Origin of the sequence: Bacillus sp. FJAT-27001 (assembly GCF_019039175.1) — a bacterium.
GTDB lineage: Bacteria > Bacillota > Bacilli > Bacillales > Bacillaceae > Bacillus > Bacillus velezensis.
In genome coordinates this window covers 855,825-969,488 of the sequence record NZ_JAHOAA010000001.1, presented here as the reverse complement: position 1 = coordinate 969,488, position 113,664 = coordinate 855,825, and the positions used below count along the sequence as shown (strand labels likewise).

The window sequence follows — 113,664 nt, the reverse complement described above, 5'->3', positions numbered from 1 at the left end:
ATTGAAGCGTTTCTTCCGTTTTTGCCGCTCGTTGTATTTGTGGTGGCGAATACGAATGCATTTGGTTTGTGGGAAGGTTTTTTTCTGTCATGGCTCGGGTCTGCGGCAGGATCGATGCTGATGTTTTATGCCGTCCGCCGTTTCGGACAGAAAAGAGCTTTCGGTTTCATCCGCAGGCATCAGACCATAAGGCGGATGATGCTCTGGGTTGAGCGGCACGGTTTCGGTCCGCTGTTTATTTTACTTTGCTTCCCCTTTACGCCGTCCGCTGCGGTTCATATCGTTGCCGGCCTGTCACGGGTGGGGGCGCTGCAGTTTATATCAGCAGCCGCTATGGGGAAAATGGTCATGATCTTTATGATCAGCTTTATCGGGTATGATCTTCACGCACTCATGACACAGCCTTTCAGGATGGCGGGCGCCATAATGGTGATCGCGGTGCTGTGGTATGTCGGAAAGCATATCGAACGGCGTTTACAGATGAGAATCAGTCAGCATGAGAAAGACGGAGGGAGACAGGAATCTTGAAAAAACGATTTTGGTTTATAGCCGGCGTGCTTATCGTTGTTTTGGCCATACAATTAAAGAATGCCATTTTTATTGATTATAAAGTCGAAGGAATCAGCATGAATCCGACCTTTAAACAAGGAAATGAGCTGATGGTCAACAAGTTTTCCCATCGTTACAAAACGATCCGCCGTTTCGATATTGTCCTGTTTAAAGGCCCGCACCGCAAAGTGCTGATCAAACGTGTCATCGGGCTCCCCGGCGAGTCAATCGCATACAGGGAGGATCAGCTGTATGTGAATGGAAAACGGGTGGCGGAACCGTTTTTAAAACCGTTAAAGTCATCATTGTCCGCCGGGAGCCATGTGACCGGTGATTATACGCTGAAGGAAACGACCGGGCGCAAAAGCATACCGAAGGGACAATACTTTGTTATTGGCGACAACCGCATATACAGCCTCGACAGCCGTCATTTCGGTCCGATTAAGGATAAAGACATTGTCGGAGTCATCAGTGAATCAGACGCCAAGTAAACGGCGTCTTTTTTTTCGGAAATGATTGTAAAAAAGCAGAGGGAAGACTATAATGAAAATTGTTACGCGCGAAACAAAAAGGAGGCGTTTTATTTTTTGGTGATTTTGTTACTCGTGTAACAAAAAATATGAAAGAGGGCTGATGAGATGAAAACACAGGCTGCCATTATCGGGGGAGGTCCGGTCGGGCTTATGCTTGCATCAGAACTGGCGCTGGCCGGAGTGAAAACGACTGTCATTGAACGATTGAAAAAGACGGTGCCATATTCCAAAGCGCTTATCATGCATCCGCGCACACTTGAGCTTTTTGCCATGAGAGGCATATTGGAACGCTTTTTGGAAAAAGGGACGAAGGTGTCTTCCGGCCATTTTTCCATGCTGGATACACGGCTGGATTTTTCTCGGCTGGATACGAATCAGAATTATTCGTTAATGCTGCCTCAGGCAGAAACGGAGCGGATTTTGGAGGAGTATGCATCAAGTCTCGGCGCAGACATCATCCGCGGGGCGGAAGCGGTGGCTGTCACCCAGACGGATGACGGAGTGGAGACGGTGTTCCGGGACGAAAGCGGTATCCGCACTCTTCACAGCTTATATGCCGCGGGTACAGACGGAGCGGGGAGCATTGTCAGGAAACAGGCGGGCATCGCTTTTTCGGGCACTGATGCCGACTTAACAGGAACGCTCTGTGATGCCGCTTTGAAACATCCGCCCGAATCTTCCTTTTTTTCAACGTGCCGCCTGGAGGGATCGGTTGTGATTGTCCCTCTTACGGACGGACTTTTCCGCGTTCTCATCGTTTCTCCGCACGCTCCGCAAAAGCGGAAGGAAGAGCCGGTCACCGAAAATGAGCTGAAAGAAGACCTGCGGCGGATATGCGGCACTGATTTCGGATTGAGTGATCCGGTATGGATGTCGCGGTTCGGCAATGCCGAGCGTCAGGCCGAACAATACCGATCAGGCCGGGTTTTTGTGGCCGGTGATGCGGCGCACATTCATTTTCCCGCAGGCGGCCAAGGGCTGAACACGGGGCTTCAGGATGCCTTCAACCTCGGCTGGAAGCTGGCGGCGCAAATGAAGGGGAAAGCGGCGCCTCATCTTCTGGACAGCTATCATCAGGAAAGGCACAGCACAGGAAAAGAAGTATTGCACAATATAAAAACCCAGATAAAGCTCATGGATTTTACCGAGTCGGGGATGGCATTAAGAGAAACGATGACCGCTTTGCTGGATTTTCAGGAGTCCAACCGTTTATTGGCGGGAAAAGTATCCGCGCTTGATCTGCATTATGAACCGGATGCGGAGCTGCCGCCGCATATCCTGAACGGAAAACGCCTGCCGGATATCGAATTGATCCTTCATGACGGGCGGCTGACCCGGCTGTATGATTTTCTTCATAAGGGCGCCTTTGTGCTTTTATCATTAAGAGGGAGCATTCCCGCCGGTATTGATACGGACAGCGTGGCAGCTGTCAGGGCGGAGCTTGCTGAAACACGTGCCGATTGGGATGACGTCCACACCGTTTTAATCCGGCCGGACGGCCACGCGGCATGGGCAGCCGGCGGCTCGGGACGTGAAGCGGAAGAAGCTGTTCTGGCCGGTTTGGAGAGATGGGGATTCATCTGATACCCTTTTATGCGCCTGTGTGATTGTTTCTTGTGTAACAAAACGTTATAGTAAAAGAAACAATCAATACGGAAGGGTGATTCAGCAGTTGGACAGAAGACAGCCAGACCATGCAAAACACATGATTCTTGAAGGGCTGACAGATATTTTTCACGAGCAGGAGAGGTGTCAGGAGGACATCAGGGCGTCGTTGGCCGGACGGATGGACGAACTCCGTGAAGAAAACGGAAAAAAATTACATCTGACCTTGACGGAAATTCACATTTTGTCGTGTATCGGAGATCATGAACCGATCAATGTCACGTCAATAGCGGAAAAAATGAAGACGACAAAGCCGACCGTGTCGAGAAGCTGCGCGAAGTTTTTGGAAGCCGGCTTTCTGCGCAGGACCCGGCTGAGCGACAATAAAAAAGAAGTCTATTTCCGGCTGACTCCTGCCGGGAAAGAGCTGCATTCTCTTCATCATGAATATCATGAATTGATAAAAAAGCGGCTCTTGGCGTTTTTAGACCGCTATACAGATGAAGAACTGTTATTTGCTGAACGGCTGTTCCGTGATCTTTCAGCAAACTGGCGGTCTGTAAATGGCGGCGGAGAGCTGTTCAAATAAAAAACACGCATATGGATGCGTGTTTTTTTATTCGGATCATGTTCCTCTTTCTGCCCGGCCTCTCTCGCCGTGTGCCCGTTTCAGCTGAGAAAGGTGGTGCAGCAGCCGATAGAAGGGCGGAAGCATGGCGATGACGAGAACGATCCGGATGACCTGAACCGCGACGACGAAAGTCGAGTCTTCGTGCAGGGTGATCGAAGTCGCCGCCATCTCGGCGATCCCGCCGGGAGAAAAGGCGAGAACAGATGTAATCATGGAGATGCCCGTTAATTTAGAAACCGCAATCGCGCTCAGAATCATGGCGGCGATTAATCCGACGGAAGAAATAAATCCGACGGTCAGCACTCTCGTCACGCCGGTGAACATGCTTTTGTACATTTTTGATCCGATTGTGGCGCCGAGAAAAATTTGTGACAGCTGGTTCGCTTCCGGCGGCCACCAGGCCAGCATGTCTTTGCCCGCCAAGGCGGACACGCCGATTTCCGCAGCAGCAACGCCGATCATGCTGCCGAGCAGCCAAGGGGCGGGAAATTTCAGCCGTTTTGCGCCTTTGCTTGCAAGCCAGGCAGCCAAAATAAATCCGGCCGTTAACAAGACGGGAGTAAGGCCCGGATGTAAAGCTCCTGCCGAAACGGCTCCGGCTGATGTCTGAGCCGCACCGTTTTGTTTGGTAAATAAGAAAATGACGAGAAACGGTATTGTCATGACGACCAAAAGGACGCGCGTCAGCTGAATAAGGCTTACAATCGCGGTGTTTGCGCCGACTTCCTGGGCGATACCGGGCATGGCGGATAAACCGCCCGGCGCCGTGCCTACAAAGCTTGTCATCATGTCCGTCCGGCTGAACCGAAAGAGCACATATCCGGAAACAAGCGCCATCACGATAGAGAAAATCAGCATGAAGCCTACCGGAAGCCAATGCTCCCGTAAAACCGACAGAACGGACAGGTTCAGTTTCTGGCCGAGTTCGATGCCGAGGATCATTTGTCCCGCTGCAAGCCATCTGCGGTGAATCCCTCTTCTGTCAGGCGCCATGAACAGCCAGCGGGGCCTCGTCATGGAGAGGATGCAGCCGGCGGCCAGCGTTCCGAGCATCCAGGCGATCGACATCCCTGTAAGCGAAAGAAGAAACCCCCCTGCCGCACTGATGAGAATAAACCAGATATCCGTAAGGAGATGTTTGTCTTTCTTCAATGAAAACCCTTCTTCCTGAAACATTCATATTAAATTGTTAAGCTCGTTAACCTTACTATTACTATAGTATAGATTTTGAGATAAATAAATAATGAATTATTTCTCATAATCCATTCATTTTTCTTATCGCAAACGCAAAAAAAGCTCCGGAGATGGGTGAGTGCACCCTACTCCGAAACCTCGCCCGCTTTTCCTTTCCACACAAAGGTCAATCCCAGACCGAGAAATAAAACCACACCTGCGAACAGAAACGGGAAGTGAATATTCATATCAAATAAAATACCGCCCAGAGCCGGGCCGAAAATGGTGCCCAAACTCGTGTATGTTGAGTTCATACCGGCAACAAACCCCTGCTGATTTCCTGCGATTTTCGATAAATAAGTAGTCAGTGCCGGGCGCAGTAAATCAAACGCAAGGAAAATGATGCAGGTGACAGCGAGCACGGGCAAAAATCCTGACATCACCGTAGAAACGAAAGCCAGCACAGCGCCGATGATCAGACAAAGCTGAATGACTTTTTTCTCCCCGAGGAAGTTGACAAGTCTTCCGAACGCGAGTACTTGAATGAGGACCGCCACAATGGAGCTGAACGTAATAATAATGGCGATATCCTTTGGCGTGAAGCCGAATTTATGGTTTGTAAATAAGCTGAATACCGTTTCGTACGCCGACAGTCCGAATGCCAAAACAAAAACGATGATAAAGGCGATCAAGTAGTTTGGATGAATCGACTTTTTCAAATCTTTTAAGAAGGTTGATTCTTTGACGCTTTCCAGCTGCTTTGCGCGTTCTTCTTTAGTTAACGGCTCTTTCAGCATAAAGACAGAGGAAATCACTGCGATAAATGCAATTCCCGCCGCAAAGAAAAACGGCATACGAACGCCGTGATCGGCAATAAATCCTCCTATGCCGGGCCCGATGATAAACCCTGTGCTGATGGCGGCAGATACATAGCCCATCGCCTTCGATCTTTCCTGCACCGTCGTAATATCTGCGACATACGCTGTAACAGCGGGCATGATAAAAGCGGCACTGATGCCCCCCAGCACCCTTGCGAAATATAAAATGGAGACATGTGTGCCCAATCCGAAGGTCAGTTCGGATAATGCGAACAAAAACAGTCCGGCGAGAATCATGATTTTTCTGCCGAAGCGGTCAACCCATCTCCCCGCAATGGGGGATGCAATTAATTGCGCAACGGCGAAGGCAGCGACAAGGTATCCCATTGTGCTGCCCGTCAAGTGCATCACATTCATAAACAGCGGCATAACGGGAATGATCAATCCGATGCCTAAAAACGCAATAAATATGTTGCTTAATAAGATGATGAGTACCGCCTTTTGTTCTCTGATCGGTTTTTGCATGTTGTTTCTCCTTTGTCAGCTGTCATTCTGTTTATCAGCGCTGATCGACCCGTGAATAAACACGGAGATGGCTTCTTTTTGCAATTCGATTCTTTGCTGAATGGTATCGTTTTTATATAACACATCTAAACCGTAGAAGACGGATAGCAGGATTTTTACTTTTGATTCGACATGATGAATGGACCAGCTGCCGTCTTGATTTCCCTCTTCTAAGATCTCTCTCATCACATCGTCATATTCAATATCAATTTTGTTGAGCCGCTTTACGACCTCCTCTGACGTAAACGCACTCGCATAAAACTCTTCACTTGCTCTCATAAGCGGGTAATTGATGCTCATCCGGCTGAGCAGCTCCGCAAAGCCCGTCAATTTTTCGGCAGCATCTTTCAGATCAGCTTCCATTTCCCTCCACGTCTCGATCATCACGCGGTGATCCTCTTCCATGATATGAAGAAACAGAAACTCTTTTCCTTTAAAATGGTGATATAGATTGCCTTTACTGATTTCGGCCGCCTCTAAAATCTCCCGAATCGATGTTTCTGAATATCCTTTTTTTGCAAATAAGTCACGCGAAGCGGATACGAGCCTGTTCTTCGTCTTTTCGCTCTTTCCGGCACCGCCTTTTGTATTTGTCACTTCACACAGATCCTTTCCGCCTCATTCATATCGTTGTCCCGGCAAAGCGGGGCTCGGTTCGTTTAAAACCGACCAGTTGGTTTATTTTATTATAAAGGGTTTTTGCTGATTATACAATGAAGAAGGTATCCATTGTTTAGAGGGAGTATAAAACGGCTCGAAAAGTAAACCCCATTCTCTCATGTTGAAAGAACGGGGTTTGTCAGCGGTCTGAAGACTCCCGGCGGGGGAGCGTGATCTGCCTGAACCGTTATTTGCCGGTATTCACCTCGGTGTAGCTTGTGTTCGGCGCGTTTGATACCGTTCCCCCTGTATGGTGGGAAGGAGAGTGGGCCATATCGTATAAAAACCAGACGGCATGACGCTGCTCGTCAAATGCTGTGCGGGCAAATAACCGCTTCGCTTCCGGATGCACCGCTCTATCGGATGCCTGCAAATAAAAATCATTCGTTTTCTGCTCATCATAAAACGCCGCCCTCAGTCCTTCTCTGTATGTGTGCGGACAATGCTCCGTCTGTTTCGGCGTCAACTGTTTTCCGGTAATTGACGTATACAGTGAAGAGAAAGCGTGCAGGTGGCGCACTTCTTCCTCTCTGATATGTTCGATTCGTCTTCTGATTTCTGCGGTCGGCGCTTTTTCGGCTAATATTGAGTAGCAAATCACAGCGCTGTATTCACCGTTTATGGATTTTACCAGATCCTTGATAAGCACAGAATCGTCACTGCAGATGGCTGTATAATGAAAAAAATTCTCGTGCATTGGACTCACCCCCGGATGTTTATAGGGTATTATACGGCGGCAGCCCGTGACATGTGCGGATGTCATTTTTATTCTTGATCTAGCGGCGATGTAATATGGTCGTCGTATGTGTCGACAAAAAGCCGGCCGTTGCTTCCGCGCACAGCGTATACGACGTCTTCCGGTTTGAGGTTTCTCTTGTCCAATTCTTCTCTCAGCCATTTTTCCGATACGTGGTTTTCTTCCAGATTCTTCATCACCAGCCGGCCGTCCATAATCAGCTCAACGGCAAAGTTCTTTTCATGTCCGGCAAAGATGCCGAGATCCTTTCTTGTAACGGGCGCAAATTCCGGTTTGACCTCCACTGACATGCTGCCGTTTGTTTCAATGATGGCAGTCTGAACCTGAGAAATGTCAAATACGTCATTTACACGCAGCTGCTGGTTCAAGTAGTCGATGGTATAACGCATCGTTTTCATATTATGCTCAAGTATTTTACCGTTTTGAATGATAATGGTCGGTTTGCCTGCAAAGAAACCCCTAAGGGCCCTGTTTTTCATAGAAAGATATGCGACAAGGTAAATGATTGCCACGAAAATAATGTAGGCAATGACATGATAATGAATCGGCAGCTTTGTATTAAACGACAGATTTGCCGTGATGGCGCCGAGCGAGATGGCCGCAATGAAATCAAAAAGCGTCATCTGTGAAATGGTTTGTTTACCGAGTATCCGGGCGCCGATAAACAGAATGCTGAACGACAGAGCCGTCCGTACAATTACTTCGGGATATTCTGACATCATCATTAGTCCTTTTTTCTTTATTTTGGTCAAAAACGATATTTTTTAAAACAGTCATCCCGTTTTTACCAGCAGATGAGATTGGTCATTTTCGTCAACTTTCGATAAAATGTAGAAAGATAAAAAGAGAGGGGTCTTTTAATTTGGGTGTTGAGTTTTTAGTAGGCAGATCGGGGAGTGGGAAAACGAGGCTGATTATCGACAGCATTCAAGATGAACTGCGCCGGGAGCCGTTCGGGAAACCGATCATTTTTCTAGTCCCGGATCAAATGACGTTTTTAATGGAATATGAGCTTGCTAAAACGCCGGATATCGGCGGCATGATACGCGCTCAAGTGTTCAGTTTTTCGCGTTTGGCGTGGCGCGTGCTTCAGCATACCGGGGGCATGAACCGCCCGTTTGTGACGACGACGGGTGTGCAGATGCTTTTAAGGAAACTGATTGAAGAATATAAGCACGAGTTTAAAGTGTATCAAAAAGCGAGTGACAAAACCGGATTCACTGAGCAGGTGGAACGGATGCTGACAGAGTTTAAGCGGTACTGTATTGAGCCTGAAGACGTCCGCCGCATGGCGGAAAGCGGAACGGCGTCAGAATATCGCGGAGAGCGGATGCTGTCTGAAAAACTTCATGATTTAGGCATTTTATATCAGCAGATGGAAAGAAGCCTCGCCGGACACTATTTGCATTCAGAGGATTATTTGACGCTGCTCGCTCAGCAGATTCCTTTGGCGGACGTTGTAAAAGGCGCCCGTGTTTACGTCGACGGATTCTATCAATTTACGCCGCAGGAATTAAGGGTGCTGGAGCAGCTGATCATGCATGCTGAACATGTCACATTCTCGCTGACGGCGGACAGCCCTTCGGCGGAACAGGCACCGGATGAGCTCGATCTGTTCAGAATGACGGGAAGCACATACTATAAGCTTTATCAGACGGCAAAGGAATTGAATGCCGATATTTCCTGCAAGGAACTGCATGGCACGAAGCGGCATCAGTATGCGCCGGAGCTTGCCTGTATAGAGTCGCAGTACGATGTGCGTCCCGCCGCGGCGTATACCGGCGGACAGGAAGCTTTTACCGTCATGCAGGCGCAAAACAGAAGAGCTGAGCTTGAAGGTATTGCCCGGGAAATTCAATCACTTGTCCGGGATGGAGGATACCGGTACAAAGATATGGCGATTCTCATCCGTCAGCCGGAAGATTATAAAGATTTGCTGAAGGAAGTGTTTGCCGATTACGGGCTTCCTTATTTTATTGACGGAAAAGCTTCTATGCAGCATCACCCGCTTATTGAATTCATCCGTTCAAGCCTGGATGTCGTGAAGGGGAACTGGAGATATGAAGCGGTGTTCCGCTGTGCGAAAACCGAACTGTTATTCCCGCTTGATCAGCCGGAGCAGAAAATAAGAGAGCAGGTTGATCAGCTTGAAAATTACTGTATCGCCTACGGCATTAAAGGGGAGCGCTGGACGAACGGCGAGCGGTTTGTATACAGGCGCTTCGTATCGCTCGATGAGGATTTCGCGCAGACGGATCAGGAAATAGAGATGGAACACATGCTGAATGAGACGAGAGAGTGGATAGCTGCACCCCTTGTCCGGCTTCAGAACCGGATGAAAAAAGCGAAAACGGTTCAAAGCATGGCGGAGGCTCTTTATCTCTTTTTGGAAGATACCGATGTTCCCCTGAAGCTGGACCGGAAAAGGCAGCGGGCCGAAGAGGCCGGAAACATGATCGAAGCGCAGCAGCACGGCCAGGCGTGGGATGCCGTTATCCAGCTTCTCGAGGAGTTTACCGGCATGATGGGTGAAGATGAAATATCTTTGGCGCTGTTCCAGCAAATGCTTGAAACGGGAACGGAATCGCTTCATTTTTCTTTAATTCCTCCCGCGCTTGACCAAGTATTTGTAGGGAATATGGATCTCTCAAGAATGTACGGCACGTCCTGCACATTCGTCATCGGTGCCAATGACGGCGTTCTTCCGGCGCGCCCGGATGAAAACGGCGTGCTGTCTGATGATGACAGGGAGTGGCTGAAAGCAGTCGGAGTGGAGCTGTCTTCCGCGGGGCGTGAGCGGCTGCTTGATGAGCATTTTCTCATCTATATGGCGCTGTCGAGTCCGTCTGACCGTCTTTATGTGTCATACCCGATTGCCGATGCGGAAGGAAAAACGCTCCTGCCGTCAATCGTTGTAAACAGGCTTGGCGAGCTGTTTCCCGATCATCAGGAAAAGCTGTCAGCGGCTGATCCCGAGCAGGTAAGCGAAGAAGAGCAGCTTCAGTATCTCGTCAATAAACAGGTGGCTCAGACATATACGGCAAGTCAGCTCAGGCTGTGGACAAGAGAGTACGAGATCAGTGACGTATGGTGGAGCGCATACAATGTGCTGATGAAAGAGCCTGATCACCGGCGTGCGAAAAAGCTGTTTTCAAGCTTGTTTTTCCGCAATGAGGCGAAGCGTCTAGAACGGCCTGTTTCGCGCCAGCTTTACGGCGAGCATATTAAAGGAAGCGTCTCCCGGATGGAGGCGTTTAATGCCTGCCAGTTCTCTCATTTTGCATCTCACGGGCTTCAATTAAAAGAGCGGCAGTTTTTCAAGCTGGACGCGCCGGATATCGGCCAGCTGTTTCACTCCAGCCTGAAGCTGATTTCAGACCGGCTTCGTGAGCAGAAGCTGGAATGGCGCGATCTGACGAAAGATCAGTGCCGGAATTTCTCCTATGAAGCGGTGGAACGGCTTGCGCCAAAGCTGCAAAAAGAGATTCTGCTCAGCTCAAACAGACACTTTTATGTGAAGGAAAAACTGCAGAAGATCGTCACGCGTGTTTCAGGCATATTAAGCGAGCATGCGAAGGCGAGCGGTTTCGTCCCGGTCGGTCTTGAACTCGGTTTCGGCGGAAGCGGGCCGCTGCCTCCGCTCACTTTCACGCTGAAAAACGGCTGTACGATGGAACTCGTCGGACGGATCGACCGCGTGGATAAAGCGGAAAGTTCAAAAGGCCTGCTGCTGAGAATCGTTGATTATAAATCAAGCGACAGGGGGCTTGATCTGGCTGAGGTGTATTACGGGCTCGCTCTGCAAATGCTCACATATCTTGACTTATCGATTACACATTCCGAAGATTGGCTCGGTATGAAAGCGACCCCGGCAGGCGTTTTGTATTTCCATATTCATGATCCGATGATTCAGGCCAGTCTGCCGATGGGGCTTGATGAAATCGAGCAGGAAATTTTTAAGAAATTTAAAATGAAAGGCCTTCTCCTCGGTGACCGGGAGGCGATCAGCCTGATGGACACGACTTTGGAGGAAGGGCGTTCAAATATCGTCAATGCCGGTTTGAAAAAGGACGGTTCTTTAAGATCCGACTCAGCCGCGGTCAGCGAACGGGATTTTCATCTGCTGACAGACCATGTGCGGCGGACATTTGAACAGGCGGGCGAAGCGATAACGGACGGGCTTGTGTCCATTACCCCGTATAAGCTGAAAGATAAGACGCCTTGTACGTACTGTGCGTTTCAATCGGTGTGCCAGTTTGATGAGTCGCTTAAGGAAAATGAATACCGCAGCCTGAAAGCGGAAAAAGACGGCACCATACTGGATTGGCTGAAGAAGGAGGCGGATGATGATGCAAATTCCTAAACCGAAAGACAGCATATGGACGGATGACCAATGGAGCGCCATCGTTTCTTCCGGCCGCGATATTCTGGTCGCTGCCGCAGCCGGATCAGGTAAAACGGCCGTGCTCGTGGAACGGATGATCAGAAAGATAACCGCGGAAGAAGATCCGGTTGATGTTGACAGGCTCCTTGTGGTGACCTTTACAAACGCCTCAGCAGCGGAGATGAAGCATCGGATCGCGGAAGCATTAGAAAAAGAGCTCGCCAAAAATCCGGGATCTCTGCATATCAGACGGCAGCTCTCTCTCTTGAATCGGGCGAGCATTTCGACGCTTCACTCTTTCTGTCTGCAAGTGCTTAAAAAATATTATTATATGATTGATCTTGACCCCGGTTTTCGGATGGCTGACCAGACGGAAGGCGAATTGCTCGGAGACGAAGTTCTTGATGAGCTGTTTGAAGATGAATACGCAAAAGGGAATCAGGCGTTTTTTGAGCTTGCGGACAGATATACGACAGACAGGCATGATCTTGATCTTCAAGACCTTGTCAAACGGGTGTACGAGTATTCCCGGTCGCATCCTGACCCGGAAGTATGGCTGCAAAGCTTTGTCCGCCTGTATGATGTGACGGAAGAAAGCAAAATGGAAGAGCTTCCGTTTTACCAGTATGTGAAAGAAGATGCTGAAATGGCGCTCTTCGGGGCAAAACAAAAGCTTGAGAAGGCGCTTGAACTGACAAAAGCGCCCGGCGGGCCGGCCCCGCGCGCTGATAATTTTCTGGATGACCTTCAGCAGATAGAAGAGCTGATCAGCTGCCGGCATGACTTCGATGCGCTGTATGAACGGGTTCCCGCAGTCTCATTTAAGCGGGCGAAGGCGGTAAAGGGTGATGAATTTGACAAAGCGCTTTTGGACGAAGCGACCGATTTGCGAAACGGCGCGAAGAAACTGATCGAAAAGGTAAAGACCGATTATTTTACAAGAAGTCCGCAAGATCACTTAAAGAGTTTAGCAGATATGAAGCCTGTCATCGAAACGCTCGTTCAGCTCGTGATATCGTACGGAAAACGATTTGAAGCGGCGAAACAAGAAAAATCAATTATTGATTTCTCAGATTTGGAACATTACTGCCTGGCGATTTTAACTGCGGTTGATGAAGAAGGCCGGCGGGTGCCGAGCGAAGCGGCCGTTTATTATCAAGACCAGTTTCATGAAGTTCTGGTTGATGAATATCAAGATACCAATCTTGTGCAGGAATCTATCCTGCAGCTTGTTAAAAGCGGGAATGAAGAGGCGGGAAATCTGTTTATGGTAGGCGACGTCAAACAATCGATCTACCGTTTCAGACTTGCTGAGCCGCTGCTGTTTCTCGGGAAATATAAAAGGTTTACAGAAAGCGGGGAAGGCGCGGGTCAGAAAATTGACCTGAACCAAAATTTCCGCAGCCGCTCCGATATTTTGGACAGTACGAATTTCTTGTTTAAGCAGCTGATGGGCGGAAAAATCGGCGAAGTGGACTACGATGAACAGGCGGCATTGAAGCTCGGCGCATCGTATCCGCCGAATGACGCGGCAAAAACGGAACTGCTGCTGATTGACAGCGCTGATGACGCAGACAGCTCCGAGGATGCCGAAGACTTTGAAACCGTGCACTGGGAAGCGAAAGCGATAGCCGGGGAGATCCGAAAGCTTGTCTCATCTCCGTTTAAGGTATATGAAGGCAAAACAAAAACACACCGGAATATCCAGTACCGGGATATCGTGATTTTGCTGCGTTCCATGCCGTGGGCGCCGCAATTAATGGAAGAGCTGAAAAACCAGGGCATTCCGGTGTACGCCAATTTGACGTCGGGTTACTTTGAAGCCGTGGAGGTGGCTGCGGCGCTTTCAGTCTTGAAGGTGATTGATAATCCGTATCAGGATATTCCGCTTGCTTCCGTGCTGCGCTCGCCCATCGTCGGCTGTGACGAAAATGAACTTGCGCTGATACGCCTTGAAAAGAAAAAAGCGCCGTTTTATGAAGCGCTGAAAGCATATATAGCGAACGCTGACAGACATGATGAACTGTATCAAAAACTGAGAACTTTTTATGACAGTCTGCAAAAGTGGCGGTCATTTTCGACGAATCATTCGGTGTCTGAGCTGATTTGGGAAGTATACCGCGATACCGGATATTTTGACTATGCAGGCGGCATGCCCGGCGGAAAGCAGCGCCAGGCCAATCTGCGCGTCTTGTATGACCGGGCGCGCTCGTACGAAGCGACGGCGTTCCGCGGGTTATTCCGCTTTTTGCGGTTCATTGAACGGATGCAGGAGCGCGGCGATGATCTGGGGACGGCCCGGGCGCTCAGCGAGCAGGAGGATGTCGTTCGGCTGATGACGATCCACAGCAGCAAAGGACTTGAATTTCCCGTCGTTTTCACCGCCGGACTCGGCAGAAGTTTTAATATGATGGATCTCAACAAATCATACCTGCTTGATAAAGAGCTCGGTTTCGGCACGAAGTATATTCATCCGGAACTCAGAATCAGCTATCCGACTCTTCCGCTTGTGGCGATGAAGAAAAAGATGCGCAGAGAGCTCTTATCCGAAGAATTGCGCGTATTGTATGTGGCGCTGACCAGAGCGAAGGAAAAGCTGTTTCTCGTCGGTTCCTGCAAAAACCGGGAAAAACAGCTGGCCAAATGGCAGGCGCAAGCAGACCGGGCCGATTGGCTTCTTTCTGAATTCGACCGCTATCAGGCGTCATCTTATTTGGACTTTATCGGGCCGGCGCTCATCCGCCACCGTGACATGGAGGCGCATAGGACGCCGGGACTTTCCTCATCTGAGGATATCGCGCGCGACCCGTCGCGTTTTCACATCCGGATGCTTCAGCAAAGTGAATTGCTGGAAGAGAATCCAAAAGAGCGTGCTGAAGAAAAGAGCAAACGTCTAAAAGCAATACAGCAGGGTGAGCCGATTCCTGATTCGTTTTCATTTGATGATCAGGCGCGCCGTCTGCTTGAATGGGAATATCCGTACCGAGAGCTGACGGCTATCAGAACGAAGCAGTCAGTTTCTGAGCTGAAGAGAAAGCAAGAATACGAGGATGAATACAGCGGCCGCTCTCTCATCAAACCGTCAGGAGACACGCTTTTATACAGGCGTCCCGGTTTTATGATGAAAAAAGGGCTGACAGCCGCCGAAAAAGGGACGGCGATGCATACGGTGATGCAGCACATACCGCTGACGCACGTTCCGACTGCCGAAGAAGCGGAGCGGACGGTCCGGATGCTTTACGAAAAAGAGCTGCTGACAGAAGAACAGCAGGAAGCTATTGATATAGAAGAAATTGTCCAGTTTTTCGGAACTGAAATCGGGAAAGACCTTCTCGGGGCGCTGCGGATTGACCGGGAAGTGCCGTTCAGTATGGCGCTTCCGGCCGGCGAGGTGTACAAGGATGCCGAAACGGCCGGTGAACCGCTGCTCGTGCAGGGGATTATTGACTGCCTCTATGAAACTGCGGACGGTCTCTATTTGCTGGACTATAAAACTGATCGGATAGAGGGGAAATTCCGGAACGGATTTGAAGGCGCGGCTCCGATTCTGCAAAAAAGGTATGAAACACAAATCGAATTGTATACAAAAGCGGTTGAACAAATTACAAAAACGAAAGTGAAAGGGCGTGCGCTCTATTTTTTCGATGGAGGTCACGTTCTTACACTGTAACAAGATCCGAAGCTCCTTTTTGGAGCGGATCTTTTTTTCTATCAAAAAGTGAGGTGAATGCGGTATGCGCATTTTACATACAGCTGACTGGCACCTCGGCAAAACGCTGGAAGGCAGAAGCCGGCTGAGCGAGCAGGCTGAGGTATTGGAAGAGCTGAATACCATTGTCAAGGAAGAAAATATTGATGCGGTCATTATGGCGGGGGATGTATTTGATACGGTCAACCCGCCTGCGCTCGCTGAACAATTGTATTACGAAAGTCTTTCCGCGCTTTCTGACGGCGGAAAGCGCCCGGTTGTCGTCATTGCCGGAAACCATGACAATCCCGACAGGCTGGCGGCGGCTTCTCCGTTAACAAATGAGCGCGGCATTCATTTAATCGGCTATCCGCGGACAGAACCTGTGCATATTGAAGTGCCGTCGGCGGACGAGCTGTTAGCCGTAGCTGCGCTGGCATATCCGTCAGAGGCGAGATTAAACGAAGTGCTTTCTGATACGTTTGAGGAAAAGCTTCTTCGCGATCATTACGATGTCAAAATCAGAGAGGCGTTTGCTCACATGTGCGGACTGTGCCGGGACGATGCCGTGAAAATCGCGGCGAGCCACATTTATGTCGCGGGGGGAAACCAGACCGATTCAGAGCGTCCGATTGAAGTCGGGGGCGCTTACACAGTTGCCGCTGACAGCCTGCCGGCTGATGCGGCTTACGTGGCTCTCGGCCATCTCCACCGTCCGCAAACGATCAAGCGCGCCAAGACGGCTGCCCGTTATTCAGGCTCTCCGCTGGCATACAGCTTTTCAGAAGCCGGTTATGCCAAATCGGTGACGGTGGTAGAAGCGAAGCCCGGCGGAGAAGCGAAGTGGGAAGAGATTTTCCTGTCTTCCGGTAAACCGCTTGTCAAATGGAAAGCGCAGGGGCTGAGCGAGGTTCACGGCTGGCTTGATGAAGGGCGTGACCGGAATGCCTGGATCGATCTTGATATCCATTTGACGGATCAGCTTTCTCTCGAGGAAATTCATCGGCTGAGAAAGGCGCATCCCGGCTTTATCCATATCAGGCCGGTTTTTGAAGAAAAAGAGACCGAAAATGACCGGATTGAAGTGAAACACACATCAATTGAGGATCGATTTAAGAAGTTTTATGAAAAACAAACGGGCGGCGGCGTGCCGGATGAGGAGATGGTCAAGCTGTTTTTAGAGCTTGCGTCAGCAGATGATGAGGAGGATGCGACATGAAGCCGATTCTGTTAACGATAAAAGGGCTCCACAGCTTCAGGGAGGAACAGACCATTGATTTTGCCGGACTGTCAGGAGCCGGGGTGTTCGGGATTTTCGGGCCGACCGGAAGCGGAAAATCGTCGATCCTTGATGCCATGACACTCGCTTTATACGGAAAAGTGGAGCGCGCCGCAAATAATACGCACGGCATCCTGAATCATGCCGAAGAGCAGCTCGCCGTCTCATTTACATTCGCGCTTCAATCCGGCCACCGGGTTTCCTACAAGGTCGAGCGCGTTTTTAAGAGAACGGATGAAACGAAAGTAAAAACCGCCCTCTGCCGCCTGATTGAAATCAAAGACGAACAAACGGTGCTGGCCGATAAAGCGAATGAAGTGAACAAAAAGGTAGAGGAGCTTCTTGGCCTGACCATTGACGACTTTACAAGAGCCGTCGTGCTGCCGCAAGGAAAGTTTGCCGAGTTTCTGTCGCTTAAAGGCGCGGAAAGAAGACATATGCTCCAGCGCCTGTTTAATCTGGAACAGTACGGGGACAGGCTTGTCAAAAAATTGCGGCGGCGGGCGCAGGAAGCGGCAGCGAAAAAAAATGAAATGCTGGCCGAACAATCCGGCCTCGGAGACGCAGGAGAAGATGCGCTGAAGCAGGCTGAACAGCAGTTTCACGAAGCGAACGAACGGCTTGAAGAAGCTGAGAAGAAACGGGTCCGGGCAAAAGAGCGCTTTGAGAATCACCAGGAAATTTGGAACCTGCAGACAGAAAGAGATGAATATGAGCGCCGGGAGAAAAAGCTTGAGGAAAGACGCCCGTACATCACGGATTTGACTGAGCGTCTTAAAGAGGCGGAAACAGCTCTCGCCCTTGAGCCGTACGCAGACCGTTACACAGAAGCCGTCCGCCGGAAGCAGCGCGCCGAACGGGAACACGAACTGGCCAAACGGAAATCAGAGGCGGAAACCGTTTCATTTACCCGGCAAAATGAAGCCTATGAAGCATGGCGGGCCCATAAGGCCGAACAGGAGCCGAAGCTTGTCAAGGAAGAAGAGCTGTATCAAAGACTTTCAGCCATTGAACAAAAACTGTTTGAAGCGAAAAAAGAAGCGGAAAAAACAAATGCGGAACACAGCAAAAAAGAGGAAGAATACGAAGCCGCCTCGAAACAGCTGGCCGGAGTGAAAGACCGCCTGACCCGCGGCCAAAACAGGCAGAATGAGCTGAAAGAAGAGCTGAAAGCAGTTCAAGTGACCGCCGATGAACGGAAAAAATGCCAGACCGCCGCACAGCTGGCGGCAGGCTTTCAGCAGATACAGGAACAAATCACGAAAGAACGGGCCAATCTGACAACGCAGCTGAAAAACGTGGAGAAGCTGAACGGAGAAAGCGAGTCGCTCACAGCGAAAGCGAAAACGGAAGAGGAAGATATTACGCACGCTTATCAAACGCTTCAAACCGTTTACCATATGGTCTGTGAAACGGAACGTTCACTGAAAGCCGCAGCCGAACGGGCTGACAAAACGCAAGCCGATCTCCGCAGGCGCTCAGAGGAAGCGAGAACGGCTGCATTAACAAAAGAATTATCGGAAAAACTAATCGAAGGAAAGCCTTGTCCTGTATGCGGCTCGACGCAGCATGACCGCCCGCGTTCCGCTCATGAAACATTCTCGCCTGATACGGCTGTACAGGAACAGCTGCAGCAGGTTGAAGCGCTGCTTTCTGAGGCGGCGGCTCTTTCTCAGGAAGTGCTGACAGCCAAGGTTGCATTAGAAGAACAGTCGGGGCGTTTTACCGAAGAATGTCCGTTTCTGCAAAGCGTCCGGGTTCCGGAGCTGGAAGCCGCTTCCTCCATCAGCGGACGCCCGCTTGATGAAGCGTTCAGCGCCGTCCGCTTGGAATGGAAACAAATGAAACAGGATATGCTGTCGGTAAAAGAGAAGGTCACAAGACTGATCAGCGCGCATCAGCAGACGGTGAAACAAGCTGAGCAGCTTGCCGAACGAATCCGCTACGAGGAAAAAGAAGCCGGCCGTCTCAGACATTCATTAGAAGAGCTTGAATCGCTGTCAGAAAGCCGATTGAATCAGTACAATGAAGTCTGCGGTGATATTCCGCCAAACCGGATTGACGCCTGGCAGGCTTCGATAGATGAGAAGGACAGGCAGGCAGAAGAATGTGAGAAGCGCATTGAAACAAGCATCGCATTCCTCAAGGAACATGAAGAGGAGAAAGAACGCCTGCAGGAGATGAAGCATCGGCTTGAACGGGAACGGCTCGAGCTTCACTATGCGTCTGAGCGCCTGCAGCAGGTGATTGACGGATATGAACAAGAGCTCGGAACAGCAGCCGAAGAAACATCAATTTCCGCAAAGCTTGAAGCGGTGCGGCAGGAATTACAGCTGTTAAAATCCAAAGAACAGTCCCTATTCGACGCGCTGAAGCAGGCGCAGCAATCACTGAATGACGCAAAAGGCCGGGAATCCGGGAGTCTCATGTCACTCAGGGATGCTGAGACCTCCCTTGAGAAAGCGCAAAACGACTGGCGCGTGAGGTCAAAAGACACCGGGTTTGCCGACCCGGACCAAGTCAAAAAAAGTCTGCTTCCGCAAGGGCGTGCTGAGGAAATGAAAAAAGAAATAGATGAGTTCTTGGACACCTCAAAACAGCTATCGGCAAATATCAGCCGTGTTACTGATAAATTAGCCGAGCGCCGGATATCGGAGGAAGAATGGACAGCATCCGTTTCTCTGCTGAAGCAGGCAGAGGCTGAGTCAGGCGCCGCCATGGAGGAAAAAGGAGCACAGGCAAAAGCCTTCGCGGTTATGCAAAAACAGCATAAGCGCTTTAAAGAGATTGAAGCCGAACTGAAAAGCTGGCAGACACAGATTGACAGGCTTGATAAGCTCCAGTCTGTATGTAAAGGCAATACATTCGTCGAATTTTTAGCGGAAGAACAGCTGGAAAGCGTGGCTCGAGACGCCTCTGCCCGTCTCGGAGCTTTGACAAGGCAGCGGTATGCCATATTAGTCGATTCAGAAGGCGGTTTCGTCATGCGTGATGACGCGAACGGAGGCGTCAAACGGCCCGTATCAAGCCTTTCCGGCGGAGAGACGTTTCTGACATCGCTGTCGCTTGCGCTTGCCTTGTCCGCCCAGATTCAGCTGCGGGGGCAATACCCGCTGCAATTCTTTTTCTTAGATGAAGGATTTGGAACTCTTGACCAAGGGCTCTTAGACACCGTTGTCACAGCGCTCGAAAAGCTGCAATCGGACAACTTATCCGTCGGAGTGATCAGCCATGTGCAGGAGCTGAGAGCGCGTCTGCCGAAAAAATTAATCGTTCATCCGTCCGAACCGGGCGGGAAAGGCACCCGGGTCACCTTGGAGATCATGTAGAAAGGAGAAGGAACCATGGCCGATTCTGCCGAGGGCACATGTGAATTATGCGGCCGCCATCATGTGCGGCTGACGGAGCACCACTTAACGCCTAAGGAAGAAGGCGGGACATTCCTTCCGACCGCAATGCTCTGCATCCCTTGTCATAAACAGGTTCACGCGCTCTATACGAATCAGGAGCTTGCGGCAAGGCTCACGGGAATAGAAGAGCTGCGGCGTGACCCGAAACTCGCGCGGTTTGTGAAATGGATCAGAAAACAGCCGCCGGAAAAGCTTGTAAAAACAAAAAAAGCAAATGAACGAAAATAACGCTGAACCAAAAGCAGCCCTCTTCTGAAAGAGCGGCTGCTTTTTAGGCGTTTCCGACCACATTTTGATCGCTGACATCGGGGTCTATATAGTTTGTCGCATTGACAACGTTGTTTAATAACAGGAAATCTCCGGTATTGCCTGCTCCCGAACCGAGCGCAGATTTAGAAGAGCTTTTTGGAGAAAGGTAAAAGGAATCACCAAAGTTTACGACTCCGCCCGATATGGAATTGATAGCTATAGGTCCGGTAATTGCTGGCATAAACGACACCCTTTATAGAAGTCTCATCGTCATTATATGTCAGGGCTGCTGTGATTGTGAGCTTGGCGTGAAGATCTGCCTAATATGTTTCAGCCGCGAATCTCCCAGAACGATCGACGTCGATCCGATTTGAACCACGGATGCTGACGATACCCCTTGAACTTTCACATTCCTTACCCGAATTGAAGGGTTTTCATGGCAGAATGCGCTTTGGACTCCCGTTTCCGGTAACGGCATGACGGCCGGCTGCCGAAAAATCTGGTATTCTTTTTTGTTAAATGAGCCTTCATCATCTCTGTATACAGCAAGACTACGCTGATCGGCCAATACTTTGATCCGCATATTGATTTCATTTGTATCGCCTGCTTGAAAGACACTCGCAATCCCGACTGAATTGATTTTGGCGTTCCGGAGGCGTGAAATGCGCTTTAACATTATTCCGGCGCCAGCGGCACATAAGGCCCGATAATAAGAGATTCCGGAGGCGTGTCAAAGATGGAAGACAGATAGACGGAATCGGTGTCGCCGATTAATAATAAGGAAGAACTGGATACACCGGTAGACCGGATGTCGCCGACTTCAATATTCCGGTTAATCACTGTAAAAATCATGACGGATCATCACCTTTCATTTCACCAGGTATGTGCTTAATAAAGTGCTCGACGGCCCTGACAATATCACGCTTCACATGTTCGGCAATCTGCTCGGCATATTGCGCGGGCGCCGTATTTTCTTCTTTCGGGACATGGGACAGATAATACTGAATCCGGCTGTCCATCTGCTTTCTGATATCTTCAATAATATGATATTTGTTCGCTTCGTCCAGCCTGCTCTCATACTGAGTTTCGAGCTGCTCTAAAAGCGCGGGGATTTCTTCATTCAGGTACATATCGACGTTTTGACGGATTTGCTGCATTTGCTGGCCCGCCTGTTCCTGCTGCATCATTCCGACCTGCGGAGATGTCTGGCCGACTTCGAAGTTTTGCACGGCATTCGGATCAGTCGGATTCAATCCGATATTCAGCGTTCCTTCCAGCCGTTCAATTTTCAGCTGATCAAATTTATACTCGAGCCGATCGATTCTTGTAGAAGGCTGCTGCTTCAGCGTTGAAATTTCATTTTGGAATTCTTTCATCTGCCGTTCGAGCTCCTGAATCTGCTGCGCCTGCTGCTGGACGAAAGAATTTAAATTCTGCAGGTAGGATGAAACGGATTGATCATACATGACATTCACCTCGCGTCTCGTTTCCTTCATTAAAACTACCGGCTTGGCGGCTGGAGCGGTACAAATGATGAGGTGCCGGGACCCCCCCCTGTTGTTACAGTCTGCTGCCCCGCGGTGACAGGCGGCGCCGGCTCAACATAACTCCCTGTGTTGTACAGATTGGAAAGAGATTTAATTGAACCGGCGCTTCCGATTTGCAGTATGGAGGAATTGCTGACAGATTCTACACGCATGTAATTGATATGGATCGACTGATTGACGTAAAAATTCATACGGCGCCTCCTTTATGCGTTTCCTGCCATCGGCTGATCGATTACATCATTATCGTACACATTCGTTGAATTCCTGTAATTCGTCAGTGTGAGATTGTCTCCGGTATTGAAGCTGCCCGCTCCGGCAAATGTCTTAACCTCTGCTTTTGGAGAAATGGTGATGCAGTCGCCTATATGAACGACTCCGCTCGTACCGACGGCATTAATTTTAAACGCTCCGACAATTGCGGGCATACGAGCACATCCTTTTCGTGAAGATTTTCATGACTGCACTCCAGGAGCTTATCTGGGCTGCCTGCCTAAAATAGCTTATGACAAATGCACATTTTTGTGAGCGGAAAAAACTTTAGACGTAAAAACACCGGCGCTTTACGCATGCCGGGTCTTATACATAAATGATACAGATTTATATACATATCACGTTTATGAGAAAGCCTCTTTTTTTCCTGCGGTGCGGCCGTGCTCAATCTGTGCGGCCGGGTTCAGCCCGCTGTCTTTCGTTTGTTGGATGAGCCCGCCCCGGCACCCGTTTAAAAGGCTGTCCAGCTCCTGGCTGCACCTGATGGTCTCCGTCGCATTGATTCCGAATTTTTGCGCTGTCTCGAATAAAGTTAATCTTTTTTCTTCAATTTTGTTCATCGTGTGATCTCCAATTCTCGATTATTTTGGAAAACATAGGATGATAATAGTATAACCCATTTTGGCCAAGAAGGTTTTATTTCGTCAATATGACTAAAAAAGTGACAATTTTTGATACTCTTTTACACTTATTTTCAGCCTGTTTAAAAGAGGAATTTCCCGCCCGGAGGAAGAATACATAAAGGAATGCCAGATTTAAAAATGATGGGGGATTAACATGAAATTTGCGACAGGGGAACTGAACAGCCGAACATTTGTCGGTCTGATCATTGATGATGACAAAATCTTAGATCTGCAAAAGGCTGAAAAAAAATTGTTTGAACTTGAGACGATTCCGGGTTCGCTGATCGAGTGCATTCAAAAAGGAGATAAGTTTGTCGCGCATGCCGGACAGCTTGCGGAATGGGCGAAAAAACCGAATGACGAGTCGGGTTCATTTATGTATGCGCTGTCTGACGTAAAGCTTTGCGCGCCTATTCCGAGACCTTCAAAGAACGTGATCTGCATCGGGAAAAATTATCGTGATCATGCTGTTGAAATGGGGAGTGAGGCTGATATACCGGAGCATCCCATGGTTTTTACGAAAGCCCCCGCTGCCGTTACAGGTCACGGAGAAACAGTGAACAGCCACTTGGACGTAACGGAGCAGCTTGATTATGAAGGGGAGCTTGCGGTAATCATATCTAAAAGCGGATCGCACATCTCCAAAGAACATGCGCTTGATCATATATTCGGCTATACAATTGTAAATGATATAACAGCGCGCGATCTGCAGAAGAAACATAAACAGTTTTTTATCGGCAAAAGCCTCGATACGACATGCCCGATGGGCCCGGTCATTGTACATAAGTCGGCCGTCAGTGATCCGCAAAGCCTGAAAGTTGAAACGCGGGTGAACGGAGAACTGCGCCAATCAGGATCAACGGGTGACATGATTTTTCCGATAGCTGAATTAATCGAAACGCTGTCAAAAGGGATGACGCTTGAAGCCGGTGACATTATAGCGACGGGGACGCCGTCCGGTGTCGGAAAAGGGTTTAAGCCGCCGAAATTTTTAAAGCCGGGGGACCGCATTGACATTACAATTGAACCGATCGGCACGCTGTCGAACCAAATCGGATAATTGTGTGTCTTTCGCACGATTGATAATGCTCCGATCGGCTTGTTGTGGTACCATAAGTGAGGCAGATTGATCTGATAGGGGGAATTGAACATAATGACACATTGGCATATTACTTCATGGGTCGTTGCGCTTATCCTGGTATTTGTCAGCTACGGGCTGTACGGTTCCGGAAAAGCGAAGGGCGCAAAAATTACGCATATGATTCTGCGCTTATTCTACATTATTATTATTCTGACCGGAGCTGAGCTTTTTGTCCGTTTTGCGAATTGGAACGGAGAGTACGCCGGAAAAATGCTGCTCGGCATCATTACCATCGGACTGATGGAAATGCTCGTCATCCGCAAGAAAAAAGGCAAATCAACCGGCGGACTGTGGATCGGTTTTATTATCGTGCTCGTCCTGACGGTGCTGCTCGGCCTTCACTTGCCGATCGGCTTTCACGTATTTTAATCAATCGCTTGAAAAACCCGGATGCATCCGGGTTTTTTTAGTTGCGCATACATTCTGCGCAACTGTGCCGCTGAATGAGAAATGCCGTGACAGGGGATGTTGATGAGGCGAAGGAGATGTGCAGGATGCCAAAAGCGTCAATCACTCTTGTTTCCGCAAAAGCTACGGCTGTGAAGGGTAAAAGCAAACGCCGGGCATCAATCAGCGTGAAAAACAAAGCTGAATACATCAGGCGGCACCTATTTAAAAGGTGCCGCCTGTTTGTTACGCGGTGCCGTCTTGTTTTGCCGCAGAATACATAATGGAGCGCCGCCCGTCAGATGCCGTCCATTCAAATCTGTCGTGTTTACCCGAGCTGCCGCGGTGATGCTGCAGGGCGCATTGTGTGTCATCCGCCGAGAAGTGATAAAACGAAACGCCTTCACCGGAAAACAGCGCCTGATTGTAGGAAAATACGCAATCATATACAGACAGGCCGAACCCGTGCAGATGGCTGAGAAACAGCAGAAACGTTTCATCGTCCAGCGAATCGAGCAAGGTTAACAGCGGCCGTTTGACCGCCTTTTCATAACGGATTTCTTCCCCGCCGAGCAGGGGGATGGTGTCTGCGCCGATTTCGGCCGCACCGCCGCAAATCCGTGCCGGCTGCCATCTGCCGCCGCGTTTCATCAATACGTCTGCGTTTCCTAGACTGTCTGCCAGCAGGATATCGCCTTCATCGTTTTCGACGAGGCAGATGCCGTCCTCTATCATCAGGGTGCCGCGACCCCATTTGTTTTTTTCTGAGAAAAGCTGTTTTCGTTTCATAACCGTGCCGGTCTCCTTTGTTTGTTTCTTCTCTTCCGTTCTTTCCAAATCGGGCTTGTCTCATACAACTCTTAGTGGGACAAATCAACTATCTGCGTTTCTTTGCATAAACTGGGTAAAGTGCTGATAGAAACGAATTTGATACCGACAGAAACGGGATTGGAGCTGATATCACATGTGTGGAATTGCGGGTTGGGTCGATTTTCAAAAGCAGCTCGTCCAAGAGAAACATATTATGAACAATATGATAGACACTCTTTCAAAACGAGGGCCTGATGATTCAAACGTCTGGGGAGAGCCCCATGTTTTATTCGGACATAAAAGACTTTCGGTCGTTGACATTGAAGGCGGCCGCCAGCCGATGGCCTGCACGCATCAAGAGGAAACGTACACCATCATTTATAATGGCGAGCTGTATAACACGGAGGAATTGCGGAAGGAGCTTCAGGCGAGGGGCCACCGTTTTGAGAGGACCTCTGATACAGAAGTGCTGCTGCACAGCTATATTGAGTGGCGGGAGGAGTGCGTGGACCGCTTGAACGGTATTTTCGCTTTTGCCATCTGGGATGAAAAGCGCAAGCGGCTGTTCGGGGCAAGAGACCGGCTCGGCGTCAAACCGTTTTTTTATAAAGAACACGGCTCTTCCTTTCTGTTTGGGTCGGAATTGAAAGCCATCCTTGCTCATCCTGATGTGAAAGCCCGCACAGACAGCGGCGGACTTGCGGAAGTATTCGGACTCGGGCCGTCCAGAACTCCGGGCTGCGGGGTGTTTAAAGGAATTCACGAGGTGCGTCCCGCCCATGCGTTCACTTTCTCAAAGGACGGTTTGTCCATATGGCGTTATTGGAATGTAAAGAGCGAAAAGCATACAGACAGCTTCGATGAAACCGCAGCTCACATTCGGTACTTATTTCAGGATGCAGTGACACGCCAGCTCGTATCTGACGTGCCGGTTTGCACGTTTTTATCAGGGGGGCTTGATTCGAGCGCGATAACCGCGATAGCCGCGGCTCATTTTGAGAAACAAGGCAGAGATCCCCTTCATACTTATTCAATTGATTATGAGGAGAACAGCAAATTTTTTAAAGCGAGCGCCTTTCAGCCGAATGATGACGGCCCGTGGATCGATAAAATGACAAATGCATTCGGCACACAGCATCATAAGTGCGTGATTACGCAGGATCAGCTGATTGAACATCTGGAGGAATCCGTTCTCGTCAGAGACCTGCCGGGCATGGCTGATGTTGATTCATCGCTATTATGGTTCTGCCGGGAAATTAAAAAAGATTTTGTCGTGAGCCTTTCCGGAGAATGTGCGGACGAAATTTTCGGCGGATATCCGTGGTTTCACACAGCGGCAGAAGAAGAGGGATTTCCTTGGATGAGGTCGACTGAGGAGAGGGTCACGCTCTTGGATGAAAAGTGGCAAAAACGGCTGAATCTTAGAGAATACGTGAATGCGAGATATGAAGAAACCATTGCGGAAACGCCGCTGTTAGATGGTGAGACGGGAACAGATAAAGCGAGACGGCAGCTGTTCTACTTAAATATGCTTTGGTTTATGACAAATCTGCTCGACCGCAAAGATCGCATGAGCATGGGCGCAAGTCTTGAAGTACGGGTGCCGTTCGCCGACCACAGACTTGTGGAATACGTTTGGAATATTCCTTGGGAAATGAAAATGCATGGCAGCCGGGAAAAAGGTATCTTGCGGAAAGCGCTTGAAGGACTGCTTCCTGAAGATATTTTGTACCGCAAAAAAAGTCCTTATCCGAAAACGCATCACCCGAAATACACGCAGGGGGTCACAGAATGGCTGAAAACGATTTTACAACAGAAAGATTCCGTGCTTCACACCCTGCTTGACAGAAAGAAGCTGGAAATGCTGCTGGAGACAGAAGGTTCATCTTTTCAGGTTCCGTGGTTCGGCCAGCTGATGAAAGGCCCGCAGCTGATCGCCCATCTTGCCCAGATCCATACATGGTTTGAGGCGTACCGTATCGATATAGAAGAATAACAGTGCCGCGACCGGTTTCCGCTGAAGGATATCGGTCTTTTTATTGTGAAACATATGGTACACTAAAAAACAGAGGAGTGATACCATGACCGAATACGAAACATGCGCCCAGCTTGCCGAGGCGCACTTTCCTTTATATAAACGGACTTTCTCATCCCTGCCGCCAAAAAACAGGCGGGCCGCATGGGCGGTGCTTGCTTTGTTTCACGAAGCTGACCGGCTTGATGTGCAGGAACTTGGAGGATTTGAACAGGCGGCACAAGACTTTCTGAACGGGTCACGCGCCGACGGCTTTTTGTGGGAGGCGCTCACCGATGTGCGGCAGCAATTTGCGCTTGAAGAAGAGCCGTTACGTGAGTTTATCGCCGGCCAAATCTCTGACAGAGAAAAAGTAACTTATCAAGAGTTTGATGACCTGCTGATGTATGCGGGCCAAACAGGCGGAGCCCTCGGCCTGCTGCTGCTGCCGGTTTGTGCGCGCCGGAACCAAGAGAAACTCCGCCATGCAGCCGTTTCATTAGGAGCAGCCATTCAGCTGACCCGGGTGCTTCTGGAGGTCCATACGGACGAGCGGGCGAAAAAGCGTCTCCCGCGCCAGGTGATGAAGCAATTCGGCTATACGGAAGAAGAGCTGGAGAGCCATACCGTCAACAAAGCTTTTATGAATGTATGGGAGTACATCGCATTCGAGGCCGAGGCGTATTTCGAGGAGGCGTCTGAAGAGCTGGAGCTGTTTCCGTTATACTCAAGGCCCGCCGTTACCGGTTTAGCGGCACATTACCGATCAGAGCTCGGTGACATGAGACAACAGCTTTCGCAAGCATAAAAAACGCCCGGCTTCATAACGAAGCTTCGGGCGTTTATGCAATCCCTTTTTGAATCCAAATCCGCGACCGCCATCTTCTGTACATAAGAATGCCTCTGACCCATTCATCCGCGATAAATGAAATCCAGATGCCCATAAGCCCTAATCCGAAATGGATGCCGCACAGATAAGCGAGCGGCAGACCGATACCCCACATGGAAATCATCGCCATGTAGACGGGAAATTTTGCATCTCCGGCAGCCCGCAGCGAGTTGATGATAATGACATTAAATGAACGGCCGGGCTCAAGAATGATCGTCATGGCGATCAGCATGCTCGCCGTCGCAATTATGTCAGGGCTGCTTGTGAAAATTCCGATTAGCTGCTTTGAAAACAAGGTCATGATCACGGATGTCAAAGCGGCAATGCCAAGCGCCCAGTACAGACTTTTCATGCAGCGGTCATAAGCGTCGTCAAACCGTTTGGCGCCGATATATCTGCCGATCAAAATCTGTGTGCCCTGGCTGATCGCCGTTCCGAACAGCAGGATAAACATGGTGATGTTTTGTGTATAAACCTTTGTTGTAAGTGCCTGAGCGCCCATAATGGCGATAAAATAAGTGACAACCATTTGCGAAATGTTGTAAGACAGCTGTTCGCCGGCAGACGGAATCCCGATTTTCAGGAGTTTTCGCAAGTGCTCTTTATGGACGTGAAAAATCTTTTGCCATGTCAGACCGAGTCCGATGCGTTTTTTAACGATCACAATCATCGCGAACAGCCCGATGATCCGCGCGAAGGACGTTGACATCGCAACACCGGCGACGCCTAACACCGGAAGGCCGAGCGGCCCGAAAATGACAAGAAAGTTTCCGGCAATATTTAAAATATTCATCCCGATCGTAACGAACATCGTATCCTTCGTATGACCGTAGCTTTTTAAAATGGCGCTGAACGTCATAATCAAAGCCTGAATGAAGGACAGCCCGCCGACCACCTGCAAAAAGACTTTGGCATCCGGCATCAATTCATTGGAAAGACCCATCACATGAAGCAGCGGAACGGCCGCAAAAAATATGGCGGCGCTGATGGCGAGACTGATGACAAAGTTCGCTCCTATTGATACATAAGCCACTTCCTGCGCCTCTTTTTTCTGTTTAGATCCTAAAAACTGTGAAATCACAATTGTCGTGCCCGTTGCGATAAAGCTGAACATCACGATAATTAAATTTAAAATCTGATTGCTGACACCCACGGCCGCCACACTGTTGTCAGAGTATTGGCTAAGCATAAGAGTGTCGGCGTTTCCCATAAACATATATAATGAAACCTCAATAAATATCGGCCAAGTCAGCGCGTATAATGAGAGTTTGTGATCAGAGGATTGTTTGAACGCAGCCCGTTTTAAAATCGCTTGTTTCATTTCTTTTAACCCCTTTCCTGACAAAATCAACGTTTAAAAGTGTACCTCCATTTTCTTATAATAAAAAGGGAGAGAAACGAAACTTCTTGCAAAAATCCGACTTAAAAAGGAGGGCCGAAAATATGTCCTTTCTCGAGTTCACAGTTCCTCCGTTCCCGGTCTTTATCGCTGCGGGAGAAGGAGTGTTCAAAAAAGGCGAAACCCATGTGAGACGGGTCTTCCCGGTGTTTGATCTGCTGTATGTGAAAGAAGGCGTCCTCTACATTACAGAAGACGAAAACGCCTTTTCCGTTGAAGCGGGAGAATATATTCTGCTTTCTCCCGGCCTTGAACATTACGGGACAAAAGGCAGTGAAGAAACGACATCCTATTCGTGGCTTCATTTTGAGGGAGCGGCTTATGAGGTGACGGAAACAACCGGGAACAATTGGTCGGAGCTGAGGCGAAAAAAAGGGAGCTTTGAAGAACCGTCCCGCTACCGCCTGTCCCTGCCGCAAAAAGGGAAGGTGAGACGCCCGCAGTTTATGGCCGGGCAATTCAGTGTGCTGACCGATGACAGCGCCGAGAACTCCGATCTGCCGCTCAGAAAGCAGATTCTGTTTGAAGAGCTGCTGCTCCATCTTCAGAAAGAAGCGTTCCAAATCCCGTCCGCAAAGGAAAGAGTCGCATGGGAGGCCGCCCGGTACCTGCAGGAGCACTATCAGGAGAAAACAACCATCAAAGCGCTCTCTTCGGCTCTTCATTACAACCAAGACTACGTGACCCGCTGTATGCAGCAGGTGCTCGGCGTCACGCCCGGCCAGTATACGAACAAAGTCAGAATGACGGAGGCGAAACGTCTTTTGTCCGCAACCAATGACAAAATGGGGGCAATCGCGGACGCCATCGGTATGGAGGACCCGACCTATTTTTCCAAACTGTTTAAACAGATTGAAGGCATTTCGCCGCTTGAATACCGCAAATTCGTAAGCCGGAAAACGGACTGACCTAATACCAGAGAACAAAAGAGGGATCAGTAAGCATGAAAATGACAATTTACGATGTGGCCGAAAAAGCGGGCGTCTCCGGCTATGCCGGATTATGATAGATTCGAAGTGAAAAAGCAAAGGCCCGGGAGGCCTTTGCTTTTTTATGATTCGTATGAGAAAAAAATGTAGTCAGTCGGCACGCCTTTATAGCCCATTTGGTGAAGCATCGCGGTGATATTGCCGCGATGGTATGTGCCGTGATTCACAACATGCCGGATCACATCGGCATATGTCGTCTGAAGCGTCCCCAGGCGCGGATGAGAAATAGAGATCGGGCCTTCCGGGTTCTCCATTTCTTTTAAAAATTCGCTGAATTCTTTGTCCAGTTCAGTCATTCTATGTTCAACCGCCTCAAAATCTCCGTCAAGCTTTTCAAATTGATCAAACTGCGAGACGATTTGTTCGAAAGTTTCTCCGTAAAGCACGTGAAGCCAAATGTAATCAGCCCGGTATATATGCACAAGCACGGCGTTCACAGTCGGAAAAACACTTTTCAGTTTCTGCTGTAAGCTGACCGCGGGCAGCGTCTTCAGATGCTGAATAACTTGCTCATTTGCCCATCTGTGGTAGTGATACAGCTTTAAAATGTCTGACATTCCAATTCCCCCTCTTCTTCCGGTACATTCAACATGGCCTGGCCGAATTCCTTTTATCGAAACAAAAGCGCCGCAAAATAAAAAGCAGCACCCCACATCACCAATGCCGAGCATTTATTCAGGATGCCGCCAGCCGTTTCGTTTAATAAAAGATCACGTCACAATGGCTCCGAGCGCTTCTGCGAATGTAACGGCATGCGCCGGAGAGATGCGGCATCCTTTCAGCTTCTCAAGTGAGACGTGCAGGTGATCAAATGTGCACGTGCTGATATCCATATTAAAAAGAGACGTGCCGATAAAATTTGAGCTGTTCAAATCACAGGCGTCAAGATCTGTGTATTCAAGAACGGCATCATTCCACTCGCTTTCTGTAAGAGCGCACGTGTCAAACCGGACATGCTTCATATTGGAATAGCTGAAGGAGCTGTAATTTGCGAGGCAGTCTTCAAACCGTACATGACGCATGGCGGAATCCGCCAGATTCAAGCCGAGAAGTTTTGAATGCTGAAACGCCGTTCTATGGATGATGCTTCCGCTGAAATCAGCGTTTGAGACATCACATTTGTCAAACAGGACATCCGTACATTCCATATGTCTGAAAGAGACATCCGTAAAAACGGTGTTTCTGAAAATGACTTTTTCGGCGCGCAGGCCGTCCAGTTTGCTGTTTACGACGGCGTTTTCTATGACGACTTCTTTTATGAGGTCGTCCTGAAGCGCTTCTGTGAAAGAAAGCACCGGCAATTCTTTCGGGATTTTCGGTTTTTGGATCGTATTCATCTCATACTTCCTTTTCTGAATTAATAGCTGAAAACGGCAATTGACAGATATCGTTCTGCCTGCCATCCTTGCTGTTGTGTAATGTACAAAGGGTATTAAAAAAGCGGGAGGGCGTCAATAGTACCGTATATAAAAGCAGGCGTGACATTCAAGGTAATGCCCTTAGAGACATGTCCCCAAGGGCATTTGTCTGTTTCAGGCGAGTTCTTTATACATGATCACATGCGGGCCGATGCCGGGTATGTCAAAGGGGCTGCCCGTGCTTTTCCAGCCGAGCTTTTCGTAATATCCCTTTACGTGACATCTGGCGTTGCACCAGACAAGCGCCGCCCCCATATCTGCCAGTTTTCGTTCTGCATAGGCGATTAACGTGCTTCCCGCTTTTTGCGTCCGGTATTCCTCAAGCGTCGCCATGCCGCGCAGCTGATAGGCGGGCGCTGCCTGTAAAGCCTGCTGGTTCTGCGGGTAGAAAGAAGCGATGCTGATCAATGTCCCGTCGTAAAAACCTCCGAGATGAAAGGCTCCTTTGACGCTGTCCTGATCATATTTACAATCCTCAATCGTCTGATGGGGGCGCAGCACGCTGTGTCTGATCGCGTATGTGTCTTCTGCGGTGATGGGTTTTACTTCAACCATGAAAAAATCCTCCTTTGCTTGATTCTTTTTCTGTATCGTACCATGAAAAAGCCGCCTGTCATATCAGGCGGCCTCTTCCGCGTCAATGCAAATATACATCAGCCCGCTTTTCATCCTTTTGCTTAATATAAGCTGCAAGCTCTGACGTCAAATCAGAACGGAGAAACGGGGTGATTAAATAAATTCCGTTAAACAGTTCGCACGCCGTGTCGAGAAGCGACTTGGCGATGGCGAGGCCTTCGGCTTTCTGCTTCCGCTTGTCTTCGCCGGCGAGCGCCATTTTTTCGCGGATGCTGTCTGACAGCTTAATGCCCGGGATTTCATGATGGATGAACTCTGCGTTGCGGCTGCTCGTTAACGGCATGATTCCGATATACACCGGTGTTTTGAGATGCTTCGTTTCATGATGAATGTCAATGAGCTGCTGCTCCGAGTAGACAGGCTGGGACACGAAGTAGTCAGCTCCGCACTCGATTTTTTTCTCCAGCCGTTTTACTGCTTTATCGAGATGGCGGACATTCGGATTAAATGCTCCGGCTACGGAAAAGTTCGTTTTCTTGCCGAGCGGTTTCCCTGATAAAGAAATGCCCTCGTTGAATTGTTTAATCAGCCTGATCAAGTCAAAGGACGTTAAATCATAGACGGAGGTAGCCCCCGGAAAGTCGCCGATTTTTGAAGGATCACCCGTGATGGCTAAAATGTCGGTGAGCCCGAGCGTATCCAGCCCCATTAAATGTGACTGAAGGCCGATGATGTTGCGGTCTCTGCATGTAATGTGAACGAGAGAACGGATATCAAGGCGCTCTTTCAGCAATGAACCGCAGGCGGCATTGCTGATCCGCGGTGTCGCCAATGAATTGTCGGCGAGCGTCAGCGCTTCTATGCCGGTTTCTTTTAATTCAGCCGCCGCTTGCAGAAATTTGTCAAAATTCAATTTTTTCGGCGGATCAAGCTCTACGATAATTGACCGTTTTTGAGCGGCGATTTCGTTTAAACCCGGCTCGGTCCGTTCGTTGCGGACTGAGATGACTTCTTCTTCCCGTCTGATTTTCACTTCCTTATCAGTGACGGGAGAAAGTCCTTGGACCGCTTCAGCCATGGCTCTGATATGGTTTGGCGTCGTACCGCAGCAGCCGCCGATAATGCGCGCGCCCTGAGTGCGGAACTGTACGGCGCTCTCCCGGAAATAGGCATCGTCCGTATCATAAACAAGCCGGCCTTCTTCTAAAGACGGAAGGCTGCTGTTCGGATAGACCGATAAATAAGCGTCACGGAAAATCGGCACTTCGGTGAGCGCTTCAATCATGTGGTACGGGCCGAGCCGGCAATTGATTCCCGTTATGTCAGCGCCGAGATCGGCAATGGACCTGAGGGCTTCCCGAAGCGGCGTTCCGTCCTGCAGCACGCCCTGTTCGTGCATGGATACGTTCAGCATAATCGGAAGTTCCGTTTCTTTTCTCGCGATCTTCAGCACTTCACGCGCCTCTTCTAAATCATAGTATGTTTCCAGAAGCAGACCGTCCGGCTCTTCGTGCAGCAATAAATAAAGCTGCTCCCGAAAGCTGCGTTTAATCTCCTCCAGGCTGTAGGCGTTTTTGTTAAAGGTGCGGATGCCGCCCATCGTTCCCAATACATAAGCGCCGTCTGAGGAAGCGCGCGCGATTCTGACCGCCTCCTGATTGATTTTTTTCGTTTCGTCCTCAAGTCCGTATCTTGAGAGCTTAATAAAATTCGCGCCGTACGTATTTGTCTGGATGATGTCTGCCCCGGCTTCCACGTAAGCCTTATGTATCCGCTTGATCTCTTCGGGCTTTGATACGTTCAGTTCCTCAAAACATCTGTCAATGCCGTAGGAATAGAGGAGAGTGCCCATCGCGCCGTCTCCGATTAAAATCCGTTCTTTTAAGTCTTGTAATAGTCCCATTGTTTGCCTCCTTCGTCACATTCAGCAAGGAAAAAAGAGAAATAAAAAAAGTCTTCTTAAGAAGAAGACTTTGTAATCATTTGTCTCTCTTCTTATCTTCCAAGCTGTTTTTAGCTTGCTGGATTTAGCACCTTGGTCATGGTTTGGGTAAACCACTACACCGGTTGCTGAAGCGTCGTCGGGCCAGTCCCTCGGCTTCTCTTGATAAGAACGTTCATGTAATTGTCATGGGTTTCCAAAACTTAACTGTGAAAATCCCTTTCTCCAAATTTACCGAAAATAGAGACAATAATCAATAGGAATCACATAATTTATCTAAAATTAATAAATTGAACGTCAATCGGCAGGTCTGCTCCGCGGACGGCTGCAATAATCTGCTGCAGATCATCTTTATTTTTTCCGGTGACGCGCACTTGGTCGTCCTGAATCTGCGACTTGACCTTCAAGCCGGAGTTTTTAATCACCGCGTTGATTTTTTTGGCGCTGTCTTTATCAATGCCCTGTACAAGCTTCGCGCGCTGGCGCACCGTGCCTCCCGATGCATTTTCGATTTTGCCGTATTCAATGTTTTTCGTCGGCACGTCCCGTTTGATCAGCTTGCCGCTCAGCACATCTTTGAGCTGATTCAGTTTAAACTCGTCATCAGAAATCAGGACAAGTTCTTCCTTTTCTAAAGTTACATCGCTTTTCGATCCTTTAAAGTCATAGCGCGTGCCGATTTCTTTCAGCGTCATCTGAATCGCATTCTGCACTTCGGGAAATTCAACTTTGGATACAATATCAAAAGAACTTTCTTTTGCCATGAGAAAACCTCCTATAACATTTCACTTATGAGTTGATTATAGTAGAATAAAGAGAAATGTCCAACAGCATAAAGCATGAATTTATGCATATTGGAAAAAATGAGAAAAACATCAGCCTCATACGGGCGAATCAGGAAGGACGATAACATGAGACCAGGGCAGCAGCTCACGCTTAGTATAGATCACCAAACCGATTTCGGTTATTTTTTAACCGACGGCGAGGATACGGTTCTTTTACATAACAGTGAAATCACAGAGGATATCGAAGACAGAGATGAAGTGGACGTATTTATTTACGTCGATCATCAGGAAAGACTCGCGGCGACGATGAAAAAGCCGCTCATCAGCTTTTATGACTACGGATGGGTGGAAGTGACGGACGCTGTGGAAGATATGGGCGTATTCGTCGACGTCGGTCTGTCAAAAGACGCGCTCGTCGCAACGGAGCACCTGCCTCCGTACAAATCCGTCTGGCCGCAAAAAGGAGACAGACTGTATTGCATGCTGAAGGTGACAAGCCGCGGGCGCATGTTTGCCAAGCCGGCGCCTGAAGATATCATCAGTGAATTATTTACGGATGCAGAGGAAGACGTCATGAATAAAGACCTGACGGGCACGGTGTACAGACTGATTGCATCAGGCTCTTTTCTGATTACCGATGAAGGTATCCGCGCGTTTATTCACCCTTCAGAAAGAAAAGAAGAGCCGAGACTCGGCAGCCGCGTGACAGGGCGTGTCATCGAGGTGAAGGAAGACGGCTCCGTCAACATGTCACTGCTGCCGAGAAAGCAGGATGCGCTTTCGGTTGACGCGGAAGAGATTCTGACCTATCTGAGATCAAGAAACGGCGCGATGCCTTACGGAGACAAAAGCCATCCTGACGATATCCGCGAACGGTTTCATTTAAGCAAAGCCGCCTTTAAGCGGGCGCTCGGGCATCTGATGAAAAACGGCAAGGTCTATCAGGAAGACGGCTGGACATACGAAAAACAATAAATTTTCTGCAAAAACATCGGTGAACCAAAACCGATGTTTTTTATTTTCTCAAAAGCTCCTATACCCTCATTTGTTTAACATCCTGCCGAACATACATATTTTATTGAAATAAAATATTCTGACATCCGAACCGATATATAACTGTAGAAAAAAACAAAAGGAGAGTTTTAATGAGAAAAATGGCGATATTTGCGGCTGTACTGCTGCTTGCGCTCAGCACGGCGGGATGTGCCGGCAAATCTGAGGAAACGGCGGCCGAAAAAACGAAAACAATCGGCATCATGCTGACAGACAACGGCCTCGGCGACCAATCATTTAATGATTCAGGCTTTCAAGGTTTGATGAAAGCGAGAGACGAGCTCGGCATCACATTTGACTATAGGGAAATAAAAGACACCGGTACATACGAAAAAGGACTGACCCAGCTTGTCCGGGAAGGCAATGACCTTGTTGTGGGGCTCGGTTACAGCATGCAGGCGGATTTAGAAAAGGTCGCTAAAAAATATCCGAAGCAGCGGTTTGTGCTGATTGATTCCGTATCAGACCTGGATAATGTCACCTCCGTCACGTTTAAAGAGGATGAAGGAAGCTTCTTAGCCGGAGCGCTGGCGGCCATGACGAGCAAAACCGGCACAATCGGATTTATCGGCGGTTCAGATGCCGACGTCATTAAACGGTTTAAAAAAGGCTATCTGAAAGGCGCGGAATCAGTCAAACCGAGAATCCGCGTGCTGTCGGACATCAGCGGTACGTTTGATGATGATAAGCTCGGGAAGGGCATCGCCCAAAACATGATCCGAAAAAAAGCCGATGTCCTGTTTACGGCGGCCGGCTTCACGGGTGTCGGCGCACTGAAAGAAGCGGAGGCGCAAAAAGTATACGCCATCGGTGTTGACAGCGATCAATATTACACCGCCGAGCACGCCGTTATCTCTTCTTTAGTGAAAAACGTCGACCATGTCATCTATGAATTGGCGAAAGATTTAAAAGACAACAAGGAGATCAAAAGCGGAGAGATCGTTTACGGACTGAAGGAAAACGGCATGGACTTAGCTAAGATCAGAGTTGTCAAAAACGCAGGCGGGCTGACGAAAAAGATCACGGATATGAAAAACAGTCTGATTGAAAAAGGAGGCGATCTGAAGTGACATTACGGACAAGGCTGCTCGTTAACGCAGCCGTTACGATGATTTGCTTCGCCGCCGTCATCGGCTTTACCATCGTAAACATGATGAAGATTCAGGCTTCAAATGAAGATGAAGTGGACGCGCTGTTAAACGTTCAGGAAGCAAAAGCTGACCTTAATACGTTAAAAGAAAGCATCACCGGCTATTCCTATACGCTCGCAGACGCCCAGAAAGAAGATGTGCGAAGCTATATGAAAAGCAGCTCAGACAAACTGGCGGCGCTCAAAAAAACGATGACGGACGGTGCAGACAAAGCCGCTTATGACAAACTCGCCAAAAAATACGAATCATGGCAGGCGGAGGCGGACGCTGCTCTTGATTCGAAAAGCCCGGCTGAAGCGACAAGGACGGCGGCCCGCATCAACGGTCTTCTGAATGATATTTATATGCTGAATCTGAAAAGCCGGGATCACTATGAAGACATGCAGAAGCAGACGGCTGACCAGATTCAGTTTATCGTTTACAGCGCAGCCGTGCTGACCATCGTGATACTTGCCGTCACCGTCATATCTTCCATCAGGCTGACGAAGAGAATTGCAGGGCCGATCCGCCGCATGGCTGAAAATGCCCGTCGTATTGCAGGAGGGGACCTTGCTGTTGAAATGCTTGATTATAAAGGGAAGGACGAACTGAAAGAGCTGAATGACTCATTCGGAATGATGGCTGAACAGCTCCGCACCTTAATTCAGGCGATCGGAGAGGTCGGCCGTGAAGTCGAGACTTTCGCGGAAGGTTTGACGAAGGAAAACCAGACGCTGAAGGACATGACCGAGCAGGTATCCGTGTCGACGGAAGAAATGGCGCAAGGCTCCCAAACCATTTCAGAAGATCTGCAGCATGCGGTGCAATTCATTGAACAAATGGATGAACATTCAAAGGCGAACGCCGAACGTTCAAAACAAACGACGAGAAGCAGCGAAGAGACGATTGCGGCGGTGGCTGCGGGGCGCGGTGCTTTAGCCGAGACCAAGCAAGCCATTGATAAAAGCAATGAGACATCAAAAGAGATTTCCGAAGCCGCCGATCTCTTCATAGAGCATGCGGCAGGCATCAGTATGATGGCGCAGACCGTTTCTGACATTGCGGGCCAGACCAATCTGCTGTCATTAAACGCCGCAATCGAGGCGGCCAGAGCAGGCGAGGCCGGAAAAGGATTTGCCGTCGTTGCCGAGGAGATACGGAAGCTCGCAGACGGATCAGCCAAAGCGACCGCGCAGATTTTCGATATGGTAAAGCAAATTGAAGACGGCATCACGTCTATTACCGGAGCTGTCACGACCGGCGTCGCTTTAGCGGACAGACAGCAGGAGCTGATGGAGAAAACGTCAGAATCATTCGTCCATATTGAACAAAAAGCCGCCCATATTAAAGCGGAGCTTACTCAATTGGACGGACGGATCATCGAATCGAAACAGCTTGGTGAGCAAGTGCTGCATCATGCCGAAAGCATCAGCGCCGTTATTCAGGAAACGGCTGCGGGAAGCGAAGAGATTTCTGCCTCCGCGCTTGAGCAGCTGTCTTCTTTTCATAAAATGGCGGAAAGCGTCGATAATCTGGTGAGCCTGACAGAGCGGTTAAACGATCAGGTCCGCCGGTTTACTTTGTAACGGGCTTATGCCCGCCCCTGATTTTTGCAGCCTGACATGAGTAACTTCTGAATGAAACACAAATACTGAATATACTTGTGTTTATATTTATTCTTTTTCGTGAAAGGTGAAAAAAGATGGGAGGAATCGGGATGAATGAACAAATTCCGCATGATAAGGGTCTTGATAATAGTCTGGCTTTATTACGCGATGGATATGTATTTGTGAAAAACAGAGCGGAGAATTATCGCTCGGATGTGTTTCGCGCCCGTTTATTAGGGAAGACATTCATTTGTATGAGCGGAGCGGAAGCCGCAAAGCTTTTTTATGACACAGAACGATTTCAGCGGGAGCATGCCCTCCCCAAACGGGTGCAGAAAACGTTATTCGGAACAGGGGCAATCCAGTCAATGGACGGTGAACGGCATAAGCACAGGAAGCTTCTATTTATGTCGCTGATGACGCCGCCCCGGCAAAAACGGCTTGCGGAAGCGGTGGCAAAACAGTGGAAAGCATCTGCGGAAAAGTGGGAGGGTTCAAACCGAATTGTCCTTTTTGATGAAGCGAAGAAAGTGCTGTGCCGGGCTGCCTGTGAGTGGGCCGGCGTCCCGCTGAAAGACTCAGAAGTGAAAGAGCGGGCGGAGGATTTCACCGATATGGTAGACGCATTCGGCGCTGTCGGACCGCGTCATTGGAAAGGCAGAAGGGCGAGGCTGAAAACGGAGAAATGGATAGAGGAGGTCATTGAGGATGTGCGGTCCGGCAAGCTGCAAACGCCGGAGTGCTCAGCCTTGTATGAAATGGCTTTTCATACAGAACTTGACGGGAACAGACTTGATTCTCACATGGCTGCTGTTGAGCTGATTAATGTTCTGCGCCCGATTGCCGCCATTTCTTACTTCATTACGTTTTCAGCTCTTGCATTGCATGATTACCCTGAATATCGGGGCAAACTGGGATCGAGAGATGATCAGGAGGCTGAAAGATTTGCACATGAAGTTCGGCGGTATTACCCGTTTGCCCCGTTTTTAGGAGCCGTTGTGAAAAAAGATTTCGTATGGAAGAACTGTGAGTTTAAAAAGGGTGCATCCGTCATGCTTGACCTATATGGGACAAACCATGATTCCCGGCTTTGGGAGAATCCGAATGAATTTCGCCCGGAACGTTTTCAGGGGCGGGAGGAAAATAAATTTGATTTCATTCCCCAGGGCGGAGGTGATCCGGCTAACGGCCACCGCTGTCCGGGTGAGGGAATGACCGTGGAAGTCATGAAAACTTCCCTTGCGTTTCTTGCCAATGAAATAGAGTACGATGTTCCGTCCCAAGATTTGAGCTTCAGCCTGTCCAGAATGCCGGCATTGCCTGAAAGCGGATTCGTGATAAGTGATGTTAGACGCATATAGAACAAAAAACAGCCCTCTATCTTCATACATAAGAGGGCTGTTTTGCTTTTACAGATGGTCCGGTTTTTTGGAATTCTGTTTTTTTCCCGCCTGCCGGTTTTTTTCGGCAAGCCGGTTCTTTTTCTGATTTACGGCGTTATTGTCCAACGGTTTTTTGTCATTATCTTTCATGCGGCAAAGCCTCCCTTCTGTCCGTTAGGATGCCCGCCCGCATTGAAATTATGGCTTCAGGAAAAAAATCGCGAGCGTGCCCGGCCCGGAGTGCGCGCCGATCGCAGAGCCGATTGAATGAAGAATGATCTCTTTCGGATGGAACGCTTCTTCAATCATTTCCTTCATCCGAAGCGCCGTCTCTTCGTTATCTGCATAGCTGATCCCCACGGTTTGATCCGCCCAATCGCCGCCTTCTTCCTTCATCATGTCTATAATCCGTTTAAACAGTTTCTTCTGTCCGCGCAATTTTTCGAGCGGCACGAGCCTGCCGTCATCCACATGCAGAATCGGTTTGATGTTCAAAAGCCCCCCGACAAAAGCGGACGTTTTTGAAATTCTGCCGCCCCGCGCGAGATAAGCGACATCATCGACCGTAAATATATGTTTCATCCGTGCGCAAAAGCTCTTTACAGACGTTTCGATTTCTTGTATTGTATTCCCGTTAACACAGAGTGTTTGCGCGTGCATCACCGCGAGGCCGCAGCCCAATGAAGCGCATTTGGAATCTACAATCCGTAAATCAAAATCGGGAAATTCCTCTTTTACTTCATTGGCGATCATTACGGCCGTCTGATAGGTGCCGGAAAGACCTGAGGAAAAGGCGATGTATATCGCCGGGTCTCCCAGTTCCGCGTATTGTAAAAATACTTTTTTTATCGTATCCGGTGATGCCTGGGATGTTTTCGGAACTTTCCCGTCCCGCATCGCTTGAAATATATGATCCGCCTGAATGGTGACCGTGTCCTCATATTCGTTTCCGTCAAGTGTTACGTGCAGCGGAATGAACCCGATCCGGTTTTCTTCAATATAAGATTTCGGCAGGTCAGAGGCGCTGTCAGCAATAAGGTGAACTGTCATCATAATTCCCTTCTTTCCGATTGGTGAGAGTGATGCCAACTATATCATATAAATGTGGCAAAATAGTGTTCAAAACTTTATTTTAAGGGAAAAGCTAATAATGAAAATGAGCGGAGGAGCAAGCCATGGTACTAGAACAAGCAAAAAAATTAGCAATCGTCGTCATCGGCGCGTTTCTGTATGCGGCGGGACTGAATTTATTCCTGATACCGGCGAATGTATATGCCAGCGGTTTTACCGGTGTCGCCCAGCTGCTGTCAAGCGTCGTTGATCAATACGCCCCTTTTTATATTTCGACAGGAGTTCTCATGTTCCTCTTAAACATTCCCATCGGTGTGTTAGGGTGGCTGAAAGTCGGCAGATCATTCACTGTATACAGCATATTAAGCGTAGCGCTGACGTCCGTCTTTATGGGAATTCTCCCGGAAATGAGACTGTCGCACGATATTCTTCTGAATACCGTATTCGGAGGAGTCATCTCAGCTATCGGCATCGGTTTAACGCTGAAATTCGGCGCTTCGACAGGCGGTCTTGATATCGTGTCGATGGTGCTGGCCAAATGGAAGGATAAGCCGGTCGGCACATATTTCTTCATTTTGAACGGGATTATCATTTTGACGGCAGGATTATTGCAAGGATGGGAGAAAGCATTATATACCCTTGTCGCTCTGTATGTCACAACAAGGGTGATTGACGCCATTCACACCCGCCACATGAAACTGACCGCCATGATCGTTACAAAAAAAGCCGATGAAATCAAAGAAGCGATTTACGGGAAAATGGTCCGCGGCATTACGACGGTGCCGGCAAAAGGCGCTTACACAAACGAACAGAAAGAAATGATGATCATCGTCATCACGCGGTACGAATTGTATGACCTTGAGAAAATCGTGAAAGAAGTCGACCCGAAAGCCTTCACAAACATCGTGCAAACGACGGGGATCTTTGGTTTCTTCAGAAAAGACTGATAGGAGCGGATAGAATGAAGTGGCTGTTTGGCCTGTTATTACCGGTCATTTTACTGATCGGATGCAGCAGTCAATCCGGGCAGAAGGAGCCCGCTGAGGAGGTATCCGGAGAGATGAATGAACAGCAAGCGGAATTAGCCGTAAACCCTGTGCAGACGGATCAGCAGATCGAATTTCAAATGTCTTTAAAAAACAAGAGCGGCAGCCCGATCGATTTCACATTCAGCTCAGGGCAGAAATTCGAATTGACCGTACATGACCAACATCACAAAGAACTGTACCGCTATTCAAAAGACAAAATGTTTACTCAGGCGTTTCAGACTGTGACCTTAATGCCGAATGAAACGTATGACTTTTCAGATGTGTGGAAGAACGTGCCCGGTCCGGGAACATACACGGTGACGGTGACGTTTTTAGGGAAGTCCGATCAGATCGGAAAAAGACTGAAAACGGTAAAAACATTTGAAGTGAAATAAAAAAGCGGCGCCCTCGTCTAAACGGGGCGCCTTTTTTTATTGCAATTTCTCCAGCTGATCCTGAAATTGGTGCAGCTGCTGACGTTCTGCATCCGTCGAATTGGCGTACGCGGAAGACACGGCGTTTTTGGCGCGTGAGACAGCTTTTTCCTGATCGCCGTCCTCGAAACCGTTAGCAATCATGACGGCCTGCTGGACAAATGACTTGGCTTGAGAAAACAGTTCGTTTCTCATTAAAAGTCAACCTGCCTTTCAGCCGAATCTTTTGCTGCATCATGCTGTGCTTCCTCTAATGTAGACCGATATGGAAATCTTGCGTCATGAAGACTGACAGAGTCCTTGCCTTGCTGAATAAACCGTTTTGATTTGTTTCGTTTACCCATTGCAATGTCCCCCTTCCATATTTAGACGAGATGAGTCGTCTGTTTTAGTATGGGCGGAAGGCTTTGTGTTATGAGCGGCAAAACCTCACAGGGAGAAATAGGATTTTAAAAATTCGGCGATTCCGTCCGCTTCATTTGATCCCGTGACGCGGTCGGCGGCCTGTTTGACTTCATCCGTGCCGTTTCCCATCGCTACGCCGCACCCGGCAAACCGGAGCATTTCAAGATCGTTGTCTTCGTCGCCGAACGCGATGATCCGTTCTCTCGGCACTTGGTAATAGTCGCTGATTTTCTTCAGGCCGACCGCTTTATTCATCCCGTGTTTAATGATTTCAATCACATGCCACGGAGCCGCCCATCTTCTGTGGTCAATGACCTCGGCGTGCACATCGGATAAATGTGCGCGTATATCCGCGACGTCCTCTTCCTTTGCATGAATCAATACGGACGTTACATCCTCCTTGACCGTTTCACGCAGATCGCCGAATGTGACATTCGCCGTATTCATATGAAACGCCTCAATTAAATGCTCATCATGATAATGGAAGTACACATCATCAATGACCTCAGCGAGCACATTATGTATTTGATAGGTCTCTGTAAGTTCGGCAAGCTGTCTGACCACATCGACCGATAAAGACGTGTGGTAGCGTCCCCATGATTCGTCTTTCGGGTGGTGGACAAATGCCCCGTTAAAATTGACAATCGGCGTTGTCAGCCCAAGCTCGTCATAATACATCGAACTGGAACGGAACGGGCGCCCGGTTGAGATGCAGACATGATGGCCCGCTTCTTTCAGCTTCTGAATCGTCCGTGCCGTTTCAGGGGAAATGGTTTTATCGTCTTTTAATAAAGTTCCATCCAGATCTAAGGCGATGAGATAAGGTTTTGTCTCCATAAATAACTCCTTTTGTCATATAATTTGCTGTTTTTCACTTATGTACAGTGTAGCTTTTTACCATCTTTATTGTCTACATGTTACACTTATGATTATGGTTATCCTAAGGAGGGAGTCAACGTGATTCTTATTGATCATCAAACCGTATCAGGCATTCCGTTTTTACATATTGTAAAAGAAGAAAATCGGGACCGTCCCGCTCCCCTTGTTTTCTTTATTCACGGTTTTACAAGCGCGAAGGAGCATAATCTTCATTTCGCTTACCTGCTTGCTGAAAAGGGCTTCAGGGCCGTGCTGCCGGAAGCTCTTTACCACGGTGAACGCGCTGAACAGCTGTCAGCAGAAGAGCTCGCCGTCCATTTTTGGGACATTGTATTAAATGAAATCGAGGAGCTTGACGTGCTGAAAAAGGATTTTGAAGCGCGCGGTCTGATTGAAGACGGGCGGATCGGTCTTGCGGGCACGTCAATGGGCGGAATTACGACATTCGGCGCGATGGCCGCGTATGATTGGGTCAAAGCCGGCGTCAGTCTGATGGGAAGCCCGAACTATACGGCATTTTTTCAGCAGCAGATTGACCACATTCAAAAGCAGGACATCGACATTGACGTCACAAAAGAACAGGTCGATGAACTGTTTGCGCGGCTCAAACCGTTCGATCTCAGTCTGGAACCGGAAAAACTCCGCAGCCGCCCGCTGCTGTTCTGGCACGGCGTTCAAGACAAAGTCGTTCCGTATGCACCGACCCGCGGCTTTTATGAAACGATTAAACCTCATTACAGCAGCCGGCCCGACCATCTTCAGTTTCTGAAAGACGAACGGGCTGATCATAAAGTCCCGAGATACGCCGTTTTAGAAACCGTCGCCTGGTTCGATAAGCATTTATAAAGCACAAAGGTGTTAACAAAAGCCGCTTTTACGTTATACTGAGGAAAAAGGAGTGATGGAACGTGGAAGAAGCATTAAAAGAAAACATCATGGGCGCCTTGGAGCAGGTTGTTGACCCTGAGCTCGGCGTCGATATCGTCAATCTCGGCCTTGTATACGACGTTGATATGGATGACGACGGCCTGACGCACGTTACGATGACACTGACATCAATGGGGTGCCCGCTCGCTCCGATCATCGTCGACGAGGTGAAAAAAGCGCTCGCCGACATTCCGGATGTAAAAGAGACGGAGGTCCACATCGTCTGGAATCCGCCGTGGACAAGAGACAAAATGTCACGCTACGCAAAAATCGCATTAGGGATTCAGTAATAAGAAAATGCACCTCGGATTTTAGGTACATCCTAAAGTTTGGAGGTGCTTTTCTTTTGTCTGCATTTACAAGGAAAAAATCAACGCGAATAAGCGACAGTGAGGGTTTGTTTTGGATCGCAAACAAACCTTTAAATATAAAATTTCATATGAGGTTTATCTTTTTTGTAATAGGACAGTCTGTCTTGGAGTGTACCTGTGTGGAATTCAAATTTATGTCCATCGGGATCAGTAAAATAAATTGACTTTTGATCTTGCTTATCCCTAGGACGCCCATTTAATATATTTACATTTAGATTTTTTAGCCTTTGATGTATTGCATCAAAATCTTTTGGGTCAATTGTAAAGGCCATATGCGTATAAGATTTATGTATTTCATTTCTTGGTATATCCGCCTCTAAGTTAAGTGCAAGCCAAAGCCCGTTCAGATCAAAATATGCTGTCTTTTGTCCTTTAACCAGGAGCTGTGCATGAAATACTTTTTCATAAAATTCTATAGATTTTTCCAAATTTGAAACAGAAAAAAGAAGATGATTGATTCCTTTTATGTTTATTTTCCCCACCTCGTTTAACATGTTTGTTTTAAACAATCCCTTTGGTAATACATCTGCATATATATCGATTATATACTGACTAAAAAATCATTTTAAGGATTTCTGTGGATTTTTATGCCCGGTGTTTTCCTGTATCGGGTTAAAAAGGAAAAAAACGGACGTGAGGCATGATATAATAGACCGGCTGCATGCGAGGGAGGAATCCATGAAGAAAAAATTACTTCTCATTATCCTTAGCATTCTTGTTTATACGGCGCTGTTCGCTGTTTCCGCTTTTCACAAAGAGCCGGTACAGCAGGCAGGGACAATGACGGATGTCAGCCGTCTCATGCCCGTGAAAATTAAGCAGACGGTCAAAGGAAAAGAGAAAGAAACATTGGTCGAAACCATTAAGGAAGCAAAGAGAAAGCATCTGAAGATCTCAATCGCAGGCGCCCAGCACTCAATGGGCGGCCAGACGTATTATGAAGACGGTATCGTTCTCGACATGACGGGCTACAACAAAATACTCGGTCTCGACCGAAAGAAAAAAATCATCAGGGTGCAGGCGGGAGCGACGTGGAATGATATTCAGCGCTATGTCAATCCGTACGGGCTCGCGGTAAAAGTCATGCAATCGCAAAACATTTTTACGATCGGCGGCTCACTGAGCGCCAACGCCCACGGCCGGGATATCCGGTACGGTTCGCTGATTGATACGGTCAAATCGTTTCATCTTTTAAAGGCGGACGGCAAAGTCATCACCGTTACTCCGAAAGATGACCTGTTTTCAGCCGTCATCGGCGGCTACGGCCTGTTCGGCGTCATCCTGGACGCGGATATTGAGCTGACGGATGATGAGCTTTATGAAATGAAAACGAAACGCATGAACGCTGATACATACAGTCAATATTTTACGCAGCATGTTCGGCGCAACCCCGCCGTGCGCATGCATCTCGCGCGGATCGCAACAGGGGATAAAGGCTTTTTGCACGATATGTATGTGACTGATTACACACTCTCAGACAATCAGAAAGAATTAAAGCGGCACAATGAACTGAAAGAAGATGAGCATCCGGCGCTGACGAAATTCGCGCTCGGCCTCTCCCGCCGGTATGACTGGGGCAGAAATTGGTTCTGGTCAACCCAGCAGTCTTATTTTCTCAGCCAAAACGGCGTGAAAGTCTCCAGGAACAATGTCATGCGGTCAGAATCGAAATTTTTGGAATATGAAAACACGGACAACACCGATGTGCTACAAGAATACTTCGTGCCCGTCGGCGAATTTGCGCCGTACATTCATGATTTACGCAAGACGCTGTCACATGAAGATCTCAATCTCGTAAATATTACGATCCGCTACGTGCAAAAAAATGAAAAAGCCGATCTGTCATACGCAAAGGAAGACATGTTTTCACTCGTTCTTTTAATCAATGAAGGGTTTTCAACAGACAGCCAGGCAAGTGCTGCGCGGATTGTCAGAAAAATGACGGATACGGCATTGCGCCACCGCGGCAGTTATTATCTCCCGTATATGCTGTATCAAACGAAAGAGCAGATGCGCGAGGCATATCCGAAAAGCGATATGTTCTTTCAGAAAAAACACAAATATGATCCGGATGACTTGTTTATGAATTATTTTTATCAGAGGTACAAATCATGAAACACAACCATTTAAAATGGCTGATCCTGTCACAGAGCAGTGTCTTTTTTGCCGGCAGCCTGATCTTTCCGTTTTATATTTTATTTATTAAAAACATCGGTTCCAGCTACACGCAATTCGGTCTCTCATACGGCTTGTTCGGCCTGAGCGGCGCATTGATTCATCCGCTGCTCGGCCGGCTGTCGGCAAGACTGGATTCCCGCTGGTTCCTTATGGCAAATTCGTGGGGGATGGCGGTGCTTCTTCTGACGCTCCCGCACATTACCGGCGTACACCAGGTTTATGTTGTGCAGGTGCTTTTGGGCCTGTTCGGCGCGATGCAAAAACACGGCGAGAAAATCATGATCGCCGATTACACCGACGGCGGGGAGCGGGGAAAAAAAGTCGGCAGCTATCATTTCTGGACGGCCGTATTTTCAGCTGCCGCCATTATTCTCGGCGGGTTTCTCGCTGATTTCTTTACGGTTTATATTATCTTTTACGCCAGCTCCGTGCTGTTTTTTATAAGCGGGCTGATGATGCTGAAAAAAACAGGCTGATCCGATCAGCCTGTTTTTCTTATGCCCCCCCTCGATCGAGAGGGGGTTTTTTGTCAGCGAAAACAGATGGAAAATGAATGAAAAAATATTAAATATACAATTGAATTAATTTTTATTCATGTTATAATGTTAAATAATTTCACAAAAACCAAGAAGGTGAACCCGTTGAAAATAGGTATTATAGGCGCGACTGGTTATGGAGGCGCCGAACTTGTCAGGATTCTTAACCATCACCCTTATGCAGAAGATTGTATATTATATTCATCGAGCGACGAAGGAAAAGAATATGCCGCTTCATATCCGCATTTGAGGAATATAGCGTCACAATCACTTCGGCCGCTTCATATAGAAACGATCCGAAACGAAATTGATGTCATTTTCATAGCCGCGCCGCCCGGCGTTTCCGGAGAGTGGTCGCCCAAGCTGGCGGAGGCGGGTATCCCGGTCATTGATCTATCCGGCGATCTGCGGATTCAAAACCCGGCCGTGTATGAAAAGTGGTATAAGCGGAAGGCCGCTCCGAAAGGAACGATTCAAAGCGCGGTTTACGGTTTAGCTGAACTGCAAAAAGAAGAGATTCAGACTGCAAAGCTGATTGCCAATCCGGGATGTTTTCCGACGGCTGTGCTGCTCGGGCTCGCCCCGCTGGCGAAGAATAAGCTTTTACAAGATTCATTTCTGATTGTTGATGCGAAAACGGGCGTATCCGGCGCCGGCCGAAAAGCATCCATGGGCACTCATTATTCTGAGCTGAATGATAATTTCAAAATTTATAAGGTTAATGAGCATCAGCATACTCCGGAAATTGAACAGCAATTAGCGGCTTGGCAGCCCGGCACAGGCCCGATCACGTTTTCCGCACATTTGGCGCCGATGACAAGGGGCATTATGGCGACGATGTATACGGAGGCTCCTCCGGGTATGTCTGCTGCACAGGTAAGAGAATTGTATTCCGAATTCTACAAAGATTCATATTTTGTCAGAATCAGGCCGGAAGGTGAATTTCCGGCGACGAAAGAGGTATACGGCAGCAATTTTTGTGATATCAGTGTCACCGTGGATGAAAGAACAAACCGTGCCACCATCGTTTCTGTCATAGATAATCTGATGAAAGGCGCCGCAGGGCAGGCGGTTCAAAATTTAAATATCATGAATGGCTGGCAGGAAGAAACGGGACTTACGATGACGCCAGTCTATCCATAGAACGAAAGAGGGATTCAAAAATATGATTCAGCTGAGTGAGGAAATCACGAAAATAAAAGGCGGCGTATCCTCGCCGAAAGGATTTGAGGCAAAGGGCGTGCACTGCGGTCTGCGCTATTCAAAAAAAGATCTCGGAGCGATTATCAGCGAAGCGCCTGCAGTCAGTGCAGCGGTATATACGCAGAGCCATTTTCAGGCAGCGCCGCTGAAAGTGACGCAAGCCAGCCTGAAAAAAGAGGGTGTGCTTCAGGCGGTTATTGTCAACAGCGCGATTGCCAACGCCTGTACGGGAGACCAAGGATTAAAGGACGCCTATGAAATGCGGGACGGCTTCGCGAGCCAGCTCGGCATTGAGCCGGAGCTTGTTGCGGTTTCGTCAACCGGGGTGATCGGCGAGCTTTTAGACATGAAAAAAATTCAAGCGGGCATTGAACAGCTCGGTCAAGCGCCGTCCGTGTCCGGAGCATTTGAAGAAGCCATTTTGACGACGGATACAGTGACGAAACAGACGTGTTATGAACTGGTGATCGGCGGAGACATCATCACGATCGGCGGAGCGGCGAAAGGCTCCGGCATGATCCACCCCAACATGGCGACAATGCTCGGCTTTGTCACAACGGACGCGGCCGTGGAAGAACAGGCGCTCAAAAACGCGCTCAGAGAGATTACGGATGTTTCATTTAACCAAATCACCGTTGACGGAGAAACATCGACGAATGACATGGTGCTTGTGATGGCAAACGGCTGCGCGGGGAATGATTGCCTGACGGAGCAGCACCCTGACTGGCCGGCTTTTAAAAAGGGATTAAAGCTTGTATGCGAAGACCTTGCCAAAGATATAGCCAGAGACGGTGAAGGAGCGACGAAATTAATTGAAGCCAGAGTCGAAGGCGCGAAAAATAACCTTGAGGCGAATATTATTGCCAAAAAAATCGTCGGCTCAAGCCTTGTGAAGACCGCCGTTTACGGCACAGACGCCAACTGGGGGCGCATCATCGGCGCAATCGGGCACAGTGCGGCAAGCGTAACGGCCGAACAAGTGGAAGTTTTCCTCGGCGGCCAGTGTCTGTTTAAACACAACGAACCTCAGCCGTTTTCGGAAACTGATGCCAAGGAGTACTTATCAGGTGATGAAATTACGATTGCAGTCCGCCTGCAGGAAGGCTCCGGCAGCGGCCGGGCATGGGGCTGTGACTTAACCTATGATTATATTAAAATCAATGCGAGCTATCGCACATAACAAAGGGGAGCGGCATGAAGAAAACGATCGTTTTTAAGTGCGGCGGAAGCGTAATCCGCGAGTTATCCGCCGATTTTTTTCAAAATGTAAAAGAGCTGATGCAATCGGGCTGGAACATTGCCGTCGTCCATGGAGGCGGCCCGGACATTTCAAAAATGCTGAAAACATTGCAGATTGAAACGGAATTTGTCGATGGACAGCGGAAAACGACCAAACCGGTGCTGGAAACAGCGGAAATGGTCTTGTCAGGGACGATCAATAAATTTTTCGTAACCGAACTCGCGAAAAACGGGCTGAAAGCCGCGGGAATATCAGGAAAGGACGGCGGTCTCCTTCAAGCATCCTATCTTAATCAAGACAAATACGGAGAAGTCGGCGAAATACAAAAAACCGATCCGTCAATCATTCACGCATTAATGAAAGAAGGCATCATTCCCGTTATCGCTCCGCTTTCCATGACAAGTGATTTCGAAACGCTGAACGTCAACGCAGACGCCGCGGCATCGGCCGTCGCTTCAGCCTTACACGCCGACAAACTTTTATTTGTCACGGATGTCGAAGGAATTATGGACGGAGAGAGCAGGCTGGATACTTTGACGCCGCAAGAGATTCAGGCCCTCATAGATGACGGCGTGATTTCAGGAGGGATGATTCCGAAGGTAAACTCGGCATTATCGGCACTGAGTGAAGATGTCGAGGAAGTGATGATCGTAAACGGAAAAGGAGCGTTTTTCACCGATCAAGCCTTCCAAGGAACAAAAATTGTCAAAGAAAAGGAGAGCGTGTCATGAGCAGTCTATTTCAAACCTACAGCCGCTGGCCCATCGATATCAAAAAAGCGAAAGGGACAATTGCAGAGGATGAAAACGGAAAAACGTATCTCGATTTTATTCAGGGCATCGCCGTTTCCAATCTCGGCCATTGTCATGATGAGGTCACAGAAGCGGTGAAAGAACAGCTTGACAGCGTATGGCACGTTTCCAATCTGTTTGAAAATGATCTTCAGGAAAAAGCCGCGGCAAAGCTTGCCGAACATAGCGCGGGGGATCTCGTTTTCTTCTGCAACAGCGGGGCCGAAGCGAATGAAGGCGCCATTAAGCTTGCCCGTAAAGCAACGGGAAAGACAAAAATTGTAACATTTCATCAATCCTTTCACGGGCGGACCTATGCGGGGATGGCCGCCACCGGACAAGACAAAATCAAGACCGGTTTCGGACCGATGCTTCAAGGCTTTCACTATCTTCCGTTCAATGATCCGTCGGCATTCAGCACGCTTTCAAAAGAGGATGATATCGCCGCCGTCATGCTTGAGACGGTGCAGGGAGAAGGGGGAGTCAATCCCGCCGATCCGGAATTCATCGAAGCCTTACAGACATTTTGCAAAGACAAACAGGCGCTGCTTATCGCAGACGAGATTCAAACCGGAATCGGCCGGACGGGCAAGGCATTCGGCTATGAGCATTTCGGCATCTCGCCGGACATCATCACTGCTGCGAAAGGGCTTGGAAACGGTTTTCCCGTCGGAGCCGTGATCGGCAAAAAGAAGCTTGGCGACGCCTTTACGCCGGGTACGCATGGTACGACTTTCGGCGGCAATAAGCTTGCCATGGCAGCTGTGAAAGCAACCTTGGACATTGTGTTTCAGCCGGACTTTCTCCAGGCGGCGGCAGACAAAGGATCATTTTTAAAAGCGCAGCTGAACCGTGAACTGACAGGGCCTTTTGTAAAAGAAATCCGCGGAAAAGGGTTATTAATCGGCATTGAATGCGCAGGTCCCGTGTCCGGCATCATCGGAGATCTGCAGGAACGCGGGCTTCTCGTGCTTCCGGCCGGACCGAATGTCATCAGGCTGCTCCCGCCGCTTACGGTTTCTGAAGAAGAAATGCTGTCGGCCGTCAGTATGCTTAAGGCAGCGATCGAAGCGCATTCGGCAGTGAAACGGTAATTTTTTTTCGATATAAAAGTATAAAAATTCATATTTTTAATTAATTATTCATCAAGAGGTGGGCTTTAGATGAAAGGCTATTTAGTATTGGAAGACGGAACATCATTCGGCGGTGAACTTGAAAAAGAAGCCCGCTGTGTTGGCGAAGCGGTTTTTTTCACCGGAATGACGGGTTATCAGGAAGTGCTTACAGACCCGTCATATAAGGGTCAGATCGTCGTCTTTACGTATCCGCTGATCGGAAACTACGGAATTAATGAAAAAGACCTTGAAAGTAAGATTCCTCAAGTCAAGGCTGTTGCCGTCTATGAAGCGTGTGAACATTTTTCTCACCATGAAGCAGTCTCAAGCTTGAGAGAGTATTTAAATAAATGGAACATCCCGCTCTTAACCGAAGTGGACACACGGGCCGTCGTCAAAACCATCCGCTCCGGCGGCACGATGAACGCTGCCGTGTCAACAACAGGAGAAATTCCGGCAGCATCCGGAACAGAAAACCCGGCGGAGCTGGCGCAGTCTGAAGACATCACGTCAATGGGGAATGGAGACCGGCATATTGCGCTGATTGATTTCGGTTATAAAAAATCAATCGCCTCGTCACTTGTAAAGCGCGGCTGTAAAGTAACGGTCATTCCGTATCAGCAGATGAACGCTGTTTACGACATTCAGCCTGACGGAATCGTGCTCTCAAACGGCCCGGGCGACCCGAAAGCGATTGCGCCGTACATGAACCGGATTACATCATTACTCAGTGATTTCCCCGCACTCGGCATTTGCCTCGGGCATCAGCTGATTGCCCTGGCTTTCGGAGGAAATACGTATAAGCTGCCGTTCGGCCACAGGGGTGCCAACCATCCCGTCATTGACCGGAAAACGAAACGGGTGTTTATGACAAGCCAGAACCACAGCTATGTCGTTGATGAAGCATCAATTGACGAAAACGAGCTGTCCATCAGATTTCATCATGTCAATGATACATCAGTGGAAGGGCTCATTCATAAGCGCCTTCCCGTATTAAGCGTCCAGTTCCACCCTGAAGCTCATCCCGGACCGGCTGAGAGCGAGTGGATATTTGATGAATTTCTAGAGAAAGTGATACCAGCAAGGAGAGAAATCGCTCATGCCTAAAGATACAACCATTTCCAGCATATTAGTCATCGGCTCCGGCCCGATCATCATCGGCCAGGCGGCAGAATTTGATTATTCAGGAACGCAGGGCTGCATGGCTCTGAAAGAAGAAGGATACCGCGTTATTCTAGTCAACAACAACCCGGCAACGATTATGACGGATGAGGCGTTTGCCGATGAAATATATTTTGAACCGCTCACAACCGACAGCATCGAGGCCATTATTGAAAAAGAAAAACCGGACGGTCTGCTTGCCAATTTGGGCGGCCAGACGGCATTGAATTTAGCCGTTAAGCTTGAAGAAGCAGGCGTGCTGAAGAAGCATCACGTCAAGCTTTTGGGAACATCGGTGGAAACCATTCAAAAAGGCGAAGACCGGGAGCAGTTCCGCGCCCTGATGAAAGAGCTCGATCAGCCCGTTCCGGAAAGCGAAATCGTCGACAACGAAGAAGATGCCCTCCGTTTCGCTGAGTCTATCGGATTTCCGGTTATTCTGAGACCGGCGTATACGTTAGGCGGAAAGGGAGGCGGAATCGCGAAAACGAAAGAAGCGTTTCAGACGCTGATTAAACAGGCGCTGTTGGCAAGCCCGATCAGCCAATGCCTCGTCGAAAAAAGCATCGCCGGTTTTAAAGAAATTGAATATGAGGTCATGCGTGACAGAAATCATACATGCATCACCGTCTGCAACATGGAAAACATCGATCCCGTCGGCGTGCATACAGGAGACTCCATCGTCGTCGCACCGTCCCAGACGTTAACGGATGAAGAATATCAGATGCTGCGTTCAGCAAGCCTGGCGATTATTTCGGCGCTGGATGTGGTCGGCGGCTGCAACATTCAATTTGCGCTGGACCCGTTCAGCAAACAGTACTATGTCATTGAAGTGAACCCGCGTGTCAGCCGCTCTTCAGCTCTCGCGTCAAAAGCGACCGGCTATCCGATTGCCAAAATGGCGGCGAAACTTGCCGTCGGCTATACGCTTGACGAACTGAAAAATCCGCTGACGGGCTCTACTTATGCAAGCTTTGAACCGGCGCTTGATTATGTCATCGTCAAATTCCCGCGCTGGCCGTTTGATAAATTTAAACATGCCGACCGCACGCTCGGAACGAAGATGAAAGCGACGGGAGAGGTCATGGCGATTGAAAGAAATATGGAAGCGGCCATTCAAAAAGCGGCAGCCTCCCTTGAGCTGAAAACGATCGGCACCCGCCTGCCTGAACTCGGCGGCTGTACGATCAATCAGCTGTGGGAATTAGCGGTAACGCCGGATGACCGGAGATTTTTCGTCGTCATGGAACTGTTAAGCCGCGGTGAAACGATAGAAGACATCCATGCCAAAACGAAAATTGACCCGTTTTTTCTCCATGTATTCCGAAATATCATCACATTGGAAAACAAGCTGATGGAAGAAGGGGATCATCTGTCAATGCCGCTTTTAAAGCAGGCGAAGGTAAAAGGCTTCACGGATATCATGATCGCATCTCTCACGGGAAAAACGGAAGAAGACATCCGTGCTCTCAGAAAGAAATCAGGCATCGTCCCGTCGTTTAAAATCGTAGATACATGCGCCGCTGAATTTGATGCCAAGACGAATTATTTCTACTCCACCTACCTCGGGGAAAGCGACGGAGATATCAGCCGAAAAGAGAAAAAACGAGCCCTCATCATCGGCTCAGGCCCGATCCGCATCGGTCAGGGAGTGGAATTTGATTACAGTGCCGTCCACGGCGTTCTGACCCTGCAAAAGCTGGGGTATGAAACGATTATGATCAATAACAATCCGGAAACAGTAAGCACGGATTATGAAATCGCTGACCGGCTTTATTTTGAACCGCTGACGACAGAACATATTTTGAACGTGGCGGAACATGAAAACATTGATTTTGCCATCGTCCAGTTTGGGGGGCAGACCGCGATCAATGCCGCTGAACCGCTGGAAAAAGCGGGCATTCCGCTGCTCGGAACATCCTTTGAAACCCTTGATGCGCTGGAGGATCGGGATCTGTTTTATCAGCTGCTTGATGACCTTGACCTGAAACATGCCAAAGGCGAAACCGCTTATTCAAAAGAAGAAGCAACGGAAAAAGCAAGCCGAATCGGCTACCCCGTGCTGATCCGTCCGTCTTATGTCATCGGTGGGATGGGCATGATCATCGTTGATTCAGAAGCGCAAATGTCAGAACTGCTGGAAAATGAAGCGGGCATGCCGTATCCGATTTTGATCGATCAGTACATTACAGGAAAAGAATTGGAGATCGATCTGATTTCCGACGGACATGAAGTATTCGTGCCGACTTACACAGAGCACATTGAACGCGCCGGCGTCCATTCGGGCGACAGTTTTGCGATTCTTCCGGGTCCGTCTGTCACACCTGATATGCAGCGGAATATAAGAGAGGCCGCCGAAAAAATCGCGGTAAAACTGGCTTTTAAAGGCATCATGAACATTCAGTTTGTCATTGATGACAAAGGGGATATTCTCGTTCTTGAAGTGAATCCGCGGGCAAGCCGCACGGTTCCTGTCGTGTCTAAGGTGATGGGGGTGCCGATGATCCCGCTTGCCGCCAGATTGCTGGCCGGCGCTTCCCTTAAAGACATCAAGCCCGAGGTTCAAAATCAGCACGGAACGGCAGTGAAATTCCCGGTTTTTTCTTCGCACGCCATTCAGGATGTGGACGTAAAGCCCGGGCCGGAAATGAAGTCGACCGGAGAAGGCATGTGTGTCGCGTTTGACGCAGAAAGCGCCCTGAAAAAAATCTACGCGCACGTCTGGGAGAAAAAAGGCAGCATCTATCTGGAAGGCTGTGATGCGGAATTGGAACGTCAGGCTCAAGAGGCGGGATTTACCGTATGCAAAGATGCGTTCTCGGCATGGGCAGAGCGAAAGGATAAAGCGGTCCATATCAATTTCAATCACTCTGAAGAAGCGCGTAAACAACGGATTGAAGCCATGACGCACGGTGTGACGGTCTTTACTGAACCGGAAACCGTAAAGGCATTTTTAGCAAGCGGCTCCGGCAAACCTGAGCCTGTATCGCTCAAAGATCTTTATCAAAAGGAAGTGGCATCATGCACACAATAAAAGCGGAACACACATTAACCCATTTGTACGGCAAAGATTTTCTTTCCTTAAAAGATGTCAGCCCGTCAGACATCAAAGCGCTTCTGACAGAAGCTTCATTATTAAAACAACATCCGATACAGCCGATTTTCCAAGGGAAAACATTGGCGATGATTTTTGAAAAATCTTCAACCCGCACACGTGTGTCTTTTGAAGCGGGAATGGCCCAGCTCGGGGGAACGGGACTATTTCTTTCAAGCAGCGACCTGCAGCTTGGGCGGGGGGAGACGGTCGCGGATACGGCGAAGGTGCTGTCCGGCTTCGTTGATGCCATTATGATCCGCACCTTTGAGCATGAAAAAGTCGAAGAGCTTGCCGAGCATGCAGACATTCCCGTCATAAACGGGCTGACCGACCGGTATCACCCGTGTCAGGCACTCGCGGATCTGTTAACGATACAAGAAATAAAAGGAAAACTGAAAGGAGTAAAAGCCGCCTATATCGGTGACGGAAATAATGTGGCGCATTCACTTATGATCGGCTGCGCAAAAATGGGCTGTGACATTGCGATTGCTTCGCCGAAAGGCTATGAAGTAGAGGAAGAGGCGGTGAATGCCGCGAAAGAAGCGGCGGCTGTTTCCGGAGCGAAAATCACCCTTACCGAAAATCCGCAGGAAGCGGTGCGGGATGCAGATGTGATTTACTCCGACGTCTTCACGAGCATGGGGCAGGAGGAAGAGACGCAGCAGCGGCTGAATGTGTTTGCCCCGTATCAAGTCAACGCCTCACTCGTCAGTCTCGCAAAACCCGACTATACATTTTTGCATTGCCTGCCCGCGCATCGGGAAGAAGAGGTCACGTCCGAGATTATCGACGGTCCGAACTCTGCGGTATTTCAGCAGGCGGAAAACCGGCTTCACGCGCAAAAAGCGCTCCTGAAAGCTCTTCTTTACAAACAGGATGAACAAAAAAACCGCTGAATCTCATTCAGCGGTTTTTGATATTTCTCCGCATACAAGCGCATACTACATAAAAAAGAAAAAGGAGGAAATGACGTGGGACAGCAGCATCAATTCCGCCCGGGACAAAAAGCGCCGAATAACGGTGTGTACGTTGAAATCGGCGAAACGGGAAGCATGGTCAAAAACCCGCAAAAAATCAAGCTTACGGTGGGGGAAATGTTCCCTGAAACTTCAAACCACAACAGATTGTGGACGTATCAACGAAAACCGTGAACACAAAAAAACCTGCTGAATAGCAGGTTTTTTTATTTAATGCTGGCTTGCATCCTGTTTGACAGGCATGATCTCCGCAAGAACAAAGACTAGCACCGCAATAACCACGGCAATAACGGATGATTGCTTGAAATTGTACGCCGCGCTGTTCATGGAGGCGACCAAATAACAGGCCATATGTGTTAAAAGGAACGTCCAAATAAAACCGATAATAAACCGCACGTTTCCACCTCGTCCTTCATTTTATTCTACGTTGTATCATACCATACATAAAGCGCGGGCGGAAGGTCATTTTCTCATCAAAAAGCGCGCCTGAAACTGACATTTGCCCGCCTGTCCGGCCGTCTGATGGAAAATTCGGTTCCTGTGCTCGGGATAATAGCCAAAACATAGCAGCAAATAGGAGTTTATCCGATCCGTTTTCATTCTTATTACATATGATAGCCAATAGAGAGATTAGGAGTAAAAGGAGGCGGGCAGGCATGGGGATTACGGAAAGATTTTTCCAATTCGGATCTGAGCTGAACGTCATCCATCTGCCGTATCGGCCGAATGGCTTCTGTATCTTTATTCTGGGGGACAGAACCCACTTTGTCAGCCGGGACTCAAGCTTTTGGCTCGAACATGAAGGGAGAAACCAGCTGTTAAATACGATGCTTGACAGAGGATACACCATTTTTAACAGCAATTTATACGGACGGCATTGGGGTTCGGAAAAAGCCGTCCTTTACGCCAGACAGCTGATTCATTATGTGCTGAAACAAGAAATCCTCAATCCGAAAATACACTTGCTCGCAGAAGGCATGGGCGCCCTTATCGCCGATCAATTGCTGCAGTCTTCAGCGGAGCATATCCGTTCAGCCGCAATGTTAGATCCTTGTCTTGACCTTCAAGCCCATTTTGAATCAGAGAAAGAAAATAAGTTTTTTTATAAGCAGTTTCTGAGGGAAACGGCACAGAGCTTCGGTGTTTCTGAAAAAGAGGCAAGCTCACTGAGCTATCAGACCATTACCGGCTGCCGCACCCGCGTGCCGGTACATATATGGCAAAGAACGACCGGAGCGCCGTACCCGTACACCCTGCATGCGAATGCGTATAAAGAAGCCCGGGAAAAGACCGGAAGCAAGACTGATATCACGTATCACCTGCTTGAGAACCCTGCGCGTATGTACAGAGCCATCTGCCGGTTTTTCCGCAGTCATGAAAAAGACCTGTAATGAATAGAATACAACAGCCATCTCTTTTCAGAGGGCTGTTTGGCTTGTGTGCGAGATGAAAAACCGGAAAGGCGGCAGATGTGATGAAGACAGCGCTGATCATTGGAGCAGATGAATTTCTCGGCCTTTCATTGTGCGAACGGTTGATGGATGAGGGTGTGCATGTTGATGTCATTTTGGCAGAACCGGAGGACAAAACGAGGCAGCTGTATTTAGAAGAACGTTTAATGTGGCTCGCGAGAAACGGGCTTTTTCAAATAATAGATGAAATCGGTGAAAAGGAATACGATCGTATCTGCGTTCAATACGGGAGCGGGTGTCTGCCTGAAGAAAGGGCTGAGCCTTTATATTGGATTGTTTACAGTGAGGATCACGGAGACTGGGAAAAAAACGGTCAGCGGGATACGGCAAAAGCGATTATCCTTCCTCCCCTTTACGGTCCGTGGACAGAAGCAAAAGAAGATGGCGAAAGCAGGATCTTTTTAGAAGACGCAGTCTGCGGGCTGATGAATCAGCTTGAGGCATACGGCACAGAAGACGAAAATCAGATTATTACCCTGGAAATAAAAGAAAAAACGCAAAAAACGGAAGCGGAAGAAAAAATTAAAGAATGGAAAAGACAATTTTCATCAATATTCGACATTTTTTAAGAAATACCTTCCATGTTATGTGCATTACCGCTACAATAAACGTATATCAATTATACATGTTATGAGTTTGAAAAGGGGTTGAACATGGCTTGATCACCAGGCTTGTCATGATCTTTTCTGTCCTCCTTTTATTGAGCGGATGCGCACAAACTCCGTTTAAAGGAAAAATTGAGAAGGTCGGAATGCTTTTTCCCGATACTATCAGTGACTTGGTATGGGGCACAAAAGGTTACAAAGGTTTATTAGCGATACAATCTGAATTTAACGTTGACGTTTATTATAAAGAAAATATCAGATCCGATGAAGATATTTTAAAAGCGATAGATGATTTTCATAAAAAAGGAGTCAATCTTTTATACGGGCACGGAAATGAATACGAGGAAATCTTCAATATGATCAGCAAGGATTATCCCGACATGGAATTCGTCGTCGCAAACGGAACGGCGAAAAGCGATAATGTCACAAGCGTTCATCTTATGGGAGAAGCAATGGGTTTTTTCGGGGGAATGACAGCCGCCCATATGTCAAAAACCAATGAGGTCGGCGTCATCGCCTCCTTTTTGTGGCAGCCTGAAGTAGACGGCTTTATCAAAGGGGCGAAATATGAAAAGCCTGATATCACCGTCAATACTGAATTTACGGACCACTGGGATAACGGCAATGAAGCGCTGCATCTTTACGAGAAGTTAAAAGCGGAAGGCACGGATGTTGTATATCCGGCCGGAGACGGGTATAATGTTCCTGTCATTCAGCAAATCAAAAAAGACGGGCTTTACGCCATCGGCTATGTCGCCGAGCAATCGAATCTCGGCAAAAACACGGTGCTGACAAGCACGGTGCAAAACGTAGATAAAGCCTATACATTAATTGCCGAGCAATATAATAAAGGTACGCTCAAGAGCGGAGATCACAACTTTGATTTCAGGGAAGGAGTCGTTGAAATGGGGACGTTCAGCCCTCTGGTGGACAAAGCATTTCAAGACAAAATCTCAGACCTTGTAAAAACGTATAACCGAACAAATGAACTGCCGTCAAATGAATAGAGGTGGATACACATGCAGCATGAAAAGTCTCTTGAATTTATGCAGATCGCGATGAAATACCTGCCGGAAGCAAAGGCGGAGCTTGAGAAATCCGGCATAGATCTGTCTTTGGAAATGATTCAGCCGTTTATGGACCTGTTTACATCGGTCATGGCGGAAGCGTATGAGCTTGGCAGATCTGATGCCGGGGAGCTGAATAAATAAAGAGAGCCACTTTTCATGAAGTGGCTTTTCACATGATTTTTTTCTTTATAGCGGACACCATCGGCGCGAAGTCTTTAAATACAGGCTTTAATTGATCCAGAGAGTTCATGATGGACCCCAGCTGATTCATCACGTGGTTGTAATCGATCTCTTCTTCGTTTTCAGCCTGAGGCTGCTCCGGGTTTTCTTCCGGTTCTTTATCCCGGTCTCTGGAATCGCCGAACATCATTTTGGAGAAAATATCCATAGTGAAGCCTCCTTTCGTCTTCCTTTTATTCTATGAGGAGCAGCGTCCGATAGTTTAGACGAATATATTGCCAACAGAAAAAAAATAGGGTAGAATTAGTACCTGATACTAATAATTGATCATAACTAATTAGTTTTAAATTCATTATAAAAAAGGAGTCTTTCCAATGAAAGCTGGAATTCTTGGCGTCGGCCGTTACATCCCGGAAAAAGTGCTGACAAATCATGATCTTGAACAAATGGTAGATACATCGGACGAGTGGATTCGTACGAGAACAGGTATAGAAGAAAGAAGAATCGCCGCGGAAGATATGTATTCATCCGGCATGGCCGCTGAGGCTGCGCAAAAAGCGCTTGATCAGGCCGGCATTTCCGCTGAGGAGCTTGATATGATCCTCGTGGCGACGGTTACTCCTGACCAGTCTTTCCCCACCGTTTCCTGTATGATACAAGAGAAGCTCGGGGCCAAAAAAGCGTGCGCGATGGATATCAGCGCCGCATGTGCGGGTTTTATGTACGGTATCGTAACCGCCAAACAATTCATTGAATCGCAAACATACAAACATGTCCTCGTGGTCGGCGTGGAAAAGCTCTCAAGCATTACCGACTGGGACGACCGCAATACGGCTGTGCTGTTCGGAGACGGAGCCGGAGCGGCGGTCATCGGACCGGTCAGCGACGACAGAGGCATACTGTCATTTGAGCTCGGAGCAGACGGTACAGGCGGTCAGCACTTGTACTTAGATGAAAAAGGGCATACAATCATGCATGGAAGAGAAGTATTCAAATTCGCCGTCCGGCAAATGGGTGAATCGAGTGTAAATGTCATTGAAAAAGCCGGCCTCTCCAAAGAGGACGTAGACTTTTTGATTCCGCATCAGGCAAACATCCGCATCATGGAAGCGGCACGGGAACGTTTGGAGCTTCCGGTTGAAAAGATGTCTAAAACAGTCCATAAATATGGAAACACATCCGCAGCATCCATTCCGATTTCATTAGTAGAGGAACTGGAAGCAGGCAAAATTAAAGACGGCGACGTCATCGTCATGGTCGGTTTCGGCGGAGGATTGACATGGGGCGCCATAGCAATACGCTGGGGACGATAAAAAAAGGTGAGGTGCACACAAGATGAGTAAAAAAAGAGTAGTCGTTACAGGGCTTGGAGCCCTGTCTCCGCTTGGAAACGACGCCGAAACAAGCTGGAAAAATGCAATCGGCGGCGTATCCGGAATCGGACCGATCACACGTGTGGAATCGGACGAGTATCCGGCGAAAGTAGCTGCTGAACTGAAAGATTTCAATATTGAAAATTACATGGATAAAAAAGAAGCGCGAAAAATGGACCGCTTCACGCAATACGCTGTCGTAGCCGCGAAAATGGCAGTTCAAGATGCCGGTCTGAACATCACAGACGAGATCGCGCCGAGAGTCGGCGTTTGGGTCGGGTCCGGAATCGGCGGTCTTGAAACGCTTGAATCCCAATTCGAAATCTTCCTGACAAAAGGGCCGAGAAGAGTCAGCCCGTTCTTTGTTCCGATGATGATTCCGGATATGGCGACAGGCCAAATCTCAATCGCTCTCGGAGCAAAAGGAGTCAACTCCTGTACGGTGACGGCATGTGCGACGGGAACGAACTCTATCGGTGACGCGTTTAAAGTCATTCAGCGCGGCGATGCCGATGCGATGATTACGGGCGGAACGGAAGCGCCGCTGACAAGAATGTCATTTGCGGGCTTCAGCGCAAACAAAGCCCTTTCTACAAATCCTGATCCGAAAACGGCAAGCCGCCCGTTTGATAAAAACCGTGACGGCTTTGTCATGGGAGAAGGCGCGGGGATCGTCGTGCTTGAAGAGCTTGAGCATGCCCTTGCCCGCGGTGCGAAAATCTACGGGGAAATTGTCGGCTACGGCTCAACGGGTGATGCCTATCACATTACCGCGCCTGCCCAAGACGGGGAAGGCGGTGCGAGAGCGATGCAGGAAGCAATCAAAGATGCGGGCATCAAGCCTGAAGAAATTGATTACATCAACGCTCACGGCACAAGCACGTACTACAATGATAAATACGAGACAAAAGCCATTAAGACCGTTTTCGGTGATCATGCGTACAAGCTCGCCGTCAGTTCGACAAAATCAATGACGGGTCATTTGTTAGGCGCTGCCGGAGGAATTGAAGCAATCTTCTCCGTCATGGCCATTAAAGACGGCATTATCCCGCCGACGATTAACATCGAAACACCTGATGAAGAGTGTGATTTAGATTATGTACCGGACAAAGCGCGCGAGCAGGATGTCAACATCGTTCTCAGCAACTCGCTCGGCTTCGGCGGACATAATGCCACTTTGATCTTTAAAAAATATCAATAATACAGTTTTGACCGGCTGCCTGAAAAAGGTGGCCGGTTTTTTTGTGCGTGCATATGATAACAACAAGAGGAGGCGAACCGGTATGAGCGTCAAGCAGACATATCAATGGATGGAAAAGGCGGCATCCGTAAATGATCTGGCCCCGCATCTTTTGCCGCTTTTTTCAGGGGCCGATAAGAAAGAGTGGAAGCCGATACTCGGGATGCTGCAAAACCACGGCATGTTCCGCCATTTGAAGGACGGCGTTAGGACCAGTAAACGGCTGAAAGAAAAAGGATGCTACAGCCATATTCAAAAGGAGGAAGCTTATTTAAAGGAGAAGTGGAACGGGCCGGACGTGCCGATCGTAGTTTTGCCCGTCGACGAACGAAACCGGAAAATCCGTCAGGAATTCGGATCAAAATCCGGTCTGGCCTTTCGGGACAAAATGTTCCTCTTTCTATCGTCGGATAGTTCCAATTCAGCTGTATCCGCCCTTATGACACATGAATATAATCACGTCTGCCGGTTAGAACATGTGACAAAGGACGAAAAAGATGAGACATTTCTTGATACAATCATGATGGAGGGGCTGGCAGAATATGCTGTATATGAGCGGTTCGGCTCAAGTCTTACGGCTGAATGGACGTCCTACTATACGCCTGAGCAGCTTGATTTTCTGTTTGAAAAAAGAATCAAGCCGAACCTCCGCTTAACGAGAGACAGCAGAATGTTTTCCCAGCTGTTATACGGAAAAGGATACTTCCCCTCAATGCTCGGCTATGCCGTCGGATTCAATATAGTAAAAAAATATTTAACCGGCCATCAAAAAACAGTAAAAGAAGCATTGGCCATCCCTTCAAAAACCTTTCTGGAGGCAACGCTTTAATAGATTAAAAGAATGGAAATTATTTAAGGATATTACATTTATCCTAAAAAATTCTTGCTTTTGTAATAATGATGTAATAATATACAACTATAAAATTTTTCGACTATTCTATATTTTGTGATAGCGAAACGTATGTTTCCCTCTGCTTCAGCGGAATGAGAAAGGGGCGTATCATGAGCACACTATTAGAAGTGAATAATTTAAAGACCTATTTTTTCAGAAAGAAACAGCCGATCCCCGCAGTCGACGGGGTTGATTTTCACATTAACAAAGGCGAAACCGTCGCTCTTGTAGGAGAATCCGGCTCGGGCAAAAGCATCACCTCGCTTTCTATTATGGGACTTGTCCAAGGCTCGGGCGGAAAAATTATGGACGGCTCGATTAAGCTTGAAGGCAGGGACCTGGCCTCCTTCACCGAAAACGAATATTGCAAAATCCGCGGAAATGACGTCTCTATGATCTTTCAGGAGCCCATGACTTCCCTGAATCCGGTGCTGACCATCGGCGAACAAATTACCGAAGTGCTTGAATACCATAAAAAAATGAATAAAAAAGAAGCGGCTAAAAAAGCCGTTGAGCTTCTGGAACTCGTCGGATTCTCCAGAGCGGAACAAGTAATGAAAGAATATCCGCACCGTCTTTCCGGAGGGATGAGACAGAGGGTGATGATCGCCATTGCGCTCAGCTGCAATCCGAAGCTTCTGATCGCTGATGAGCCGACGACGGCGCTTGATGTGACGATACAAGCCCAAGTATTGGAGCTGATGAAAGACCTCTGCAAAAAATTCGATACTTCCATTCTGCTGATCACTCACGATTTAGGTGTGGTTTCCGAAGCCGCCGACAGGGTGATCGTGATGTACTGCGGACAAGTCGTAGAGAGCGCGAGTGTGGAGGACTTATTTTTAAACCCTCTTCATCCGTATACCGAAGGGCTGTTAAACTCCATACCGGTGATAGATGGAGAGATTGATACATTAAAAGCGATCAAAGGCAGTGTCCCGACACCGGATAATCTTCCGGAAGGCTGCCGATTTGCCCCGAGGTGTTCAAAAGCGATGGACAAATGCAAAACAGGGCAGCCGGAGCTGATAACGCATGAAAGCGGCCGTTCTGTAAGATGTTTTTTATATGAGGAAGAGGGTGCCCAATCAAAATGACAGCTGCAGGCCAAGAAACGATTTTAGAGCTGAAAGACGTAAAAAAATATTTCCCGATCCGCTCCGGTTTTTTTCAAAGGAAAGTCGGTGATATAAAGGCTGTTGACGGTGTTTCTTTTTCACTGAAGCGCGGGGAGACGCTCGGCATCGTCGGTGAATCAGGATGCGGCAAATCAACGGCGGGAAGGACGATGATCCGTTTATACAAGCCGACAGACGGCCGGATTCTTTTTAAGGGGCAGGATATCTCCGGCTTATCTGAAGAAAAGCTGAGAAAAAGCGTCCGCAAAAACATCCAGATGGTCTTCCAAGATCCCTTCGCATCCCTTAACCCGAGGAAAACGCTGCGTTCCATTATTAAAGAGCCGTTCCAGACTCACCATATGTACAGCATGAGCGAGCGGAACGAGCGAGTGGAGGAGCTGCTGGCGAAAGTCGGCCTTCATCCGAGCTTTGCAAACCGCTATCCGCACGAATTTTCCGGGGGGCAGCGCCAGCGGATCGGGATTGCGCGGGCTCTGACGTTGAATCCCGAGCTGATTATTGCGGATGAACCCGTTTCCGCACTCGATGTCTCCATTCAGGCCCAGGTCATCAATCTGATGGAAGAACTGCAGGATGAATTCAACCTGACCTATTTGTTTATTTCTCATGATTTGAGTGTTGTCCGCCATATCAGCGACAGAGTCGGCGTCATGTATCTGGGAAAAATGATGGAGCTGACCGATAAACACGAGCTGTACGGCAATCCGCTTCACCCTTATACGCAAGCGCTTTTGTCTTCAGTGCCCGTCACGAGAAAAAAAGACGCCGTCAAGCGGGAACGAATCATCCTGAAAGGAGAACTGCCAAGCCCGGCAAACCCGCCGAAAGGCTGCGTGTTCCACACGCGGTGCCCGATGGCCAAACCGATCTGCAAGGAACAAATCCCGGCATTTGAAGAAGCCGCTCCCGGCCATTACGTTGCCTGCCATTTATATGCCTGAAATGACAAGCATCGAGAGGGGGTATGCCGGATTACATAACCAGTTTGCTGCATATATATCACAAAGGGGGAATTGATATGAAATTACGTAAAAGCGCACTGATGATGCTAAGTGTTTTTATGGCGTTTGCCATCTTCCTGTCAGCCTGCTCCGGCTCAAAATCCACAAGCACCGAATCCAAACCGGCAGGAAAACCGCAAAAAGGCGGAGATTTGGTTGTCGGGTCAACCGGGGAACCCACACTTTTTAATCCACTTTATTCTACTGATGTTGCAAGTTCTGATATTGAAGGAATGCTTTACAGCACATTATTGGAAACTGATGAGAAATTAAACGTCAAGCCGTCGCTGGCTGAAAAAGTAACAGAAGCTGACGGGGGATTAACGTATGATGTAAAACTGAAAAAAGGCGTAAAATTCCATGATGGAAAAGAGCTGACGGCCGATGATGTTGTTTTCACCTACAGCATCCCTCTTAACAAAGATTACAACGGTGAGCGTGGCTCGGGTTTTGAGTCCCTTAAATCCGTAACGAAAAAAGGAAAATATGAAATTCAGTTTAAAATGAAGAAAAAAGATGCCTATTTCTATAATGTCGTTCTCGACAGTTACGGCATTTTGCCTAAACATATATTGGGTAAGGTCCCGGTTGCAGATCTGGGAGAGAATGAATTTAACCGTAAAAATCCAATCGGCTCCGGTCCGTTTAAGTTTGTTGAGTGGAAAAAGGGCGAGTATGTCAAACTGGAAGCAAATGATGATTACTTTGGCGGCAGACCTTACCTTGATACAGTGACAGTAAAAACAATACCTGATTCTAACGCGGCCGTGGCTCAGTTAAAAGCGGGGGATATTGATTTCTTCGTTGTGCCGGGCACAGATTTTGATACGGTTAAAACGTTTGGAAATGTGAAGGTCAAATCTGACCTTGGCTTAAACTACAGCTATATCGGCTGGAATGAGAAAAAAGAGATCTTTAAGGACAAAAAAGTGCGTCAGGCATTGACTTACGCTCTTGACAGGCAGGCAATGGTGGATCAAGTGCTGAATGGAGACGGTAAGGTAGCGGATGTTCCTGAGAGTCCGCTGTCATGGAATTATCCGAAGTCTAAAGTGCCGACATTTGATTATAATCCGAAAAAAGCAAAGCAGCTGCTAAAAGAAGCCGGATGGGAAGACCATGACGGTGACGGCTACCTTGATAAAGACGGAAAAAAATTCTCATTTGAAATTAAAACGAATCAAGGCAATAAAATTCGTGAAGATTTAGCTGTTGTCGTTCAGCAGCAATTAAAAGAAGTGGGAATCGAGGCTAAACCGCGAATTGTTGAATTCAGTGCGTTAATCGAACAGACAAGTGCCCCTAATTGGGATTACGACGCTCTTCTTCTCGGATGGAGTCTTGCAACGTTCCCGGATCAGTTCTCTATTTTCCATTCAAGCCAATCGAAAAACGGGCTGAATAATATCTGGTATAAAAACCCGAAAGTCGATAAGCTGCTTGAAGAAGCGAAGACAATTACAGACAGAAAAGAATACCAAAAGAAGTATGAAGAGATATACAAATTGATTGCTGAAGATCAGCCGTACAGCTTCTTATTCTATTACAATTACCACAGAGCGATGCCGAATAATTTACAAGGCTATGTATTCCACCCTAAAAATGACTTGTACAATATTGAAAAATGGTGGCTGGATCAAAAATAGCAAAAGCCCTGGAGAGGGAAGGAGGTTCCTTTCCTCTCTTATCCTATTTAAAAAGGGGACAAGAACATGGTTACATATATTTTACGGCGAACATTAATGTCCTTGCCGATTCTCTTAGGCATTACAATTTTGTCGTTTGCCATCATGAAAGCAGCGCCGGGAGACCCGATGTCACTTATGATGGACCCTACAATCAGTCAAGCGGACAGGGCAAAATTCATTGAAAAATACGGGTTGAATGATCCGGAACCTGTTCAATATGTGAAATGGCTGGGGAATATGCTGCAAGGGGATTTCGGGACTTCTATCGTCAAGAAAGGCACTCCAGTTTCTGAACTTATCTTATCCCGCTTACCGAATACGATTGTGCTTATGCTTTTCTCAACCCTTGTCGCTCTTCTTATTTCTATTCCATTTGGTGTTCTGTCAGCGAAACGTCCTTATTCAAAATTGGATTACGGGATAACTGTTACTTCATTTTTAGGGCTTGCCATTCCGAATTTTTGGTTCGGTTTGATTTTAATCATGGTTTTATCTGTAAATCTGGGGTGGTTTCCCACTGGCGGAGTAAGCACTTTGAATGCTGACTTTAACATATTTGACCGATTGCATCACTTGATTCTGCCTGCTTTTGTGCTCGCTACGGCAGACATGGCAGGGATAACGAGATACACAAGATCCAGTATGCTTGATGTGTTAAAACAGGATTATATACGAACGGCGCGTGCGAAAGGATTCCGAGATAATAAAGTAATTTTTAAACACGGTTTGAGAAACGGACTTCTTCCTGTCATCACTATTTTTGGTCTGATGATACCGTCATTTATCGGGGGAGCGGTAGTGGTAGAACAGATTTTTACTTGGCCGGGTCTCGGTAAATTGTTTATTGATTCAGCCTTTTCGCGGGATTATCCGGTTATCATGGCCATGACGGTCATTTCAGCTGTTTTGGTTGTGGTGGGGAATTTAATTGCGGACATCTTATATGCGCTGGTTGATCCCCGCATTGAATATTAACAAAGAGAGGTGAGAGGTCAAATGTTACAGCCAAATACCGGCACACCCCCCAGCGAAGTAAAATTAAAGGAAAATATTCAATCCAAACCGGAAACAATGACGAAGATTTTTTTCGAAAAGTTCTTTCAAAATAAACTAGCTGTAATCGGAGCCGTTATATTAACCATCATCATCTTGTCAGCCTTATTCGCTTCGGTAATCGCTCCTTACTCTCCGGAGAGTCAATCTCTTATCAATCGTTTGAAGCCGCCGAGCTTAAAACATCTAATGGGAACTGATAAATTCGGAAGAGACATCTTTACGAGGGTTCTGTACGGGGCGCGCGTCTCCTTGCTTGTCGGATTCGCTTCTGTGATCGGCGCGATTACAATCGGGACAGTTGTCGGAGCCGTTGCCGGATATTTTAAAGGGATTGTCGATGCCGTTCTCATGAGAACCGTTGATATCGTATTATCCATACCTGATATATTTTTGCTTATTACACTTGTTACGATTTTCCAGCCCGGAATGGATAAATTAATTTTAATTTTCTCCCTTACAGGCTGGACAACAACGGCACGTCTTGTCCGAGGGGAGTTTTTATCGCTTCGTTCCAGAGAGTTTGTATTAGCTGCAAAGACGATCGGTACAAAAAATCATCACATCATCTTTTCTCATATATTGCCGAATGCGCTCGGACCGATTATTGTCTCAGCCACATTAAAGGTGGGAACGGTTATTTTGGCGGAATCTACATTAAGTTATCTCGGTTTCGGGATTCAGCCGCCGATCGCAAGCTGGGGCAATATGCTTCAGGATGCACAGAACTTTACGCTTATGATTCAGGCTTGGTGGTACCCGTTATTCCCAGGGTTGTTGATTCTTCTTACCGTATTGTGCTTTAACTTTGTCGGAGACGGGCTGCGTGATGCGCTTGATCCGAAAAATGTGAAATGATCTCCCGGACGGAACGGGAGATTTTTTTGTTGCGATGCAGTCGGAAATCCAGCTCCGTAATGCGGAAATCTCATATTGAAATGGAATAATTTATCTATCCCTTGCCTATACTGTGGACAACAGTTTTTATAAAGTGAGGGGTCGAATATGTTATTTCTTCATGATGTATGGGTCAATTGGTTTGAAGGGGAAGAAAACGGCTACAATGTATGCCATTTTCACGAATGGCGGAAGGAAGACACGGTTGAACTTTTGGATCAGACGCCGCTGCTCAGAGTGCCGTCGGTATTATTTCATTACATAGAAAACGACTTATCAGAGCTTCCGAAAGAGCTGCTTGACCAAGTCCACCAAAAGTCATACGTGCGAAAAAATCATGAGCGGACAAAGCTGGAGTATTGTTTTGTCGTGACAGACGGGATCGGCATCATTGCCGTGGATACGATCGGGTATACGATTCCGGTCAGAAAGAGCCGCCTGATTCCGAGACAGGAGCAGCTTGTTTATGAAATGGTAAAGGATGTAGAACCGGAATCGTTTCAATTTGAGCCGGCGCAATTGGAGTCTTCAAAGGAATATCACATTTTGTCATTGGCGCCGGAGCACGTCAGAGGGCTGACGAGAAAAGAGCGGCAGATCAAGCAGCTGATGTTTATGGCGCTCGACCAGCTGAAAGGGCTGAAAAACCGTGCGGAAATTGTGTATTGGTACACGGAATGGAATCCGCATATGTACGAGCAGATCAAACGGATGAGCTTTGAAGAGATTTGGGACATGCTTTACAATGAAACAATTGAAGGCTGGTCAGATAAACATCTTGCGTTCTGTGAAAATTTGATTAAAGGGCAGCCGTTTTTCGAAAAGCTTTGGGAAATGGAGCAGGAATCAAAAGTGAACTAAAAAAGAGACGGGGATTCTCCCGCCTCTTTTCTTTATCTTCTTTTCCGTCCGAGACCCATGGCGTTTTCCATTTTCTTCACCATTTTGCCGGCCGTTTTGTTTGCGCGCGCCGCTCCTTCGTCGAGAATGCGGTCAAGTTCGTCGCTCTCAATTAATTCACGGTAGCGCTCTTGGATCGGTGTCAATGCGCCGATAACGACTTCGGCTAAATCGCTTTTGAATTCACCGTACCCTTTGCCTTCATATTTAGCTTCTAATTCTTCAATTGATGTGTTTCCTAAAATAGAATAGATCGTCAAAAGATTAGAAACGCCCGGTTTGTTTTCTTTATCATACTTTACAATGCCTTCAGAATCAGTCACGGCGCTCTTGATTTTCTTTTCGAGCTGCTTCGGCTCATCAAGCAGCGTGATGTATGCCTTTTGGTTCGGATCTGATTTGCTCATTTTTTTGAGCGGATCAGCCAGTGACATGATGCGCGCGCCTGCTTCGGGAATTTTCACCTCAGGAATCGTGAAGATGTCATTGTATTTTTTATTGAAGCGTTCCGCCAGGTTGCGGGTCAGTTCAAGATGCTGTTTTTGATCTTCTCCGACCGGAACAAGATCCGTTCCGTACAGTAAAATATCGCCGGCCATCAGCGGCGGATAGGTTAACAGTCCTGACACGACGGCTTCTTTGCCCTTTGACTTATCTTTAAATTGCGTCATCCGCTCAAGCTCGCCAATATATGCGACGCATTGGAGCATCCACCCCGCCTGGGCATGAGCGGGAACCTCCGACTGGATAAAGAGGGTCGCTTTCTCGGGATCAAGTCCGACGGCCAGGTAAAGAGCCGCGAGATTGCGGATGTTCTTCCGCAGCTCAAGCCGATCCTGCGGAACCGTAATCGCATGCTGATCGACAATACAGAAGTAGCCGTTGTAGTCATGCTGCAAATCAACAAATTGCTTCATTGCGCCGATGTAGTTGCCGAGGGTAACGGAACCGCTCGGCTGAATGCCAGAAAAAATCGTTTTCTTCATAGTTCTTACCTCATTTCTTAAAACATAATAAAAAAAGCCCATTCTTCCCGTAGAAAAAAGGGACGAATGAACCGTGGTGCCACCCTGATTATTCCATTACAATGGAATCGCTCGAGACGTTGGTAACGGAGGCTGCTCCGGCTGGGCCTACTAACGTTCGGTCAGCTGCTCAGAAGTCCATTCCACATCGCCCGTTACCTGCTCCCAGCACCGCAGACTCTCTTCAAACGGATGAAAATGTGTACTACTCTTCATCATCGCAATCACAACAAATGTATTTGATTGATCTATTATAAATCAATTATAGCCAAATGTCATCAGAGGAATACAAGCTTATTTCCAGTTTGCTTTAGGGGTGGAAATCCTCAAAAAGAACTGAAAATGCTTAAATGATAACGTATATCAACATTTCGTATAACGAATATTATATGTAAAAAGCAATATGAACTGGAAATTGCAATAAAAAAATTTAGTTAGGTCATGCTTTAAACTATAGAAGTGTATCACCTTTTTGACAGAAAAACTGACCAAATTTAAATATTTTAAATTGAGAAAATAGTATTGCAATAAATTATTCATTTCATTATAATGAACTTGTTCACTCTATTGTTACAGCTTCTTTACATAAAATAATCAGAAAAGACGGAACACAATTAAAGTTTAGAAAAATATTAAGTTATTTTGTCTGATATTTCTGAGTATTTAGTAGTAAAGGCTGAAAAATTTGATTAGGGGGTTAGTGCATGAAAAAGCGTTGGTCTATTGTAGGTTTGATGCTTATCTTCTCGCTTGTATTAAGTGCGTGCGGCGGATTCAGCGGCGGATCAGGCGGCGGTAAAAAAGACACCAAAGGACAGACTTCACTTAATATCAATATTAAAACCGAGCCGTTCTCACTGCATCCGGGTTTAGCGAATGATTCCGTTTCAGGTGGCGTAATCCGCCAGACTTTTGAAGGATTGACACGCGTAAACTCCAAAGGTGAGCCTGAAGAAGGAATGGCATCTAAAATTGAAACAAGCAAAGACGGAAAGACCTATACATTTACGATTCGTGACGGTGCGAAATGGTCTAACGGCGACCCTGTGACGGCGCAGGATTTTGAATATGCGTGGAAATGGGCGCTTGACCCGAACAACGAATCACAATACGCTTATCAGCTCTACTACATCAAAGGCGCTGAAGCTGCCAATACAGGAAAAGGCAAGATTGATGATGTAGGCGTAAAAGCCGTAAATGACAAAACATTAAAGGTTGAACTGAATAACCCGACACCTTATTTCACGCAATTAACTTCATTCTATACGTATATGCCGATCAACAAGAAAATCGCGGAAAAACATAAAAACTGGAACACAAACGCGGGCGAAAATTATGTGTCAAACGGCCCGTTCAAAATGACGGCCTGGAAACACAGCGGTTCCATCACGCTCGAAAAGAACGATCAATATTGGGATAAAGACGCTGTGAAATTGAAGAAAATCAACATGGTGATGATTAACAATAACAACACCGAACTGAAAAAATTCCAGGCCGGTGAGCTTGACTGGGCAGGAATGCCGCTCGGCCAGCTTCCGACTGAATCTCTGCCGACCTTGAAAAAAGACGGATCTCTTCACGTTGAACCGATCGCAGGCGTGTATTGGTACAAATTCAACACAGAAGCGAAACCGCTGAACAATGTCAACATCCGTAAAGCCCTTGCTTATGCGATCGACCGCTCGTCCATCGTAAAAAATGTAACGCAGGGCGAACAGATCCCGGCCATGGCTGCGGTGCCGCCGTCAATGAAGGGATTCAAGGATAACACAAAAGGTTATTTCAAAGACAATGACGTCAAATCAGCTAAAGAATTCTTAAATAAAGGACTGAAGGAATTAGGCGTCAAGAATGCCTCTGACCTTCCGGCGATCAAACTGTCCTACAATACGGATGACGCGCATGCGAAAATCGCGCAGGCCGTACAGGAAATGTGGAAAAAGAACTTGGGCGTCAAAGTTGAGCTTGATAACTCCGAATGGAATGTTTACATCGACAAGCTGCACAGCCAGAACTACCAAATCGCGCGTATGGGCTGGCTCGGCGATTTCAACGATCCGATCAACTTCCTTGAATTGTTCCGTGATAAAGAAGGCGGAAACAATGATACCGGGTGGGAAGATCCTGAGTTTAAAAAGCTGCTGAACCAATCTCAGCTTGAAACGGATCCGGATAAACGTATCGAAGAGCTGAAAAAAGCAGAAAAGATCTTTATGGACGCAATGCCGGTCGCGCCAGTTTATTTCTATACAGATCCTTGGGTTCAGGATAAAAACCTCAAAAATGTGATCTTGACAGGAACAGGCGAAGTTTACTTCAGAAACGCTTCTTTTGAATAAAAGACGGTTCTGAAAACAAAAGACCCAAGGTATATGGGGAGGATGTCCCCATATACCTTTCTTACTGATTAAGTATAAAATTGTAAAAAACATGGAGGTGTTCACCTTGCTGAAATATATCGGTAAACGATTCATTTACATGATCATCACGCTGTTTGTGATTGTGACCGCCACATTCTTCTTAATGCAGGCAGCGCCGGGCGGACCATTTTCCGGCGAAAGAAAGCTGCCGCCTGAAATTGAGGCAAACTTAAACGAACACTATGGCCTGGACAAGCCTCTTTTCGTTCAATATGTCAGCTACTTAAAATCTGTGGCGATGTGGGACTTCGGACCTTCTTTTAAATATAAAGGCCAAAGTGTTAATGATTTAATCAATTCAGGCTTCCCCGTCTCATTCACTCTCGGTGCAGAAGCTATTCTCCTCGCTTTAGCGTTCGGCGTGCTTTTCGGGGTGCTTGCTGCCCTGTACCATAATAAATGGCAGGATTATACCATTGCGATTTTAACGATCTTTGGGATCTCAGTTCCGAGCTTTATATTGGCGACGATTTTGCAATATATTTTCTCAATTAAATTAGAACTGTTCCCGGTCGCAGGGTGGGAATCCTGGGCATACACCTTTCTGCCCTCTATTGCGCTCGCTTCCATGCCGATGGCGTTCATTGCCAGACTCTCCCGTTCAAGCATGATTGAAGTGTTAAACAGCGATTACATACGGACTGCAAAAGCTAAAGGACTTTCCCGTCCGTCAGTCACCGTGCGCCATGCGCTGCGAAACGCGCTTTTGCCGGTCGTGACATATATGGGGCCGATGGCGGCATCCATTTTAACGGGAAGTTTCATCATTGAATCCATTTTCGGAATTCCCGGTTTAGGCGCGCATTTTGTAAACAGCATTACAAACCGTGATTATACGGTCATTATGGGAGTTACCGTGTTCTTCAGCGTGCTCCTGCTTTTATGCGTATTAATTGTAGACGTGCTGTACGGATTAATCGATCCGAGAATCAAGCTTTCCAAAGCAAAGAAAGGAGCCTAGACCATGCAGAACATTCCTAAAAATATGTTTGAACCAGCTTCAGCTAATGCCGGCGATGCCGAAAAAATAAATAAAAAAAGCCTTTCCCTCTGGAAAGACGCCATGCTCCGCTTCCGCAGCAATAAGCTTGCGATGGTCGGGTTCGTACTGATCGTTCTTATTATTCTGATGGCGATTTTTGCGCCTGTCTTTTCAAGGTATGATTATGCCACTACCAATCTATTAAATGCGGATAAAGCGCCGTCGAAAGATCATTGGTTCGGCACAGATGACCTTGGAAGGGATATATTCGTCCGGACATGGGTGGGCGCGCGGATTTCTATCTTTATCGGTGTCGCAGCTGCCGTGCTTGATTTATTAATCGGCGTAATCTGGGGCAGCATTTCCGGATTCCGCGGCGGACGCACAGATGAAGTGATGATGCGCATCGCCGACATTCTGTGGGCTGTTCCTTCATTATTAATGGTTATTTTGCTGATGGTTGTCCTGCCGAAAGGATTGCTGACCATTATCGTCGCCATGACAATCACGGGCTGGATCAATATGGCGAGGATCGTCCGCGGACAGGTGCTGCAATTAAAGAATCAGGAGTATGTGCTTGCTTCACAGACACTCGGCGCCAAAACCGGCCGGCTTTTGTTTAAGCATATCGTTCCGAACGCGATGGGCTCTATCCTCGTAACGATGACACTGACGGTTCCGACTGCGATTTTTACAGAAGCGTTTTTAAGTTATTTGGGCCTCGGCGTACCTGCTCCGCTTGCGAGCTGGGGAACGATGGCCTCAGACGGATTGCCTGCATTAACCTATTACCCTTGGCGTCTGTTCTTCCCTGCCGGCTTTATCTGCCTGGCGATGTTCGGCTTTAACGTTGTCGGCGACGGGTTAAGAGACGCGCTGGATCCTAAGTTACGCAAATAAGGAGTGATATGAGTGACACGTTTGCTAGAAGTAAAAGACTTAGCCATTTCATTTAAAACATACGGCGGAGAGGTACAGGCAATCCGCGGCGTGAATTTCCATTTGAATAAAGGAGAGACGCTGGCGATCGTGGGGGAGTCGGGTTCCGGAAAAAGTGTGACCTCCCAAGCGATTATGAAGCTGATCCCGATGCCGCCGGGCTACTTTAAAAGAGGACAGATTCTTTTTGACGGACGCGATATCGTGCCGATGTCTGAAAAAGAAATGCAGGCCATCAGAGGAAAGGATATCGGAATGATTTTCCAAGATCCGATGACCTCTCTGAACCCGACGATGAGAGTCGGCAAACAAATTACGGAAGTGCTTTTCAAACATGAAAAAATCTCAAGTGAAGCGGCGAAAAAGCGCGCCATAGAGCTGCTTGATCTCGTCGGAATTCCGATGCCCGAAAAACGGATCGGCCAATTCCCCCATGAATTTTCAGGCGGGATGAGACAGCGTGTCGTCATCGCGATGGCGCTTGCGGCAAATCCGAAACTGTTAATTGCCGATGAACCGACAACAGCTCTTGATGTGACGATTCAGGCACAGATCCTTGAGCTGATGAAAGATCTGCAAAAGAAAATTGATACGTCTATCATTTTTATCACGCATGATCTCGGCGTTGTCGCCAATGTCGCCGACCGGGTCGCTGTCATGTACGCGGGTCAGGTCGTCGAATCGGGCACGGTGGATGAAATCTTTTATGATCCGCGCCATCCGTATACGTGGGGACTGCTTGCCTCAATGCCTAGCCTGGACAGCACCGATCAGGAAAAACTGACGGCCATCCCGGGCACGCCGCCTGATCTGACGAATCCTCCGAAAGGGGATGCATTTGCGCTCCGCAGCTCATATGCGATGAAAATTGACTTTGAACAGGAACCGCCGATGTATAAAGTGTCTGATACGCATTTCGTGAAATCGTGGCTTCTGCATCCTGATGCGCCTAAGGTCGAGCCCCCTGAAGCGGTGAAGGCTAAAATCCGTCAGCTTCCGAATACGTATCAGCATCCTGTTTTAATGAAGGAAGGTGAAAAAAATGACTGAGAAACTTCTCGAAATCAAACACTTAAAACAGCATTTTTTCACGCAGAAAGGAACGGTAAAAGCCGTAGATGATTTGTCATTTGATATTTATAAAGGCGAAACGCTCGGCCTTGTCGGAGAATCGGGCTGCGGTAAATCAACGACGGGCCGCAGTATTATCCGGCTGTATGAGGCAACCGACGGGGAAGTTCTCTTTAACGGGGAAAATGTCCACGGGAAAAAATCCCGCAAGAAGCTGCTGGAGTTTAACCGGAAAATGCAGATGATTTTCCAGGATCCGTACGCATCTTTAAATCCGAGAATGACAGTCGCCGACATTATTGCCGAGGGAATAGATATTCACCGCCTGGCAAAAACGAAAAAAGAGCGGATGCAGCGGGTTCACGAACTGCTGGAAACGGTCGGTTTAAATAAAGAGCACGCCAACCGCTACCCGCATGAATTTTCGGGCGGACAGAGACAGCGTATCGGAATCGCCAGAGCGCTGGCGGTTGATCCGGAGTTTATCATCGCGGACGAACCGATTTCGGCGCTTGACGTCTCCATTCAGGCGCAAGTCGTCAATTTAATGAAAGAATTGCAGAAAGAAAAAGGGCTCACTTACCTGTTTATCGCCCATGATTTATCAATGGTCAAATACATCAGCGACCGCATCGGCGTCATGTATTTCGGAAAATTGGTGGAGCTTGCGCCGGCGGATGAGCTTTACGAAAACCCGCTTCACCCATACACGAAATCATTGCTGTCCGCTATCCCGCTCCCTGATCCAGACTATGAAAGAAATCGCACGCGAAAGAAATACGATCCGGCAGTTCATCAGCTGCAAGACGGAGAAAAAATGGAATTCAGAGAAGTGAAACCGGGACATTTTGTCATGTGCACAGAAGCTGAATTTAAAACCTATCTATAAACGTATCATCCTCCAAGACTCAGTCTTGGAGGATTTTTTTGCGCACATTCAAGTTTATTAAGCCTGCTCCCGTTTTTCTATAATGGAAAAAAAGGGGGAGATCAGTATGAAAACCATTTTGTGCGCCATTTGTGCGGGACTGTTTATCAGTGCAGGTGCTTATCCGGCCCACGCCGCTGCGAAAGAGGAGCAGCCGCTTGTAAAAATAGCGCTGGCCGAAAAAGAACTGCCGAAATCAAATGCACGGTTCGCTTATCCGTCAGGGCTGCATTTTACACATCCTGATAAGGTGCGGGGCATTTACGTCACAGGGCATTCAGCGGGAGGAAGCAAATTCGGGGAGCTGACAGACTTTGTGGACAAAACGGAGCTCAATACAATGGTGATTGATGTCAAGGATGACAACGGAAACCTCACCTTTAAGCCGGACGGCCATTCTGAGTATGCCAAAATCGCCAAGCCGTACATCAAAGACCCAAAAAAGATGATGAAAAAGCTGGAGGAAAAAAAGATCTATCCGATCGCGCGTATTGTCGTATTTAAAGACAGCGAACTCGCGAACAAAAAGCCGGAGTGGTCTTTTAAAGAAAAAAACGGAAGTGTCTGGAAAAACGGCCGCGGCGAATCGTTCGTCAATCCGTTTATGAAAGAAGTATGGGATTACAATGTAAAGATTGCAAAACAAGCCGTAAAGATGGGTTTTCAAGAAATTCAGTTTGATTATGTCCGTTTTCCTGAAGGATTTGAAAAACGTGATGACGAACTGACATACGGACACGGCGATTACGGAAAAACAGCAGACAGCAATGTGCAAAAACGCGTTCACGCCGTCACTGATTTTGTCGGTTATGCGAAGAAAAAACTCAAGCCGTACGGCGCGGATGTGTCGGTTGATATTTTCGGCTATTCAGCCACGCTGCCGGAAGCGCCTGGGATCGGCCAGAATTTCAGCAAAATTTCAGAACAGGTCGATGTCATTTCATCCATGATTTACCCGAGCCATTGGACAAGCTATTTCGGCATTGATAAACCGGATCTTGACCCTTACAAAGTCGTCAAAGAATACGCAAAGGTGGAAAATAAAAAACTGTCTAAGCTGAAACACCCGCCTGTATCGCGTCCGTGGCTTCAGGACTTCACGGCATCATATCTCGGCAGCGGAAATTATCAAAAGTACGGAAAACGCCAGGTGGAAGACCAGGTTAAAGCGCTGCATGATGAAGGAATTGACGAATTTTTATTGTGGGATGCGGCAAACCGCTATACCAAAAACGTCGATTACACACCATTTTAAAAAAATTGAAACCATGTTAAAGGATCACACGTCTTAATAGATGTAAGATTGTTTAAACAATCGGAAATGGGGTATATCTAAAAGTGTGAAGACAACGAACCCATAAGGAGCAAATGAATGAACTGGTACGAAAAGCTGAGTGAATATTTTCCGATTGAAGAAATGAAATCAAAAGCGCATATGGAAGCTCTGTTAAAGGAGCAAAGCGATGTTTATCATAAAGAAGAGGGGCAGTACCACGTGCTGATGTATGCGGAATTTGACTCTTTCATCTTTATTGATTACCTGTTTGTGTCAAAGAAATCCAGAGGACAAGGCCTCGGAAGCAAGCTGATCGGCAGGCTGAAAAAGAAAAACAAGCCGATTCTGCTTGAGGTGGAGCCTGTTGACGAGGATGACACGGATACACAGAAACGCTTGCGTTTTTACCAAAGAGAGCATTTCAAGCACGCGCAGTCAATCGGGTATCGGCGCCGGTCATTGGCTACGAATGAAGTGAACAAAATGGAGATTCTGTACTGGTCACCTAAGACGGAATCAGAAGAAGAAATGTTTGAAGCAATGAAACAGACATATGAAAACATTCACACTTATAAAGATGAAAAATGGTACGGAGAATCATACGAAAAAACGGATGAAGTTCTCAAAGTCATTGATGAGAAAAAACGAAAAAACATTTTCGATCAGCTGAGCTAATTGAGAATGGGGAAACATCCGCCAGCCGTAAATTTGCCGGATTGACACATTTTTTTCTCAGGAGACTGTTCACACTTACTTTTTTATAGTATAATACCTATAAAGATTCCTTTTTTAAAGTCATTTCAATTTGAGAATACAAACATGTTCATCCTACTAATTAGAGGAGTGAAGATTAATGGTTACATTATACACATCACCTAGCTGTACGTCATGCAGAAAAGCAAGAGCTTGGCTTGAAGAGCACGAGATTCCGTTTGTAGAAAGAAACATTTTCTCCGAGCCGTTATCAATTGATGAGATCAAGCAGATTCTGCGTATGACTGAAGACGGTACGGATGAAATTATCTCTACCCGTTCTAAAGTATTCCAGAAACTGAACGTAAATGTTGAATCTATGCCGCTTCAAGACTTATATACTTTGATCAATGAGCATCCGGGACTGCTCCGCCGTCCGATTATCATTGATGAAAAACGTCTGCAAGTCGGCTATAACGAAGATGAAATCAGACGATTCCTGCCAAGAAAAGTGCGTTCTTTCCAATTAAGAGAAGCACAGCGTCTTGCCAACTGATATAAGCTTACGATAAGCATGGAAAAAGCCCAAAACCATCGCGGTTTGGGCTTTTTGTTATTTTTCAGTCTGTTGGTAAATCATACTGGCGAGGATAACAAATACGACGGTCAAAATCGGCAGCGTCATTTGTATAATGCCGTGTTCTGCCATGAAAAATGACAGCTTGCTGTCTCCGGCAATCATTTCACCGCCGGTAAATGCGAGAAGACCGCTTCCGGCGTACATCAATAAAGGCATTTTGTCCATGGCGGCATGAACGAGCTTGCTGCCCCAAATGATAATCGGCACCGAGATGAAGAGACCGATCACTACAAGTGTCAGCTCACCGTGAGAAGCGCCGGCTACTGCGATAACATTGTCAAGCGACATAAAGATATCAGCCATAACGATTGTGCGGATGGCTTTCCAAAGAGAAGAACTGCTTTTCACATGCTGCGCATCTTTCTTCTCAATCAGAAGCTGATAGCCGAGATACAATAAAAATACCCCGCCTGCGCATTGCAAAAAAGGAACATTCAATAAATAGACCGCAGCGCTCGTCAGAACGATTCTCAAGACGACTGCGATAAACGTTCCGAAGATGATCGCTTGCTGTCTTTGTTTATGGGCCAGATTCCGGCTGGCCATCGCGATGACGACGGCATTGTCACCGCCGAGAATGAGGTCAATTCCGATAATGAGCAGAAGGGACAGCAGGTAATCGTGCGGCATGGTAACACCTCGCTTATAGATCGATTGCTTGTACAGCTAATATATGAAGCAGTGCGCTATTTATGATGGGAACCGGGAGAAAGCCTGTTTTTCGGTGTGAAAATGCTTTTTTATTTCTTTTATAACTGTTTTATCATAAAATAGAAATATAAAGAATTTGCGCTGTCTTCTATAAGGTTAAGATGTGGACGGAATGGGTAAAGTGTAGTAAAGTACTATTCATCGGGAGCTTAGATGTCCCTTCAACATCTTATAAAGAAGGGAAGGTTGGCAAAATGGAAATAGAAAGAATTAATGAGCATACTGTAAAATTTTATATGTCTTATGGTGATATTGAAGATCGCGGTTTTGACAGAGAAGAAATCTGGTACAATCGCGAGCGCAGTGAAGAACTGTTCTGGGAAGTCATGGATGAAGTGCATGATGAAGAGGAATTCGCTGTCGAGGGTCCTCTTTGGATTCAGGTTCAGGCATTGGACAAAGGACTGGAAATAATCGTAACAAAAGCCCAGCTTTCCAAGGACGGACAAAAACTCGAACTGCCGATCCCGGAAGATAAAAAACAAGAGCCGGCAGATGAAAATCTCGATGCTTTACTTGATGATTTCCAGAAAGAAGAGCAGGCCGAGAGCCGGGAAGATAAGGAGCAAAAGCTTCAGTTCACTTTGCGGTTCGATGATTTTGAGGATCTCATCTCGCTATCAAAATTGAATCTTAACGGAATCAAAACGACCCTGTATTCGTTTGAAGACCGATATTATTTATATGCAGATTTTTATGAGCAAACTGATGAAGAGGTTGAAAATCAGCTAAGCATCCTGTTGGAGTACGCGCACGAATCATCAGTCAGCATTCACCGTCTTGAAGAATACGGCAAATTGGTGATCGCTGATCATGCGTTATATACAATAAAAAAACACTTTGCATCATAACAAACCGATTTCTCTCAGCAGAAATCGGTTTTTTTTGTTCTGAATGACAGGATGAACGGATGAAAACCGTATAACGGCTCTCATCCGCAAACAGGATTATATCTTCTCCCTGCTGAATACAACAAGATTCAGGAAAGGAGAAGATGCAACATGTTCAGTGCTGTGACTGCCGACGGACGGCTCATTCAGCTGGCCGGAAGCTATTCAAAGGAAAAAGCGGCGGAGCTGAGAAAGAAACGCTGGTTCTGCCCCGTTTGCGAAAGTGAACTTGATATCAAACTGGGACGGGAGAAACTGCCGCACTTCGCTCATAAAAAAAGCAGGCTGTGTCCGGGGGAATCCGAACCTGAAAGCGAATACCATCTGGAAGGAAAAAGACAGCTTTTTCTCTGGCTAAAGACACAAGGGTGCAGCGTCAGCCTGGAACCGTATCTGACTTCCGCTGGACAGCGGCCTGACTTGACCGCGGAAAGCGGAGAAGAGAAGCTGGCTTTTGAATTTCAATGTGCGAACCTTTCGGCGGACTCTTTAAAGAGCCGGACGGCAGGCCTGAAAAACGCCGGGTACCGGCCGGTCTGGATCATCGGGGCAAAACGGTTAAAACGGATGGCCGCGCAATTTTTCCGGCTTTCTGCTTTTCACTGGCAGTTCTTTGAAGTCCATTCATTTTCCTCCTTACTGTTTTACTGCCCCGACGCCCGCTCCTTTTACAGGCTGCATTCCATCACTCCGTTTTACACCGGCTATTCTTATGCCGGCTTAATTACAATCCCTCTTCACAAAGCAAACCTGAAAGACATTTGTCATCCGGAAGGGAGGCACAGCGTCAGACTTCCCTCGTGGGGACGTGCCGTAGCCGGCTTCCGAAACAAAAGCGGCCGGTTTTTATCTGAAGATGCCGGTCTTATCCGGCGTCTTTTTTACGAAAGACATCAGGTTGCATTTCCATTTCTCCCATCTGAAGTGTTTATTCCCGTTTCAGCGGGCTTTGTGTTTGCCAGTCCCGTTTTTGTGTGGCAGAGCCATTTATACTTGCGGCTTGCGGAACTTTCTAAAAAAGGCACGCCGATCCGATTATCCGGCATGGTTCATGATTTGCGGCAAAAAATCAGGCGTAAGGAGATTCGGATGCGGTATGGTTCACAAGATAGCCTTATCAGAATGGCGGTAAAACAATATGCTGATTTCTTATGCTTGCAGGATTTTTTAAGGGAAATTGAGAATGAAGTATATATGCCCTCATCTCAACGGAAGCTCCCTCAAACGGCAGAAGAGCTGCGCCGGCGGGATCTGCTCTTTTTTGGGGAATGAGAATGCTTCATTTCGTTCACCCTAACGTCAAGGTGGTGGCGAATGTGAGGGGCGTACAAGCAGTTTGTTTTCGTTTTTTCACTGTATTATTGGTATGCTCGGTCTTATATGCCGCATATGATTTGACAAAAGGCAGTGAAAAGCCGGAAGATAATCACAACACAAGTTTTTGGAGAAACAATCGTTTTTTCAATTGGCTTGAAGTAAAGAAAACGAGGGGGATCACCATGACTGAGGAAAATAAAGCAGCACAGCTGCCTGACAGAAGTGAAGTAAAGGCAGAGCATACATGGAGACTAGAGGATATTTTTCCTAGTGATGAGGCCTGGAATAAAGAATTTCAAGCAGTTAAAGAATTAATCCCGAATTTATCTTCTTTTAAAGGCACGCTTGCTCATTCGGCTGATAATTTATACGCGGCGCTTACGGCACAGGATGAAGTGACGAACCGTCTTGGGAAACTTTATGCATACGCGCATATGCGCTCAGACCAGGATACGGGAAATTCTTTCTACCAAGGGCTGAACGACAAAGCCGCAAGCCTGTATTCCCAGGCTGCCAGCGCGACTGCTTACATTGAACCGGAAATTCTGGCGATTCAGGAGGACAAGCTGCACCAGTTTATTCTGGAAAAAGAGGAGCTTAAACTTTACTCCCATGCAATTGAAGAAATTACAAAACAGCGTCCGCACGTGCTGAGCGAACAAGAAGAGGCCCTGCTTGCGGAAGCCTCAGAAGCGCTGTCGTCGCCTTCCAATACATTCAGTGTTTTAAATAACGCCGATATTACGTTTCCGTCAATTAAAGATGAAAACGGCAAGGAAACTCAAATCACACACGGCAACTTTATTAATTTCCTGGAAAGCAGCAATCGTGAAGTCCGCAAAAACGCATTTGAAGCCGTATATAAAACATACGGACAGTATAAAAACACGATGGCGACTACACTCAGCGGCACTGTGAAAAAAGATAATTTTTACGCCCGTGTGAAAAAATATAAATCAGCACGGGAAGCGGCTTTATCCAATAACAGCATCCCTGAAGAAGTTTACGATAACCTTATTAAAACGATCAATAAACATCTTCCGTTATTACACCGTTACATTGACCTGCGGAAAAAGGTTCTCGGCCTTGATGAAGTCCATATTTATGACCTTTACACACCGCTCGTAAAAGATTCGGGAATGAAGGTCACATATGAGGAAGCGAAAGATTATATGCTCAAAGGACTTGCTCCGCTGGGCGAGGAATACGCGTCTATTTTAAAAGAAGGACTTGAAAACCGCTGGGTCGATATATACGAAAATAAAGGAAAACGCAGCGGTGCTTATTCGTCCGGTACATACGGCACGAATCCGTACATCTTGATGAACTGGCATGACAATGTCAATAATCTGTTTACGCTCGTTCACGAGTTCGGCCATTCCGTGCACAGTTACTATACGAGAAAATATCAGCCGTATCCGTACGGTAACTACAGCATTTTTGTCGCTGAAGTTGCTTCAACGACTAATGAAGCGCTGCTCGGTGAATATATGCTGAACAGCTTAAAGGATGAAAAACAGCGTCTGTACCTGCTCAACCATATGCTTGAAGGATTCAGAGGCACAGTGTTCAGACAGACGATGTTCGCTGAATTTGAGCATCTGATTCATACGAAAGCACAGGAAGGCGAGCCGCTAACGCCTGAACTGCTGAACGAACTTTATTATGATCTGAATAAAAAGTATTTCGGTGACAACATGGTGATTGATAAAGAAATCAGTCTGGAATGGTCAAGAATTCCGCATTTCTATTACAATTATTATGTGTATCAATATGCGACAGGCTACAGTGCGGCCCAAGCGCTGAGCAGCCAGATCTTAAAAGAAGGCAAGCCTGCGGTGGAGCGCTATACCGAATTCTTAAAAGCGGGAAGCTCGGAATATCCGATCGACATACTGAAAAAAGCGGGAGTCGATATGACATCGCCTGAACCGATCGAGGCGGCCTGCAAAATGTTTGAAGAGAAACTGAACGAGATGGAAGAGCTTCTTTCGAAAGTGAACCCTTCGTAGTTCAAAAAAGCCTGTGCATAAGATGCGCAGGCTTTTTTTAAAACCCTTTAAACGTTTTTCTGTGATTCAGCCGATACAGGGCAAATAATATGGACAGAAACAGCAGGGGAGATGTAATGTAAATCGGCAGCATGTGCATCATGGCCAGCAGGTTTAAAAAGAAGAAAAACACAATCATTCCGATGATCAATACGGTGCGGAGCATTGATTTCCCTCCTTGTTTATGATTGATATATTCTATGAAAACAAGCAGTCAGTTATGTTTTGTGACAAAAATATGAACATTAATCTTATGGCTTGTCAAAACTCGACAAGATTTGATATGATAAGGATGTGAAATTGATCACAAACAAACATTACCCCTTTGTTTGACCGTGAAAAATTTCTCCCATCCCCTTTGTTGTCGTTAAGACATATGAAACCGCGCTTATCCCGGCGCGGTTTCTTTATTTGCACAAAAAAAGCCGGCTCCGTAAGGAATCAGCTTTTTTTAATGATCACAACAGGTGACATCCTCCTGGGTGCCGGCCAGAGATTTCCAAAACAGACCGTGCTTTGCTTCCACTCTGGCGACCTTTTTGGCGAATGCCAGTTTTTTCATTTCTTTTTCAACTTCTTCTAGACTCAAATCATAAACGAGTGCGATTTCTTTCGATGCGACAAACCGGAAATATTCAATGAAACATTCCAAAGGCGGCGTTTCAGAAGGCTTCGGTTCATCCCCGAGCATTTCGAATAAGATCTCTTCGTATACGTCATAAGAATAGTTGCCGGGAACCTTCAGCCCTTCATCATCATGCAGGCTGTTAAAGAACGTCAATGTCGGGTTGACGGTGACGTCCATTTCCGCCGCGATTTTCATATCGCACTGAAGCGCTTTTACCGCGCTTTGCGAATGGAGGTCGCGCTTGAATTCTTCAACATCCAATTTCGTCTTTTCGGCAATCTCTAAAAGAACGTCTTCATCCGTAATATTCTGCTTGGAAACAAACAGGCTTTCCTGCATGCTGCGGAGAAACAGAATGCCCGCTTTTCTTCCCTGCAGTTCGGCCGCTTTTAAAGCAAGTGCGGCAAGGTAGGGCGATGAAAGAGGCTGATCCTGCTCAAGCCAAAGGCTTCCGTCACAGGGCATCCCGGAACGGTTCGCAATTTTTTCCCAAGCTTCGGCAAGAAGGTGTTTTTTCCGCTTTTGCTTATTCAGCGATGTAATACTCGCGGAAACAATGATCCGCAGCGTAAAAAAACGTCCGTATTTGATTTTTAATTTTTTTATGACGGGCTCCAGCGACCAGCATTCAGGACATAAAGGGTCGACAAACATGTAAATTTCGAGCGGTTTTTTTGGATGTCCGTGGCAATGGGCGAAGTATTGCTCATGCTGATAATTCGTCAATATGATCGATCCTCCGCTTCTGACTGGTTTACCATATGCCTGGCCGTCAGTTCCAGACGCCCGTACAGAAATTCACGAATATCGCCCTCCAGCCCGACCTGATCCATCGCTTTGCTCATACAGCTTAGCCACGCATCAGCCCTCTCGTCCGTAATCGGAAAGGGGAGATGCCTTGCCCTGAGCATGGGATGTCCGTGCTCTTCAGTATAAAGAGGAGGTCCGCCCAAATACTGGGTTAAAAATTGCTTTTGTTTTCTGGCCGTTTCAGTCAAATCACTTGGAAATATCGGCTTCAGCAAGGGATGAGACGAGACACGCTCATAAAAAGTATCAACAAGTTGCGATAGAAGTTCCTCTCCAATCGCTTCATATGGTGCGTTAAACGATTGTCCCATGTTGACTACTCCTTTATATGGCTAATAGGAATCATAATTCCCATTGCGAATTTATCTTTCAGTTTTACTATCTTCAGTTACTGTATATTTTAGCAATAACATTTTATTTCTACAAACAAAGTGCCTTTCTGTCAGGCGCTTGTATTTCATATCATATCACATCGCCTTCATTCATGTGTAAGATTTCACTCCGCAAAAAAACCAGAGGGCGAAGGAAGCCTCTCTGGTTTACGCGTAATACTGTTTGGTTATGTTTTTGACATATTGCTGTGTTTCCTTAAACGGCGGAATGCCCCCGTACCGATCTACGTTGCCGGGGCCTGCGTTGTAGGCGGCTAACGCCAGAGATACATTTCCGTCGTATTTCGTGAGCATCTGCTTTAAGTACTTTGTGCCGCCCTCAGCGTTCTGGACGGGATCAAGCGGGTTTGACACCCCGAGTGATTCTGCCGTGGAAGGCATGAGCTGCATCAATCCCATTGCCCCCGCACCGCTGACCGCTTTCGGATTAAAGCCTGATTCCTGTTTAATAACCGCGCGGATCAGCTTTTCGTCCACTCCGTATTTTTCGGCCGCTTTCTGAATGGCGCTGTCTATTGAAAAGTTTCCGGTGCTGATATCAGAAGCCGCATCCGGAGACTTTATGCCCGGGGAAGCGGTCTGTGAAGCAGCCGCGGAGCCGGATGAAACGGGAATTCTCGGTGAATATGAAGCGTGAGCGGTCCGCACACCGTTTAAAATTCCTGATTCCGGCTGCTGCCGGACGGCTGTGTCCGTATACTGGCTGAGAAGCGCGCTGAAATTTGCAAGCGGGCTTTCTGAAGATTGTCCGCCTGAAGCCGTGCTTGTATGAGAGATTGATTGCAGCGCCATTGATTGCAGCTGGAGAAGGGCCGCCCAATTCGTGATATTCACTGTGTCATTCCACCTTTTTTTGTTTCTGTTCATAAAAACGCTGGATTTTATTTTTCGTGATCCGCTCTGGGATGCCGAATTGCTTGAGCAATTGTTCAAACGCCCGTTTTCCTTCATCCCAGTCAGCAGCTTCGAATTCCAATTCAAAGTCTTCTTTCTCTAAATATCGGCTGTGATCTAAAATGATTAAGCCTTTTTCTGATTCTTTTTCCGCGCGTGCGGTCGACAGCGTTCCGAAATAGCAAATGTGTTCTGAGTTGATTCCGAGACCTTCCAGCTGACGTTTGACGGGGCCATCCGGAATCTTGAAGACGTCAAGATCAAATGCCGCAAGCTCTTGGTGGGTTTCCAGCAGACCGACCGCGGCAGGCTCTTTTAACGTCAGAACGAACGCGCCGTCTTTTTCTCGGATGCGGAGTGCAGATTTTTTTTGTTTCAGGGAAAAATCTTTCGTGTCGAAATAATGATTGACCTGCTGTTTAAAATCATGTTCTTTCATGCAGAGTGCTTCACTCAGCTTCAGAAATTCTGATTTTGTCAGCAGGTTTTTGAATTCAATTTCTATTTCTTGGGTCATGACAGTCTTCCTTTCAGGACGAAAAATTGTATAATTCCCATTATCTCTTTAGAGGTTACGTTTATCAATATCGACCTTGATATGATAAAATAAATGCTGTACTTTGTTAAAAAAGGAGAACATTATGCAAAAGAGAATTGAAATCCAAAATGCATCATTAACAGAAGACGCGCTCCGCTTAAAGTGCGGAGAAGACTTAAACGGAGCGGAACGCAAAGCCTCAGGTCAAATGCTTGTTGATTCCGATCACTTTGCTTTTGTATACATACTTGAATCAGCTGACTCTTTTGAATATGTCATTATAAAAGAACATATCTGGCCGGATCTGAAAGAAGCCTTAGACCAAAGAAAACCGGCGGTCCTTGAGGCCGGCGGAAAAACGGTTGAACTTTCAGGGCTGCATGAAGAACTCGATTATCTTCTTGAAAATATTAAAGATAATGCAAACTACGGAGATATGGAAGAAAAAGTGAAAAACGTATTTCTTTAGAACAGGTTCGGAATTGGGGGATGTACGATGGATGACAAACAATGGGAGCAATTTCTAGCGCCATACCGCCAGGCTGTTGAAGAATTAAAGGTGAAGCTGAAAGGCGTCAGAACCCTTTATGAGTATGAAGATGACCACTCACCGATTGAGTTTGTGACAGGCCGCGTGAAGCCGGTGGCGAGCATACTTGAAAAAGCGAGACGAAAAAGCATACCGCTTCATCAGATTGAAACGATGCAGGATATCGCGGGGCTGCGTATCATGTGCCAATTTGTCGATGATATCCAGATCGTCAAAAATATGCTGTTTGCCAGAAAAGATTTTACCGTTGTCGATAAGCGGGATTACATAGCAGAGCATAAGGAAAGCGGATATCGGTCTTACCACCTTGTCGTTTTATATCCTTTACAAACAACGTCCGGTGAAAAGCACGTTCTTGTGGAAATACAGATTCGGACGCTTGCCATGAACTTTTGGGCAACCATTGAGCATTCACTGAATTACAAATACAGCGGGAACATTCCCGAAAAAGTAAAGCTGAGGCTGCAGCGGGCCTCAGAAGCCGCATCCCGGCTCGATGAAGAAATGTCAGAAATCCGCGGAGAAATCCAGGAAGCCCAAGCCGCGTTCTCGCGAAAGAAAAAAGCGGGAGACCGCCAGTAGGAAAGGAGGGGAATGGCATGAAATTTGCCGTTTCTTCAAAAGGAGACGAGGTTTCAGATACACTGAAAAGCAAAATACAGGCGTATTTACTCGATTTTGATATGACCTTGGATGAAAAAGAGCCGGAAATCGTTATTTCCGTCGGCGGTGACGGAACGCTTCTTTACGCATTTCACAGGTACAGCGACCGTCTCGATAAAACGGCGTTTGTCGGAGTTCACACGGGGCATTTGGGTTTTTATGCCGATTGGGTTCCGCAGGAGATAGAAAAGCTCGTTCTGGCCATCGCCAAAACGCCGTATCATACCGTGGAGTATCCCCTTCTTGAGGTGATTGTCACTTATCATGATGAAGAGCGTGAGGAGCGGTATCTGGCTTTGAACGAATGTACGATCAAAAGCATAGAAGGCAGTCTCGTCGCTGACGTGGAAATTAAAGGCCAGCTGTTTGAAACGTTCAGGGGAGACGGTTTATGTCTGTCCACGCCTTCCGGAAGCACGGCTTATAATAAGGCGTTAGGCGGCGCGATCATCCACCCTTCCATCAGAGCGATTCAGCTTGCCGAAATGGCATCCATCAACAACAGAGTGTTCAGGACTGTCGGCTCGCCGCTTTTGCTTCCCGATCATCATAACTGTGTCATCAAACCGAGAAACGACGTCGACTTTCAAGTCACAATTGATCATTTAACCTTGCTGCATAAGGATGTCAAGTCCATTCTATGCCGTGTGGCAAATGAAAAAGTCAGATTTGCAAGATTCCGTCCTTTTCCGTTTTGGAAAAGGGTGCAGGACTCCTTTATCGGAAAAGGCGAATAGAAAGAGGAAACGGATTGGACAACTTTTTTATCCAAAAGAACATGACTGCCCGGGAAGCCGGCATGACGGTAAAAGAATATACGGCGCTGCTCGGCATTTCAAAGCGGCTTCTCGCTGACATTAAATTCGGCGGGGGAGACCTGCTTGTGAACGGAGAGCATGTAACCGTCCGCGCCGTGTTAGCGGAAGGAGACGTGCTTAAGATTGAATTTCCGAAGGAGCATGTGAGTGAAACGCTTTTGCCTGAGCCGGTTCCTCTTGATATTCTTTATGAAGATGACCATGTGCTTGTGGTCAATAAACAGCCGTATGTCTCCTCAATTCCATCAAGAGAACACCCGTCGGAGAGCATCGCTAACGGAGTGATCAGCCACTACCGAAAAAGCGGCGTACAATCAACGGTTCATCTTGTCACCCGCCTTGACAGGGATACATCGGGGGCGATGCTCATCGCCAAACATCGGCTTTCCCATTCTCTTTTGTCGGCAGCACAGAAGAAGGGGCTTGTCAGCAGGCGGTATCTCGCTGTCGTACACGGGATCATGCTGCAGAAGGAAGGAACGGTGGACGCGCCAATCGGAAGAAAACACGACAGTATTATTGAGCGGATGGTAACGCCGGAGGGACAACGAGCGGTGACGCATTTTCAAACGGAAAAAGCGGGACATGCGTTTACGCTTGCAGCCCTGCGGCTGGAAACGGGGCGGACGCATCAAATCCGGGTGCACATGAGCTACCTCGGCCACCCGTTAGTCGGTGATACACTGTACGGCGGAAAAAATGAGGGAATTGCGCGGCAGGCTCTTCACAGTGAGCGGCTTTCATTCGTACACCCCATGACCGGAAAAACGCTCGTTTTTCACGCTCCGGTGCCTGACGATATGAAAACATTAATTGAACAAATGTAAAGCCCGAACCGTTTGCCGGTTTCGGGCTTTTTTTCATGCCTGCCTTCCGTGATCCTCGCGAAATCGTGAGGCATCATAGGGCATTGAGCTTTCCACAGAGACGGTTTCATGCTCCGGAAAGCGAAAGCCTGTCAGTTGATTGCCGAAGACGCATCCTGTATCAATGTTGATTGTACGGTTGACGATCCGGGGGCGTTTTACCGGGGTATGGCCGTAAACAATCCATGCCTTGCCTTCATAAGCGGCGGCCCAGTCTCTTCTGACGGGTCTGCCGTCGGGATACGTTTCACCCGTGATATCGCCGTACAGAACAAATTCTTTTACCTTACGCGAGTATTTACCGATATCGTCAGCTTTTATGCCGGCGTGGGCGACAACGAGATCGCCATTATGTAAAATGTCATAAAGCGGCGCTGACTCATATAATCGGATAAATTGTCTGGAGACTTCCGTTCTGTCGGCGGGAGACAGCTCTTTCAGTTCGGCTGCCGTCGTTTCCAGTCCGTGCATCACTTTTACGGGGTTTCCTTTTAAGTAACGGTACAGTTTGTTGCAATGATTTCCCGGGACATAACGGACGGCTCCTTTTTCATATGCTTTTGCCACAAAACGCATCACTTCTACGGATTTTGGGCCTCTGTCCGTTAAATCCCCCGCAAAGACAAGCGTCCTGCCTTCAGAGTGAACGGGCGTTCCGTCTTTCACTTCATATCCGAGCTTTTGCATTAACGCGATCATTTCGTCATAACATCCGTGTATATCGCTGATGATGTCATAAGCCATTCGTGTCTGCCTCCTTATTAACGGTTTTTTATTTATTATGGGGCTAATTCCTATACCTAATTACGCTGTTTTTGCACAAATTAAAAAAAGAATTAAAGAAATAAAGCCTTATCACTTTTTTTTCGCGTTCAGCCTTGTTAGAATATGCGTTATGTTTTTAAAAAAAAGTAAGGTTTCGCCCGCTTTAAGCGGGCTTTTATAACCCTTGTTTTAAGGAGGTATTTACGAATGGAACACACATCAGTCGCATCTTTAGTCGTCGTTCTGATCGTCGCTTTTTTGACGCCGCTCCTTTTACATCGGTTTAAGCTCAGCATCCCCGTCGTCGTCGCGGAGATCATCATGGGGCTTATTATCGGAAAAAGCGGCCTGAATCTTGTCGTTCAGGGAGACACGTGGCTGGAGACGCTGTCTGTTCTCGGCTTTATCTTTTTAATGTTTTTAAGCGGCTTGGAAATTGATTTTTCTTCATTTGAGAAAGGGAAGAAAAAACAATTCCTTCCGAACGGCAAGGAAGCGCCCAACACGTTTTCTGCCGCACTGATTATCTTTTTCGGCATCTTTATTTTATCATTGCTGCTGTCCTATGCCTTTGTATTAGCCGGTTTTATTCAAAACGCATTTTTAATGACGCTTATTATTTCGACGATATCACTCGGTGTGGTGGTCCCGACTTTAAAGGAAGAACGGATCATGAACTCCAATATCGGCCAGATCATCCTGCTTGTCGCCGTTATCGCGGACTTGGCTACGATGATTCTGCTCGCTTTCTTCTCTTCTCTTTACGGAGAAGACAGCGGAAATATGTGGCTTCTGTTGATCCTTTTTGCCGCGGGGGTCGTGCTGTATTTCTTCGGCAGGATCTTTAAACACCGTTCATTTGTGCAGTCGATGTCTAAAGGCACCGTGCAGATCGGCACGAGAGCCATTTTCACACTGATTATCGTGCTTGTCGCTTTATCGGAATCTCTCGGGGCGGAAAATATTCTCGGCGCGTTTTTGGCAGGCGTTCTGGTATCGCTTCTGTCTCCGAATAAAGAAATGGTGGAACAGCTGGATTCATTCGGATACGGGTTTTTAATTCCGATCTTTTTCGTCATGGTCGGGGTGAAATTGGACATTTGGACGCTTTTCCAAGATCCGAAAACATTAACGATGATTCCGCTGCTTCTGCTTGCGCTGTTTATCAGCAAAATGTTCCCGGTGTTTTACTTAAAGAAATGGTATGACAAAAGAACCGTGTTTGCTTCGGGCTTTTTGCTGACGTCCACGCTGTCGCTTGTTATCGCGGCGGCTACGATCGGAGAAAGGCTCCACATTATCAGCGCCAATATGTCCGGCGCGCTGACTTTAGTTGCGGTTATTGCCAGCATCATCACGCCGATCGGCTTTAAGAAATTATACAAACGGCAAAGTGCGCCGCAGGAAAAAAAGCGCATTACATTTATCGGCGCCAACCAAATGACGCTTCCTGTTACGCTGGAATTGCCCGATGAGGAATATGAAGTACGGGTCGTCCATGTGTATCAGGAAAATGCCGGAGAAGCGCTTGCGGAATCTGTTTTTTCGGTTGACACGATTTCTGATTACGAGCCCGGCACGCTTGAGTCGCACGGTATTTTCAAAACGGATATTCTTGTCGTGGCGACGGGAAATGAAGATGTGAACGCTGAAATCGCCTTAATAGCGAAAGAGAAAGGGACTGAGCGTATCATCGCAAGCGTCGGCTCGGTTGAGCATGAAACAAAACTGAAAGAAGAGGGCATCAGTATTTTTTCTATCCTTCTGTCTACAAAGACGCTCTTGCGCGCATTAATTGAGGCGCCGGGCGTGATGAGCCTCCTGACGAATGAGGAGTCTTCGTTATATCAGATCAATCTGGAAAACCCGGCGTATAACGGCATCATTCTGCGGGAATTTCCGCTGATGGGCGATGTGATTTTCGTCCGGATTTTCAGAGGTGTGGACAGCATCGTTCCGCACGGAGACACGCGGCTGAAAACAGGAGACCGTCTCATCGTTACGGGCTCGCGCAACTACGTGTCGGAACTGAGAAAAATCCTTGAAGCTTGACCAAATTGCAATTCGTGATAATATAGAAGGCATAACAAATAAATCAATAATCGTATGACCACTAGGGGTGTCCTTCATAAGGGCTGAGATAAAAGTGAGACTTTTAGACCCTCATAACTTGAACAGGTTCAGACCTGCGTAGGGAAGTGGAGCGGTATTTTTTTGGGGTTCCTTTTATCCATTTAAATTCCAAACCACTTTTCCGATGCGGGAAAGTGGTTTTTTTATTTTATCAGGGGGGAAGACATGATGACATTTTCTGAAGAATGCAGACTGGCGGCTGCCGAATGGTGGGACGGAAGTTTTGTTCATCCGTTTGTAACGGGAATCGGTGACGGAAGCCTGCCGATAGACCGTTTCAGCTATTACGTGCTGCAAGATTCCTACTATTTGACGCATTTTGCAAAAGTTCAGGCGTTCGGCGCCGCATATGCCGAAGACTTGTTTACGACGGGCAGGATGGCGGGCCACGCTCAAGGGACATATGAAGCGGAAATGGCGCTGCACCGCGAGTTTACGGAGCTTTTAGGGATTACGGAAGAAGAGCGTGCGGCATTTAAACCGGCACCGACCGCCTATTCTTATACGTCTCATATGTACAGATCGGTGATGAGCGGCAATTTTGGAGAAATATTAGCTGCGCTTCTGCCCTGTTATTGGCTTTATTATGAAGTCGGCGAACACTTAAAGGAGTGCAAACCGGAGCATCCGATTTATGAAAAATGGATCGGTACATACGGCGGAGACTGGTTCAGACAGCAAGTCGAAGAACAGATCAGCCGTTTTGACGAGATTGCTGAAAACAGCACAGAGGACATCCGCGCGAAAATGAAAGAGAATTTTGTGATTTCAAGCTATTATGAATATCAATTTTGGGGAATGGCCTATCAAAAAGAAGGCTGGTCCGAGAAGGGCGGAAAAGAGGTGGAATCTTTTGGAGCTGCACGCGGTAACTGATAATCGCAAACCCGTTGCCGAGCTGGCCGAGGATATTCTTTCGATTCAGCGCGAAGTAAGCTTTATCCATATCCGTGAGCGGGATAAAACAGCGGGAGAGATCATGCAGCTTTTGTCCCTTTTGAAAAAGGGCGGTGCGGATAAGGACAAATTGATCATCAATGACAGGGCGGATATCGCGCTTTTTGCCAATATACACCGTGTTCAGCTTCCGTCCCGCAGCTTTTCCGTAAAGCAGGTGCGAAGCAGATTTCCCCATCTTCATATCGGACGTTCGGTTCATTCGCTGAAAGAAGCCATCCAAGCTGAAAAGGAAGATGCGGATTATGTGGTGTTCGGCCATGTATTTGAAACCGAATGTAAACAAGGACTTGAAGCAAGGGGCATCAGCCTGCTTTCAGAGATCAAACGCACGCTTTCCATCCCCGTCATCGCAATCGGCGGAATGACACTGCAGACGATCGGACACACAAAGCAGGCGAAACCGGACGGAATTGCCGTCATGTCAGGTATATTCTCAGCTGAAAATCCTGAGGTGGCGGCAAAACGGTATGCACGCGCGGTAAGGGAGGCCGATTATGAAGAAGCACTATGATACAGCGGTGATCGGCGGCGGAATTATCGGGTGCGCCATTTCTTATGAGCTGGCGAAGGCGCAGCAGAACGTTGTCTTGCTTGAAGCCGGAGAAGTCGGCCGAAAAACGACAAGCGCTGCCGCGGGAATGCTGGGCGCTCATGCGGAATGTGAAAACCGGGATGCGTTTTTTGATTTTGCCATGCACAGTCAAAGGCTGTATGAAGCGGCGGGGCAAGAGCTTGAGGAAGCTTGCGGCATTGACATCAGGCGCCATAACGGCGGAATGCTTAAACTGGCGTATACCGAAGAAGATATCGCCCGTCTGCGGAAGATGGATGATCTGCCTTCCGTCACCTGGCTTTCAGCGGAAGATGCCCTTGAAAAAGAGCCTTACGCTTCAAAAGACATTCTCGGCGCAAGTTTTATAAAAGAAGATGTCCATGTCGAACCGTACTATGTCTGCAAAGCGTATGCAAAAGGAGCGCGGCGCTATGGCGCTGACATATATGAGCATACACAAGTCACCTCCGTAAAACGGGTGAACGGAGAATATTGCATCACAACATCCGGCGGGGATGTCTATGCTGACAAAGTCGCAGTTGCAAGCGGGGTATGGAGCGGCCGGTTTTTCAGCCAGCTCGGCTTGGGACAGCCTTTTTTTCCTGTGAAAGGAGAATGCCTTTCCGTGTGGAATGACGATTTCCCGCTGACCAAAACCCTTTACCATGATCATTGTTATGTCGTCCCGAGAAAAAGCGGCCGGCTTGTCATCGGCGCCACGATGAAACAGGGCGACTGGAGCGATACGCCTGACATCGGAGGAATTGAGGCCGTCATTGCAAAAGCGAAAACCATGCTTCCCGCCATCGAACATATGAAAATAGACCGGTTTTGGGCGGGACTCAGGCCGGGAACAAAAGACGGAAAGCCGTTTATCGGGCGGCATCCTGAAGACAGCGGGATCATCTTCGCCGCCGGCCATTTTCGGAACGGCATCCTGTTGGCGCCGGCAACGGCTGAAATGGTGCGGGATATGATCCTGGAAAGACAGATTAAGCAGGAATGGGAAGAAGCGTTTCGAATTGATCGCAAGGAGGCTGTTCATATATGATCCTTCAGCTGAACGGAAAACAAATTGATTGGAATCGAAATGAGGGGACGGTTCAGGATTTGCTTGAATCGTACCAGCTTGATCAAAGAATCGTAGTTGTGGAGAGAAATAAAGAAATCATTGAAAAAAAGAATTATGAAAATACGAGTTTGTGTGACCGCGATGTCATAGAAATTGTCCATTTTGTAGGAGGCGGATGAGGATGTTAACAATAGGCGGAAAACAGTTTCAGTCAAGATTGCTGTTAGGAACGGGAAAATATCCGAGTTTTGAGATTCAGAAAGAGGCGGTGGCCGTCTCGGAATCAGATATTTTAACCTTTGCGGTAAGGCGGATGAACATCTTTGAAGAGTCTCAGCCTAACTTTCTTGAACAGCTTGATTTGTCTAAGTATACGCTTCTGCCGAATACGGCCGGCGCCGCAACGGCTGAAGAGGCGGTCCGAATCGCAAGGCTTGCCAAAGCTTCAGGGCTTTGTGACATGATAAAAGTAGAAGTCATCGGATGCAGCCGGTCACTTTTGCCTGATCCGGTTGAAACGCTGAAAGCATCAGAACAGCTGCTCGAAGAGGGATTTATCGTGCTTCCGTATACGTCAGATGATGTCGTGCTCGCAAGACGTCTTGAGGAGCTCGGAGTGCATGCCATTATGCCGGGCGCTTCGCCGATCGGTTCCGGTCAGGGAATTTTAAATCCGCTGAATCTATCCTTTATCATTGAACAGGCGAAGGTGCCGGTCATTGTCGATGCCGGCGTCGGATCTTCAAAAGACGCCGCCTACGCGATGGAGCTCGGGGCTGACGGTGTGCTGTTAAATACCGCTGTGTCAGGCGCTGATGATCCGGTCAAGATGGCCCGGGCGATGAAGCTTGCCGTAGAAGCGGGCCGCCTTTCTTATGAAGCGGGGAGAATTCCGGTGAAAGATTACGGAACTGCAAGCAGTCCGCGAGACGGTCTTCCGGTATGACGGACAGATATTCCAGACAGGAGCTGTTTCAGCCGATCGGTCCCTCCGGCCAAGAGAAGCTCCGGTCGTCTCATGCCGTGATTATCGGCGCGGGTGCGCTTGGGACGGCAAGTGCGGAGATGCTTGTCAGAGCAGGGGTCGGGAAGGTAACGATCGCTGACAGAGATTATGTGGAGTGGAGTAATCTCCAGCGCCAGCAGCTCTATACCGAAGACGATGTCAGAGAGGAAATGCCGAAAGCCGCGGCGGCTGAAAAACGGCTTCGATCCATAAATAGTGATGTAGAGGTCGAGGGATTTGTCATGGATGTCACTGCGGAAAACGCACCCGGATTGATTCGTGACGCCTCCCTCATCGTGGATGCCGCCGACAACTTCGAAACAAGACTGATTGTGAATGATGCGGCTGTGCAGAAAGGGATTCCCTTTCTGTATGGCGCCTGTGTCGGCAGCTACGGGCTCTCTTTTACCGTCATTCCCGGTGTAACGCCGTGCCTTCATTGTCTGCTTGAGACATTGCCTTTAGGCGGTATGACATGCGATACGGCGGGAATCATCAGCCCGGCTGTATTGCAGACGGCCGTTTTTCAGGCAGCAGATGCGCTGAAGCTGTTAACGGGCGGATCTATCGAGCATGTTCTCCGTTCCTTTGATTTATGGAAAAATGAACGGTCAGAAATAAACGTCACCCGTCTTAAGTCGGCTGATTGCCCAAGCTGCGGCACGAACGATTATCCGTTTTTATCCTATGAAAATCAGACAAGAGCGGCGGTTCTGTGCGGGCGGAACACGGTGCAGATCAGAGCGGGGATCTCTGAACAGTTTGATCTGCAAAAACTTGCGGGACAGCTCAGACGGACAGGGCTTGATGTTTCAGCCAACCCGTATTTAATTTCGTTTTGCAAAGACGATTTCAAGATGGTACTGTTTCGTGACGGCAGAGCATTAATACACGGCACAAGTGATATCAGCAGAGCGAAATCCTTTTATCATAAATGGATCGGATAATGCGAAAGGAGAGAAAAACATCATGAGCATATGCAAAGCATTGACGATTGCCGGATCAGATTCAGGAGGCGGCGCCGGTATACAGGCGGATCTCAAAACCTTTCAGGAGCTCGGCGTTTTCGGGATGTCAGCCATTACAGCGGTCACCGCCCAGAACACTTTGGGCGTTCACGGCATTTATCCGCTCACCCGGGAAGCGCTGGGCAGCCAGATTGACGCGGTGGCGGAAGATTTGCGGCCTGACGCTGTAAAAACGGGAATGCTGTGGAGCGCGGAAATGATTGCGGAAATTGCGGAAAAAACGGATCAGTACGGGCTTGATCATGTCATCACCGACCCCGTCATGATTGCCAAAGGAGGCGCTTCCCTGCTGCGTGAGGAATCTCAGGTCGCGTTAAAAGAGCTGTTAATTCCGCGCAGCTATGCGGTGACGCCGAATGTTCCGGAAGCTGAGGTATTGACGGGAATGGAAATCCGCACGTTTGAGGACCGGAAAAAAGCGGCCGAACGCCTTTGCAAGCTTGGTGCAAAGCATGTCATCATAAAAGGCGGACACCAGCCTGAACAGGGGAGGATCGTTGATTTATTATTTGACGGTTCGTCTTTTACCCAAATCAGCCACGCTTATATTGACACCAAACACACCCACGGAACAGGCTGCACGTTCGCAGCCGCGCTGACGGCGGAAACGGCAAAGGGGAAAAACATTCAGACCGCGTTTGAGACAGCCGTCAATTTTGTGCGGGAAGCCGTGGAACATACGCTCGGCATTGGGGAGGGACACGGCCCGACCAATCATTTTGCCTTTAAAAGGAACAGTCTGCAGACGAGATAAAAAAGAGACCGCTTCAACATCCGCGGTCTTTTTCCCATGCTTTCAATCTGGACAAGGTTATGATATGATAAAAATTAAGATCAGGTACTAAAACTATGTCTTTAAGACGATTACAGGAGGCTTTATACATATGAATTTCTCACTTGAAGGCCGCAACATCGTTGTGATGGGCGTTGCCAATAAACGCAGTATCGCATGGGGAATCGCCCGTTCGCTGCATGAAGCCGGAGCGCGCCTCATTTTCACTTACGCGGGAGAGCGCTTGGAAAAATCAGTTCATGACCTTGCGGCTACATTAGAAAGAAATGATTCCATCATCCTTCCGTGTGATGTGACAAATGACGCTGAGATCGAAACTTGCTTTGCGAGCATTAAAGAGCAGGTCGGCGTGATTCACGGCATCGCGCACTGCATCGCGTTCGCAAACAAAGAAGAGCTTGTCGGCGAATATTTAAATACGAACCGCGAAGGATTCCTGCTTGCGCATAACATCAGTTCTTACTCTCTGACAGCGGTCGCAAAAGCGGCGCGTCCGATTATGACTGAAGGCGGAAGCATCGTTACACTCACTTACCTCGGCGGAGAGCGCGTCGTTTCAAACTATAACGTAATGGGTGTGGCAAAAGCGTCTCTGGATGCGAGCGTCAGATATTTAGCCGCTGACTTAGGAAAAGAAAACATCCGCGTCAACAGCATTTCAGCAGGACCGATCCGTACGCTGTCTGCAAAAGGAATCAGTGATTTCAACTCTATCCTGAAAGAAATTGAAGAGCGCGCGCCGCTGCGCCGCACGACAACACCTGAAGAAGTGGGCGACACGGCTGCATTCTTGTTCAGTGACCTGTCAAGAGGCATCACGGGCGAAAATCTTCACGTTGATTCAGGATTCCATATTACCGCACGTTAAATAACAAGCAGTCCCTTTCAGGGATTGCTTTTTTCTTTCTTCTGATTTTAATCATTCCGTCATATAAATAAAACATGACAGAATCGGAGGGATGAAGATGTCAAAACAAAACAGAAACGCGGAAAAAAAACCGCTCATGTATATTGTTCAGGCGGATTATTCAGACACGCAATCATCAATGCAGGACATATTAATCAAAAAAAGGAAAGCGCCTCAGCCGCCGGAAGAAGAGCCGATGCATGGAAAGCGGGAGGAAGAATGTCAAACTCAGCCTGAAGGAGCAGTGGCTGTCGAGCCAGAAAAGCAAGTACCTGAACAGCACAGCCGCGCAGAAGAAGCCGTTCAAGAAGTTCCGGCGCAAGCGGAGCAGGACACTGCCAAGCCTGACGCCGCTAAAAAAGAGCCTGATGCCGCTGAAAAAGAGCCTGAAGCGGTTCACAATGCCGCCCCAGAGGAAAAGGTTCCGCCAAAGCGCGTGAAAAAGCCGATGAGCAGAATGTCCATTCTTGAAAAAATTGATTTCTTAACGAAGCTGCCGCATAATATGCCGCGGACCCTTTGTCTGATAGAAGCCAACGGGAAAACCTACAGAGGCGTAATCGTCGGCAGAAAAAATAATGCGATCTTCCTGCGGACGACAAGCAACGGAGCGCCGGCAGAACTCGCAATAGACGATATTACCTCGCTGCATCCGCTTGGATTTTAACCATACAAAAAGCTGCCTGAATTCTTTCATCCGGCAGCTTATTTTTATGCTTTTTGATTTAAGAATGTGTGCGGTTGATCAGTCTCGGGTTCAGGCAATTGATGGCGCAGAAGCTATGGAGATCGACTTCAACGCAATAGTTCGTTTTTTCTAAACGGAATACATCGCAGAGAGAGTCTTTATCTGTAAAATCAAGAATGTGCTTATGCTCGTCAAAAGCAATAAGCAGGCTTAATGTGGCACAGCCGTCACAGACCCTTTCAACTCTGAAAAAAACGGTATTAAAGCACGGACCGTTATCCAGCTCGCCGACGTTTCCGAATGCGGTGAACGGTTTCGATTTTGAGGTGAAGATGGCGAACGGCACTGTATCGCCTAATGTATAAGCCGGAGATAAAAGGTTAGAATAACAGCCTGTCGGGCAATCTTCTTCAACCGCATTTTGCAGGTCTTCAATATTTTCTACCGCTTCACGCACACAGTATGTTGTATGCTTGCTCATAATATCCCTCCTGACTTCACGTTTTAAATGGTACCGGTTTAAACGATAGCGGAGAGTCAGCCGCCCGGAAGTCCGGGCGGGCTGATGATTGCATCTGTAATAGAAGGTTGGAAGGGGATTCTTCTTTAGGAAAGATGCGAATCAATGACTATCCGTGATGCTTTTTCTCTTTGTGCGGCGCAGGCCGGTTAACAAGCTCCGGTGAAAGGCACTGAATGGCGCTGAAGCAGCTCAGATCAACTTCAATGCAAAATTCTGTTTTTTCTAAACCGAAGAAATCAGGATCACAAGGATGGCAGACGCTGAGGGTGTCGCCGTGCACATCTACGGGGCGCAATACTGAAAGCGTCGCGCAGCAATCGCATAGTCTTTCTACACGAAAGAAAATGGACTCAAAGCACTGGCTGTCATCCGCAAATCCTCCGACGTTCCCGAATGTGGAGAACAATCCGCCTTTTTTATCAAATACGAGAAACGGAATGGTGTCTTTACCTGCAATCGTCGGGCTCAAAAGATTCGTATAGCATCCAGTCGGGCATTGTTCTTCAACAGCCTCTTGTTCTGCTAAAATCTTCTCGACTGCATCGCATACACAACTTTCATCTCGGCCATGGTGTTTTCCGCAGCTCATGGATTTCAGCTCCTTCTTTTAGGGTATTTGACTTTTGTCTTTAACAACATATGTACGCGAGCCTCACTTGGTGTGGGTGAACGTCTATATATTCATCATATGCGGAGAAAATAAGAAAAAGCAGAGCATTTTTAGCTCTGCTTTTTCTTTTTAGAGGACGAGGGTGATGACTAAGATGGCAATCAGTGTATTTGTTGCTGTTGAGATCAATGTTGCGATATCGGCATCTACTGTTGTCACGTTTACGCCGCGGGAGTTTTCGATGAGCAGTTTTTGACGGTTGATTTGTTTGTTAGCTGTTAGCTGCAATAAGTCTTGTGCGACCAATTCAGCGATGACTCCGTCAGCGATTGAAGTGAGAGTGGCCGTTACGACTGCTGCATTAATCGCTGTCATGACTGAAGTGACTGCCTGAATATCTGTCGATGTCACGTTAATATCACAAGAATCTCTGATAATAATCGCTTCTTCAGAAACTTGTTTGTTGAGATTCGCCTGTGCCAGGTCTTGGTCGATGAAGGCATTATCTTCGCCGAACCCGTGTCCGTTACAGCAAACATTACATCTTCTGCCTTCTTTTTCTTCTTTTTCTTCTCGCGGATGTTCGCATTCAGGATCAAGTGCAACCCAAGAGTATGGTCTGCTTTCCATATCTATTCCTCCTTTTCTTTTACTAATATTAAATGAGCCGGCCCCTTACTTTGACTCAGGCATCTATCCTGATAAAAATCACTATTTTTAGTTATTGACCGGGATTTTGGCGTCTTTGCCGGAGCTGTTCGATTAATTGTTCTCTGCGGGTTTGCTGCTTTGTCTGCTGTTCTTGCGCTTTCTGCTCTTTTTTCTGTTTCTGGCTTTCAAGAAAAGCTTCTGATTTCGCCTGCATGTCTTTCACTAATGCGATCAGCATTTCTTTTTCTTCATCAGGTATTTCCCGCATTTTATCTTTTGTCACGCCGTGTTTTTTGAAGACATTGCTGACAAGCACTTTTAAAAGCGGATCCACTTCTGGTAGATTTGCGAGTTCTTCTTTGAATTTTTCGTTATCTGCCATTTGTTCTCACCTCTATTTTAAAAATTTGAAAAGAAAGAGTTAAAGGATGTCTAGTTCAGCAAAAAGTATATTTAATAGCTGAAACAAAGTTTGTACAAAGGCCATGATATCGTCTGCTGTCAGTGTGATTTTAATATTGCGGCTGTTAATGACTTGAATGAGGGTTCGCTTTTTTATTTGGCAATCCTCGAGGATCAGCAGTTCGGTTGCCATTTGATCGGCTGTGTCTTCATCTGCGATCACGAGCTGTGTCGCGAGGATAATCGCCGCAGTAACTGAAGCTTGTATAGAAAGAGCAGCCGTTATATGTGTTGTATCTATTGTGACATTTTCGCAATCAATCACTTCGATCTTCTGCTCGAATTCGTTAGATAATTGTTCGAATATTTGCGGTTGCAGTGTTTCGACTTTTTCTTCAAACGACATAACCTTCACTCCTTTCTCATTCATACTCTATATAATGCAAATGAAACGCCGAGCGGAATAAGAAAAACAACTAAACCGCACCTATTTTTTTACCGGACAAGGTGCGATTCATGAAGATCAGGGTTTTCGCATATGTATAAAGAGGTCAAGTTTTGAAAAGGAGTGAACAGGTGGTTATCAATTGGCTTTCATTTATTCTGTTATCGTTTGCCGTTTTCCGGCTGGCCAGGCTTTTCGTATTTGACACTATTATGGCGCCGCTTCGGAGCCTTTTTCACGAGGAAAAAACAGAAACCGCACCCGACGGCACGACAGAAACCTACATTGTCATAAAAGGCAAAGGGATCAGGGCATTTATCGGTGAACTTCTCAGCTGCTACTGGTGTACGGGCGTATGGTGTGCCGCCTTTTTAATTGCCGTGCAGATTGTGATACCCGAGACCGCGCAATGGCTGATTTTACTGTTAGCCATAGCCGGCGCAGCCGGGATCATTGAAGCTGCGGTTTCTCGTCTTCTGCAGGAATAAGGCGGTTCCACCAGCAACTTACCGTCACCTTCGGCATAAACTGGCATATATGACATAAGGAAAGGAAGGATCACCATGAGTCAATCAAGCAAACCTTCCCAACACTCTCCATACAAATCAACTGAGCATCAGCCTTACGAAAAAAAAATTAAGAAAAAAGGCTGCGGCTGCGGGCAAAAGAAAAAACCGAAATAGCCGTTTTCTAAAAAACCGGAACTTCCGGTTTTTTTGTTTTTTGCCGAACGCCGGCCCCTGTTCGGCATAGACCATAGGAGGAGGAGATGTTATGAATATATTTGAATCATTCATAAACGGTAAATACCGCCGGCACAATCAAAATCAGCGGGAGCATGACAACTATATCTTATCTATTGAAAAACAGCTCTCTGAGTTTGATGAAGCGGGATCGCGCTTTGAGGAATGGATAGATGTGTTTGCCGCCGAGACAGAAGCAAAACTGAAGAAAAATGAGCATTCTCAATAAAATGAAATGAAATCCGCACCGGCCCTATGCATTTATCCAAGCCAAACAAGTCGGCTCACATAGAGTATACAGAGTAAAGGAGGTGCTTAAATATGGGATTCGGATATGGCGGATTCGGCGGCGGCTACGGCGGTTACGGCGGCTGCGGCGGATACGGAGGCGGCTATGTCGGAGGCGGATACGGCTCAACATTTGTTCTTGTTGTCGTATTGTTCATCCTTCTGATCATTGTCGGTGCATCCTTTTTTGGCTAAACCTTAGCAAGACCTTGGATAAGCGCGGGACCGTTCAGTCCCGTGCTTCCCTGATGTATGAAGGAGTATAGAGACGGGGCACTCGGAATTTTTTCCTTGTCTTACGGGCACATGTTCCGCTCTTTATTCATACAATATCGTATTACTCCACAAAAGGAGGCACACCATGGATAATCAATTTTTCAAAAATATTGAGAAGAAAACAGGCGTCAGCATGAAGGATGTCATGAACCTTGCAGGATCATTGCAAAATGCCAATTTCAAAGATGAAAACACGGTGAGAGGCGTCATTCAGAAGGTGTCCCAGCTGGCTAACAAGCGTGTTCCGAAAGAATTGGAAGACAAAATCGTTCAATCTATTACAAGCGGTAAAGAGAAACTTGATTTTGGCACCATTTCTAAAATGCTGAACAATAAATAGGCGTCAGCCGGCCTTGCTAAAAAGGCCTTTTTATGTGAGAAGAACCCGGCAGTGATCTGCCGGGTTCTTTATATCCTGAGTGCGCTCCGTCTGTCCGTCCGAAGAAGGGGCTCGAGAAATCTTGAGCTGCGCGCTGTTTTTCCCCGCCTGTACGCGGGACAAGATACATATAAATGCTGCATGGCCCTTGTCATTGCGACATACAGAAGCCGTCTTTCTTCTTCGAGCGGAGCGGGATCGCCCTGTCTCGCCGTCTCAAGCGCGAAGTCATGGGGGATCGAGCCGTCAGCCGCGCCTAAAATATAGACCGTATTGAATTCAAGACCTTTAGAACGGTGAATGGTCAGCAGTTCGACGCCGTTTTCATCGGTTTTCAGATTCTCAGCGGCGCGCATATGATCGACATGCGCAAGAAAATCGGGAATCGTTTTGAATTTTTTGGCGGCCACTTTGACATCCCTGAGATCATCAGAGCCTTTTTCCAGTTTGTTTCCCTCATTGCCCCGTTTTTTTAAATACTCGGAAAAACCCATTTTGCTTTCTGCAAAGGTGATGGCTTCAACCGGCTTCATTGTCCGGATGCTTGCGAAAAACGGAACGATCTGCTTGATCTTCCCTATTTGAAAAGGCTTCAGGTCAGGCAGTTTCGTCAGTGCCTTAATCATCGTGCAATCTTCCGTAATTGACAGCGCCTTTAACGTTTGCAGGGCGGATTGCTTTAAAAATAAGGCGGGCAGCAGGTCTTTCACCGCATCCGGATCATCTTCATTCTGACTCGCATATAAGTAGGCGAGGATCTGGCGTACGATTCTGCGGCTGTAGAACGTCTGGACGCCCCTGTCGGCATGATAGGGAATCGATGATTGATGCAGTCTTTCATAAATGGCCCGTCCGGCGCTGTTTGTCCGGTAAAGCACGGCAAAATCGTCAGGACTCGCCCCGTTTTGAATCTTCTCTTTCATATCCGAAACGATCATGGTCGCTTCTTCTTCTTCATCGTAAGGAAAAAACATCACGGGATTGTGAACGCCGTTTTTGACGGCAGAAAGTGTTTTTTCATACCGTTTTTTATTTTTCTTTACGACGGCATGAGCGCTAGAGACGATCGGATGCGGCGATCGGTAATTTGCCGTTAAGTAAATGGTCTTTGCTGCCGGATAATCTTTCTGAAAATCTAAAATGAAAGACGGGCTGCTGCCGCGGAACGCATAAATGGATTGGTCGTCATCACCCACGCAGCACAGGTTATTCTCTGGGCTTGCGATCATTTGCATAATGTTGTACTGGACAGGATTGATATCTTGAAATTCATCAATCAAAATATGAGAAAATCTGTTTTGGTACTGCGCGAGAATATCAGGCCGGCTTTGAAACAGTTCATAACAGCCTTGGGCCATGTCATCAAAATCAAATTGCCGTTTTTCCTGCTTCTGCCGTTCGTAATGTTCGTAGAGCCTGTACACTTTTTTCTCCCAGTCGTCCGCAAGCGGAATGGTCTCATGGGGTAGATACGTGTTTTTCCAGCAGCCGATAAGCTGAAGCGCCTGGTCGACGGGAAACTCTTTTTCATCCAAGTTTTCTTCATAGAGCGCCTTTTTCACATATTGCTCTTTTTGCCACTCCATTTTTAAAAGCTGGCTGCCGTTCCATTTTGAAGAATCATAATGACAGAGTATTTTATAGAAAAAACTGTGGAATGTTCCGGTCACGAGACGGGAGACTTTTCCGGCTGCCAGACCGTACTCATTCGCCATCCGCTCTTTCATTTCGGCGACGGCTTTTGTCGTAAAGGTCACAAGCAGCATATTTTCAGGTGAAATGCCGAGGTGTTCAATCATATGGGCGGCGCGTGCTGTCAGCACCCTTGTTTTTCCGCTTCCCGCTCCGGCAAGCACTAATAAAGGCCCGTCCGTTTCAGTAACTGCCTTCATCTGTTCACGGTTCAGGCCGATGCCGGGGAACAAAGATGTATCAGCCGCCTCGGATGTTGGTGAAAACGGTTCGGCCGCAGGCACTTTTTTCGGGCTTTTCCATTCTGAGACGATCGGTTTCGGATTCTCTGAAATCGCTTTTCCTTTCGGCAGGCGGAACATGCCGGCTTCCTTATACTCTTCTTTTTCTTTCTCCGCTTGTGGTGCCTCGGCCGCGCATGCTTTTTCACAGGCGGTGAAGTCTCCCTTTTGCCGGTGATAAAATGCCGGCTGCTCTAAAATCGAAAGCCGCATCAAGACGGGCTGCTCACAATGTGCGCAAAAAATATTTCCTTTCTGAGCTTCTTCAAAAAGGAATTGGTAATGTTCTCTAGAATATGTATGTAAATGTATCGTTCGGTTATTCAGTCGGGCGCATTTCAAAAAGGGGTCCTCCCATTAAAAGGTGTTCATCCATTTGATAGACAAAGAATATCATAACAAAAGAACAGCGTTTCAAAAAGTAAGATTAAGGGAAATGAAAGCGAAGGGGGGAGGGGTACATATGATTTATGCAGGACGGATTCAAAACCAGCAGTATTCTCAATACGCAAACCGGGCAGCGGGTTATAAGTCTGATTATGCCGGCATTACGAAAGCGGCCGCCCTTGCCAATGACAGGGTGTACAGAGAGGTGGAGCGCCGCCAGGAAAACACCGCAGCCGCAGAAAAGAAAGTACATGAGGAAAAACGTAAGCGCTCTCTTTCCCGTCTGCCGCAAATCATGGGAAAAGGCCGGTTGATAAATCAATACGTGTGAAAAAGCCCGGATATATCCGGGCTTTTTTGAGTCGTATATATGAAAGATGCGGAAAGGAATGATTCAATTTGAGAAAGCTTTCATTATTAATTGCGGGGTTATTTCTATTCGGCCTCTTTACTGCCGGAATGAAACCGGCAGACGCGGCGGAGAGCTCCGCAGCAAAAGATGTCACTCTCACACAGCTGGCGCCGCATGTCTGGATGCATACAAGCACCGGTACGGCAGACGGAAGTCCCGTCCCTGCGAACGGATTGCTTCTTGAGACTTCCAAAGGAATCGTACTGATTGACACTCCGTGGAATGACAGTCTCACAGAGCAGTTAATGACACAAATAAAACAGCGGTTTCCCGGCAAAAGGATGACCGATGCCATTGTGACACACGCTCATGACGATCGTATCGGCGGGCTGAACACCCTGTATACATACGGTGTAAAGGTGCACAGCACGAAGCTGACCGCCGACTTGGCCCGACAGCAAGGATATGACCGGCCGCTCGGAGATTTGAAAAACGTGACAAAGCTGCAGTTTGGCGATATGAAAATTGAAACGTTTTATCCGGGAAAAGGTCATACGGAAGACAATATGACCGTCTGGCTGCCTGAGGAGAAGCTCTTATTCGGCGGATGCTTAATCAAGGCTTTAGAAACAAAGGAAATCGTACCTACTCCGGGTTTTTATCCGGATCAGTGGCCGCGCGCCGTCCGCAAAGTCATGAAAAGATATCAGGACATCAGCATTGTCGTTCCGGGCCATGGCAGTCCGGGGGATGACCGTCTGCTGCCGCATACGATAAGCCTTCTGAAAGAAACGTAATAAAGAAGACCGGCGCTCCCATTACGGAGTGCCGGCTTTTTTTATCTCTTCCTGATTTTCATAAAACTGAGGAAAGCAAGTGCAAGCGCCAAAACGGTATATCCCGCTATCGGCCAAATATGCTGATGAAAGGAAGAATAATCTCCGGATATGACTTCCTGGGCCAGTTCGATCGAGTGAACAAACGGTAAGGCATAAGCGATATGTTTGAATGTGTCACCGAGCAGGCTCACCTCCATCCAGGCCCCGCCCAGAAATTGCACGAGTGTAATATAAATCGTTCCGATACCTGAAATTTGTTTGTCCGTAAACACAGCCCCTAAACATAAACCGAAGAAAACGGACATCATCGCAATCGGCAGCAAGACAGCGATACCTGCGAGAAGATTCATCCACTCGGCGGATAAACCGGCAGCCGCTGCTGCGATAAAACAAATGACGATTTGTAAAATGGCTAACGGCAGCATCGGCATTGCATAACCGATGACATAATCGGCTGTTTTTAAAGGGGAAGCAAACAAACGGGTCAAAAGGGCGGTCTGTTTGTCTTTTGCGATCAGCAATGCAGAGAACATCGTAAGGAAAGCGAAACCGAAAACAATGAGTCCGGGTGCTAAGTGCTGAATTTTAAAGGTATCAAGCGGCGCATTTTTTTCAATCGCCGTAAACAGAAACAATAGAATAACAGGCAGTGCGATTCCAAGGATAATAGACAGGGGGTCACGAAAAATTTCTTTGCGGTTGCGAATGGCGAAATCAAGCATAAAGACCCGCCTCCCCGTCACAAATCGCTAAAAAGGCATCTTCAAATGTAGCTGAATGAGTTTGCTTTTTCAGAGCCTCCGCCGTACCCAGTGCTTTTAAAGTCCCATTTTCTAAAATGCAAATACGATCTGCCAGGGCTTCAGCCTCTTCTAAATAGTGTGTCGTTAAAATAATCGTCATGTCACCCTTTAATGCCTCAAGATTTTTCCACAACTCGCGGCGTGAACGGACGTCAAGCCCTAATGTCGGCTCATCTAAGAAATAAATATCCGGCTTGGTGATCATTCCCATTGCGATGCTGAGGCGGCGCTGCATTCCTCCTGATAATGTTTTTGTTTTTGCTCTTTCTTTCTCTTTTAATTGAAACAATTCGAGCATCTCATCTGTTCTTTTTTTTGCTTCTTTTTTCGGAATTCCGTAGACTCCGGCTATAAACTCTAAGTTTTCCCGTACGGTTAGATGAGGAGCGATGGCTGTTTCCTGCGGGGACATATTCAATTTCGGTTTTATTTTATCCAAATCAGTCAAAATACTGTGTCCAAGCACTGATGCATCACCGTCATCCGGAGAAAGGAGTCCGCAAAGCATACTGATTAATGTCGTTTTTCCGGCTCCGTTCTCACCGAGTAAAGCGAAAAATTCCCCTTTCTCAACTGAGAACTCAAGACGGTCAACGGCGGCGGTTTCTTTATAATGTTTCGTTAATTGCTTCAGCTCAATCGCGTGCATTTACTCATCCTCGCTATCTTCATCGATTTGCTTAGCGTTTAAAATATCTTTTGCAAACTCGAAAAAGAGTTCTTGTTTAACAAGTGCGATACCTTGCTGGTCATCCCCGAGCATAAGCAGTGAATCCCCCGGATTTATATCGAAAACATCTCTTGCTTCTTTAGGAATGACAATCTGTCCTTTTGTACCCACTTTAACAGTCCCGAAAATGTGTTTTCCTTTTGGTGCCGTCATGTTTATCCCTCCGAAATATGAATTGTACTTTTTGTATGAATTGTAATACTTCGCATACTAAACATACATTAACCTTCCATAAAATGCAATAAAATTCATGAAATAGTATTATTTTCATAAAAAAAGCACTCCTGCCATATCAACAGGAGTGCTTTTGATTTTATCGTTTGTGTTCCTTTATCATTTCCAGATGGGGGATGCCCGCATCGAGAAATTCTTCGCCGGATGTGACGCGGTATCCTTGTTTTTCGTAAAACGGAACCGCCTGCGTCTGCGCATGTAAGATAAAGCTGTCGGAGCCTTTGGCTGCCGCCGCTTTTTCAAGCGCCTGCATAATGATGGCTCCGACGCCTAAAGAACGATGGCTTTTCATCACGCAGATGCGCTCTAATTTTCCATGCCCGTCTTTCAAGCGCCATCTGCCGGCTCCGACCGGCTGGCCGCCGTCATATATGACTATATGCTCTGACGTGTCTTCGAATTGATCAATCTCTTCTTCTTCCGGAACGTGCTGTTCTTTAACAAAGACCTCTTTTCTGACGAAAAAAGCGTCGTTTAGCTGTTTTTCAGTTTTTGCGATGATGGATTCCAAGCAGTTATTCTCCTCCGCCTAATAAAAATGTTTCATACACAGTCCATGAGCCGTTATCCAGCTGATAGAGCAAGTGAAAACGGTCGATGACTTCTTCGTGAGAAATGTCCAGCATTTTCAGCTGTCCGAGTACGTCGGAATGTTCATCTGACGACAGCTTCTGGCCGACCGTGACATGCGGAACGAAGCTGTATTCCGGCTCGCCGGATAATGCTCCTGAGTAGCATTTCTCACTCAGAGATTTTAATTCCTCCGTCGGCTCTGCTTTCATATATATCACATTATTCACAGGAGAAAACGAGCTGTATTTTGTGATTTTCAGAACGAGCGGATGCGACTCTTTCGCCGTCTGTCTCAGTTGTGATACGACCTGCTCGATTTCCTGTTCTGTCGCTTCAAACGGATCTCTTAGCGTCAGGTGCGGAGGAATGAGCGCGTAGCTAGGGTCGTAGCGTTTCCGGTACGAATTTGCGAGATCCTGTAATTTTTTTGATGGAAATAAAACAATACCGTATTTCATGAAAGTTCCCTCCTTAAATGAATGGTTACAGCATTTTTTTCAGCGCCGGCGTGATGAGCGGCTGCCAGTAGGTCCATTTATGATCCCCGTCGAAGGTTTCATACGTGTATTCAGACTGTTTGCTTTCCAGCAGCTGTTTGAGCTCTTCGTTCGGCGCGGTGAAATCAAGAACCTGGCCGTCTGTCGTGTGAACGCCGGTTTCTTTTTCTCCGATTTGATGATAAACGGAAATCTGTTTGAGATCCTCCGACTGCCGGACGGCATCCAGCACGTGCCCGTCAACATACGGAGACTGCATGATGACGTTTCCAAACATGTTCGGATAGTCAATCGCCGTCATGAGCGAAACGGTTCCGCCGAGGGAATCCCCGATCATGGTGCGGCCGTATCCGACTTGATAAGTCGGGTATTCTTTGTCGATAAAAGGAACGAGCTCATTTGCGATGAATCGCTTATATGAGGCGAACTTAGACCCTTCTGGATGGTATGTGTTTCTTCGCTCCCGCACATTTTTATAAGGGACGCCGATAATGATGCAGCGGTCAATTTCCCCTTTTGACATAAGCTCTTCCGCCTGCCGCCCGATTCTCCCTAATCTGAAATAATCATGGCCGTCCTGAGCGATGACCGTATGATATTTATACAGGGGGGAGAAGGTGGCGGGCAGGTAGACCAAAACGGTCATTTCCTCTTCAAGCTCATGGGAGAAAAGTTTTTTCTCATGAATGATTCCGTTTTTTGATGCCACTTCGCATTCCTCCAGGCCGCTTCTTGACTTGATGGTTTTTTCCTATTGTACCATG

The 113,664-nt window shown here is 47.5% G+C and carries 123 protein-coding genes, 2 riboswitches and 1 other annotated feature (1 of these 126 cut by a window edge); of the genes, 76 read left to right on the top strand and 47 right to left on the bottom strand.

Annotation, left to right across the window (positions count from 1 at the left end):
• The 4 genes from BGM27_RS04105 to BGM27_RS04090 all read left to right on the top strand — a co-directional run.
• A protein-coding gene (locus tag BGM27_RS04105) for a TVP38/TMEM64 family protein (protein ID WP_007409179.1) crosses the window boundary here: on the top strand, window positions 1-528 show its 3' portion. 99 nt of this gene lie to the left of the window's left edge; the window shows 528 of its 627 coding nt (coding positions 100-627); the start codon falls outside the window, past its left edge; the stop codon is at window positions 526-528.
• On the top strand, window positions 525-1,040 hold the full coding sequence (gene lepB / locus BGM27_RS04100; protein WP_003155158.1) for a signal peptidase I: 516 nt from the start codon (window positions 525-527) through the stop codon (window positions 1,038-1,040). Before BGM27_RS04105 ends, lepB begins: the two co-directional genes overlap by 4 nt.
• A gap of 147 nt (window positions 1,041-1,187) precedes the next feature.
• Complete coding sequence (locus BGM27_RS04095) at window positions 1,188-2,666, top strand: monooxygenase (protein ID WP_007409178.1); 1,479 nt, start codon at window positions 1,188-1,190, stop codon at window positions 2,664-2,666.
• 88 nt (window positions 2,667-2,754) lie between these two features.
• A complete protein-coding gene (locus BGM27_RS04090; protein WP_007409177.1) occupies window positions 2,755-3,276 on the top strand; it encodes a MarR family transcriptional regulator in 522 nt (173 codons plus the stop codon).
• A 36-nt stretch (window positions 3,277-3,312) separates the two neighbouring features.
• Here the strand turns inward: BGM27_RS04090 and BGM27_RS04085 are convergent, their stop codons facing one another.
• The 5 genes from BGM27_RS04085 to BGM27_RS04065 all read right to left on the bottom strand — a co-directional run bounded on the left by BGM27_RS04085 (window position 3,313) and on the right by BGM27_RS04065 (window position 8,012).
• Window positions 3,313-4,470, bottom strand: a complete 1,158-nt coding sequence (locus BGM27_RS04085) for an AbrB family transcriptional regulator (protein ID WP_020953962.1) — start codon at window positions 4,468-4,470, stop codon at window positions 3,313-3,315.
• Window positions 4,471-4,637: 167 nt separating this feature from the next.
• Window positions 4,638-5,834, bottom strand: a complete 1,197-nt coding sequence (locus tag BGM27_RS04080) for an MFS transporter (RefSeq protein WP_007409175.1) — start codon at window positions 5,832-5,834, stop codon at window positions 4,638-4,640.
• 15 nt (window positions 5,835-5,849) lie between these two features.
• Window positions 5,850-6,470, bottom strand: coding sequence for a TetR/AcrR family transcriptional regulator (locus BGM27_RS04075; protein ID WP_007409174.1), 621 nt, complete (start codon window positions 6,468-6,470; stop codon window positions 5,850-5,852).
• Between the two features lie 250 nt (window positions 6,471-6,720).
• A complete protein-coding gene (locus tag BGM27_RS04070) occupies window positions 6,721-7,230 on the bottom strand; it encodes a ferritin-like domain-containing protein (RefSeq protein ID WP_007409173.1) in 510 nt (169 codons plus the stop codon).
• A gap of 68 nt (window positions 7,231-7,298) precedes the next feature.
• Complete coding sequence (locus BGM27_RS04065) at window positions 7,299-8,012, bottom strand: DUF421 domain-containing protein (protein ID WP_023842860.1); 714 nt, start codon at window positions 8,010-8,012, stop codon at window positions 7,299-7,301.
• Between the two features lie 140 nt (window positions 8,013-8,152).
• Here BGM27_RS04065 and addB point away from each other — a divergent pair, with 140 nt between their 5' ends.
• The 5 genes from addB to BGM27_RS04040 all read left to right on the top strand — a co-directional run bounded on the left by addB (window position 8,153) and on the right by BGM27_RS04040 (window position 20,279).
• On the top strand, window positions 8,153-11,653 hold the full coding sequence (gene addB / locus BGM27_RS04060) for a helicase-exonuclease AddAB subunit AddB (RefSeq protein WP_007409171.1): 3,501 nt from the start codon (window positions 8,153-8,155) through the stop codon (window positions 11,651-11,653).
• Complete coding sequence (addA, locus tag BGM27_RS04055; RefSeq protein WP_007409170.1) at window positions 11,640-15,344, top strand: helicase-exonuclease AddAB subunit AddA; 3,705 nt, start codon at window positions 11,640-11,642, stop codon at window positions 15,342-15,344. Before addB ends, addA begins: the two co-directional genes overlap by 14 nt.
• A gap of 64 nt (window positions 15,345-15,408) precedes the next feature.
• On the top strand, window positions 15,409-16,581 hold the full coding sequence (gene sbcD / locus BGM27_RS04050; protein ID WP_007409169.1) for an exonuclease subunit SbcD: 1,173 nt from the start codon (window positions 15,409-15,411) through the stop codon (window positions 16,579-16,581).
• A complete protein-coding gene (sbcC, locus tag BGM27_RS04045; protein ID WP_007409168.1) occupies window positions 16,578-19,970 on the top strand; it encodes an exonuclease subunit SbcC in 3,393 nt (1,130 codons plus the stop codon). Before sbcD ends, sbcC begins: the two co-directional genes overlap by 4 nt.
• Window positions 19,971-19,985: 15 nt before the next feature.
• Window positions 19,986-20,279: a hypothetical protein gene (locus BGM27_RS04040; protein WP_007409167.1), complete on the top strand. Its 294-nt coding sequence runs from the start codon at window positions 19,986-19,988 to the stop codon at window positions 20,277-20,279.
• A gap of 43 nt (window positions 20,280-20,322) precedes the next feature.
• Here BGM27_RS04040 and BGM27_RS04035 read toward each other — a convergent pair whose 3' ends face one another.
• The 7 genes from BGM27_RS04035 to BGM27_RS04005 all read right to left on the bottom strand — a co-directional run bounded on the left by BGM27_RS04035 (window position 20,323) and on the right by BGM27_RS04005 (window position 22,677).
• Window positions 20,323-20,541 (bottom strand): spore germination protein, encoded by a 219-nt coding sequence (locus BGM27_RS04035; protein ID WP_003155143.1) that lies wholly within the window; start codon window positions 20,539-20,541, stop codon window positions 20,323-20,325.
• Window positions 20,542-20,580: 39 nt separating this feature from the next.
• On the bottom strand, window positions 20,581-20,976 hold the full coding sequence (locus tag BGM27_RS04030) for a spore germination protein GerPE (RefSeq protein ID WP_007409166.1): 396 nt from the start codon (window positions 20,974-20,976) through the stop codon (window positions 20,581-20,583).
• Entirely contained in the window at window positions 20,976-21,152 is a 177-nt protein-coding gene (locus BGM27_RS04025) for a hypothetical protein (protein WP_003155141.1), read from the bottom strand. The genes BGM27_RS04030 and BGM27_RS04025 overlap by 1 nt, the downstream gene beginning before the upstream one ends.
• A complete protein-coding gene (gene gerPC / locus BGM27_RS04020) occupies window positions 21,149-21,766 on the bottom strand; it encodes a spore germination protein GerPC (RefSeq protein WP_007409165.1) in 618 nt (205 codons plus the stop codon). The genes BGM27_RS04025 and gerPC overlap by 4 nt, the downstream gene beginning before the upstream one ends.
• 35 nt (window positions 21,767-21,801) lie before the next feature.
• The gene (locus tag BGM27_RS04015; protein WP_007409164.1) at window positions 21,802-22,038 is read right to left on the bottom strand and encodes a spore germination protein GerPB; all 237 of its coding nucleotides are present in this window, start codon (window positions 22,036-22,038) and stop codon (window positions 21,802-21,804) included.
• Window positions 22,039-22,050: 12 nt separating this feature from the next.
• Window positions 22,051-22,272, bottom strand: a complete 222-nt coding sequence (locus BGM27_RS04010; RefSeq protein WP_003155135.1) for a spore germination protein — start codon at window positions 22,270-22,272, stop codon at window positions 22,051-22,053.
• A gap of 189 nt (window positions 22,273-22,461) precedes the next feature.
• Window positions 22,462-22,677 (bottom strand): aspartyl-phosphate phosphatase Spo0E family protein, encoded by a 216-nt coding sequence (locus tag BGM27_RS04005; protein ID WP_007409163.1) that lies wholly within the window; start codon window positions 22,675-22,677, stop codon window positions 22,462-22,464.
• A 217-nt stretch (window positions 22,678-22,894) separates the two neighbouring features.
• Here BGM27_RS04005 and BGM27_RS04000 point away from each other — a divergent pair, with 217 nt between their 5' ends.
• Window positions 22,895-23,800 carry a fumarylacetoacetate hydrolase family protein gene (locus BGM27_RS04000; protein WP_007409162.1) on the top strand — a complete coding sequence of 302 codons (906 nt, stop codon included), beginning with the start codon at window positions 22,895-22,897 and terminating at the stop codon, window positions 23,798-23,800.
• 93 nt (window positions 23,801-23,893) lie between these two features.
• Entirely contained in the window at window positions 23,894-24,250 is a 357-nt protein-coding gene (locus BGM27_RS03995; protein ID WP_007409161.1) for a YisL family protein, read from the top strand.
• Window positions 24,251-24,514: 264 nt separating this feature from the next.
• On the opposite strand, the gene BGM27_RS03990 is transcribed toward BGM27_RS03995, so the two are convergent.
• On the bottom strand, window positions 24,515-25,057 hold the full coding sequence (locus tag BGM27_RS03990; protein ID WP_032865262.1) for a DUF2777 family protein: 543 nt from the start codon (window positions 25,055-25,057) through the stop codon (window positions 24,515-24,517).
• 175 nt (window positions 25,058-25,232) lie between these two features.
• Between BGM27_RS03990 and asnB the strand changes: the two genes are divergently transcribed.
• Together asnB and BGM27_RS03980 are read left to right on the top strand one after the other, a co-directional pair.
• Window positions 25,233-27,074, top strand: a complete 1,842-nt coding sequence (asnB, locus tag BGM27_RS03985) for an asparagine synthase (glutamine-hydrolyzing) (RefSeq protein WP_007409158.1) — start codon at window positions 25,233-25,235, stop codon at window positions 27,072-27,074.
• Window positions 27,075-27,159: 85 nt separating this feature from the next.
• Window positions 27,160-27,900, top strand: coding sequence for a squalene/phytoene synthase family protein (locus BGM27_RS03980; RefSeq protein WP_007409157.1), 741 nt, complete (start codon window positions 27,160-27,162; stop codon window positions 27,898-27,900).
• Window positions 27,901-27,934: 34 nt separating this feature from the next.
• Here BGM27_RS03980 and BGM27_RS03975 read toward each other — a convergent pair whose 3' ends face one another.
• Window positions 27,935-29,302 carry an MATE family efflux transporter gene (locus BGM27_RS03975; RefSeq protein WP_007409156.1) on the bottom strand — a complete coding sequence of 456 codons (1,368 nt, stop codon included), beginning with the start codon at window positions 29,300-29,302 and terminating at the stop codon, window positions 27,935-27,937.
• Window positions 29,303-29,424: 122 nt separating this feature from the next.
• On the opposite strand from BGM27_RS03975, the gene BGM27_RS03970 reads away from it, so the two are divergent.
• Complete coding sequence (locus BGM27_RS03970) at window positions 29,425-30,288, top strand: AraC family transcriptional regulator (protein WP_007409155.1); 864 nt, start codon at window positions 29,425-29,427, stop codon at window positions 30,286-30,288.
• Between the two features lie 143 nt (window positions 30,289-30,431).
• Here BGM27_RS03970 and BGM27_RS03965 read toward each other — a convergent pair whose 3' ends face one another.
• The 5 genes from BGM27_RS03965 to BGM27_RS03945 form a co-directional block, all read right to left on the bottom strand.
• A complete protein-coding gene (locus BGM27_RS03965; protein ID WP_007409154.1) occupies window positions 30,432-30,926 on the bottom strand; it encodes a DinB family protein in 495 nt (164 codons plus the stop codon).
• A 153-nt stretch (window positions 30,927-31,079) separates the two neighbouring features.
• Entirely contained in the window at window positions 31,080-31,706 is a 627-nt protein-coding gene (locus BGM27_RS03960) for a pentapeptide repeat-containing protein (protein ID WP_007409152.1), read from the bottom strand.
• A gap of 195 nt (window positions 31,707-31,901) precedes the next feature.
• Window positions 31,902-32,342 (bottom strand): GNAT family N-acetyltransferase, encoded by a 441-nt coding sequence (locus BGM27_RS03955; protein ID WP_007409151.1) that lies wholly within the window; start codon window positions 32,340-32,342, stop codon window positions 31,902-31,904.
• 82 nt (window positions 32,343-32,424) lie between these two features.
• On the bottom strand, window positions 32,425-34,266 hold the full coding sequence (locus BGM27_RS03950; RefSeq protein WP_007409150.1) for a bifunctional homocysteine S-methyltransferase/methylenetetrahydrofolate reductase: 1,842 nt from the start codon (window positions 34,264-34,266) through the stop codon (window positions 32,425-32,427).
• Between the two features lie 89 nt (window positions 34,267-34,355).
• A riboswitch (SAM riboswitch) is annotated at window positions 34,356-34,477 on the bottom strand.
• A 100-nt stretch (window positions 34,478-34,577) separates the two neighbouring features.
• Window positions 34,578-35,069 (bottom strand): YajQ family cyclic di-GMP-binding protein, encoded by a 492-nt coding sequence (locus tag BGM27_RS03945; RefSeq protein WP_003155112.1) that lies wholly within the window; start codon window positions 35,067-35,069, stop codon window positions 34,578-34,580.
• A gap of 99 nt (window positions 35,070-35,168) precedes the next feature.
• Between BGM27_RS03945 and BGM27_RS03940 the strand changes: the two genes are divergently transcribed.
• The 4 genes from BGM27_RS03940 to cypC all read left to right on the top strand — a co-directional run bounded on the left by BGM27_RS03940 (window position 35,169) and on the right by cypC (window position 40,241).
• Window positions 35,169-36,065: a CvfB family protein gene (locus BGM27_RS03940; protein WP_170936341.1), complete on the top strand. Its 897-nt coding sequence runs from the start codon at window positions 35,169-35,171 to the stop codon at window positions 36,063-36,065.
• Window positions 36,066-36,235: 170 nt separating this feature from the next.
• Window positions 36,236-37,213 carry a BMP family lipoprotein gene (locus BGM27_RS03935; RefSeq protein WP_007409148.1) on the top strand — a complete coding sequence of 326 codons (978 nt, stop codon included), beginning with the start codon at window positions 36,236-36,238 and terminating at the stop codon, window positions 37,211-37,213.
• Window positions 37,210-38,859: a methyl-accepting chemotaxis protein gene (locus tag BGM27_RS03930; protein ID WP_007409147.1), complete on the top strand. Its 1,650-nt coding sequence runs from the start codon at window positions 37,210-37,212 to the stop codon at window positions 38,857-38,859. The genes BGM27_RS03935 and BGM27_RS03930 overlap by 4 nt, the downstream gene beginning before the upstream one ends.
• 131 nt (window positions 38,860-38,990) lie before the next feature.
• On the top strand, window positions 38,991-40,241 hold the full coding sequence (cypC, locus tag BGM27_RS03925; protein WP_023842861.1) for a CYP152 family fatty-acid peroxygenase CypC: 1,251 nt from the start codon (window positions 38,991-38,993) through the stop codon (window positions 40,239-40,241).
• A gap of 48 nt (window positions 40,242-40,289) precedes the next feature.
• Here cypC and BGM27_RS03920 read toward each other — a convergent pair whose 3' ends face one another.
• Both BGM27_RS03920 and BGM27_RS03915 read right to left on the bottom strand, forming a co-directional pair.
• Complete coding sequence (locus BGM27_RS03920; RefSeq protein ID WP_007409145.1) at window positions 40,290-40,412, bottom strand: hypothetical protein; 123 nt, start codon at window positions 40,410-40,412, stop codon at window positions 40,290-40,292.
• 48 nt (window positions 40,413-40,460) lie between these two features.
• Complete coding sequence (locus BGM27_RS03915; RefSeq protein WP_007409144.1) at window positions 40,461-41,312, bottom strand: DegV family protein; 852 nt, start codon at window positions 41,310-41,312, stop codon at window positions 40,461-40,463.
• A 125-nt stretch (window positions 41,313-41,437) separates the two neighbouring features.
• Between BGM27_RS03915 and BGM27_RS03910 the strand changes: the two genes are divergently transcribed.
• Window positions 41,438-42,280, top strand: coding sequence for a YitT family protein (locus BGM27_RS03910; RefSeq protein ID WP_007409143.1), 843 nt, complete (start codon window positions 41,438-41,440; stop codon window positions 42,278-42,280).
• 14 nt (window positions 42,281-42,294) lie between these two features.
• Window positions 42,295-42,756 (top strand): BsuPI-related putative proteinase inhibitor, encoded by a 462-nt coding sequence (locus tag BGM27_RS03905; RefSeq protein ID WP_007409142.1) that lies wholly within the window; start codon window positions 42,295-42,297, stop codon window positions 42,754-42,756.
• A gap of 36 nt (window positions 42,757-42,792) precedes the next feature.
• Here BGM27_RS03905 and BGM27_RS03900 read toward each other — a convergent pair whose 3' ends face one another.
• From BGM27_RS03900 to BGM27_RS03890, 3 genes are all read right to left on the bottom strand, one after another.
• Window positions 42,793-42,990, bottom strand: coding sequence for a DUF3813 domain-containing protein (locus BGM27_RS03900; RefSeq protein ID WP_003155097.1), 198 nt, complete (start codon window positions 42,988-42,990; stop codon window positions 42,793-42,795).
• Entirely contained in the window at window positions 42,990-43,139 is a 150-nt protein-coding gene (locus tag BGM27_RS03895; protein ID WP_003155094.1) for a hypothetical protein, read from the bottom strand. Before BGM27_RS03895 ends, BGM27_RS03900 begins: the two co-directional genes overlap by 1 nt.
• 85 nt (window positions 43,140-43,224) lie before the next feature.
• Window positions 43,225-44,037: a Cof-type HAD-IIB family hydrolase gene (locus BGM27_RS03890; protein WP_007409141.1), complete on the bottom strand. Its 813-nt coding sequence runs from the start codon at window positions 44,035-44,037 to the stop codon at window positions 43,225-43,227.
• A 120-nt stretch (window positions 44,038-44,157) separates the two neighbouring features.
• On the opposite strand from BGM27_RS03890, the gene BGM27_RS03885 reads away from it, so the two are divergent.
• The gene (locus tag BGM27_RS03885) at window positions 44,158-44,925 is read left to right on the top strand and encodes a prolyl oligopeptidase family serine peptidase (RefSeq protein WP_007409140.1); all 768 of its coding nucleotides are present in this window, start codon (window positions 44,158-44,160) and stop codon (window positions 44,923-44,925) included.
• A gap of 62 nt (window positions 44,926-44,987) precedes the next feature.
• Window positions 44,988-45,296, top strand: a complete 309-nt coding sequence (locus BGM27_RS03880) for a metal-sulfur cluster assembly factor (RefSeq protein WP_003155088.1) — start codon at window positions 44,988-44,990, stop codon at window positions 45,294-45,296.
• 131 nt (window positions 45,297-45,427) lie between these two features.
• Here the strand turns inward: BGM27_RS03880 and fosM are convergent, their stop codons facing one another.
• On the bottom strand, window positions 45,428-45,871 hold the full coding sequence (gene fosM / locus BGM27_RS03875; protein ID WP_007409139.1) for a FosM family fosfomycin resistance protein: 444 nt from the start codon (window positions 45,869-45,871) through the stop codon (window positions 45,428-45,430).
• 184 nt (window positions 45,872-46,055) lie between these two features.
• Here fosM and BGM27_RS03870 point away from each other — a divergent pair, with 184 nt between their 5' ends.
• The 10 genes from BGM27_RS03870 to BGM27_RS03825 all read left to right on the top strand — a co-directional run bounded on the left by BGM27_RS03870 (window position 46,056) and on the right by BGM27_RS03825 (window position 57,849).
• Window positions 46,056-47,492 carry an FAD-binding oxidoreductase gene (locus BGM27_RS03870; protein WP_007409138.1) on the top strand — a complete coding sequence of 479 codons (1,437 nt, stop codon included), beginning with the start codon at window positions 46,056-46,058 and terminating at the stop codon, window positions 47,490-47,492.
• Window positions 47,489-48,031 carry an MFS transporter gene (locus tag BGM27_RS03865; RefSeq protein WP_012117271.1) on the top strand — a complete coding sequence of 181 codons (543 nt, stop codon included), beginning with the start codon at window positions 47,489-47,491 and terminating at the stop codon, window positions 48,029-48,031. Before BGM27_RS03870 ends, BGM27_RS03865 begins: the two co-directional genes overlap by 4 nt.
• A 165-nt stretch (window positions 48,032-48,196) precedes the next feature.
• Window positions 48,197-49,234 (top strand): N-acetyl-gamma-glutamyl-phosphate reductase, encoded by a 1,038-nt coding sequence (argC, locus tag BGM27_RS03860; RefSeq protein WP_007409136.1) that lies wholly within the window; start codon window positions 48,197-48,199, stop codon window positions 49,232-49,234.
• 22 nt (window positions 49,235-49,256) lie between these two features.
• Window positions 49,257-50,474: a bifunctional ornithine acetyltransferase/N-acetylglutamate synthase gene (argJ, locus tag BGM27_RS03855; protein WP_007409135.1), complete on the top strand. Its 1,218-nt coding sequence runs from the start codon at window positions 49,257-49,259 to the stop codon at window positions 50,472-50,474.
• Window positions 50,475-50,488: 14 nt separating this feature from the next.
• On the top strand, window positions 50,489-51,265 hold the full coding sequence (gene argB, locus BGM27_RS03850; protein WP_007409134.1) for an acetylglutamate kinase: 777 nt from the start codon (window positions 50,489-50,491) through the stop codon (window positions 51,263-51,265).
• Window positions 51,262-52,419 carry an acetylornithine transaminase gene (locus tag BGM27_RS03845; RefSeq protein WP_007409133.1) on the top strand — a complete coding sequence of 386 codons (1,158 nt, stop codon included), beginning with the start codon at window positions 51,262-51,264 and terminating at the stop codon, window positions 52,417-52,419. Before argB ends, BGM27_RS03845 begins: the two co-directional genes overlap by 4 nt.
• 69 nt (window positions 52,420-52,488) lie before the next feature.
• Window positions 52,489-53,547, top strand: coding sequence for a carbamoyl phosphate synthase small subunit (locus BGM27_RS03840; RefSeq protein ID WP_007409132.1), 1,059 nt, complete (start codon window positions 52,489-52,491; stop codon window positions 53,545-53,547).
• Window positions 53,540-56,635: a carbamoyl-phosphate synthase (glutamine-hydrolyzing) large subunit gene (locus tag BGM27_RS03835; protein ID WP_007409131.1), complete on the top strand. Its 3,096-nt coding sequence runs from the start codon at window positions 53,540-53,542 to the stop codon at window positions 56,633-56,635. Before BGM27_RS03840 ends, BGM27_RS03835 begins: the two co-directional genes overlap by 8 nt.
• Complete coding sequence (gene argF, locus BGM27_RS03830) at window positions 56,623-57,594, top strand: ornithine carbamoyltransferase (RefSeq protein WP_007409130.1); 972 nt, start codon at window positions 56,623-56,625, stop codon at window positions 57,592-57,594. Before BGM27_RS03835 ends, argF begins: the two co-directional genes overlap by 13 nt.
• Window positions 57,595-57,669: 75 nt before the next feature.
• Window positions 57,670-57,849, top strand: a complete 180-nt coding sequence (locus BGM27_RS03825; RefSeq protein ID WP_003155070.1) for a YjzC family protein — start codon at window positions 57,670-57,672, stop codon at window positions 57,847-57,849.
• Window positions 57,850-57,885: 36 nt separating this feature from the next.
• Here BGM27_RS03825 and BGM27_RS03820 read toward each other — a convergent pair whose 3' ends face one another.
• Window positions 57,886-58,071 carry a YjzD family protein gene (locus tag BGM27_RS03820; RefSeq protein ID WP_007409129.1) on the bottom strand — a complete coding sequence of 62 codons (186 nt, stop codon included), beginning with the start codon at window positions 58,069-58,071 and terminating at the stop codon, window positions 57,886-57,888.
• 260 nt (window positions 58,072-58,331) lie between these two features.
• On the opposite strand from BGM27_RS03820, the gene BGM27_RS03815 reads away from it, so the two are divergent.
• From BGM27_RS03815 to BGM27_RS03800, 4 genes are all read left to right on the top strand, one after another.
• Window positions 58,332-59,066, top strand: a complete 735-nt coding sequence (locus tag BGM27_RS03815) for a hypothetical protein (protein WP_007409127.1) — start codon at window positions 58,332-58,334, stop codon at window positions 59,064-59,066.
• Between the two features lie 83 nt (window positions 59,067-59,149).
• The gene (locus tag BGM27_RS03810) at window positions 59,150-59,716 is read left to right on the top strand and encodes a Rossmann-fold NAD(P)-binding domain-containing protein (protein ID WP_007409126.1); all 567 of its coding nucleotides are present in this window, start codon (window positions 59,150-59,152) and stop codon (window positions 59,714-59,716) included.
• 89 nt (window positions 59,717-59,805) lie between these two features.
• On the top strand, window positions 59,806-60,759 hold the full coding sequence (locus BGM27_RS03805) for a BMP family ABC transporter substrate-binding protein (RefSeq protein ID WP_007409125.1): 954 nt from the start codon (window positions 59,806-59,808) through the stop codon (window positions 60,757-60,759).
• Between the two features lie 12 nt (window positions 60,760-60,771).
• Window positions 60,772-60,963: a ComZ family protein gene (locus tag BGM27_RS03800; RefSeq protein WP_007409124.1), complete on the top strand. Its 192-nt coding sequence runs from the start codon at window positions 60,772-60,774 to the stop codon at window positions 60,961-60,963.
• 28 nt (window positions 60,964-60,991) lie between these two features.
• Here the strand turns inward: BGM27_RS03800 and BGM27_RS03795 are convergent, their stop codons facing one another.
• Window positions 60,992-61,210, bottom strand: a complete 219-nt coding sequence (locus BGM27_RS03795) for a hypothetical protein (protein WP_007409123.1) — start codon at window positions 61,208-61,210, stop codon at window positions 60,992-60,994.
• Window positions 61,211-61,376: 166 nt separating this feature from the next.
• Here BGM27_RS03795 and BGM27_RS03790 point away from each other — a divergent pair, with 166 nt between their 5' ends.
• The 9 genes from BGM27_RS03790 to BGM27_RS03750 all read left to right on the top strand — a co-directional run bounded on the left by BGM27_RS03790 (window position 61,377) and on the right by BGM27_RS03750 (window position 71,149).
• Window positions 61,377-62,315, top strand: coding sequence for a beta-ketoacyl-ACP synthase III (locus BGM27_RS03790; RefSeq protein WP_007409122.1), 939 nt, complete (start codon window positions 61,377-61,379; stop codon window positions 62,313-62,315).
• 22 nt (window positions 62,316-62,337) lie between these two features.
• The gene (gene fabF / locus BGM27_RS03785) at window positions 62,338-63,576 is read left to right on the top strand and encodes a beta-ketoacyl-ACP synthase II (protein ID WP_007409121.1); all 1,239 of its coding nucleotides are present in this window, start codon (window positions 62,338-62,340) and stop codon (window positions 63,574-63,576) included.
• A gap of 82 nt (window positions 63,577-63,658) precedes the next feature.
• The gene (locus tag BGM27_RS03780) at window positions 63,659-64,444 is read left to right on the top strand and encodes a DUF2268 domain-containing putative Zn-dependent protease (RefSeq protein WP_007409120.1); all 786 of its coding nucleotides are present in this window, start codon (window positions 63,659-63,661) and stop codon (window positions 64,442-64,444) included.
• Between the two features lie 173 nt (window positions 64,445-64,617).
• Window positions 64,618-65,604, top strand: coding sequence for an ABC transporter ATP-binding protein (locus BGM27_RS03775; RefSeq protein ID WP_007409119.1), 987 nt, complete (start codon window positions 64,618-64,620; stop codon window positions 65,602-65,604).
• Window positions 65,601-66,590 carry an ABC transporter ATP-binding protein gene (locus tag BGM27_RS03770; RefSeq protein WP_003155053.1) on the top strand — a complete coding sequence of 330 codons (990 nt, stop codon included), beginning with the start codon at window positions 65,601-65,603 and terminating at the stop codon, window positions 66,588-66,590. Before BGM27_RS03775 ends, BGM27_RS03770 begins: the two co-directional genes overlap by 4 nt.
• A gap of 77 nt (window positions 66,591-66,667) precedes the next feature.
• Window positions 66,668-68,296: a peptide-binding protein gene (locus BGM27_RS03765; RefSeq protein WP_007409118.1), complete on the top strand. Its 1,629-nt coding sequence runs from the start codon at window positions 66,668-66,670 to the stop codon at window positions 68,294-68,296.
• Between the two features lie 66 nt (window positions 68,297-68,362).
• The gene (locus tag BGM27_RS03760) at window positions 68,363-69,313 is read left to right on the top strand and encodes an ABC transporter permease (RefSeq protein WP_003155051.1); all 951 of its coding nucleotides are present in this window, start codon (window positions 68,363-68,365) and stop codon (window positions 69,311-69,313) included.
• 21 nt (window positions 69,314-69,334) lie between these two features.
• Complete coding sequence (opp4C, locus tag BGM27_RS03755; protein ID WP_007409117.1) at window positions 69,335-70,249, top strand: oligopeptide ABC transporter permease; 915 nt, start codon at window positions 69,335-69,337, stop codon at window positions 70,247-70,249.
• 147 nt (window positions 70,250-70,396) lie between these two features.
• Complete coding sequence (locus BGM27_RS03750; protein ID WP_007409116.1) at window positions 70,397-71,149, top strand: YjbA family protein; 753 nt, start codon at window positions 70,397-70,399, stop codon at window positions 71,147-71,149.
• A 32-nt stretch (window positions 71,150-71,181) separates the two neighbouring features.
• On the opposite strand, the gene trpS is transcribed toward BGM27_RS03750, so the two are convergent.
• Window positions 71,182-72,174, bottom strand: coding sequence for a tryptophan--tRNA ligase (trpS, locus tag BGM27_RS03745; RefSeq protein ID WP_007409115.1), 993 nt, complete (start codon window positions 72,172-72,174; stop codon window positions 71,182-71,184).
• A gap of 55 nt (window positions 72,175-72,229) precedes the next feature.
• Window positions 72,230-72,441: a binding site (T-box leader), on the bottom strand.
• A 476-nt stretch (window positions 72,442-72,917) separates the two neighbouring features.
• Between trpS and BGM27_RS03740 the strand changes: the two genes are divergently transcribed.
• The 8 genes from BGM27_RS03740 to spx all read left to right on the top strand — a co-directional run bounded on the left by BGM27_RS03740 (window position 72,918) and on the right by spx (window position 81,078).
• On the top strand, window positions 72,918-74,552 hold the full coding sequence (locus tag BGM27_RS03740) for a peptide ABC transporter substrate-binding protein (RefSeq protein ID WP_020953966.1): 1,635 nt from the start codon (window positions 72,918-72,920) through the stop codon (window positions 74,550-74,552).
• Between the two features lie 106 nt (window positions 74,553-74,658).
• Window positions 74,659-75,594, top strand: coding sequence for an ABC transporter permease (locus tag BGM27_RS03735; protein WP_003155043.1), 936 nt, complete (start codon window positions 74,659-74,661; stop codon window positions 75,592-75,594).
• Window positions 75,595-75,597: 3 nt separating this feature from the next.
• A complete protein-coding gene (gene oppC, locus BGM27_RS03730; protein ID WP_007409113.1) occupies window positions 75,598-76,515 on the top strand; it encodes an oligopeptide ABC transporter permease OppC in 918 nt (305 codons plus the stop codon).
• Between the two features lie 12 nt (window positions 76,516-76,527).
• Entirely contained in the window at window positions 76,528-77,604 is a 1,077-nt protein-coding gene (locus BGM27_RS03725) for an ABC transporter ATP-binding protein (protein WP_003155039.1), read from the top strand.
• Window positions 77,597-78,514 (top strand): oligopeptide ABC transporter ATP-binding protein OppF, encoded by a 918-nt coding sequence (gene oppF / locus BGM27_RS03720; RefSeq protein ID WP_007409112.1) that lies wholly within the window; start codon window positions 77,597-77,599, stop codon window positions 78,512-78,514. The genes BGM27_RS03725 and oppF overlap by 8 nt, the downstream gene beginning before the upstream one ends.
• A gap of 106 nt (window positions 78,515-78,620) precedes the next feature.
• Complete coding sequence (locus BGM27_RS03715) at window positions 78,621-79,808, top strand: putative glycoside hydrolase (RefSeq protein WP_007409111.1); 1,188 nt, start codon at window positions 78,621-78,623, stop codon at window positions 79,806-79,808.
• Window positions 79,809-79,925: 117 nt separating this feature from the next.
• Window positions 79,926-80,504: a GNAT family N-acetyltransferase gene (locus tag BGM27_RS03710; RefSeq protein WP_007409110.1), complete on the top strand. Its 579-nt coding sequence runs from the start codon at window positions 79,926-79,928 to the stop codon at window positions 80,502-80,504.
• Window positions 80,505-80,682: 178 nt separating this feature from the next.
• Window positions 80,683-81,078: a transcriptional regulator Spx gene (gene spx, locus BGM27_RS03705; protein ID WP_003155034.1), complete on the top strand. Its 396-nt coding sequence runs from the start codon at window positions 80,683-80,685 to the stop codon at window positions 81,076-81,078.
• A 57-nt stretch (window positions 81,079-81,135) separates the two neighbouring features.
• Here spx and BGM27_RS03700 read toward each other — a convergent pair whose 3' ends face one another.
• A complete protein-coding gene (locus tag BGM27_RS03700) occupies window positions 81,136-81,792 on the bottom strand; it encodes a TerC family protein (protein WP_007409109.1) in 657 nt (218 codons plus the stop codon).
• Window positions 81,793-82,067: 275 nt separating this feature from the next.
• Between BGM27_RS03700 and mecA the strand changes: the two genes are divergently transcribed.
• The 3 genes from mecA (at window position 82,068) to pepF (ending at window position 86,092) form a co-directional block, all read left to right on the top strand.
• A complete protein-coding gene (gene mecA, locus BGM27_RS03690) occupies window positions 82,068-82,724 on the top strand; it encodes an adaptor protein MecA (RefSeq protein ID WP_003155032.1) in 657 nt (218 codons plus the stop codon).
• Between the two features lie 150 nt (window positions 82,725-82,874).
• Window positions 82,875-84,035 (top strand): competence protein CoiA family protein, encoded by a 1,161-nt coding sequence (locus BGM27_RS03685; protein WP_007409108.1) that lies wholly within the window; start codon window positions 82,875-82,877, stop codon window positions 84,033-84,035.
• A 227-nt stretch (window positions 84,036-84,262) separates the two neighbouring features.
• Window positions 84,263-86,092 (top strand): oligoendopeptidase F, encoded by a 1,830-nt coding sequence (pepF, locus tag BGM27_RS03680; protein WP_007409107.1) that lies wholly within the window; start codon window positions 84,263-84,265, stop codon window positions 86,090-86,092.
• 37 nt (window positions 86,093-86,129) lie between these two features.
• Here pepF and BGM27_RS03675 read toward each other — a convergent pair whose 3' ends face one another.
• From BGM27_RS03675 to BGM27_RS03655, 5 genes are all read right to left on the bottom strand, one after another.
• Window positions 86,130-86,297, bottom strand: coding sequence for a hypothetical protein (locus BGM27_RS03675; protein WP_003155026.1), 168 nt, complete (start codon window positions 86,295-86,297; stop codon window positions 86,130-86,132).
• 285 nt (window positions 86,298-86,582) lie between these two features.
• The gene (spxH, locus tag BGM27_RS03670) at window positions 86,583-87,485 is read right to left on the bottom strand and encodes a protease adaptor protein SpxH (RefSeq protein WP_007409106.1); all 903 of its coding nucleotides are present in this window, start codon (window positions 87,483-87,485) and stop codon (window positions 86,583-86,585) included.
• The gene (locus BGM27_RS03665; protein WP_003155023.1) at window positions 87,482-87,880 is read right to left on the bottom strand and encodes a globin domain-containing protein; all 399 of its coding nucleotides are present in this window, start codon (window positions 87,878-87,880) and stop codon (window positions 87,482-87,484) included. The genes spxH and BGM27_RS03665 overlap by 4 nt, the downstream gene beginning before the upstream one ends.
• Before the next feature lie 228 nt (window positions 87,881-88,108).
• The gene (locus tag BGM27_RS03660) at window positions 88,109-88,795 is read right to left on the bottom strand and encodes a lytic transglycosylase domain-containing protein (protein WP_007409105.1); all 687 of its coding nucleotides are present in this window, start codon (window positions 88,793-88,795) and stop codon (window positions 88,109-88,111) included.
• 4 nt (window positions 88,796-88,799) lie between these two features.
• A complete protein-coding gene (locus BGM27_RS03655; RefSeq protein WP_007409104.1) occupies window positions 88,800-89,372 on the bottom strand; it encodes a CYTH domain-containing protein in 573 nt (190 codons plus the stop codon).
• Between the two features lie 124 nt (window positions 89,373-89,496).
• Between BGM27_RS03655 and BGM27_RS03650 the strand changes: the two genes are divergently transcribed.
• From BGM27_RS03650 to BGM27_RS03635, 4 genes are read left to right on the top strand one after another with little or no spacing between them, the layout of a single operon-like run.
• Complete coding sequence (locus BGM27_RS03650; RefSeq protein ID WP_007409103.1) at window positions 89,497-89,862, top strand: UPF0738 family protein; 366 nt, start codon at window positions 89,497-89,499, stop codon at window positions 89,860-89,862.
• Window positions 89,863-89,889: 27 nt separating this feature from the next.
• Window positions 89,890-90,525 (top strand): GTP diphosphokinase, encoded by a 636-nt coding sequence (yjbM, locus tag BGM27_RS03645; protein WP_003155019.1) that lies wholly within the window; start codon window positions 89,890-89,892, stop codon window positions 90,523-90,525.
• Window positions 90,526-90,542: 17 nt separating this feature from the next.
• Window positions 90,543-91,343 carry an NAD kinase gene (locus BGM27_RS03640; RefSeq protein ID WP_003155018.1) on the top strand — a complete coding sequence of 267 codons (801 nt, stop codon included), beginning with the start codon at window positions 90,543-90,545 and terminating at the stop codon, window positions 91,341-91,343.
• Between the two features lie 14 nt (window positions 91,344-91,357).
• A complete protein-coding gene (locus tag BGM27_RS03635) occupies window positions 91,358-92,251 on the top strand; it encodes an RluA family pseudouridine synthase (RefSeq protein WP_007409102.1) in 894 nt (297 codons plus the stop codon).
• A gap of 33 nt (window positions 92,252-92,284) precedes the next feature.
• Here BGM27_RS03635 and prpE read toward each other — a convergent pair whose 3' ends face one another.
• Entirely contained in the window at window positions 92,285-93,034 is a 750-nt protein-coding gene (prpE, locus tag BGM27_RS03630) for a bis(5'-nucleosyl)-tetraphosphatase PrpE (RefSeq protein ID WP_007409101.1), read from the bottom strand.
• Between the two features lie 228 nt (window positions 93,035-93,262).
• Between prpE and BGM27_RS03625 the strand changes: the two genes are divergently transcribed.
• From BGM27_RS03625 to BGM27_RS03580, 10 genes are all read left to right on the top strand, one after another.
• A complete protein-coding gene (locus BGM27_RS03625) occupies window positions 93,263-95,107 on the top strand; it encodes a monovalent cation:proton antiporter family protein (protein ID WP_007409100.1) in 1,845 nt (614 codons plus the stop codon).
• Window positions 95,108-95,160: 53 nt separating this feature from the next.
• A riboswitch (TPP riboswitch) is annotated at window positions 95,161-95,269 on the top strand.
• A gap of 87 nt (window positions 95,270-95,356) precedes the next feature.
• Window positions 95,357-96,064: a thiaminase II gene (gene tenA, locus BGM27_RS03620; RefSeq protein ID WP_007409099.1), complete on the top strand. Its 708-nt coding sequence runs from the start codon at window positions 95,357-95,359 to the stop codon at window positions 96,062-96,064.
• Entirely contained in the window at window positions 96,042-96,659 is a 618-nt protein-coding gene (gene tenI, locus BGM27_RS03615) for a thiazole tautomerase TenI (protein ID WP_007409098.1), read from the top strand. The genes tenA and tenI overlap by 23 nt, the downstream gene beginning before the upstream one ends.
• Window positions 96,643-97,752, top strand: a complete 1,110-nt coding sequence (thiO, locus tag BGM27_RS03610; RefSeq protein WP_007409097.1) for a glycine oxidase ThiO — start codon at window positions 96,643-96,645, stop codon at window positions 97,750-97,752. The genes tenI and thiO overlap by 17 nt, the downstream gene beginning before the upstream one ends.
• Complete coding sequence (gene thiS, locus BGM27_RS03605) at window positions 97,749-97,952, top strand: sulfur carrier protein ThiS (RefSeq protein ID WP_007409096.1); 204 nt, start codon at window positions 97,749-97,751, stop codon at window positions 97,950-97,952. The genes thiO and thiS overlap by 4 nt, the downstream gene beginning before the upstream one ends.
• Entirely contained in the window at window positions 97,949-98,719 is a 771-nt protein-coding gene (gene thiG, locus BGM27_RS03600) for a thiazole synthase (protein WP_007610655.1), read from the top strand. The genes thiS and thiG overlap by 4 nt, the downstream gene beginning before the upstream one ends.
• Window positions 98,716-99,726 carry a thiazole biosynthesis adenylyltransferase ThiF gene (gene thiF, locus BGM27_RS03595; RefSeq protein WP_007409094.1) on the top strand — a complete coding sequence of 337 codons (1,011 nt, stop codon included), beginning with the start codon at window positions 98,716-98,718 and terminating at the stop codon, window positions 99,724-99,726. The genes thiG and thiF overlap by 4 nt, the downstream gene beginning before the upstream one ends.
• A 22-nt stretch (window positions 99,727-99,748) precedes the next feature.
• Window positions 99,749-100,561: a bifunctional hydroxymethylpyrimidine kinase/phosphomethylpyrimidine kinase gene (gene thiD, locus BGM27_RS03590; RefSeq protein ID WP_007409093.1), complete on the top strand. Its 813-nt coding sequence runs from the start codon at window positions 99,749-99,751 to the stop codon at window positions 100,559-100,561.
• Window positions 100,562-100,691: 130 nt separating this feature from the next.
• Window positions 100,692-101,468, top strand: coding sequence for an enoyl-ACP reductase FabI (fabI, locus tag BGM27_RS03585; protein WP_003155001.1), 777 nt, complete (start codon window positions 100,692-100,694; stop codon window positions 101,466-101,468).
• 97 nt (window positions 101,469-101,565) lie between these two features.
• On the top strand, window positions 101,566-102,174 hold the full coding sequence (locus tag BGM27_RS03580) for a CotO family spore coat protein (RefSeq protein WP_007409092.1): 609 nt from the start codon (window positions 101,566-101,568) through the stop codon (window positions 102,172-102,174).
• Between the two features lie 58 nt (window positions 102,175-102,232).
• Here BGM27_RS03580 and cotZ read toward each other — a convergent pair whose 3' ends face one another.
• From cotZ to BGM27_RS03555, 5 genes are all read right to left on the bottom strand, one after another.
• Entirely contained in the window at window positions 102,233-102,676 is a 444-nt protein-coding gene (gene cotZ / locus BGM27_RS03575) for a spore coat protein CotZ (protein WP_007409091.1), read from the bottom strand.
• Between the two features lie 148 nt (window positions 102,677-102,824).
• Complete coding sequence (gene cotY, locus BGM27_RS03570) at window positions 102,825-103,307, bottom strand: spore coat protein CotY (RefSeq protein ID WP_007409090.1); 483 nt, start codon at window positions 103,305-103,307, stop codon at window positions 102,825-102,827.
• A gap of 150 nt (window positions 103,308-103,457) precedes the next feature.
• Window positions 103,458-103,958, bottom strand: a complete 501-nt coding sequence (gene cotX / locus BGM27_RS03565; RefSeq protein ID WP_007409089.1) for a spore coat protein CotX — start codon at window positions 103,956-103,958, stop codon at window positions 103,458-103,460.
• A 91-nt stretch (window positions 103,959-104,049) separates the two neighbouring features.
• Window positions 104,050-104,361 carry a hypothetical protein gene (locus BGM27_RS03560; protein ID WP_007409088.1) on the bottom strand — a complete coding sequence of 104 codons (312 nt, stop codon included), beginning with the start codon at window positions 104,359-104,361 and terminating at the stop codon, window positions 104,050-104,052.
• Between the two features lie 39 nt (window positions 104,362-104,400).
• A complete protein-coding gene (locus BGM27_RS03555) occupies window positions 104,401-104,787 on the bottom strand; it encodes a spore coat protein (RefSeq protein WP_007409087.1) in 387 nt (128 codons plus the stop codon).
• 170 nt (window positions 104,788-104,957) lie between these two features.
• On the opposite strand from BGM27_RS03555, the gene BGM27_RS03550 reads away from it, so the two are divergent.
• The 4 genes from BGM27_RS03550 to spoVIF all read left to right on the top strand — a co-directional run bounded on the left by BGM27_RS03550 (window position 104,958) and on the right by spoVIF (window position 106,473).
• Entirely contained in the window at window positions 104,958-105,314 is a 357-nt protein-coding gene (locus BGM27_RS03550; RefSeq protein WP_007409086.1) for a DUF1360 domain-containing protein, read from the top strand.
• A 286-nt stretch (window positions 105,315-105,600) separates the two neighbouring features.
• Window positions 105,601-105,798 (top strand): hypothetical protein, encoded by a 198-nt coding sequence (locus BGM27_RS03545; RefSeq protein ID WP_003154990.1) that lies wholly within the window; start codon window positions 105,601-105,603, stop codon window positions 105,796-105,798.
• Window positions 105,799-105,890: 92 nt separating this feature from the next.
• Window positions 105,891-106,052: a YjcZ family sporulation protein gene (locus BGM27_RS03540; RefSeq protein WP_007610678.1), complete on the top strand. Its 162-nt coding sequence runs from the start codon at window positions 105,891-105,893 to the stop codon at window positions 106,050-106,052.
• A gap of 166 nt (window positions 106,053-106,218) precedes the next feature.
• Complete coding sequence (gene spoVIF, locus BGM27_RS03535; RefSeq protein ID WP_003154986.1) at window positions 106,219-106,473, top strand: sporulation-specific transcription regulator SpoVIF; 255 nt, start codon at window positions 106,219-106,221, stop codon at window positions 106,471-106,473.
• A 68-nt stretch (window positions 106,474-106,541) separates the two neighbouring features.
• Here the strand turns inward: spoVIF and BGM27_RS03530 are convergent, their stop codons facing one another.
• Window positions 106,542-108,827, bottom strand: coding sequence for an ATP-dependent helicase (locus BGM27_RS03530; RefSeq protein WP_007409083.1), 2,286 nt, complete (start codon window positions 108,825-108,827; stop codon window positions 106,542-106,544).
• Between the two features lie 121 nt (window positions 108,828-108,948).
• Between BGM27_RS03530 and BGM27_RS03525 the strand changes: the two genes are divergently transcribed.
• Together BGM27_RS03525 and bla are read left to right on the top strand one after the other, a co-directional pair.
• Window positions 108,949-109,203, top strand: a complete 255-nt coding sequence (locus BGM27_RS03525) for a hypothetical protein (protein WP_007409082.1) — start codon at window positions 108,949-108,951, stop codon at window positions 109,201-109,203.
• Window positions 109,204-109,271: 68 nt separating this feature from the next.
• Window positions 109,272-110,021 (top strand): subclass B1 metallo-beta-lactamase, encoded by a 750-nt coding sequence (gene bla / locus BGM27_RS03520; RefSeq protein WP_007409081.1) that lies wholly within the window; start codon window positions 109,272-109,274, stop codon window positions 110,019-110,021.
• Between the two features lie 41 nt (window positions 110,022-110,062).
• On the opposite strand, the gene BGM27_RS03515 is transcribed toward bla, so the two are convergent.
• From BGM27_RS03515 to BGM27_RS03490, 6 genes are all read right to left on the bottom strand, one after another.
• The gene (locus BGM27_RS03515; RefSeq protein WP_007409080.1) at window positions 110,063-110,785 is read right to left on the bottom strand and encodes an ABC transporter permease; all 723 of its coding nucleotides are present in this window, start codon (window positions 110,783-110,785) and stop codon (window positions 110,063-110,065) included.
• Complete coding sequence (locus tag BGM27_RS03510; protein ID WP_007409079.1) at window positions 110,778-111,515, bottom strand: ABC transporter ATP-binding protein; 738 nt, start codon at window positions 111,513-111,515, stop codon at window positions 110,778-110,780. The genes BGM27_RS03515 and BGM27_RS03510 overlap by 8 nt, the downstream gene beginning before the upstream one ends.
• The gene (locus BGM27_RS03505) at window positions 111,516-111,749 is read right to left on the bottom strand and encodes an AbrB/MazE/SpoVT family DNA-binding domain-containing protein (RefSeq protein WP_007409078.1); all 234 of its coding nucleotides are present in this window, start codon (window positions 111,747-111,749) and stop codon (window positions 111,516-111,518) included.
• 160 nt (window positions 111,750-111,909) lie between these two features.
• Window positions 111,910-112,341, bottom strand: coding sequence for a GNAT family N-acetyltransferase (locus tag BGM27_RS03500; RefSeq protein ID WP_007409077.1), 432 nt, complete (start codon window positions 112,339-112,341; stop codon window positions 111,910-111,912).
• 4 nt (window positions 112,342-112,345) lie between these two features.
• Window positions 112,346-112,861: a YjcG family protein gene (locus BGM27_RS03495; RefSeq protein WP_007409076.1), complete on the bottom strand. Its 516-nt coding sequence runs from the start codon at window positions 112,859-112,861 to the stop codon at window positions 112,346-112,348.
• Window positions 112,862-112,886: 25 nt separating this feature from the next.
• On the bottom strand, window positions 112,887-113,609 hold the full coding sequence (locus tag BGM27_RS03490; RefSeq protein ID WP_007409075.1) for an esterase family protein: 723 nt from the start codon (window positions 113,607-113,609) through the stop codon (window positions 112,887-112,889).
• Between the last annotated feature and the right edge of the window lie 55 nt (window positions 113,610-113,664).

Bases quoted from the DNA above. Each gene is read 5' to 3' on its own strand.
- BGM27_RS04095 (WP_007409178.1), top strand. From the start codon at position 1,188: ATGAAAACACAGGCTGCCATTATCGGGGGAGGTCCGGTCGGGCTTATG.
- BGM27_RS04080 (WP_007409175.1), bottom strand. From the start codon at position 5,834: ATGCAAAAACCGATCAGAGAACAAAAGGCGGTACTCATCATCTTATTA.
- BGM27_RS04070 (WP_007409173.1), bottom strand. From the start codon at position 7,230: ATGCACGAGAATTTTTTTCATTATACAGCCATCTGCAGTGACGATTCT.
- BGM27_RS04065 (WP_023842860.1), bottom strand. From the start codon at position 8,012: ATGATGTCAGAATATCCCGAAGTAATTGTACGGACGGCTCTGTCGTTC.
- addA (WP_007409170.1), top strand. From the start codon at position 11,640: ATGCAAATTCCTAAACCGAAAGACAGCATATGGACGGATGACCAATGG.
- sbcD (WP_007409169.1), top strand. From the start codon at position 15,409: ATGCGCATTTTACATACAGCTGACTGGCACCTCGGCAAAACGCTGGAA.
- sbcC (WP_007409168.1), top strand. From the start codon at position 16,578: ATGAAGCCGATTCTGTTAACGATAAAAGGGCTCCACAGCTTCAGGGAG.
- BGM27_RS04040 (WP_007409167.1), top strand. From the start codon at position 19,986: ATGGCCGATTCTGCCGAGGGCACATGTGAATTATGCGGCCGCCATCAT.
- BGM27_RS04035 (WP_003155143.1), bottom strand. From the start codon at position 20,541: ATGCCAGCAATTACCGGACCTATAGCTATCAATTCCATATCGGGCGGA.
- BGM27_RS04030 (WP_007409166.1), bottom strand. From the start codon at position 20,976: ATGTTAAAGCGCATTTCACGCCTCCGGAACGCCAAAATCAATTCAGTC.
- BGM27_RS04025 (WP_003155141.1), bottom strand. From the start codon at position 21,152: ATGATTTTTACAGTGATTAACCGGAATATTGAAGTCGGCGACATCCGG.
- gerPC (WP_007409165.1), bottom strand. From the start codon at position 21,766: ATGTATGATCAATCCGTTTCATCCTACCTGCAGAATTTAAATTCTTTC.
- BGM27_RS04015 (WP_007409164.1), bottom strand. From the start codon at position 22,038: ATGAATTTTTACGTCAATCAGTCGATCCATATCAATTACATGCGTGTA.
- BGM27_RS04010 (WP_003155135.1), bottom strand. From the start codon at position 22,272: ATGCCCGCAATTGTCGGAGCGTTTAAAATTAATGCCGTCGGTACGAGC.
- BGM27_RS04005 (WP_007409163.1), bottom strand. From the start codon at position 22,677: ATGAACAAAATTGAAGAAAAAAGATTAACTTTATTCGAGACAGCGCAA.
- BGM27_RS04000 (WP_007409162.1), top strand. From the start codon at position 22,895: ATGAAATTTGCGACAGGGGAACTGAACAGCCGAACATTTGTCGGTCTG.
- BGM27_RS03995 (WP_007409161.1), top strand. From the start codon at position 23,894: ATGACACATTGGCATATTACTTCATGGGTCGTTGCGCTTATCCTGGTA.
- BGM27_RS03990 (WP_032865262.1), bottom strand. From the start codon at position 25,057: ATGAAACGAAAACAGCTTTTCTCAGAAAAAAACAAATGGGGTCGCGGC.
- asnB (WP_007409158.1), top strand. From the start codon at position 25,233: ATGTGTGGAATTGCGGGTTGGGTCGATTTTCAAAAGCAGCTCGTCCAA.
- BGM27_RS03980 (WP_007409157.1), top strand. From the start codon at position 27,160: ATGACCGAATACGAAACATGCGCCCAGCTTGCCGAGGCGCACTTTCCT.
- BGM27_RS03975 (WP_007409156.1), bottom strand. From the start codon at position 29,302: ATGAAACAAGCGATTTTAAAACGGGCTGCGTTCAAACAATCCTCTGAT.
- BGM27_RS03970 (WP_007409155.1), top strand. From the start codon at position 29,425: ATGTCCTTTCTCGAGTTCACAGTTCCTCCGTTCCCGGTCTTTATCGCT.
- BGM27_RS03965 (WP_007409154.1), bottom strand. From the start codon at position 30,926: ATGTCAGACATTTTAAAGCTGTATCACTACCACAGATGGGCAAATGAG.
- BGM27_RS03960 (WP_007409152.1), bottom strand. From the start codon at position 31,706: ATGAATACGATCCAAAAACCGAAAATCCCGAAAGAATTGCCGGTGCTT.
- BGM27_RS03955 (WP_007409151.1), bottom strand. From the start codon at position 32,342: ATGGTTGAAGTAAAACCCATCACCGCAGAAGACACATACGCGATCAGA.
- BGM27_RS03950 (WP_007409150.1), bottom strand. From the start codon at position 34,266: ATGGGACTATTACAAGACTTAAAAGAACGGATTTTAATCGGAGACGGC.
- BGM27_RS03945 (WP_003155112.1), bottom strand. From the start codon at position 35,069: ATGGCAAAAGAAAGTTCTTTTGATATTGTATCCAAAGTTGAATTTCCC.
- BGM27_RS03940 (WP_170936341.1), top strand. From the start codon at position 35,169: ATGAGAAAAACATCAGCCTCATACGGGCGAATCAGGAAGGACGATAAC.
- BGM27_RS03935 (WP_007409148.1), top strand. From the start codon at position 36,236: ATGAGAAAAATGGCGATATTTGCGGCTGTACTGCTGCTTGCGCTCAGC.
- cypC (WP_023842861.1), top strand. From the start codon at position 38,991: ATGAATGAACAAATTCCGCATGATAAGGGTCTTGATAATAGTCTGGCT.
- BGM27_RS03920 (WP_007409145.1), bottom strand. From the start codon at position 40,412: ATGAAAGATAATGACAAAAAACCGTTGGACAATAACGCCGTAAATCAG.
- BGM27_RS03915 (WP_007409144.1), bottom strand. From the start codon at position 41,312: ATGACAGTTCACCTTATTGCTGACAGCGCCTCTGACCTGCCGAAATCT.
- BGM27_RS03910 (WP_007409143.1), top strand. From the start codon at position 41,438: ATGGTACTAGAACAAGCAAAAAAATTAGCAATCGTCGTCATCGGCGCG.
- BGM27_RS03905 (WP_007409142.1), top strand. From the start codon at position 42,295: ATGAAGTGGCTGTTTGGCCTGTTATTACCGGTCATTTTACTGATCGGA.
- BGM27_RS03900 (WP_003155097.1), bottom strand. From the start codon at position 42,990: ATGAGAAACGAACTGTTTTCTCAAGCCAAGTCATTTGTCCAGCAGGCC.
- BGM27_RS03895 (WP_003155094.1), bottom strand. From the start codon at position 43,139: ATGGGTAAACGAAACAAATCAAAACGGTTTATTCAGCAAGGCAAGGAC.
- BGM27_RS03890 (WP_007409141.1), bottom strand. From the start codon at position 44,037: ATGGAGACAAAACCTTATCTCATCGCCTTAGATCTGGATGGAACTTTA.
- fosM (WP_007409139.1), bottom strand. From the start codon at position 45,871: ATGTTAAACGAGGTGGGGAAAATAAACATAAAAGGAATCAATCATCTT.
- BGM27_RS03870 (WP_007409138.1), top strand. From the start codon at position 46,056: ATGAAGAAAAAATTACTTCTCATTATCCTTAGCATTCTTGTTTATACG.
- BGM27_RS03865 (WP_012117271.1), top strand. From the start codon at position 47,489: ATGAAACACAACCATTTAAAATGGCTGATCCTGTCACAGAGCAGTGTC.
- argJ (WP_007409135.1), top strand. From the start codon at position 49,257: ATGATTCAGCTGAGTGAGGAAATCACGAAAATAAAAGGCGGCGTATCC.
- argB (WP_007409134.1), top strand. From the start codon at position 50,489: ATGAAGAAAACGATCGTTTTTAAGTGCGGCGGAAGCGTAATCCGCGAG.
- BGM27_RS03845 (WP_007409133.1), top strand. From the start codon at position 51,262: ATGAGCAGTCTATTTCAAACCTACAGCCGCTGGCCCATCGATATCAAA.
- BGM27_RS03840 (WP_007409132.1), top strand. From the start codon at position 52,489: ATGAAAGGCTATTTAGTATTGGAAGACGGAACATCATTCGGCGGTGAA.
- BGM27_RS03835 (WP_007409131.1), top strand. From the start codon at position 53,540: ATGCCTAAAGATACAACCATTTCCAGCATATTAGTCATCGGCTCCGGC.
- argF (WP_007409130.1), top strand. From the start codon at position 56,623: ATGCACACAATAAAAGCGGAACACACATTAACCCATTTGTACGGCAAA.
- BGM27_RS03815 (WP_007409127.1), top strand. From the start codon at position 58,332: ATGGGGATTACGGAAAGATTTTTCCAATTCGGATCTGAGCTGAACGTC.
- BGM27_RS03810 (WP_007409126.1), top strand. From the start codon at position 59,150: ATGAAGACAGCGCTGATCATTGGAGCAGATGAATTTCTCGGCCTTTCA.
- BGM27_RS03800 (WP_007409124.1), top strand. From the start codon at position 60,772: ATGCAGCATGAAAAGTCTCTTGAATTTATGCAGATCGCGATGAAATAC.
- BGM27_RS03795 (WP_007409123.1), bottom strand. From the start codon at position 61,210: ATGGATATTTTCTCCAAAATGATGTTCGGCGATTCCAGAGACCGGGAT.
- BGM27_RS03790 (WP_007409122.1), top strand. From the start codon at position 61,377: ATGAAAGCTGGAATTCTTGGCGTCGGCCGTTACATCCCGGAAAAAGTG.
- fabF (WP_007409121.1), top strand. From the start codon at position 62,338: ATGAGTAAAAAAAGAGTAGTCGTTACAGGGCTTGGAGCCCTGTCTCCG.
- BGM27_RS03780 (WP_007409120.1), top strand. From the start codon at position 63,659: ATGAGCGTCAAGCAGACATATCAATGGATGGAAAAGGCGGCATCCGTA.
- BGM27_RS03775 (WP_007409119.1), top strand. From the start codon at position 64,618: ATGAGCACACTATTAGAAGTGAATAATTTAAAGACCTATTTTTTCAGA.
- BGM27_RS03770 (WP_003155053.1), top strand. From the start codon at position 65,601: ATGACAGCTGCAGGCCAAGAAACGATTTTAGAGCTGAAAGACGTAAAA.
- BGM27_RS03765 (WP_007409118.1), top strand. From the start codon at position 66,668: ATGAAATTACGTAAAAGCGCACTGATGATGCTAAGTGTTTTTATGGCG.
- BGM27_RS03760 (WP_003155051.1), top strand. From the start codon at position 68,363: ATGGTTACATATATTTTACGGCGAACATTAATGTCCTTGCCGATTCTC.
- opp4C (WP_007409117.1), top strand. From the start codon at position 69,335: ATGTTACAGCCAAATACCGGCACACCCCCCAGCGAAGTAAAATTAAAG.
- BGM27_RS03750 (WP_007409116.1), top strand. From the start codon at position 70,397: ATGTTATTTCTTCATGATGTATGGGTCAATTGGTTTGAAGGGGAAGAA.
- trpS (WP_007409115.1), bottom strand. From the start codon at position 72,174: ATGAAGAAAACGATTTTTTCTGGCATTCAGCCGAGCGGTTCCGTTACC.
- BGM27_RS03740 (WP_020953966.1), top strand. From the start codon at position 72,918: ATGAAAAAGCGTTGGTCTATTGTAGGTTTGATGCTTATCTTCTCGCTT.
- oppC (WP_007409113.1), top strand. From the start codon at position 75,598: ATGCAGAACATTCCTAAAAATATGTTTGAACCAGCTTCAGCTAATGCC.
- oppF (WP_007409112.1), top strand. From the start codon at position 77,597: ATGACTGAGAAACTTCTCGAAATCAAACACTTAAAACAGCATTTTTTC.
- BGM27_RS03715 (WP_007409111.1), top strand. From the start codon at position 78,621: ATGAAAACCATTTTGTGCGCCATTTGTGCGGGACTGTTTATCAGTGCA.
- BGM27_RS03710 (WP_007409110.1), top strand. From the start codon at position 79,926: ATGAACTGGTACGAAAAGCTGAGTGAATATTTTCCGATTGAAGAAATG.
- spx (WP_003155034.1), top strand. From the start codon at position 80,683: ATGGTTACATTATACACATCACCTAGCTGTACGTCATGCAGAAAAGCA.
- BGM27_RS03700 (WP_007409109.1), bottom strand. From the start codon at position 81,792: ATGCCGCACGATTACCTGCTGTCCCTTCTGCTCATTATCGGAATTGAC.
- mecA (WP_003155032.1), top strand. From the start codon at position 82,068: ATGGAAATAGAAAGAATTAATGAGCATACTGTAAAATTTTATATGTCT.
- BGM27_RS03685 (WP_007409108.1), top strand. From the start codon at position 82,875: ATGTTCAGTGCTGTGACTGCCGACGGACGGCTCATTCAGCTGGCCGGA.
- pepF (WP_007409107.1), top strand. From the start codon at position 84,263: ATGACTGAGGAAAATAAAGCAGCACAGCTGCCTGACAGAAGTGAAGTA.
- BGM27_RS03675 (WP_003155026.1), bottom strand. From the start codon at position 86,297: ATGCTCCGCACCGTATTGATCATCGGAATGATTGTGTTTTTCTTCTTT.
- BGM27_RS03665 (WP_003155023.1), bottom strand. From the start codon at position 87,880: ATGGGACAATCGTTTAACGCACCATATGAAGCGATTGGAGAGGAACTT.
- BGM27_RS03655 (WP_007409104.1), bottom strand. From the start codon at position 89,372: ATGACCCAAGAAATAGAAATTGAATTCAAAAACCTGCTGACAAAATCA.
- BGM27_RS03650 (WP_007409103.1), top strand. From the start codon at position 89,497: ATGCAAAAGAGAATTGAAATCCAAAATGCATCATTAACAGAAGACGCG.
- yjbM (WP_003155019.1), top strand. From the start codon at position 89,890: ATGGATGACAAACAATGGGAGCAATTTCTAGCGCCATACCGCCAGGCT.
- BGM27_RS03640 (WP_003155018.1), top strand. From the start codon at position 90,543: ATGAAATTTGCCGTTTCTTCAAAAGGAGACGAGGTTTCAGATACACTG.
- prpE (WP_007409101.1), bottom strand. From the start codon at position 93,034: ATGGCTTATGACATCATCAGCGATATACACGGATGTTATGACGAAATG.
- BGM27_RS03625 (WP_007409100.1), top strand. From the start codon at position 93,263: ATGGAACACACATCAGTCGCATCTTTAGTCGTCGTTCTGATCGTCGCT.
- tenA (WP_007409099.1), top strand. From the start codon at position 95,357: ATGACATTTTCTGAAGAATGCAGACTGGCGGCTGCCGAATGGTGGGAC.
- thiO (WP_007409097.1), top strand. From the start codon at position 96,643: ATGAAGAAGCACTATGATACAGCGGTGATCGGCGGCGGAATTATCGGG.
- thiS (WP_007409096.1), top strand. From the start codon at position 97,749: ATGATCCTTCAGCTGAACGGAAAACAAATTGATTGGAATCGAAATGAG.
- thiG (WP_007610655.1), top strand. From the start codon at position 97,949: ATGAGGATGTTAACAATAGGCGGAAAACAGTTTCAGTCAAGATTGCTG.
- thiF (WP_007409094.1), top strand. From the start codon at position 98,716: ATGACGGACAGATATTCCAGACAGGAGCTGTTTCAGCCGATCGGTCCC.
- thiD (WP_007409093.1), top strand. From the start codon at position 99,749: ATGAGCATATGCAAAGCATTGACGATTGCCGGATCAGATTCAGGAGGC.
- fabI (WP_003155001.1), top strand. From the start codon at position 100,692: ATGAATTTCTCACTTGAAGGCCGCAACATCGTTGTGATGGGCGTTGCC.
- BGM27_RS03580 (WP_007409092.1), top strand. From the start codon at position 101,566: ATGTCAAAACAAAACAGAAACGCGGAAAAAAAACCGCTCATGTATATT.
- cotZ (WP_007409091.1), bottom strand. From the start codon at position 102,676: ATGAGCAAGCATACAACATACTGTGTGCGTGAAGCGGTAGAAAATATT.
- cotY (WP_007409090.1), bottom strand. From the start codon at position 103,307: ATGAGCTGCGGAAAACACCATGGCCGAGATGAAAGTTGTGTATGCGAT.
- cotX (WP_007409089.1), bottom strand. From the start codon at position 103,958: ATGGAAAGCAGACCATACTCTTGGGTTGCACTTGATCCTGAATGCGAA.
- BGM27_RS03560 (WP_007409088.1), bottom strand. From the start codon at position 104,361: ATGGCAGATAACGAAAAATTCAAAGAAGAACTCGCAAATCTACCAGAA.
- BGM27_RS03555 (WP_007409087.1), bottom strand. From the start codon at position 104,787: ATGTCGTTTGAAGAAAAAGTCGAAACACTGCAACCGCAAATATTCGAA.
- BGM27_RS03545 (WP_003154990.1), top strand. From the start codon at position 105,601: ATGAATATATTTGAATCATTCATAAACGGTAAATACCGCCGGCACAAT.
- BGM27_RS03540 (WP_007610678.1), top strand. From the start codon at position 105,891: ATGGGATTCGGATATGGCGGATTCGGCGGCGGCTACGGCGGTTACGGC.
- spoVIF (WP_003154986.1), top strand. From the start codon at position 106,219: ATGGATAATCAATTTTTCAAAAATATTGAGAAGAAAACAGGCGTCAGC.
- BGM27_RS03525 (WP_007409082.1), top strand. From the start codon at position 108,949: ATGATTTATGCAGGACGGATTCAAAACCAGCAGTATTCTCAATACGCA.
- BGM27_RS03515 (WP_007409080.1), bottom strand. From the start codon at position 110,785: ATGCTTGATTTCGCCATTCGCAACCGCAAAGAAATTTTTCGTGACCCC.
- BGM27_RS03510 (WP_007409079.1), bottom strand. From the start codon at position 111,515: ATGCACGCGATTGAGCTGAAGCAATTAACGAAACATTATAAAGAAACC.
- BGM27_RS03505 (WP_007409078.1), bottom strand. From the start codon at position 111,749: ATGACGGCACCAAAAGGAAAACACATTTTCGGGACTGTTAAAGTGGGT.
- BGM27_RS03495 (WP_007409076.1), bottom strand. From the start codon at position 112,861: ATGAAATACGGTATTGTTTTATTTCCATCAAAAAAATTACAGGATCTC.